105 protein-coding genes, 1 other RNA gene and 1 riboswitch (1 of these 107 only partly in view) are annotated in these 111,680 nt (G+C 36.9%); of the genes, 48 read left to right on the forward strand and 58 right to left on the reverse strand.

Features of this window, described 5'->3' with window-relative positions; genetic code table 11:
- From AC1Z3T_RS03785 to AC1Z3T_RS03800, 4 genes are all read right to left on the reverse strand, one after another.
- Window positions 1-578, reverse strand: partial view of a M66 family metalloprotease gene (locus AC1Z3T_RS03785; RefSeq protein WP_100885354.1) — the beginning only. The gene continues 2,461 nt to the left of window position 1, outside the view; only the first 578 of its 3,039 coding nucleotides appear in the window; its start codon is at window positions 576-578; the stop codon falls past the left edge of the window.
- Between the two features lie 306 nt (window positions 579-884).
- Entirely contained in the window at window positions 885-1,613 is a 729-nt protein-coding gene (locus AC1Z3T_RS03790) for a histidine phosphatase family protein (RefSeq protein ID WP_009587013.1), read from the reverse strand.
- 104 nt (window positions 1,614-1,717) lie between these two features.
- A complete protein-coding gene (locus tag AC1Z3T_RS03795) occupies window positions 1,718-2,569 on the reverse strand; it encodes a 3'(2'),5'-bisphosphate nucleotidase CysQ family protein (protein WP_009587018.1) in 852 nt (283 codons plus the stop codon).
- 507 nt (window positions 2,570-3,076) lie between these two features.
- On the reverse strand, window positions 3,077-3,331 hold the full coding sequence (locus tag AC1Z3T_RS03800; RefSeq protein WP_005031928.1) for a hypothetical protein: 255 nt from the start codon (window positions 3,329-3,331) through the stop codon (window positions 3,077-3,079).
- A gap of 809 nt (window positions 3,332-4,140) precedes the next feature.
- Between AC1Z3T_RS03800 and AC1Z3T_RS03805 the strand changes: the two genes are divergently transcribed.
- From AC1Z3T_RS03805 to AC1Z3T_RS03830, 6 genes are all read left to right on the forward strand, one after another.
- Window positions 4,141-4,836 carry an HAD-IA family hydrolase gene (locus tag AC1Z3T_RS03805; protein WP_005031930.1) on the forward strand — a complete coding sequence of 232 codons (696 nt, stop codon included), beginning with the start codon at window positions 4,141-4,143 and terminating at the stop codon, window positions 4,834-4,836.
- Entirely contained in the window at window positions 4,820-5,260 is a 441-nt protein-coding gene (locus tag AC1Z3T_RS03810; RefSeq protein ID WP_004830486.1) for an RNA-binding S4 domain-containing protein, read from the forward strand. The genes AC1Z3T_RS03805 and AC1Z3T_RS03810 overlap by 17 nt, the downstream gene beginning before the upstream one ends.
- Window positions 5,261-5,419: 159 nt before the next feature.
- Complete coding sequence (recA, locus tag AC1Z3T_RS03815; protein WP_004830485.1) at window positions 5,420-6,463, forward strand: recombinase RecA; 1,044 nt, start codon at window positions 5,420-5,422, stop codon at window positions 6,461-6,463.
- A gap of 147 nt (window positions 6,464-6,610) precedes the next feature.
- Window positions 6,611-7,459, forward strand: coding sequence for an SDR family NAD(P)-dependent oxidoreductase (locus AC1Z3T_RS03820; RefSeq protein WP_100885355.1), 849 nt, complete (start codon window positions 6,611-6,613; stop codon window positions 7,457-7,459).
- A 1-nt stretch (window position 7,460) separates the two neighbouring features.
- Window positions 7,461-8,891 carry a class I adenylate-forming enzyme family protein gene (locus AC1Z3T_RS03825; protein WP_100885356.1) on the forward strand — a complete coding sequence of 477 codons (1,431 nt, stop codon included), beginning with the start codon at window positions 7,461-7,463 and terminating at the stop codon, window positions 8,889-8,891.
- A gap of 128 nt (window positions 8,892-9,019) precedes the next feature.
- Window positions 9,020-9,634, forward strand: a complete 615-nt coding sequence (locus AC1Z3T_RS03830; protein ID WP_004830482.1) for a regulatory protein RecX — start codon at window positions 9,020-9,022, stop codon at window positions 9,632-9,634.
- A gap of 102 nt (window positions 9,635-9,736) precedes the next feature.
- On the opposite strand, the gene ffs is transcribed toward AC1Z3T_RS03830, so the two are convergent.
- Both ffs and AC1Z3T_RS03840 read right to left on the reverse strand, forming a co-directional pair.
- Window positions 9,737-9,833, reverse strand: an RNA gene (gene ffs, locus AC1Z3T_RS03835) — signal recognition particle sRNA small type.
- A 253-nt stretch (window positions 9,834-10,086) separates the two neighbouring features.
- A complete protein-coding gene (locus AC1Z3T_RS03840; protein ID WP_419319509.1) occupies window positions 10,087-11,199 on the reverse strand; it encodes an OmpW/AlkL family protein in 1,113 nt (370 codons plus the stop codon).
- Window positions 11,200-12,603: 1,404 nt separating this feature from the next.
- On the opposite strand from AC1Z3T_RS03840, the gene AC1Z3T_RS03845 reads away from it, so the two are divergent.
- A complete protein-coding gene (locus tag AC1Z3T_RS03845) occupies window positions 12,604-13,476 on the forward strand; it encodes a YbgF trimerization domain-containing protein (protein ID WP_026040395.1) in 873 nt (290 codons plus the stop codon).
- A gap of 79 nt (window positions 13,477-13,555) precedes the next feature.
- On the opposite strand, the gene lpxA is transcribed toward AC1Z3T_RS03845, so the two are convergent.
- From lpxA to rimO, 12 genes are all read right to left on the reverse strand, one after another.
- Window positions 13,556-14,344 (reverse strand): acyl-ACP--UDP-N-acetylglucosamine O-acyltransferase, encoded by a 789-nt coding sequence (lpxA, locus tag AC1Z3T_RS03850; RefSeq protein ID WP_004830478.1) that lies wholly within the window; start codon window positions 14,342-14,344, stop codon window positions 13,556-13,558.
- Window positions 14,341-14,826 carry a 3-hydroxyacyl-ACP dehydratase FabZ gene (gene fabZ / locus AC1Z3T_RS03855; RefSeq protein ID WP_004719745.1) on the reverse strand — a complete coding sequence of 162 codons (486 nt, stop codon included), beginning with the start codon at window positions 14,824-14,826 and terminating at the stop codon, window positions 14,341-14,343. The genes lpxA and fabZ overlap by 4 nt, the downstream gene beginning before the upstream one ends.
- 2 nt (window positions 14,827-14,828) lie before the next feature.
- The gene (lpxD, locus tag AC1Z3T_RS03860; RefSeq protein WP_100885358.1) at window positions 14,829-15,899 is read right to left on the reverse strand and encodes a UDP-3-O-(3-hydroxymyristoyl)glucosamine N-acyltransferase; all 1,071 of its coding nucleotides are present in this window, start codon (window positions 15,897-15,899) and stop codon (window positions 14,829-14,831) included.
- A 3-nt stretch (window positions 15,900-15,902) separates the two neighbouring features.
- Window positions 15,903-16,388: an OmpH/Skp family outer membrane protein gene (locus tag AC1Z3T_RS03865; RefSeq protein ID WP_042085500.1), complete on the reverse strand. Its 486-nt coding sequence runs from the start codon at window positions 16,386-16,388 to the stop codon at window positions 15,903-15,905.
- 42 nt (window positions 16,389-16,430) lie between these two features.
- Window positions 16,431-18,959, reverse strand: coding sequence for an outer membrane protein assembly factor BamA (gene bamA, locus AC1Z3T_RS03870; protein ID WP_483396467.1), 2,529 nt, complete (start codon window positions 18,957-18,959; stop codon window positions 16,431-16,433).
- A gap of 36 nt (window positions 18,960-18,995) precedes the next feature.
- On the reverse strand, window positions 18,996-20,351 hold the full coding sequence (gene rseP / locus AC1Z3T_RS03875) for an RIP metalloprotease RseP (protein WP_262539985.1): 1,356 nt from the start codon (window positions 20,349-20,351) through the stop codon (window positions 18,996-18,998).
- A 2-nt stretch (window positions 20,352-20,353) separates the two neighbouring features.
- Complete coding sequence (gene ispC / locus AC1Z3T_RS03880) at window positions 20,354-21,550, reverse strand: 1-deoxy-D-xylulose-5-phosphate reductoisomerase (protein WP_009586993.1); 1,197 nt, start codon at window positions 21,548-21,550, stop codon at window positions 20,354-20,356.
- Window positions 21,551-22,375 (reverse strand): phosphatidate cytidylyltransferase, encoded by an 825-nt coding sequence (locus AC1Z3T_RS03885; protein WP_042085510.1) that lies wholly within the window; start codon window positions 22,373-22,375, stop codon window positions 21,551-21,553.
- Window positions 22,376-22,377: 2 nt separating this feature from the next.
- Window positions 22,378-23,127, reverse strand: coding sequence for a polyprenyl diphosphate synthase (gene uppS, locus AC1Z3T_RS03890; protein ID WP_004830470.1), 750 nt, complete (start codon window positions 23,125-23,127; stop codon window positions 22,378-22,380).
- An 8-nt stretch (window positions 23,128-23,135) separates the two neighbouring features.
- Complete coding sequence (gene frr / locus AC1Z3T_RS03895) at window positions 23,136-23,690, reverse strand: ribosome recycling factor (protein ID WP_004830469.1); 555 nt, start codon at window positions 23,688-23,690, stop codon at window positions 23,136-23,138.
- Between the two features lie 73 nt (window positions 23,691-23,763).
- The gene (pyrH, locus tag AC1Z3T_RS03900; RefSeq protein WP_004830468.1) at window positions 23,764-24,492 is read right to left on the reverse strand and encodes a UMP kinase; all 729 of its coding nucleotides are present in this window, start codon (window positions 24,490-24,492) and stop codon (window positions 23,764-23,766) included.
- Window positions 24,493-24,557: 65 nt separating this feature from the next.
- Complete coding sequence (gene rimO / locus AC1Z3T_RS03905; RefSeq protein WP_005031951.1) at window positions 24,558-25,901, reverse strand: 30S ribosomal protein S12 methylthiotransferase RimO; 1,344 nt, start codon at window positions 25,899-25,901, stop codon at window positions 24,558-24,560.
- 363 nt (window positions 25,902-26,264) lie between these two features.
- Here rimO and glnL point away from each other — a divergent pair, with 363 nt between their 5' ends.
- The 3 genes from glnL to AC1Z3T_RS03920 all read left to right on the forward strand — a co-directional run bounded on the left by glnL (window position 26,265) and on the right by AC1Z3T_RS03920 (window position 29,689).
- Window positions 26,265-27,371, forward strand: a complete 1,107-nt coding sequence (gene glnL / locus AC1Z3T_RS03910; protein WP_004830465.1) for a nitrogen regulation protein NR(II) — start codon at window positions 26,265-26,267, stop codon at window positions 27,369-27,371.
- Window positions 27,361-28,845, forward strand: coding sequence for a nitrogen regulation protein NR(I) (gene glnG, locus AC1Z3T_RS03915; protein WP_004830464.1), 1,485 nt, complete (start codon window positions 27,361-27,363; stop codon window positions 28,843-28,845). The genes glnL and glnG overlap by 11 nt, the downstream gene beginning before the upstream one ends.
- A 118-nt stretch (window positions 28,846-28,963) precedes the next feature.
- Window positions 28,964-29,689 carry a hypothetical protein gene (locus AC1Z3T_RS03920; protein WP_151781475.1) on the forward strand — a complete coding sequence of 242 codons (726 nt, stop codon included), beginning with the start codon at window positions 28,964-28,966 and terminating at the stop codon, window positions 29,687-29,689.
- Window positions 29,690-29,742: 53 nt separating this feature from the next.
- Here AC1Z3T_RS03920 and AC1Z3T_RS03925 read toward each other — a convergent pair whose 3' ends face one another.
- Window positions 29,743-30,342: a YidB family protein gene (locus AC1Z3T_RS03925; RefSeq protein ID WP_199959699.1), complete on the reverse strand. Its 600-nt coding sequence runs from the start codon at window positions 30,340-30,342 to the stop codon at window positions 29,743-29,745.
- A 125-nt stretch (window positions 30,343-30,467) separates the two neighbouring features.
- Window positions 30,468-30,938: a DUF6231 family protein gene (locus AC1Z3T_RS03930; RefSeq protein WP_004830460.1), complete on the reverse strand. Its 471-nt coding sequence runs from the start codon at window positions 30,936-30,938 to the stop codon at window positions 30,468-30,470.
- 32 nt (window positions 30,939-30,970) lie between these two features.
- Between AC1Z3T_RS03930 and AC1Z3T_RS03935 the strand changes: the two genes are divergently transcribed.
- Window positions 30,971-31,843, forward strand: coding sequence for a DUF2797 domain-containing protein (locus AC1Z3T_RS03935; protein ID WP_005031961.1), 873 nt, complete (start codon window positions 30,971-30,973; stop codon window positions 31,841-31,843).
- Window positions 31,844-32,042: 199 nt separating this feature from the next.
- On the opposite strand, the gene lpxB is transcribed toward AC1Z3T_RS03935, so the two are convergent.
- Window positions 32,043-33,218 carry a lipid-A-disaccharide synthase gene (lpxB, locus tag AC1Z3T_RS03940; RefSeq protein ID WP_100885362.1) on the reverse strand — a complete coding sequence of 392 codons (1,176 nt, stop codon included), beginning with the start codon at window positions 33,216-33,218 and terminating at the stop codon, window positions 32,043-32,045.
- A gap of 249 nt (window positions 33,219-33,467) precedes the next feature.
- Between lpxB and AC1Z3T_RS03945 the strand changes: the two genes are divergently transcribed.
- The 6 genes from AC1Z3T_RS03945 (at window position 33,468) to AC1Z3T_RS03970 (ending at window position 41,415) form a co-directional block, all read left to right on the forward strand.
- Window positions 33,468-35,627, forward strand: coding sequence for a TonB-dependent siderophore receptor (locus AC1Z3T_RS03945; protein ID WP_100885363.1), 2,160 nt, complete (start codon window positions 33,468-33,470; stop codon window positions 35,625-35,627).
- 60 nt (window positions 35,628-35,687) lie between these two features.
- Entirely contained in the window at window positions 35,688-35,966 is a 279-nt protein-coding gene (locus AC1Z3T_RS03950; protein WP_004830455.1) for a hypothetical protein, read from the forward strand.
- 3 nt (window positions 35,967-35,969) lie between these two features.
- A complete protein-coding gene (locus AC1Z3T_RS03955; RefSeq protein ID WP_100885364.1) occupies window positions 35,970-37,532 on the forward strand; it encodes a PepSY-associated TM helix domain-containing protein in 1,563 nt (520 codons plus the stop codon).
- Window positions 37,529-37,816: a hypothetical protein gene (locus tag AC1Z3T_RS03960; protein WP_100885365.1), complete on the forward strand. Its 288-nt coding sequence runs from the start codon at window positions 37,529-37,531 to the stop codon at window positions 37,814-37,816. Before AC1Z3T_RS03955 ends, AC1Z3T_RS03960 begins: the two co-directional genes overlap by 4 nt.
- Window positions 37,817-38,113: 297 nt before the next feature.
- Window positions 38,114-39,256, forward strand: a complete 1,143-nt coding sequence (locus AC1Z3T_RS03965) for an alpha-hydroxy acid oxidase (RefSeq protein ID WP_100885366.1) — start codon at window positions 38,114-38,116, stop codon at window positions 39,254-39,256.
- Window positions 39,257-39,540: 284 nt separating this feature from the next.
- Window positions 39,541-41,415: an ABC transporter ATP-binding protein gene (locus AC1Z3T_RS03970; protein ID WP_167387391.1), complete on the forward strand. Its 1,875-nt coding sequence runs from the start codon at window positions 39,541-39,543 to the stop codon at window positions 41,413-41,415.
- 100 nt (window positions 41,416-41,515) lie between these two features.
- Here the strand turns inward: AC1Z3T_RS03970 and AC1Z3T_RS03975 are convergent, their stop codons facing one another.
- The 5 genes from AC1Z3T_RS03975 to AC1Z3T_RS03995 form a co-directional block, all read right to left on the reverse strand.
- A complete protein-coding gene (locus AC1Z3T_RS03975; protein ID WP_046760800.1) occupies window positions 41,516-41,998 on the reverse strand; it encodes a MarR family winged helix-turn-helix transcriptional regulator in 483 nt (160 codons plus the stop codon).
- A gap of 197 nt (window positions 41,999-42,195) precedes the next feature.
- A complete protein-coding gene (locus tag AC1Z3T_RS03980) occupies window positions 42,196-43,344 on the reverse strand; it encodes a phospholipase A (RefSeq protein WP_004830448.1) in 1,149 nt (382 codons plus the stop codon).
- A gap of 340 nt (window positions 43,345-43,684) precedes the next feature.
- Entirely contained in the window at window positions 43,685-46,624 is a 2,940-nt protein-coding gene (locus tag AC1Z3T_RS03985; protein ID WP_100885368.1) for an insulinase family protein, read from the reverse strand.
- A gap of 237 nt (window positions 46,625-46,861) precedes the next feature.
- A complete protein-coding gene (locus AC1Z3T_RS03990; protein ID WP_418134796.1) occupies window positions 46,862-47,623 on the reverse strand; it encodes a COG4705 family protein in 762 nt (253 codons plus the stop codon).
- Window positions 47,624-48,253: 630 nt separating this feature from the next.
- The gene (locus AC1Z3T_RS03995; RefSeq protein ID WP_100885370.1) at window positions 48,254-48,721 is read right to left on the reverse strand and encodes a GNAT family N-acetyltransferase; all 468 of its coding nucleotides are present in this window, start codon (window positions 48,719-48,721) and stop codon (window positions 48,254-48,256) included.
- Window positions 48,722-48,981: 260 nt separating this feature from the next.
- On the opposite strand from AC1Z3T_RS03995, the gene AC1Z3T_RS04000 reads away from it, so the two are divergent.
- Genes AC1Z3T_RS04000 through AC1Z3T_RS04010 form a run of 3 tightly spaced genes read left to right on the forward strand, consistent with a single transcriptional unit; the run spans window position 48,982 to window position 50,946 of the window.
- Window positions 48,982-49,986, forward strand: coding sequence for an adenosine kinase (locus AC1Z3T_RS04000; RefSeq protein ID WP_004830444.1), 1,005 nt, complete (start codon window positions 48,982-48,984; stop codon window positions 49,984-49,986).
- Window positions 49,987-50,004: 18 nt separating this feature from the next.
- Entirely contained in the window at window positions 50,005-50,313 is a 309-nt protein-coding gene (locus AC1Z3T_RS04005) for a Rieske (2Fe-2S) protein (RefSeq protein WP_100886298.1), read from the forward strand.
- Window positions 50,314-50,331: 18 nt separating this feature from the next.
- The gene (locus tag AC1Z3T_RS04010; RefSeq protein ID WP_004830441.1) at window positions 50,332-50,946 is read left to right on the forward strand and encodes an OB-fold-containig protein; all 615 of its coding nucleotides are present in this window, start codon (window positions 50,332-50,334) and stop codon (window positions 50,944-50,946) included.
- Window positions 50,947-51,015: 69 nt separating this feature from the next.
- Here the strand turns inward: AC1Z3T_RS04010 and AC1Z3T_RS04015 are convergent, their stop codons facing one another.
- Window positions 51,016-51,612, reverse strand: coding sequence for an NAD(P)H-dependent oxidoreductase (locus AC1Z3T_RS04015; RefSeq protein ID WP_100885371.1), 597 nt, complete (start codon window positions 51,610-51,612; stop codon window positions 51,016-51,018).
- A gap of 536 nt (window positions 51,613-52,148) precedes the next feature.
- Here AC1Z3T_RS04015 and cydP point away from each other — a divergent pair.
- From cydP to AC1Z3T_RS04040, 5 genes are read left to right on the forward strand one after another with little or no spacing between them, the layout of a single operon-like run.
- Window positions 52,149-52,340 carry a cytochrome oxidase putative small subunit CydP gene (cydP, locus tag AC1Z3T_RS04020; protein WP_004830439.1) on the forward strand — a complete coding sequence of 64 codons (192 nt, stop codon included), beginning with the start codon at window positions 52,149-52,151 and terminating at the stop codon, window positions 52,338-52,340.
- Window positions 52,340-53,926 carry a cytochrome ubiquinol oxidase subunit I gene (locus AC1Z3T_RS04025; protein WP_004830438.1) on the forward strand — a complete coding sequence of 529 codons (1,587 nt, stop codon included), beginning with the start codon at window positions 52,340-52,342 and terminating at the stop codon, window positions 53,924-53,926. The genes cydP and AC1Z3T_RS04025 overlap by 1 nt, the downstream gene beginning before the upstream one ends.
- Window positions 53,923-55,068: a cytochrome d ubiquinol oxidase subunit II gene (cydB, locus tag AC1Z3T_RS04030; RefSeq protein ID WP_004830436.1), complete on the forward strand. Its 1,146-nt coding sequence runs from the start codon at window positions 53,923-53,925 to the stop codon at window positions 55,066-55,068. Before AC1Z3T_RS04025 ends, cydB begins: the two co-directional genes overlap by 4 nt.
- Before the next feature lie 29 nt (window positions 55,069-55,097).
- The gene (gene cydX / locus AC1Z3T_RS04035) at window positions 55,098-55,199 is read left to right on the forward strand and encodes a cytochrome bd-I oxidase subunit CydX (protein ID WP_002120988.1); all 102 of its coding nucleotides are present in this window, start codon (window positions 55,098-55,100) and stop codon (window positions 55,197-55,199) included.
- 3 nt (window positions 55,200-55,202) lie between these two features.
- Entirely contained in the window at window positions 55,203-55,499 is a 297-nt protein-coding gene (locus tag AC1Z3T_RS04040; protein ID WP_004830434.1) for a cyd operon YbgE family protein, read from the forward strand.
- 54 nt (window positions 55,500-55,553) lie between these two features.
- On the opposite strand, the gene AC1Z3T_RS04045 is transcribed toward AC1Z3T_RS04040, so the two are convergent.
- Both AC1Z3T_RS04045 and AC1Z3T_RS04050 read right to left on the reverse strand, forming a co-directional pair.
- On the reverse strand, window positions 55,554-56,099 hold the full coding sequence (locus AC1Z3T_RS04045) for a GNAT family N-acetyltransferase (protein ID WP_100885372.1): 546 nt from the start codon (window positions 56,097-56,099) through the stop codon (window positions 55,554-55,556).
- A gap of 250 nt (window positions 56,100-56,349) precedes the next feature.
- Window positions 56,350-57,012, reverse strand: a complete 663-nt coding sequence (locus AC1Z3T_RS04050) for a YccT family protein (RefSeq protein WP_100885373.1) — start codon at window positions 57,010-57,012, stop codon at window positions 56,350-56,352.
- A gap of 594 nt (window positions 57,013-57,606) precedes the next feature.
- On the opposite strand from AC1Z3T_RS04050, the gene AC1Z3T_RS04055 reads away from it, so the two are divergent.
- Both AC1Z3T_RS04055 and AC1Z3T_RS04060 read left to right on the forward strand, forming a co-directional pair.
- Complete coding sequence (locus AC1Z3T_RS04055; RefSeq protein ID WP_100885374.1) at window positions 57,607-58,800, forward strand: hypothetical protein; 1,194 nt, start codon at window positions 57,607-57,609, stop codon at window positions 58,798-58,800.
- Window positions 58,801-58,924: 124 nt separating this feature from the next.
- Window positions 58,925-59,188, forward strand: a complete 264-nt coding sequence (locus AC1Z3T_RS04060; RefSeq protein WP_004830430.1) for a hypothetical protein — start codon at window positions 58,925-58,927, stop codon at window positions 59,186-59,188.
- A gap of 112 nt (window positions 59,189-59,300) precedes the next feature.
- Here AC1Z3T_RS04060 and AC1Z3T_RS04065 read toward each other — a convergent pair whose 3' ends face one another.
- Complete coding sequence (locus AC1Z3T_RS04065; protein WP_228153592.1) at window positions 59,301-59,630, reverse strand: DUF6678 family protein; 330 nt, start codon at window positions 59,628-59,630, stop codon at window positions 59,301-59,303.
- A gap of 102 nt (window positions 59,631-59,732) precedes the next feature.
- Here AC1Z3T_RS04065 and AC1Z3T_RS04070 point away from each other — a divergent pair, with 102 nt between their 5' ends.
- The 3 genes from AC1Z3T_RS04070 (at window position 59,733) to AC1Z3T_RS04080 (ending at window position 62,089) form a co-directional block, all read left to right on the forward strand.
- The gene (locus AC1Z3T_RS04070) at window positions 59,733-60,887 is read left to right on the forward strand and encodes a hypothetical protein (RefSeq protein WP_100885375.1); all 1,155 of its coding nucleotides are present in this window, start codon (window positions 59,733-59,735) and stop codon (window positions 60,885-60,887) included.
- Between the two features lie 9 nt (window positions 60,888-60,896).
- Window positions 60,897-61,763 carry a hydroxyethylthiazole kinase gene (gene thiM / locus AC1Z3T_RS04075; protein ID WP_009584791.1) on the forward strand — a complete coding sequence of 289 codons (867 nt, stop codon included), beginning with the start codon at window positions 60,897-60,899 and terminating at the stop codon, window positions 61,761-61,763.
- Between the two features lie 164 nt (window positions 61,764-61,927).
- The gene (locus tag AC1Z3T_RS04080; RefSeq protein ID WP_157811011.1) at window positions 61,928-62,089 is read left to right on the forward strand and encodes a DUF4240 domain-containing protein; all 162 of its coding nucleotides are present in this window, start codon (window positions 61,928-61,930) and stop codon (window positions 62,087-62,089) included.
- 61 nt (window positions 62,090-62,150) lie between these two features.
- Here AC1Z3T_RS04080 and AC1Z3T_RS04085 read toward each other — a convergent pair whose 3' ends face one another.
- The 6 genes from AC1Z3T_RS04085 to aceI all read right to left on the reverse strand — a co-directional run bounded on the left by AC1Z3T_RS04085 (window position 62,151) and on the right by aceI (window position 70,161).
- Window positions 62,151-62,519, reverse strand: a complete 369-nt coding sequence (locus AC1Z3T_RS04085; protein ID WP_005032003.1) for a 5-carboxymethyl-2-hydroxymuconate Delta-isomerase — start codon at window positions 62,517-62,519, stop codon at window positions 62,151-62,153.
- A gap of 307 nt (window positions 62,520-62,826) precedes the next feature.
- Window positions 62,827-64,440 carry a phosphoethanolamine transferase gene (locus AC1Z3T_RS04090; RefSeq protein WP_100885376.1) on the reverse strand — a complete coding sequence of 538 codons (1,614 nt, stop codon included), beginning with the start codon at window positions 64,438-64,440 and terminating at the stop codon, window positions 62,827-62,829.
- A gap of 14 nt (window positions 64,441-64,454) precedes the next feature.
- Entirely contained in the window at window positions 64,455-65,036 is a 582-nt protein-coding gene (locus tag AC1Z3T_RS04095; protein WP_167387392.1) for a TMEM165/GDT1 family protein, read from the reverse strand.
- 71 nt (window positions 65,037-65,107) lie between these two features.
- Window positions 65,108-65,253, reverse strand: a riboswitch (yybP-ykoY riboswitch).
- 344 nt (window positions 65,254-65,597) lie between these two features.
- Complete coding sequence (locus AC1Z3T_RS04100) at window positions 65,598-67,313, reverse strand: AAA family ATPase (RefSeq protein ID WP_004830420.1); 1,716 nt, start codon at window positions 67,311-67,313, stop codon at window positions 65,598-65,600.
- 111 nt (window positions 67,314-67,424) lie between these two features.
- Window positions 67,425-69,494, reverse strand: coding sequence for a hypothetical protein (locus tag AC1Z3T_RS04105; RefSeq protein ID WP_100885377.1), 2,070 nt, complete (start codon window positions 69,492-69,494; stop codon window positions 67,425-67,427).
- 241 nt (window positions 69,495-69,735) lie between these two features.
- Window positions 69,736-70,161 carry a chlorhexidine efflux PACE transporter AceI gene (aceI, locus tag AC1Z3T_RS04110; RefSeq protein WP_004830418.1) on the reverse strand — a complete coding sequence of 142 codons (426 nt, stop codon included), beginning with the start codon at window positions 70,159-70,161 and terminating at the stop codon, window positions 69,736-69,738.
- A 156-nt stretch (window positions 70,162-70,317) separates the two neighbouring features.
- On the opposite strand from aceI, the gene aceR reads away from it, so the two are divergent.
- The 4 genes from aceR (at window position 70,318) to AC1Z3T_RS04130 (ending at window position 74,569) form a co-directional block, all read left to right on the forward strand.
- Window positions 70,318-71,208 carry an HTH-type transcriptional regulator AceR gene (gene aceR, locus AC1Z3T_RS04115; protein ID WP_004830417.1) on the forward strand — a complete coding sequence of 297 codons (891 nt, stop codon included), beginning with the start codon at window positions 70,318-70,320 and terminating at the stop codon, window positions 71,206-71,208.
- A gap of 88 nt (window positions 71,209-71,296) precedes the next feature.
- A complete protein-coding gene (gene tal / locus AC1Z3T_RS04120; protein WP_262541178.1) occupies window positions 71,297-72,280 on the forward strand; it encodes a transaldolase in 984 nt (327 codons plus the stop codon).
- Window positions 72,281-72,395: 115 nt separating this feature from the next.
- The gene (leuE, locus tag AC1Z3T_RS04125) at window positions 72,396-73,049 is read left to right on the forward strand and encodes a leucine efflux protein LeuE (RefSeq protein ID WP_262541177.1); all 654 of its coding nucleotides are present in this window, start codon (window positions 72,396-72,398) and stop codon (window positions 73,047-73,049) included.
- A gap of 347 nt (window positions 73,050-73,396) precedes the next feature.
- The gene (locus AC1Z3T_RS04130; protein ID WP_009584789.1) at window positions 73,397-74,569 is read left to right on the forward strand and encodes a benzoate/H(+) symporter BenE family transporter; all 1,173 of its coding nucleotides are present in this window, start codon (window positions 73,397-73,399) and stop codon (window positions 74,567-74,569) included.
- A 624-nt stretch (window positions 74,570-75,193) separates the two neighbouring features.
- On the opposite strand, the gene map is transcribed toward AC1Z3T_RS04130, so the two are convergent.
- The gene (map, locus tag AC1Z3T_RS04135) at window positions 75,194-75,988 is read right to left on the reverse strand and encodes a type I methionyl aminopeptidase (protein WP_151713106.1); all 795 of its coding nucleotides are present in this window, start codon (window positions 75,986-75,988) and stop codon (window positions 75,194-75,196) included.
- A gap of 337 nt (window positions 75,989-76,325) precedes the next feature.
- Between map and brnQ the strand changes: the two genes are divergently transcribed.
- Window positions 76,326-77,618: a branched-chain amino acid transport system II carrier protein gene (gene brnQ / locus AC1Z3T_RS04140; RefSeq protein WP_151825134.1), complete on the forward strand. Its 1,293-nt coding sequence runs from the start codon at window positions 76,326-76,328 to the stop codon at window positions 77,616-77,618.
- A 634-nt stretch (window positions 77,619-78,252) separates the two neighbouring features.
- Window positions 78,253-78,489: a hypothetical protein gene (locus AC1Z3T_RS04145; protein WP_004830410.1), complete on the forward strand. Its 237-nt coding sequence runs from the start codon at window positions 78,253-78,255 to the stop codon at window positions 78,487-78,489.
- 41 nt (window positions 78,490-78,530) lie between these two features.
- Here AC1Z3T_RS04145 and AC1Z3T_RS04150 read toward each other — a convergent pair whose 3' ends face one another.
- The gene (locus tag AC1Z3T_RS04150; RefSeq protein ID WP_005032019.1) at window positions 78,531-78,989 is read right to left on the reverse strand and encodes a hypothetical protein; all 459 of its coding nucleotides are present in this window, start codon (window positions 78,987-78,989) and stop codon (window positions 78,531-78,533) included.
- Window positions 78,990-79,110: 121 nt separating this feature from the next.
- Between AC1Z3T_RS04150 and AC1Z3T_RS04155 the strand changes: the two genes are divergently transcribed.
- On the forward strand, window positions 79,111-79,977 hold the full coding sequence (locus tag AC1Z3T_RS04155; RefSeq protein ID WP_009584766.1) for an alpha/beta hydrolase family protein: 867 nt from the start codon (window positions 79,111-79,113) through the stop codon (window positions 79,975-79,977).
- A 121-nt stretch (window positions 79,978-80,098) separates the two neighbouring features.
- On the opposite strand, the gene AC1Z3T_RS04160 is transcribed toward AC1Z3T_RS04155, so the two are convergent.
- The gene (locus tag AC1Z3T_RS04160) at window positions 80,099-81,637 is read right to left on the reverse strand and encodes a TerC family protein (protein ID WP_288381052.1); all 1,539 of its coding nucleotides are present in this window, start codon (window positions 81,635-81,637) and stop codon (window positions 80,099-80,101) included.
- Window positions 81,638-82,588: 951 nt separating this feature from the next.
- Between AC1Z3T_RS04160 and AC1Z3T_RS04165 the strand changes: the two genes are divergently transcribed.
- The gene (locus AC1Z3T_RS04165; protein WP_004830405.1) at window positions 82,589-83,053 is read left to right on the forward strand and encodes a MarR family winged helix-turn-helix transcriptional regulator; all 465 of its coding nucleotides are present in this window, start codon (window positions 82,589-82,591) and stop codon (window positions 83,051-83,053) included.
- Window positions 83,054-83,062: 9 nt separating this feature from the next.
- Here AC1Z3T_RS04165 and AC1Z3T_RS04170 read toward each other — a convergent pair whose 3' ends face one another.
- The 5 genes from AC1Z3T_RS04170 to ftsY all read right to left on the reverse strand — a co-directional run bounded on the left by AC1Z3T_RS04170 (window position 83,063) and on the right by ftsY (window position 89,503).
- Window positions 83,063-83,728, reverse strand: coding sequence for an SOS response-associated peptidase (locus AC1Z3T_RS04170; RefSeq protein WP_419319489.1), 666 nt, complete (start codon window positions 83,726-83,728; stop codon window positions 83,063-83,065).
- 106 nt (window positions 83,729-83,834) lie between these two features.
- Entirely contained in the window at window positions 83,835-84,455 is a 621-nt protein-coding gene (locus AC1Z3T_RS04175; protein ID WP_004830403.1) for a 2OG-Fe(II) oxygenase, read from the reverse strand.
- Window positions 84,456-84,633: 178 nt separating this feature from the next.
- Complete coding sequence (locus tag AC1Z3T_RS04180; protein WP_288381047.1) at window positions 84,634-86,796, reverse strand: malate synthase G; 2,163 nt, start codon at window positions 86,794-86,796, stop codon at window positions 84,634-84,636.
- A gap of 590 nt (window positions 86,797-87,386) precedes the next feature.
- The gene (locus tag AC1Z3T_RS04185) at window positions 87,387-87,980 is read right to left on the reverse strand and encodes a nitroreductase family protein (RefSeq protein WP_004830401.1); all 594 of its coding nucleotides are present in this window, start codon (window positions 87,978-87,980) and stop codon (window positions 87,387-87,389) included.
- Window positions 87,981-88,393: 413 nt separating this feature from the next.
- Window positions 88,394-89,503, reverse strand: coding sequence for a signal recognition particle-docking protein FtsY (gene ftsY, locus AC1Z3T_RS04190; RefSeq protein WP_151962122.1), 1,110 nt, complete (start codon window positions 89,501-89,503; stop codon window positions 88,394-88,396).
- A 210-nt stretch (window positions 89,504-89,713) separates the two neighbouring features.
- On the opposite strand from ftsY, the gene AC1Z3T_RS04195 reads away from it, so the two are divergent.
- Together AC1Z3T_RS04195 and AC1Z3T_RS04200 are read left to right on the forward strand one after the other, a co-directional pair.
- Complete coding sequence (locus AC1Z3T_RS04195; RefSeq protein ID WP_151779770.1) at window positions 89,714-91,075, forward strand: M16 family metallopeptidase; 1,362 nt, start codon at window positions 89,714-89,716, stop codon at window positions 91,073-91,075.
- 13 nt (window positions 91,076-91,088) lie between these two features.
- Window positions 91,089-92,699: a M16 family metallopeptidase gene (locus tag AC1Z3T_RS04200; RefSeq protein ID WP_483396468.1), complete on the forward strand. Its 1,611-nt coding sequence runs from the start codon at window positions 91,089-91,091 to the stop codon at window positions 92,697-92,699.
- A gap of 10 nt (window positions 92,700-92,709) precedes the next feature.
- Here AC1Z3T_RS04200 and AC1Z3T_RS04205 read toward each other — a convergent pair whose 3' ends face one another.
- Both AC1Z3T_RS04205 and AC1Z3T_RS04210 read right to left on the reverse strand, forming a co-directional pair.
- On the reverse strand, window positions 92,710-93,036 hold the full coding sequence (locus tag AC1Z3T_RS04205; RefSeq protein WP_005032035.1) for a hypothetical protein: 327 nt from the start codon (window positions 93,034-93,036) through the stop codon (window positions 92,710-92,712).
- A 260-nt stretch (window positions 93,037-93,296) separates the two neighbouring features.
- The gene (locus tag AC1Z3T_RS04210; protein ID WP_004830396.1) at window positions 93,297-93,656 is read right to left on the reverse strand and encodes a hypothetical protein; all 360 of its coding nucleotides are present in this window, start codon (window positions 93,654-93,656) and stop codon (window positions 93,297-93,299) included.
- Between the two features lie 223 nt (window positions 93,657-93,879).
- Here AC1Z3T_RS04210 and AC1Z3T_RS04215 point away from each other — a divergent pair, with 223 nt between their 5' ends.
- The 3 genes from AC1Z3T_RS04215 to AC1Z3T_RS04225 all read left to right on the forward strand — a co-directional run bounded on the left by AC1Z3T_RS04215 (window position 93,880) and on the right by AC1Z3T_RS04225 (window position 95,248).
- Entirely contained in the window at window positions 93,880-94,113 is a 234-nt protein-coding gene (locus tag AC1Z3T_RS04215) for a hypothetical protein (protein WP_004719607.1), read from the forward strand.
- A gap of 178 nt (window positions 94,114-94,291) precedes the next feature.
- Window positions 94,292-94,669, forward strand: a complete 378-nt coding sequence (locus tag AC1Z3T_RS04220; protein ID WP_004830394.1) for a DUF2750 domain-containing protein — start codon at window positions 94,292-94,294, stop codon at window positions 94,667-94,669.
- Between the two features lie 147 nt (window positions 94,670-94,816).
- Window positions 94,817-95,248: a CBS domain-containing protein gene (locus AC1Z3T_RS04225; RefSeq protein ID WP_004830393.1), complete on the forward strand. Its 432-nt coding sequence runs from the start codon at window positions 94,817-94,819 to the stop codon at window positions 95,246-95,248.
- Between the two features lie 80 nt (window positions 95,249-95,328).
- Here AC1Z3T_RS04225 and AC1Z3T_RS04230 read toward each other — a convergent pair whose 3' ends face one another.
- The 10 genes from AC1Z3T_RS04230 to AC1Z3T_RS04275 all read right to left on the reverse strand — a co-directional run bounded on the left by AC1Z3T_RS04230 (window position 95,329) and on the right by AC1Z3T_RS04275 (window position 105,309).
- The gene (locus tag AC1Z3T_RS04230; protein ID WP_483396469.1) at window positions 95,329-96,762 is read right to left on the reverse strand and encodes a molybdopterin-binding domain-containing protein; all 1,434 of its coding nucleotides are present in this window, start codon (window positions 96,760-96,762) and stop codon (window positions 95,329-95,331) included.
- Window positions 96,763-96,974: 212 nt separating this feature from the next.
- Window positions 96,975-98,183 (reverse strand): tryptophan synthase subunit beta, encoded by a 1,209-nt coding sequence (gene trpB, locus AC1Z3T_RS04235; protein ID WP_042085606.1) that lies wholly within the window; start codon window positions 98,181-98,183, stop codon window positions 96,975-96,977.
- Between the two features lie 403 nt (window positions 98,184-98,586).
- A complete protein-coding gene (locus AC1Z3T_RS04240; protein WP_004830390.1) occupies window positions 98,587-99,774 on the reverse strand; it encodes a vWA domain-containing protein in 1,188 nt (395 codons plus the stop codon).
- A 15-nt stretch (window positions 99,775-99,789) separates the two neighbouring features.
- Window positions 99,790-100,641, reverse strand: coding sequence for an AAA family ATPase (locus tag AC1Z3T_RS04245; RefSeq protein ID WP_005032047.1), 852 nt, complete (start codon window positions 100,639-100,641; stop codon window positions 99,790-99,792).
- A 20-nt stretch (window positions 100,642-100,661) separates the two neighbouring features.
- A complete protein-coding gene (locus AC1Z3T_RS04250) occupies window positions 100,662-101,102 on the reverse strand; it encodes a hypothetical protein (RefSeq protein ID WP_042066816.1) in 441 nt (146 codons plus the stop codon).
- Complete coding sequence (locus AC1Z3T_RS04255) at window positions 101,068-101,373, reverse strand: YcgL domain-containing protein (RefSeq protein WP_004830387.1); 306 nt, start codon at window positions 101,371-101,373, stop codon at window positions 101,068-101,070. The genes AC1Z3T_RS04250 and AC1Z3T_RS04255 overlap by 35 nt, the downstream gene beginning before the upstream one ends.
- Window positions 101,374-101,577: 204 nt before the next feature.
- On the reverse strand, window positions 101,578-102,720 hold the full coding sequence (locus AC1Z3T_RS04260) for a ribonuclease D (protein WP_335990027.1): 1,143 nt from the start codon (window positions 102,718-102,720) through the stop codon (window positions 101,578-101,580).
- 353 nt (window positions 102,721-103,073) lie between these two features.
- The gene (recR, locus tag AC1Z3T_RS04265; RefSeq protein ID WP_004830384.1) at window positions 103,074-103,670 is read right to left on the reverse strand and encodes a recombination mediator RecR; all 597 of its coding nucleotides are present in this window, start codon (window positions 103,668-103,670) and stop codon (window positions 103,074-103,076) included.
- 10 nt (window positions 103,671-103,680) lie between these two features.
- Window positions 103,681-104,010 (reverse strand): YbaB/EbfC family nucleoid-associated protein, encoded by a 330-nt coding sequence (locus AC1Z3T_RS04270; protein WP_004830383.1) that lies wholly within the window; start codon window positions 104,008-104,010, stop codon window positions 103,681-103,683.
- A gap of 111 nt (window positions 104,011-104,121) precedes the next feature.
- Entirely contained in the window at window positions 104,122-105,309 is a 1,188-nt protein-coding gene (locus tag AC1Z3T_RS04275) for an O-succinylhomoserine sulfhydrylase (RefSeq protein ID WP_483396470.1), read from the reverse strand.
- A gap of 141 nt (window positions 105,310-105,450) precedes the next feature.
- Here AC1Z3T_RS04275 and AC1Z3T_RS04280 point away from each other — a divergent pair, with 141 nt between their 5' ends.
- The 5 genes from AC1Z3T_RS04280 (at window position 105,451) to AC1Z3T_RS04300 (ending at window position 109,543) form a co-directional block, all read left to right on the forward strand.
- Window positions 105,451-106,542: an alpha/beta fold hydrolase gene (locus tag AC1Z3T_RS04280; RefSeq protein ID WP_004830381.1), complete on the forward strand. Its 1,092-nt coding sequence runs from the start codon at window positions 105,451-105,453 to the stop codon at window positions 106,540-106,542.
- Between the two features lie 9 nt (window positions 106,543-106,551).
- Complete coding sequence (locus AC1Z3T_RS04285; RefSeq protein ID WP_483396471.1) at window positions 106,552-107,424, forward strand: NAD(P)-dependent oxidoreductase; 873 nt, start codon at window positions 106,552-106,554, stop codon at window positions 107,422-107,424.
- A gap of 81 nt (window positions 107,425-107,505) precedes the next feature.
- The gene (locus AC1Z3T_RS04290; RefSeq protein WP_004830378.1) at window positions 107,506-107,772 is read left to right on the forward strand and encodes a YARHG domain-containing protein; all 267 of its coding nucleotides are present in this window, start codon (window positions 107,506-107,508) and stop codon (window positions 107,770-107,772) included.
- A 28-nt stretch (window positions 107,773-107,800) separates the two neighbouring features.
- Complete coding sequence (locus tag AC1Z3T_RS04295; protein ID WP_004830377.1) at window positions 107,801-108,217, forward strand: HIT family protein; 417 nt, start codon at window positions 107,801-107,803, stop codon at window positions 108,215-108,217.
- 219 nt (window positions 108,218-108,436) lie between these two features.
- Complete coding sequence (locus tag AC1Z3T_RS04300) at window positions 108,437-109,543, forward strand: porin (RefSeq protein WP_419319470.1); 1,107 nt, start codon at window positions 108,437-108,439, stop codon at window positions 109,541-109,543.
- A gap of 65 nt (window positions 109,544-109,608) precedes the next feature.
- On the opposite strand, the gene AC1Z3T_RS04305 is transcribed toward AC1Z3T_RS04300, so the two are convergent.
- A complete protein-coding gene (locus AC1Z3T_RS04305) occupies window positions 109,609-110,799 on the reverse strand; it encodes a hypothetical protein (protein ID WP_419319468.1) in 1,191 nt (396 codons plus the stop codon).
- 167 nt (window positions 110,800-110,966) lie between these two features.
- The gene (locus AC1Z3T_RS04310) at window positions 110,967-111,470 is read right to left on the reverse strand and encodes a DUF2004 domain-containing protein (RefSeq protein ID WP_419319466.1); all 504 of its coding nucleotides are present in this window, start codon (window positions 111,468-111,470) and stop codon (window positions 110,967-110,969) included.
- Window positions 111,471-111,680: the final 210 nt, after the last annotated feature.

The following is a 111,680-nucleotide window of genomic DNA, read 5'->3' on the forward strand; positions in this document are numbered from 1 at the left end:
GTTAAATCATTACGCAGTAATCGATTTTCGCCTTGTCCATTAAAATCATAGAATCCCAATATCTTATTCGAGATTTTATTTTTAACAGGTTCAGGATATTTGTCGACAGTAGGTGGTGTAGTACCCGTATTGCCCTCAGAGCCATTGTTTGAACCGCCCGAACCATTCTCAGGTGGTGTTCCTGTAGAACCATTGTTGGAGCCACCCGAACCATTCTCTGGTGGTGTTTCTGTAGATCCATTGTTAGAGCCATCCGAACCACTATTTGGTGGAGTTTCTGTAGATCCATTATTCGAACCGCCCGAACCATTCTCTGGAGGTGTTTCTATAGATCCATTGTTGGAGCCATCTGAACCACTATTTGGTGGAGTTTCTGTAGAGCCATTATTTGAACCGCCCGAACCATTATCTGGTATTTCTGGTGTACCATCTCCAGGCAGTTCATTTGTACCATCTCCTGGATTTTGTGGCAGATTTGATGGCTGATCATTTACAGAATGGCTTTCCCCTCCACCCCCACATGCAATCAACATTGCTGAAAGCGTACAAATTGTTAAATATTTAAACCTTAAGTGCATCACAGATCTTCCCCAATATTTATAACGACTTATCTCTATCCATGTTTTTTGAGACAAAATTGAAATATTATTTAATTTCAATAACTTAAATATAACACACCAATTTAAATTTCATCATTTTTTTATCATTAACCGACGAAAAACCTATCACAACAGCAAAATACGATTGTGTTTGCCATCTAGAGTAGTGATTAATCTGAATAGAATACGATTAAGTTTATAATTTTAGTCATCATTATATTGGCTTTACTACAAGCTTGATCAACGATCAAGTAAGGCAATAATAATCAACCATTTTTTATCATATTATTGTTGAAAGTCACGTATCAACAATTCGCCACGCTCGCCGCGCCAAATCCATTTTAAATGGCTATCTACAAAGCGCTCTCCCTCAAACCAAACAAACAATCCTTCCATCATTTCAGGCCAATCACTTTGATCAATTTGAGTACGTTTCGAAATCACAGCAATAATTGCAGCAAGAATCGTATCATGGCTTACAGCTAAACTAATACCATTGCTTACTGTTGGATGTGTTTCATAAATCAATTCAAGCACATCAACTACCCCACGAATTGGATGCTTCATTCCGGGCAAGGCATTATTCACAAAGCTATTGATAAAACCGAGCGCACCCTGCTTGCGAAAGTATGGCGCAGCTTGCTTAATATCCAGCACGAAACTTCCAGGCTCAACCAATAAGCCTTTTTCGACAATTTCAATATGATGGGTATTGGGTTGGGGGGAGACACCATCTGCCCCTTGAATCATCAAAGCAGCAGTATCTACACAACGTTGAATTGGACTAGAAATACAATGCTGAATGACACGATCGGTATGATCTATTAAATATGAACCCCAAGCATGTGCTAAGTCACGCCCCTGAGTTGTTAGTTGTAAATCATAGCCAGCCAATCCCTGTCCATTCACAACTTCACGAATTGAATGACGCGTAAATAAAGTCACAGGGGTCTGCGCATCTGGCAATAAATCTATTGCTTTCAGCATGCTTTTCGGCAATAAATCTAACGCCATATCAACTCAAAACTCTTTTTATACAGCTTTACTATAACATAAGTCACAAAGTGTTAAATCATCTGTAAAATAGATATCTATATTATCTAAAAAGCTAAATTATATTAAAAGCTAACATTACCAAGTGCATCCAAGGCAATTTGTTTGGTTTCCTCATTCCGAAATGCAATAAAACCTTCATTCAATACAGTATTTCGTTGATTATAAGTAAAGGGTACTGCCGCTAAGCTGACCAATCCACCACCTATACTTTCGAGCAAACCTTGCCCTGCACTCGTATCCCACTCGGAGGTTGGGTGGAAGCGTGGATAAATATCAATTTCACCTTCCAGCATCATACAAAATTTATAGGCGCTGCCCGCCTCTCGTTTAATGACAGGTGACTCTTGTTCGATATAATCAATATATTGCTGATATTTGGGATTCTTACTGCTGTGGCTTAAACCAATTTGGATTGCATCTTCTTCAACTTCTTTAAACTTGCAATAGCGTTCCCATGTTCCCTGAGTAAATGAATACTTATATGGAAGTTCTGTTAAATAACCCAAATACATAACTTGTTCAGTTGGTACAGCAATAATAGAGAATATGGTTTGATGATTATGAATCAGGCTTAAATTGATGGTGAATTCATCACGTTCATGAATAAATTCTTTGGTTCCATCTAAAGGGTCTAGCATCCAACACACCGCCCAAGCATGACGTTCTGAATAATCACTTTCTTCAGACAACACAGGAATTTCGGGCGTAACTTGTGCCAATTGTTCAATTAAATAAGCATTAACTTTTAAATCAGCTTGGGTTACTGGAGACTGATCATCCTTTTGATCAATATTAAATGCTCGCCCAGCACAATAGTTTTGGTATTCCTCAAGTAAAATTTGACTTGCTTTGGCCAAAACAGGAACCAATTTTGAAATTTGGTCATCTTGTGGTGCTTGAGTAGTGATAAACATTGATCTGACCTGTAGGATGTCTGATTTTTGTGCTTAAGCCTATCATTTTTTTATGTTGAGTGCATGAAAACAATAGCTTTTAAACAATTAATTGTACTTTAAAGAGATGATATGCTTTTGAATATCATCATAGACTTTTACGTATTTATTCAATTGACTAGACTAAGCTGTCTCTAAAAACTTGAAAAATTATATTCTTACCAAACCAATGATCTTTCAAAATAGATTGATAAAAACACAATAAGCTTCTTTCATAAGTCGTTTTTAATACCATAAATCAACATTAAAGCCCCTGCACCTTAACCTTCTCCCGAAGGGAGAAGGTACTTTCAATCCCCCATATGATTCGGACCACATGATCATTTTTTTGACTCATAAAATCGATCTAATATATTGTTTTATATTTAATTTAACAGAGGAAAACCGTTCTTAATTATATTTGAATTCACCAGCCATAAGTGACTATATAATACTTCATTCATGAAAGAAAGGTCCTTGAGCGCCTCATTACTCATCCCCAATTAATTCTATTTCAGCCTTAATGAAGTATTCACGCAAATAATCATTCATCATAGTAGAAGCTTCAGATTCGCTCAATTCATCTACGATCCAAAAAATGTATACATTTTTTTTGATGTGAATTATTTTTCTATTATATTTTACTATTCTCTGTAATTTATTATCTTTAACTTTAAAAGATTTATCATGGGAATCTCCCAATAACTTGCATCCATTCCACGGTCCACCAATACAGATGTTCATTTTAATCCATTTTAGCTAAAAATTTGTCTAAATTAAAAATGGTCTACATAACAAAATAACATGTACCATCACACAAAAAACTCCAGTAAAGGAGATAGAAAACACATTAGCAGTCTCTAAGAAGGATTTTCTATTCAAAATACTTTTATCACATTGGCAGAATATGACTATTTCAATTTTTTTCTTTTAAATCAATATTTAACATTAGTTTATCTAAATAAACTATTTAACTGATATTTTAATTTCAAAGACAAAAATACCCAGTGATGAAGCAAGTTAGTATATGAAATTTAAAAATTGTGTGGATTGACCCTAAACAATAGAGTGGACAGTCGATCAATGTTCATTTTTTAACACATTTCTGTGTTTACATTGAAATTCAAGTCTTAATCGAAGCTTATGTCCAAATATCTAAACCTTAGACTTCTCCACTAAAAAGACAGCAATATTGAAAGGCTATTTTCTCTTTGACGACATATACACAGACACCAATAAGCGATCACGAACAATGATGATTTCAAATCTATCTCTATCATCTCTATCTCTGTTTTTCCATTGTTAGATTTTAACCAACGTTTAGTGAATCCCATGATTTAAGAATTCAAATCTCTTATACTTGGTTGTCATGAGATTTGTTTTTAAATATATGTACACATATGTACATAATTTTTCTTCAAACATACATAACTTTATACGGCTTTAAAAATTTTTAAATCTCTTTAATCCTGAATTATAGAGTTAAAAAATTTAGTATTTTTACATATTATGATGAGCTTTGATGTACTTTAAAAATCTTAGGAGTTTCTTGAATGCAAAAACCGATCATCTTTTTTGACATGGACGGTACGCTCCTCGATTTGGCTTTTGACGATCTCATCTGGAACACCAAACTCCCTGAGCGTCACGCACAAACACATCAATGTAGTTTAGAGCAGAGCCAAAACACCCTGAATACATTTTATCAGCAACATAATCACACACTGTGTTGGTATTCTTCAAAATACTGGTCGGAAAAAGTGGGCGTAGATGTTTTAAAATTACAATATGAATATAAAGACAAAATTGCAACTCGACCAGGTTGCTTTGAACTACTGAAACAATTAAAAGCACAAGGTTATCGTTGCTGGCTACTTACCAATGCAGATTGCGCAGGATTGCAGCTTAAACTTGAAAATATCGACCTAAGCCCTTATTTTGAAGTGATGATCAGTAGTGAAGAAATTGGATATTCCAAAGAGTTTGTCGAATTCTGGGAAATTCTTCAGCAGAAATATCCTTTTGATCCTCAAAATGCTTGTTTGGTTGACGATACTACTCCTGTACTCAAAGGTGCTGAGAAATTTGGTATACAACATTTGATTACGATTACTCAACCATCAAGTGGTCGTGCAGCACGTCATGTCCTTGAGTTGGAATACCCTGCAATTCATCATTTAACTGAGCTTTTACCATTACTCACCAAGTTAAACTTAGAAAATAAGGATGTCGATGTCAAAACAGCCTGAGAAACAACAACTTGAAACAATGCGTGTAGACAAGTGGCTTTGGGCTGCACGTTTCTTTAAAACACGCTCGATTGCCAAAGATGCAATTGAAGGCGGCAAAGTTCATCACAATAATGAGCGTGTCAAAGTTTCTAAAGAAATTCGTGTGGGCATGGAATTAACCATACAGCAAGGATTTGATCGAAAAACAGTGGTGATCAAAGCATTGTCTGCAATTCGTGGCGGTGCGCCTATTGCACAACAACTATATGAAGAAACAGAAGTCAGTGTGGCACGTAGAGAGTTGATTTCAACCCAAAGAAAATTGCATAATCTAGCGCGACCTGATCATCGACCGAGTAAAAAAGATCGACGACAAATAAGCAAATTTAAGCAAGAAAATGATCAGCAATTTGACCAATCTTGGTCCTATGATGATGACTGAATTCGTTTAAGTTAAGTACGACAAAATATGTCGTACTACTGTTTTTAAAGATAGAACCATTTTTAATTTTCTGTCACTATTACTCCTGTGGACGAAAGATCAAATTTAATGACATCCACTTAAGATATTAGTGATATTACATCGTTTGAGGTTTACGAGATGGATGATAACAAAAGCAAGGCACTGAACGCGGCACTTAGCCAAATTGAAAAACAATTTGGTAAAAATACAGTCATGCGTTTAGGGGATAATACTGTACAAGCTGTTGAAGCTGTTTCTACTGGCTCTTTAACACTTGATATTGCACTAGGAATCGGGGGCTTACCAAAAGGACGTATTGTTGAAATTTATGGTCCTGAATCTTCTGGTAAAACCACAATGACTTTACAGGCAATCGCACAATGCCAAAAAGCGGGTGGAACTTGTGCCTTTATTGATGCCGAACACGCTTTAGATCCACAATATGCCCGTAAACTTGGGGTTGATATTGACAATCTTTTAGTTTCACAGCCAGATAATGGTGAACAGGCACTTGAAATTGCCGATATGCTTGTTCGCTCAGGTGCGATTGATCTGATCGTTGTCGACTCTGTAGCTGCATTGACTCCTAAAGCTGAAATTGAAGGCGAAATGGGTGACTCTCACATGGGCTTACAAGCACGTTTGATGAGCCAAGCATTGCGTAAAATCACTGGTAATGCAAAGCGTTCAAACTGTATGGTAATTTTCATTAACCAAATCCGTATGAAAATTGGTGTTATGTTTGGTAGCCCTGAGACCACAACTGGTGGTAATGCATTGAAGTTCTATGCTTCAGTACGTTTAGATATTCGTCGCATTGGTCAAGTCAAAGAAGGCGATGAGATCGTTGGTTCTGAAACCAAAGTGAAAGTTGTTAAAAATAAAATGGCTCCTCCTTTCCGTGAAGCGATTTTCCAAATCATGTATGGTAAAGGTGTTAATCACTTGGGTGAGTTGGTTGATCTTGCAGTTGCTCAAGAACTGGTTCAAAAAGCAGGTGCATGGTATTCCTACCAAGGCGATAAAATCGGTCAAGGTAAAAACAATGTCATTCGCCATTTAGAAGAAAATCCTCAACTGGCGCAAGATCTTGATCGTATGATTCGTGAAAAGCTCTTAACTACAGCAAATGCTGCACCTGTTGAAGAAAAAGAAGAAGAACCTGACTTTTTAGATGTTTAATCTGATCTATCATTTCTTTATTTTTCCTAAGCGCCTTTCGAGGCGCTTTTTTATACAAATTATTGAATTGAAATTGATTGTGATTTCTAATAAATTTCAGTTATAACTGATTTAAAATGATATTCAACATCAAATACATTTATTCTTATGCAGACAAATATTACAAGATTGGCTGAGTTTTTATTTTTTCAAGGTCCAAGAATTACTCAAGCAAAAATAGATCAACATTTTAAAAATAAGACGATTCTGATTACAGGTGCCAGTTTTGGAATTGGTGAAGCATGTGCGAAACGTTTAGCACATACTGAATGTACCCTGATTTTAGTTGCGCGAAGTACTGATAAACTTTTACAGCTAAAAAATGAATTAGAACGTGGTCACTGCCATGTTGAAATGGTCCGTGCAGATTTATATGAACTGGAAGCAGCTGAAAATATATTTCAAAGTCTGCAAGAGAAAAATTTACACGTTGATATTCTGATTCATAATGCAGGTAAATCCATTCAACGTTCGATCTGGGAGAGTTTAGATCGACCTCAAGATATTGATCGCTGTATTGCAATTAATTACATCAACCCTGCTCAACTCACTCGTTTATTATTGCCAGACTTAAAACTGAAATGTGGGCAAATTTTGGTTGTTTCTACCATTAATGCCAAACTATTCGCTCCCCCACTTTGGTCAAGTTATCAAGCATCTAAAGTTGCTATGCAACAATGGATCCTTGCCATCCAACCCGAACTTGCTATTCAGCAAATTGATACTAGTATCATTTATTTACCATTGGTACGCACACGTATGATTTTGCCAACCAAACACTATGATCACATGCCTGCAATGCAGGCACAAAGTGCAGCAAATGCAATTTTAGATAGCCTGATCGGACATAAACGGCAATGGCAGCCATGGTGGTTAATTTGGGCACAAGTTACATCAAGTCTATTCTCAAGACCAATTTATTATTTTTATCGCTTTATTCTTGGACGGAAAAAGTAAAATGTCATGGCGATTCGTAATCAAATGGTGTCTTAGTCTGTTATTCAGTGTTATGAAACATGGTGTGCATCTATACAGTATTTTAGATGCGCAAACCCGAATCAATAAAAATAAAACGGCATTGATTATCGATGGTGTAGAGGTGAGTTTTCAGGATTTAAAACATCGTACTGATCAACTTATTTGTGAATGGATAAAACCAGAATATCAAAGTCAATTTCCAAATCAACTTGCACTCATGCTTGAACAAGATTTAGATAGCCTGGCTGCTTTATTTGCTTTAAGTCGTTTAGGCAAGGATATTGTGATCATTAACCCCAATTTAATCGAACATAAACTTCAAACGCTGCTAGATCACAAAAATTTTTATTTGATTGGGCATTTAGCGCGATTAAAAAAAATTAAAGTTCAGCATTATTCAGATATTCCACCACAACACGACTCACAACATTTTCATATCAAACGCTATTTTTTTAACAAAATTAGTGTCTGTTCCTCAGGGTCTACGGGTATTCCTAAAGTAGCAACACGACATTCAAATCCACTGCAATGCCTGCCTTTACTAGATCTCATGCTTAGACAATTAAAGTTCTTTAAAATTAAACGGATTTTTGTCATGACACCGATCTGCCATGCTGCTGGCTTAACTGCAAGTTTAATGGCTTTAAGCTTTCATAAGACCGTCATCTTGCAAAATCGCTTTGATGTACAAAGTGCCTGTTTATGGATTAAACACTACCAAATTGATTGTCTAAACTTAGTACCCACAATCTTACATAGACTGATTAAGTCTCGCTCAATGCTCAGCTCGGTCCAGCATATCATTACAGGAAGTTCGCCTTTAAGTGCTCATTTGGTTCATCAAGTTCAACAACACTACCCTTACATTCAATTATTCAATCTATATGGAAGTTCAGAAACTGGGATTAATATGATCGCAACCCCTAAGGATTTAAAAACACATCCGGACAGTATTGGTAGAGCTATTCAAGGTGTAGAGTTTAAAATTACTGATCTATCAGGAGAAATTCTCGAACAGGGTCAAATTGGTACTTTATGGAGTAAGTGTGCGTGGTCAATTACCCCTAATCAATGGATTGAATGTGGTGATTTAGCTGTCCGAGATTCGCAAGGATATTATTATTTAAAAGGTCGACGTGATGATATGTTAATCTGTGGGGGGATCAATATTTATCCAATTGACTTAGAAAATATTTTATACCAACACTCTCTCATAGAATATGCTCAAGCATATGCGGTAGATGATGTAGATCTAGGACAATGTTTAGCAGTTAAAATCATCCTTAAACAATATTTAGATCTCAATCAATTACAAGATTGGATCAGTCAAAAGGCACCACGATATTTACGTCCAAAATCGATTTTTATCATCGATCAGATTGAATCAGACAGTATTGGTAAGCCTATTTAGTAAATTGAATAATATGCCTGACATGACAGTTCACCTATTCATCTATCTGTACAGCTTATGCGCTGTTAAAACCCCAAATAGGCGCTACACTATGACAAATACCAACGAAAGTTATTGTTATTAAAGATATGAGCCAAGCTAAATTTCCTAAGATGCTAGACTATGAAAAACTAAAGCAGCAGTTTGGCGAGGATGAAACTGCACCTCTTCCTCCAACTAGCACAATAAGCAATGAGGTAAATAATGAGCATGCCTTTATCGCTGATCAAGATTGCACACCAGCACCACAGGGCTTAACGGGAACACGTTTACGATCATATGCTTTTGCAGTCTTAACCCGTAAAGAATATTCCAAAGCAGATCTTATTGAAAAACTGATGACTTTGGCACAAAGCCGTGAAGAAGTTTTAACATTAGTGGATGAATTATCTGAAAATAACTATCAAAGCGATCAACGTGTCGCTGAAATGACGGTTCGTAGCCAAGTTCGCAAAGGCAAAGGACCTAATCGAATCAAGTTGGCCTTGCGTGCTAAACATCTCGATAAAAGCTTAGTACAAGAAGATATTGCTGAAATTGATTGGTATGAACAAGCTTATCAACTCAAAGTCAAAAAATATGGTTTTGAGGTAAGCAAAGACCCTAAAATCAAAGCTAAACAAATTCGTTTCTTACAATATCGTGGCTTTGAAATGGACGCGATTATGAAAGCGATTTCTAGAAAAGAAAATGAGGATGGATAATAAATATCTAAAATGAGTTAAAGATAAAGTACGTAGCGATTGTGTAATAGAAGAAAAAATTATATTTTGGATAATTATTAGATTTAGAAAATCTGGTGGCAACCCTACTAGCAAAATTTCGGCACATCATAGTTCTGATACCGTTGCTACCTTCCGGTCCTGGCGGGGTTTTCAGAGTACAATTGCGAAACCACCAGCAGGGCTACCATTGCAAGAACAGAGTATAGAGATTTTTTATTTTCTTGCAAGCCAAACATTGTGATTTTCTCAAGTTATTCATTCGTTTGCTTATTTCATCATCAATGTGGTTATCTTTTGCAAAAAAGCCATAAAAAAAAGCCATAAAAAAAAGTTGAGTGGATTAGACTCGGGCTTTATGGCTTGAGGGGGAAACTTAATCATCATTAAAACGTGTTATGGCTTACTCATATTTAAGGATTCACCTGCTCTCTTTAAAAACGATATCCAATGCCTAAATAGCTCATCAATGGATCAATCTGAATTTTAGTTTTGGCATAAATCAATTGTTTTCCAGTATTGTCATTTAAAACTGAAATGGTGGCTGTATTGTCAAGTTTTGCATATGATACAGATGCCGTGGCAAACCAATTCTGTTTAAAGTCATAAGTAAACCCTGCAGAAAAGATCGGAGCAAAAGCATCGTTTGCATCTGCTTTAACTCGCATTTTTCCTGTTGAAGCTTTACCATCCAAAGCAGCACCTGCCTTATGATCATCAATATTTTGAATCATATGCCCCGCTGCAATTAAATCATTTTTAACGCCAGCATTGACTTTAATCTCATTGAAATAAGCATACATAAAGCCAAAACCTAGAAATGGTCTTAATTTATTAATACCAGGTCGCCCAAAATAATATTGTGCTTGTAATGCTGGTGTCCAAGCTCGTGCTGAGGCGGCATAGTTATATTGATCTAAATTTGTAATTAACAAATTATTTTTTAAGTATAAATTTCCGGAATCCCCGCCGAATGGCTGTGAGGTCGCTGAAAATGGTGCATATATCTGCCCTTTTCCTTTTAAATCTACAGTAGGTGGAATACCGCCCATCAGCTGAATCGAAACATGTTCATTGATGTTATAATTAAACATTAGCCCAGCCGTATTGACGTTTTTAACTTCCAATCCTGCATTTGCCGTCCATGCACTTAAGCCATTAATTTCAGCGATACCTGTAGCATATTCAAGCGCAGCTTCAGGATTCTCCGCATTTGGGACCAGCTCCAAAAGATTATCAAGCACATATTTCCCTGTCGTAGGGTCTTGCATATTGACCAAACTAATCAGTTGCGGGTCCATTTGATTGATTCGAGCTTGATCTAAATTTTTAGCAACAGCAGCCCCTGAAATCATCCCTACTTTAGACATTGTTTTTTCAGCAACAGAAGTATTAATCCTGAAAGGTTGAGCATCTCCTGTTGACCGCACATTCAGCCAACCCGCTGAAATGGAAAATCTTTTAAAATCTTGAGCATATACCATATGACTAGCAAATAAGTATGATACGCCAAGTACAATGTTTACATACAATAGCTGATTTTTCATACACTCATCCTTAAATATAAATTTATTTTTACTAAATAATTCACATTAAGAATGTATACAAAAAAACAATTTTGACATTTAAATTCAGACGAAGTGAAAATGATTAATTATAAAAATCTATATATCATTATTATAAAAATTCAAAAATATAATTTAAAATGATTCAAAAATAAAATCATAAATTTATTGAAAATTAAAAACACTTCAATAATTTATCGTTTTTAAAAATATAATCAAAGCATCAACTTCATCAAATATAAAAAAAGTTCACAGTCCCAATATAATACACAAAATAATCATACACTCTCAAACAAAAATGTATTTCGTTTTGTACATAATGATTAAATTTGTGATCTAGACATAAATAAAACTTAAAAAATAATATTAATATTAAAAATTTAATATCAAATATGGAGTAACACACATAAAAATCAAGCTAGCATATTTATATAATGAAAATTTCATAGAATAGCTCACCCTCTTTTCACTTTTTCTCAAAGTTTGACCGATCTCGAAGCTTCCCTATTATCAAAGATAAGAAAGAATACTCAATATGATTAACCAATCATCATTTTTAACAAATATAGTCAAACCGCCTATTTACATACAAGTGATTCATCTTCAATCAACTTTATGCTTTTTATATGAATTTTTAAAAGTTTTGCTTAAACAATTTTTGATTTACTGATTGTTTTGCTATCGCGAAGCGACATGGATGGTCGCCATGTTGAGTGGGGATATATGAGCAAAAAAAAAGCACTAGTTTGTTTCCAGCGCAAGAGTGAAACACCATCTACACAAAACAATTTAAACTTTAAATGTAAAACGTGGCATTGCAAGCTTTATATCAGTAAACAATATATTTATCGCATTGATTTTATTGATCTAGAAATTATATTTACTGTATGAGTTTTTCAACAGATTGACTATAAAATGATAAATAATACCTACTCGCACTTGTTCTATTAAATTTAAACATTCGTCAATGCCTAACAAAACTGTGACATCGATCCAGAAACCCATACTGGTTTTGATATAATCGAGAATTCAGACATTTTGATGAGACTTAATTAACAAACTTTACCTTTTAAAATTAAATTGCTTTATCCATAACAAAGATTCAGCGCAACCATGATAAATAAAATGTACTCAATAAATAACAATGGCTTGATTGCAACCACAGTCATTAGACAAATTGCTGTAACACATTCGTCATCTCAAAAGCTTAATTCCCCATTGATCAACGGATTTATTACAAAAAGCCTTCACATTCCACTAGAATTATCTGAACATTGTAAAAGCACCTTGCAATTCCGCTTCTAGCCGTTTTTAATGATCACATTTACTGGTTTTCAAGCAACTTTATTCCTTATTTGGGAAGATTTTGACTTTAATGGATTTTCAATTATGCTAAAAAAGCATGCTCTCTTTTCGATTGCCTTACTCAGTTCAGCATCTTTATATGCGATTCCAATTGAGTCTCGTGGATTAAGCAACGCGTCCTCAGGAAATGATATAGCGAATTCCCCTGCTCCAATTACTGGAAATATGAATTGGGATCTTATTCAAAAGAATCAGCAACTCGAAAATCAGATTCGTGAATTACGTGGCAAAATTGAAGAACAAGATCACGCTATTGATCAGCTCAATAAAGAACTAAGCAATCGCTATACCGACCTCGATCAACGTCTTGAGTTATTGAACCAAAAGTTAGAGCCAGACAATAATTCTCAAGAACAACAAACACCTGCTGAAAATGCACCGACGACAAATCCTACTGTCGAAAATCCAGAACAGACCACACAGACAGCAGCACCGAATCAAACAGCCACACAACAGCAACCTGCAACACAAACAGCTCAAACCTCAGCAACACCTACAAACAGTAACAATACCAGTGATCCTATTGCGCTTGAAAAAGCCGCCTATACTGTTGCTTTAGATGCTTATAAGAAAGGTGGTGCAAAACAAGCCATTGCGCCAATGCAAAATTTTATTAAAAATTATCCAAACAGTATTTATACAGGAAATGCTTATTTTTGGTTGGCTGAGTTTCAATTGGCAATTGATCCACCGAACTACAATGAAGCTAAAAAGAATTACGAGATCGTCGCTGCTAAATTCCCTAACTCGTCAAAAGCACCACGTGCTTTATACCAACTTTATAGTATTGCAAAAGATGTCAATAAAAATACGCAAACAGCAAATGTCTATAAAAGTAAATTGTTAAGCACCTACCCTAAGTCTGAAGAAGCAGGTTATTTCAAAAAGGGCTAAAAACAAAGTCATTGTGTTAGTTATAAAAAATGCCTCATCGTGAGGCATTTTTTATATTCAGCTTTTTATCATGAAATGATTAACGCACAATACCACGTTTAGATTCTAATACAGAATCTATCAGCAATTGCGCTTCCTCAACTTCAGGAAGAATCTCTTGGCGAATGCGTTCAATTGCCTGTTCAGTCGTTAAATTTTCTTTATAGATCAATTTAAAAGACTCTCTTAAGCCTTGAATCACGTTCTTAGACCAGCCTTTACGACGCATTCCTTCAACATTCATACCATATGCATGTGCAGGATTACCAGAAACCATCACATAAGCTGGTACATCTTTTAGGATGAGTGATGCTCCGCCAATCATACTGTAAGAATCAATCTTACAGAACTGATGGATACCCGAGTTTCCACCAACGATAACAAAGTCACCAATATGAACATGACCAGCAATACCAACATTATTTGCAAAAATATTGTTATTTCCAATCTGGCAATCGTGTGCAATATGCGTATTGACCATCAGTAAGTTATTGCTACCCACTTTGGTTAATCCATGATCTTGTACAGTTCCACGATGTAGACTGCAATGTTCACGAATCTTATTGTTGTCACCGATTTCCAACCAAGTTTCTTCACCTTGATATTTTAAATCCTGACAAACTTCACCGACACTCGCAAACTGAAAAATTTCGTTGTTTTTTCCAATTCGGGTAAACCCACCAATCACAACATGTGAATGGAGTTTGGTACCAGCACCAATGGTCACTTGAGGTCCAATAATACAATAGGGACCAATTTGAACATCAGGTGCTATCACTGCAGAAGCGTCAATAATAGCGGTTGGGTGTATTAAATCGTTACTGCTCATGCCTGCTCTAATTTCTGATGAGAAATGATAATTTCAGCTGTCGCTGCTACCACGCCGTCAACACTGGCAGTACATAAATACTTGTAAATGCCACGTTTTTGCATGAGTAATTCAGATTTTAGCACGAGTTGGTCACCTGGTACGACTTGTTTTTTAAATCGTATTTTTTCAGCGCCAGCGAATAAGAACAACGAACCAGGTCGAGGTTTTTCATTATTCATGATAAAACCAAGCACACCCGAAACCTGTGCCATCGCCTCAACGATCAAAACACCCGGCATAATTGGATAGCCAGGGAAATGACCTTGCATAAATTCTTCATTAATTGAAACGTTTTTGTATCCTACAATCCCATTCTCTGTAACTTCAGTTACACGATCTACAAGCAAGAACGGATAACGGTGAGGAAGATACTCACGAATCGTTTGGGTTTGCATTGGTAATTCAGGAACCGTAAAAGGTAGAGATTTAGACTCAGTCATAATTATTTACGCGACTTTAAAGTTGATTCAATGGACTCGATTTGAGCCTGCATATGATCTATTTGTTTCACCAATTTGGTCAATGGCACATCTGCTAATTGTCTTAAGCGAACAACTGTTCTTTTCCAATGATTTGTTTCAAATTGTCCAGTTCCTGAAGAATAAGAACCTGCTTCAGAAATACTTTTTGTGACTATTGACATTCCAGTAATCGTCACATTATCGGCAATTTTTATGTGACCAACCACCCCAACAGCACCAGCAAAGATACAGTTTTTGCCAATAATTGTGCTGCCGGCTATACCACACTTCGCAGCGATAGCCGTATTCTCACCAATCTGAACGTTATGCGCGATTTGCACAAGATTATCAATAATCACACCATCATGGATAATCGTATCATCCAAGGCACCACGATCCACGCTACAGTTTGAACCGATCCGCACATCATTTCCAATACGGACAGAACCCAACTGCGCGATACGATTCCATTTTCCTTGATAAGGTGCAAATCCGAAACCTTCGCCACCAATCACCGTATTGGCATGAATTCGGACACGGTCTGCAATCTTAGTCTGACCAGTCAGTGTGACTTGAGAATCAATAAAGCAGTCTTTACCAATCTCAACACCATCATCTATTCGAGTATTAGATTGAACAATCGTATTGGAACCGATGACACAATCTTCACCGATTACCACATAATGCCCAATATAAGCATCATCAGCAATAATCGCAGATGGAGAGATCTGAGCTGTACTTTCAATGCCACGTTTCATCACTTTAATTTCAAATTGATGCGTAAGCATTGCAAAAGCAAGATATGGATTTGCAACCACAATGAAATTCTGATGATTAGAAAGTTGCTCTTTTAACGCAGCTGTCACAATTAAAGCACCAGCTTTAGAATTCTGTGCTTCAGCTAAATATTTATCGCCATTGACGAAAGCAATATGATGAGATTGAGCCTGTTCTAAACTCGCAAGTCCACTGAGTAGCAACTTTGGTTGACCAATTAGCTCACCCTGAACAAGTTGAGCTAATTCATCGAGATGAAATTGATTTGATCGCATTGATTATTTAATTGCATTAACCTTTTGGATCATTTTAGCAGTTAAATCATTCTTTGCGTCATACGCAAGTGCTGAATTTTTATTCAAAATAAAGTCTAAACCTGCTTCTTGGCGCAATTGTTCAGCAGCTTGCTTTACGCGCGTTTCAAAAGTCGCATTGGTATTTTGAATTGTGCTCTGAACTTTTGCCTGAACACCTTGCTGAATCGTTTGGAATTCATTTACTTTAGCTTGGTATTGCGCATTGATTTGCTGAACATTTGCACCTTGAGCTTGAGCTTTTTGCTTCAACGCTTCAATATCTTTAGTGATTTGTTCTAATTTAGTGGTTTGCGGTTTAACAGATTGCTCTAAACTTGCATTTTGCTGTTTTAAGAACGTACTACTCTCTACAACTTTTTCCAAGTCAACCACACCAAAGCCCGCTGCTTGAACCAGTCCAGCAAACCCTAAGCCTAAGCCCATCACCATCATTTTCATTGTTTTCATATGTGTTCCTTATCGTCTTTAAATATTAAAGAAAGATCGTACTTAGAAAGTACGACCAATCTCAAATTGGATATTTTTAGTTTGATCGCCTGGTTTATCGTTCAATGGGTAGGCATAACTCAATGAAAGTGGTCCAATCATGGTGATCCATGTAAAGCCTACGCCAGCACTATAACGCATGTTACTTAAATCAAAGTCATAGTTGTCTTTACAATATTGTTTTGCAGAGATCGGATCTTTTGAGCCATTTAAATACAAGTCACCCGTTGCTGTACTACAGTTGGTATCAAATACTTGTGCACCTTCTACAAAAACCACTGGACGAATCTGGCGTGCCCAGTCTCCTTTGAATGGTACAGGTAACGCCAACTCAGTACCGAACTGCACTAAAGCATTACCACCGACTTCTTCCGGATCATAATCTTTGGTTTTTCTTTCGTTATACGTCACACCTGGGTAAGTAGGTCCCAAAGTACTGTTGTCATAACCACGTACCGAGCCAAAACCACCCGCATAGAAGTTTTTATAGAATGGTAAATCATTACCATAACCCAACTTACCATAACCACGTAAAACAAAATCTCGTCCTAATGGGAAATATGCCTGAGTATCATAAGTGATCTTTTGATACTCAACATCACTGCCAGGTAATGCTATTTCAGCATTTACACGATGTGCCATACCACTGGTTGGGAAAATCGGGCGGTTTAAGGTGTTGTATGACCAACCTAAATTTAAGTTATAAGTTAAAAACTTACCTTCAAATTCAGATTCAAAAGTTGTTAAGTCTTTTACATTATTATTCGAATCTACACATGAAAGATCATCAGGTTTTGCAGGATCCAATGCTTTCCAGTCACCATCACAATATGTACTCGTACCAATTGTTTTTCCACCATTCGCCTTTAAATAATCACGCACATAGGTCGAAACATAAGCACCAGTCGTCACCTTGGTTTGATCAATATTTAAACCCGCACTGATGTTTTGATTTTCATCAATTGGATAACCAAAGGTAAGTCCACCACCAATACTGTCAGTCACATAGTTGTTGACGTTATAATTATTATTCAACTTGGTTTTACGGTAGTACATGTTATAGCCACGGCTTACCCCATCAATGGTAAAGTATGGATCTGTAACACTTAGATTATAATAATCTTGAGTTTCTGAACGAGATAAATCAATTGCAACACGATTACCCGTACCCATAAAGTTGGTTTGGCTTAATCCTGCTTGGAATGTGATACCACCGTTTTGAGAATAACCCACAGCCAATGTACTGGTCCCTGAATGTTGCTCTTCAACATCAATATTCAAGTCCATTTGATCTGGTGTATTCGGTACACGCACAGGTTTAATATCAACTTTACTAAAGAAACCTGTACGCTCTAAACGCACCTTAGACAAGTCAATTTTTTCATTACTTGCTAAAGCACCTTCCATTTGACGCATTTCACGACGTAACACTTCATCAGCAGTTTTGGTATTCCCTGTAAAATTGATGCGTCGAACTGTGACTTGTTGACCTGGATTAATATAGTAGTTTAAATCCACCACATGGGTTTCATTATTGATTTCAGGGACAACGTTCACTTCCGCGTAGTAATAACCCGCATTACCATATTTACGAAGTAAAAGTTGTTTCACCGCATTCACTTTTTCTTGTGAATAGGTTGTGCCATCTTTATAAATTTGCAATGCTTTGAGTTCATCAGGTTTATATAACGCATCACCCAAGAATTTAGACTCACCAAATTTAAATTGCTCACCCTCATTGACCGAAACTTCAATAAAGATATGTTTTTTGTCTTCGCTCAAATTGAGGTTTGAACTGTTAATATCGAAGTTGATATAACCTCTATTCAAATACAATGCACGTAGCGACTCTAAACTCGCAGACATCTTTTCACGAGCATAGCGGTCATTACGAGAAATCACAGAAAGCCAACCACTTTCTTTTACAGCAAATGCTTGCTTGATATCATCATCACTAACGACAGTATTACCAATAATATTGATATCAAAAACTTTAGCAGCTTTTCCTTCATTAAAATTGATATTCAGTTCAACACGGTTGTTTGGACGTGCAACTTGTTCAACTTTAATGTCAGCATCATAACGACCTTGCTGAGCATATTGCTGCTCTAATTCAGTTTCCAAAGTTTGTAATGCTGATTTTTTCAACACTTCACCTTCAGCCAGCCCCATTTTCTTTAAGCCGTCTGTTAAAGCTTCTTTAGGTATGAGTTTGTTGCCTTTAAAGTTAATCTTTGAAATAACAGGACGTTCAACAACTTTGAAAACCAATACATTATCTTGATTTGAAGCTTGAATATCATCAAAAAGATTTGATGCATACAAAGCACGAATAGACTCTGCGATAACTGGATCACTAACACGGTCACCACTATTTATTGGTAAAAGTGCAAGAACATTTTGTTGCGTTAAACGAACCAATCCATCTACACGAATATCACGTGCAATGAACTCATCTGCCGCGTGTACTTGCTGTACAGCTGCCATTGCACTAACGAGTGCCAATGGCATAAATAAATGTGAGTGCTGCATGCCTATTATTTTCCAGTAAGTTAATCCAGTATCGCGTTATAAACGCATAAAATCATTAAATATTGCAAGAAGCATCATGCTACCGAGCAGTACCATACCAATTTTTAGCCCAACCAATTGTATTTGTTCAGAAACAGGCTTACCACGAATTGCTTCAATAATGTAGTAAACCAAATGTCCGCCATCCAACATTGGAATAGGTAATAAATTTAAAATCCCCAAACTTACACTCATCAAAGCCATAAAGGAAATAAAGGTTTGCCACCCCATTTCAGCACTTTGACCAGCGACTTTAGCAATGGTAATTGGACCAGATAAATTATCTAATCCAATTAAGCCACGTACCATTTTGACCATAGAATTCAAAATCATTGCTGAAAGTTGCCCTGTTTTTTCAACAGCAACAACAAATGCTTCAGCAGGATTGTATTGAATGGTTTGCTTATATTCAGCAGGAATAGACAATTTATCGGTCTGTGCTTGCACACCCAACATACCTGTCACATTCCCCATGTTGTCACGTTTACCTTGAGGCATCACTTGTAAATGTACAATTTGCCCTTGACGTAACACATCCACATTGAGTAACTTTTCAGGTGATTTTTGTACCACATCTACCACATCAAACCAATCTTTCATTTTCACCTGATTGATCGAAATGATTTGATCACCCTCTTTCATCCCTTGACGAATTGCAGCACCGTCTGCACTTAACTTATAGACAGTGGCAGGAATATGCGGTCGATAAGGAGTAAAGCCAAGCACATCAAATGGTGACTGACTTTGATCTTTTAAGAAATCTTTAATGGGTAAAGCAAAACTTTGCGCTTGCCCGTTACGCTCCACTTGTACATCAATATGACCCGTTTCGCCAACACGATCAACAATTGCGTAATTCAACTTTTCCCAGGTACTTGCTTGTGTACCATCAATCGCAACAATTTTATCACCCACTTGCATCTGAGCAGTCGCTGCAGGCGTATTCGGTAAAACAGCACCGACACGTGTATTCAGTTGTTCCTGTGCTGGTAAAAATAAAATCCAAAATAATAAAATTGCAAAAATCAGGTTAATAAATGGTCCTGCTGCAACAATGGCGATGCGCTTCCACGGAGATTGACGATTAAATGCAAAAGGCAGATCTTCTGCACTCACATTGCCCTCACGCTCATCCAGCATTTTGACATAACCACCGAGCGGCAAAGCTGACAGTTGATATTGAATACCTGATTTTTTAGAGGTCCATTTTAATAAAGTTGGACCAAATCCAATTGAATAAACAAGGACTTTTACACCAAGCTTTCGTGCTACCCAATAATGTCCAAATTCATGGATTGCAATCAATGGACCCAATAGCAATATCGCAGCGACAATGATAAATAGTACACTCATGATCAGCGTCCCAATTGTATAATGCGTTGTGAAGCAACTTGGCGGGCAAGTTGATCTGTCTGCAAAATCGTTTCAATCGAATCTGCTGAACCATTTTGAACGTGATTTAAAGTATGTTCAACCACTTGTGAAATTTCCAAGAAAGCAATCTTTTCCTGTAAAAAAGCTGCAACAGCGATTTCATTGGCTGCATTCAGAATTGATGGTGAGAGTCCTCCAGACTGCATGGCTTGACGAGCCAACTTAAGTGCTGGAAAACGAACAATATCTGGTGCTTGAAAATCGAGTTGCGAATGGATGAATAGATCTAAAGGTGGGACATGTGTTTCAATCCGCTCAGGCCATGCTAGTGCATGTGCAATCGGGGTACACATATCTGGATTACCCATTTGAGCCAAAGTCGAACCATCCACATACTGAACCATTGAATGAATGATACTTTGTGGATGAACAACAACTGTAACAAATTGTTCTTTAATTGAAAATAAATGACACGCTTCGATTAATTCCAAGCCTTTATTCATCAATGTTGCAGAATCAACAGAGATTTTTTGCCCCATTGACCAATTTGGGTGCTTACAAGCTTGTGCTGGTGTTACGGTTTGGAGTTGTTCAAGCGTATGATTCAAAAAAGGACCGCCTGAAGCGGTCAATAAGATTTGCTTTACCCCTAACAACGGTTCGCCTTGACGCTCAATCTGCAAATAATTTTGTGGAAGGCACTGAAAGATCGCATTATGCTCAGAATCTACAGGCAACAATAAAGCACCATGTTCTTGAGCTGCTTGCAACATCAGATCCCCCGACATCACCAAGGCCTCTTTATTTGCAAGCAATACACGCTTACCTGCTTTTACTGCAGCTAATGTTGGGAGCAATCCTGCAGCCCCAACGATTGCAGCCATCACCACATCCACATCAGGATGTTGAGAAACTTCAATCAAACCTGCTTCATCACTCAAGATTTCAATATCTGTAATCTTGTATGTATTTAAGCGTTGTTTTAATTCATCAACTTTACTGAAAGGTACAACCACATACTTCGGTCGATACTGTTTGCATATTTCACTCAGTTCTTCTATTCGACTATATCCAGTCACAGCAAAAACCGAATACTGATCTGGATGCTGTTCTAAAATTTTTAAAGTACTGCGCCCAATAGAACCTGTAACACCTAATATACAAACAGATTGTGACATCTATAAATCTACACCAATAAGTTTTAAAACATACATTCCTGCTGCAAAAATAGGAGCTGCAGCAAGCAATGAATCAATACGGTCAAGTACCCCACCATGCCCTGGAAGGATACGACCTGAATCTTTAATTCCAGCACGACGTTTAATCATAGATTCAAACAAATCGCCTAACACTGAACTAAATACCGTCACAATGGACAGAACAAGGAAAAGAATATGTTGTGAAAGCGTTAAATGTAGGTAAATCGATTGAACAATGACAATAACGATAGCAACTGTGACAATCCCGCCAATTAAACCTTCAATAGATTTATTTGGACTCACATCTGGTGCCAATTTACGTTTACCAAATTTACGTCCAACGAAATATGCACCACTGTCCGCACCCCAAACCAGTAAAAACAGGTACATCAGCCACCACGGTGAACTCTTCCACACTTCAAAAATAGCAGTAACAGCAGCACTGATCAGCACCAATCCAACGATATTTAAAGTAACATTGTACCAACCATCATATTCAGGATAATTTTTAACCCAATACAGGCTACACAACCAAGTGAGGATAGATGCACTCCAAAGGATAAGTGCCAAATCATTAAAATATAATGCTAAACCAGAAAAGATAGCGGTGAGTAAACCAAATCCAGCAGCTTTTAACTTGTTTACAGAGTCAGATTCATGTGGCATGAGTTTAAACCACTCATAACCTGCCGCCCCAGCTGCGATAATCATTAACACTAACATCGGATATTGTGATTTTGTTGCAAACATGCAACTCAGCACGACTGCAACCAATACCAATGCGGTTATAATCCGCTCTAACATTATCAGTTCTCTATATGTTCTTGTTGAATTTGTTCAGATGTTTTTCCGAAACGTCTTTCTCGCCCTGAAAAAATATTAAACGCATGATCCAACTCTTGTACCGTAAACTCAGGCCACAAAGTCTGAGTGAAATACAACTCAGCATACGCAGCTTGCCACAATAAAAAGTTAGATAAGCGGTAATCACCGCCAGTACGAATCAACAAATCTACAGGTGGCAAATCGCCCAAACTTATTTGTTGTGCAAATAATTCAGTATTGATTTGATTCACATCAATTTTTCGATCTTTGACTTGTTGCGCAAGCTTACGTGCAGTATCTGTAATATCCCACATACCACCATAACTCACAGCAATTGTTAAAGTCATGTTACTGAACTTAGCAGTCCTTTGTTCAGCATGCAACATTAATTCACGTAGCTCTGGAGAAAGCCGACTACGATCACCAATAAATCTCAACGCGATTTCGAATTTTTCCATACGGGGAATTTGCTCATGAATTGTTTCTTCCAACAATTTCATTAACAAATCAACCTCATACTGTGGTCTATTCCAATTTTCACTTGAAAACGCAAATACAGTCAGGGCTTGAACACCCACTTTACGGCAATGCTCTACAATTGGGTCAAGGACATTTTTACCTTCACGGTGCCCATCACCTTTTTGTAGTTGTTTCTTTTTAGCAAAACGATTGTTGCCATCCATAATGATGGCAACATGTTTTGGAAGATGATTGTCTTCAGATGCGGTCATTATAAATCTTAGACCTTCATCAATTCAGCTTCTTTTGCAGCAAGACGTTTATCTACTTCAGCAACAAACTTGTCTGTAATTTTTTGGATATCATCACCTGCACGGCGCTCATCATCTTCAGAAATTTCTTTATCTTTCAATAATGCCTTAATATCACCCAAAACATCACGACGAATGTTACGAATCGCAACTTTGGCATTTTCAGCTTCATTACGTGCAACTTTTTGCATGTCTTTACGTGTTTCTTCAGTCAATGCAGCCATCGGTACACGAATTGCATCAGCAGTTACTGGGTTTAAACCCAAGTCTGATTCACGAATCGCTTTATCAATTGCAGATACCATTGAACGCTCAAATGGCTGTACCAATAAAGTACGTGAATCTTCAACACCAACGTTTGCAACTTGGTTTAATGGCACATCAGAACCATAGTAAGGAACCATAACACCATTGAGGATTGATGGATGCGCACGACCTGTACGAACCTTTGCAAAACCATGTTCCAAAGACTCCAATGATTTATTCATACGGTCTTCAGCGTCTTTTTTAAGATCGTTAATCATATGATCTTCCTTACTTATAAATGTGTATAACGTAAAATTGCAGTAGTATAAAGAGCTTTATCCCACACGTACATTAGTTTGTAACGTGTGTCCCTTCTTTTTCACCCATTACTACAGAAAGTAATGCACCTGATTTGTTCATATCAAACACTTGAAGTGGTACATTATGGTCACGACACAAACAAATTGCCGTTAAATCCATCACACCAAGTTTCTCATCCAATACTTGGTCAAAGCTTAAATGATCATATTTAATTGCATCGTCATATTTACTTGGGTCTTTGTTATAGACACCATCTACTTTTGTTGCTTTTAAAATAAGATCAGCTTCAATCTCAATACCACGTAAGCACGCTGCTGTATCAGTAGTAAAGAATGGGTTACCCGTACCTGCAACAAATACACAAACTTCACCTTGAGTAAGATGACGAATTGCATCACGGCTTGAATAAGACTCTACTACTGCACCAATTGGAAGCGCAGACATTAAACGTGTTTTAATGTTACGGCGTACCAAAGCATCACGTAATGCCAGACCATTCATGACAGTCGCAAGCATACCCATTTGATCGCCTGTTACTCGACCAACAAGCCCATCTTTTTGCAGTTGACTGCCACGATATAAATTACCACCACCAACAACAATACCGACTTGCACACCTAAACCGACCAAGTGTGCAATAGATAAAGACATTTGATCCAACACAGGGGCATCAATCCCCATGTCTTTATTACCTGCAAGCGCCTCACCCGAAAGTTTGAGCAAAATTCGCTCATAGCGCGGCTTTTTAGAATCTAACATCACAAAACTCCAATACTTATATCTACAATTTTATTCGTATTCAATCAATTTGAAATCAATTACTTTTATGCCGATTTAATTTTAATCAACTTTGCAAATAAATCGTATTCATCTGCATCTGTGATTTCGACTTCAAGTAAGTCACCTGCTTTAATCAATGATTTATCAATATCTTCAACAAATACGTTACCATCAATTTCAGGTGCATCCGCATAAGAACGTGCAACAGCCACAGGGAATTCTTCTTCAAGATCATCCACTAAAACTGTCATGGTTTGACCAATACGTTTTTGTAATTTGGCAGCAGAAATCGCTTGCTGAACTTCCATAAAGCGTTCATAGCGCTCTTGCTTAATTTCTTCTGGAACGTGATCTGGCAAATCATTGGCAGTCGCACCCTCTACAGGCGAGTAAGTAAAGCAACCGACACGATCAAGCTGAGCTTCTTGCAACCAATCCAGTAAAATTTGGAAATCTTCTTCAGTTTCACCTGGGAAACCAACTACAAATGTAGAGCGAATCACCAGTTCAGGACATTTTTCACGCCATAATTTTAGACGCTCTAATGTATTTTCACTATGGGCTGGTCGCTTCATCAATTTTAAGATGCGCGGACTGGCATGTTGAAAAGGAATATCTAGATATGGCAGGATTTTGCCTTGCGCCATCAAGTCAATCACCGCATCAACATGCGGATATGGATAGACATAATGTAAACGCACCCAAATTCCTAACTGACCTAATGCTTCGCACATGTCATAGAACTTGGTTTTAACAGGCTGACCATTCCAAAAATCAAGCTTATATTTAGTATCAACACCATAAGCAGAAGTATCCTGTGAAATCACCAAGACTTCTTTTACCCCTGCTTTTTTCAATGCTTGTGCTTCACTCAACACTGAGCCCACAGGACGTGATACAAGGTCACCACGCATACTTGGAATAATACAGAACGTGCAACGATGGTTACATCCTTCTGATATTTTTAAGTAGGCATAATGTTTTGGGGTCAAACGAATTCCTTGCTCTGGGACAAGGTCAATAAAAGGATTGTGCTTAGGTGGCTCTGGAACATACTGATGTACAGCTTCCATCACTTCCTGATATGCAGCAGCACCTGTAACTTTGAGTACATTAGGGTGCATTTGGCGAATCTTGTCTTCGTCTTTACCTAAACAGCCAGTAACAATTACACGACCATTTGCGCTCATGGCTTCGCCAATAGCGTCTAAAGACTCTTGTACTGCAGATTCAATAAAACCACAGGTATTCACAACAACTAAATCAGCACCATCATAATCTGATGCAACATCATAACCTTCAGTTTTCAACTGAGTTAAAATTCGTTCAGAATCTACCAATGCCTTAGGACAACCTAAAGATACAAAACCGACTTTGGGGGACTTCATGAATCTGCGCTCCACTATAATCCGCGTATTGTATGACTTTTCCAGAGATAAAAACAGGTGGAAACACGACTCTTTGTATAATGCACCAAAATACATCCAATCAAATAATAAAATTCCAACATTGCACCATTTTGGAACACCATCATGATAGCTTAATATCATGATGGCTGATGTACAGGGAATAAAGGTCGTTAAATGCGCAATTTTTATTATTCATGTAAGAAAACTGCGCAATAAATAAAAGTTGGCGCGCATCTTGCTTTATATGAGCACGATTTATATCAATTCAATACCCTTGATTGGGATAAATAGAATAGAGGTGCAGATGCCATTGCGCTATTTTAAGACAGGAAAGCTCTGCTAATGGATCAATACCCAACCATTGACTATCGACTGCTTGTGGATAATTTAACCACAGCAATCCTTTTGGTCGATTGTAATCTAAATATTTTTTATCTCAATTCATCTTGCGAAGCCCTGTTTGATATTAGTTTGTTTCGCGCTGCTGGTCAGCCTGTAATCAATATCTTGCATGCACCAAACGATAGCTTTAATACTTTGGATGCACTCAACAACACCATTAAAACAGGTCAAGCCTATACACGCCGTGAAGCGATTATCAATGTCAATTTTAAAGACATGCATGTTGATTACTCGGTATCTCAACTAAATACTGGCAAACCCTATCACCCATTATTGTTAATAGAATTGAATCCAATTGATCGGATGTTGAAAATTTCAAAAGAAGAGAATCTTATTCAACAACATCAAGTCGCACGACAACTCATACGTGGCGTTGCACATGAGATTAAAAATCCATTGGGCGGTATTCGGGGTGCAACTCAGCTTTTAGCACGAAGTTTAAACGATCCTCAATATGCAGAATTCACAGATATTATTATCAGTGAAGTTGACCGCTTAAGAAACTTAGCAGACACCATGCTCGGCTCACGCCAACTTCCAAGTTATGAAGCGGTCAATGTTCACGAACCATTGGAACGCGTTCGTTCACTGATCGTGAATCAAACCAAGAAAAAAATTAAAATTACGCGTGACTACGATCTTTCTTTACCTGATGTAAAAGCAGATCGAGATCAATTGATTCAAGTCATGTTGAATATTAGTGTCAATGCAGTTCAAGCGATGACAGAAAATCGAGAATTCTTCATTGATCATCAACCCGAATTAATATTGCGTACACGCATCCAACGCCTTGTCACCATTAATGGCGTATTAAATAAATCAGCTATTCGTATTGATATCGAAGATAACGGTCCTGGTGTACCTGAGGAAATTTTAGAATCCGTCTTTTATCCACTTGTGACCGGTCGAGCCAAAGGGACTGGACTCGGTTTAAGCATTGCACAAAACATCATGCATCAACATAACGGAATGATTGAATGCCAATCTGTTCCGGGAAAAACAGTATTTAGCCTATATTTACCTTGGGAGTCTAACCATGTCGCATAATAAAATTTGGGTGATCGATGACGACCGAGCTATGCGTTGGGTCTTGGAAAAAACATTCAAAGAAGAAGGTTTTGATGTGACCAGTTTTGAAGAAGCACAATCTGCTTTAGATCAACTGCCAACCGATGCGCCAGATGTCATTCTGACAGATATTCGAATGCCAGGTATTGATGGTCTCACCTTCTTAGGCAAAGTCAAAGGAAGTTATCCAGATCTTCCTGTGATTATCATGACAGCCCACTCAGACTTAGAATCTGCAGTATCGAGCTATCAAACAGGTGCTTTTGAGTATTTACCAAAACCTTTTGATATTGATGAAGCGCTTGCACTGGTCAATCGTGCCATTCTACATATCAATAAATTACAACAACAAGAATCAGCAAAAGCAACCCCGATTCAGTCTACTGAAATCATTGGTGAGTCTCCTGCCATGCAAGAGGTTTTCCGTGCAATTGGACGACTCTCTCAATCTCATATCACCGTATTAATCAATGGTGAGTCTGGAACAGGGAAAGAATTAGTTGCTCATGCTTTACATCGCCATTCACCAAGAAGCAGCAAACCTTTTATTGCTTTAAACATGGCTGCCATTCCAAAAGATTTGATTGAAACTGAATTATTTGGACATGAGAAAGGTGCATTTACAGGTGCCAACACACAGCGTCAAGGACGCTTCGAGCAAGCCAATGGCGGTACGCTCTTTTTAGATGAAATTGGCGATATGCCTTTTGAAACACAAACCCGTTTGCTACGTGTTTTAGCTGATGGTGAATTCTATCGTGTTGGAGGACATATTCCTGTACGTGTAGATGTACGTATTGTTGCTGCCACACACCAAGACTTAGAAAAACTTGTACACGATGGTCGTTTCCGCGAAGACTTATACCATCGTTTAAATGTGATTCGCATTCATATTCCTAAACTGGCACATCGTTCTGAAGATATTCCAATGTTGGCACAACACTTCTTGGCACGTGCTGGTAAAGAACTTGGCGTAAGTCCTAAAATTTTACGCCCAGAAACACAAGAATACATCCAGAAACTTCCTTGGCCAGGTAACGTGCGCCAATTGGAAAACACCTGCCGATGGTTAACTGTAATGATCACGGGTCGTGAAGTTTACCCAGAAGATTTACCTTCTGAGCTAAAACAGATTCCGATCAGCAAAACCGACGATCAAGGACAAATTCAAGCAGGCGTTGATCGTATTGCACTACACCATTGGGATGAACTTTTAGGTCAATGGGCGATTCAAAAACTCAAAAATGGCGAGATGAAAATCTTAGACATTGCCACGCCAATGTTCGAACGGACCTTGATTAATGCAGCACTACAACAAACACGTGGACGCAAACGCCATGCTGCTGAGTTATTGGGTTGGGGACGTAATACTTTAACCCGCAAACTCAAAGAATTAGGCATGGACTCCACTGAAGATGATGAAGAGGAAGATAAAACTGTATTAGCTGAATAATAAACCACTCATAAATATAAAGTTTACTCCAACCATATTTGCTAAGAATATGGTTGTTTTTTATGTGCCTATCGTTAAGAATAGCCACGTGAAATTAAACTTTATCGCTAGGATAAAAATGAACAAAACTGTTATTGTTATCGGCTTACTTTCAATCTTGACTGTTGCGTGCTCTAAAAACAAACCGCATGATAATGTAGAGCATCAGGCAGAAAAAGTAGCAGAAGAAAAACCGCTGAAAGCTGCCAATTCAGATGATTGTTTTAAGCTAGAAGCCAATAAACAGTTCACTTTAAACAACAGTGATGAAACTGAGATTCAAATTATTCCAACAATGTTTAACGATCAGAATGCAATTGCAATTGTGAGACAAGGTGCTGGTGTTCGTACAGATTATATCTACGATCTCACGGGTCGTACCATGTTGGCGAATTTAGATTATGGTATTGCCGCACTGGGTTCAAATCCCAATGACGTATTGGTCAAAACCACCTATCAACCTCCTCTTCCAACCTTTCCATCTAACCTTAAGCCTCATCAAAAATTTCAGATGACTTATAATGCTGTTATTGAATCTCAACTAGACAATACAGACAAGTCTGAAAATAATAAAACTGTTGATATTGAATTTGTTGGTTTTGAAAATCTCAGCTTAATTGACAATAACAACAATACTTTAAAATTCAACAATGCATGTCATTTTGTCTCGCAAATTGGCGATAGCACGCTAGATGAATGGTATGCTGAAGGTTATGGGCAAATTAAATATATTAAAAGAAAAGCCAATGGTGAAGTGAAAAGCAGTGAAGCTATTGGTGACGATCCAGAACCTGAATCCAAATAAACAAAAAGCCAGTTAAAAATGCTTTAACTGGCTTTTTTTGGTAAAAATACAGCTTATTTGATAAAACCTGAGACTAGGTTCAATACATTCTGAATATCGCCATTGGCTTCATTATGATCCGTAGCATCACCTTGTGGTGTAAGTGAATCAATGATTTGCGGTAGCACTGTTGAAATTGCACCATACACTTCATTGGTCGGAACATTAGCCTGTTGAGCAACTTGTTCAACTTGTTGACCACCAAACAAACTTTGAATTTGATCTACATTTATTCCACTATTGCCTTGTGATGGATCAACCCAACTTTGAACTTGTCCGCCCAAACCTGCACCTTGCAGTTTAGCCAAAGCCCCTTGCAACCCACCATTTTGCTGAATCCACCCTAAAATTAGCGGAACCACTGCAATCAATAAAGAAGAAGCATTAAAACCACTTGCCTGAGGTGCTTGTTGTTGACCACCTGTTAAGCCTCCGAGGACTGAACCCAATACCCCACCCAGTCCACTGCCTTGTGATTGTTGTTGACCACCTAAACCACCAAGCACTGAACCCAATACACCGCCTAATCCGCCACCAAGCCCGCCTTGTGATTGTTGTTGTCCGCCAAGTGCTTGTTTTGCTAAAATTTCAACAATATTTGTTAAATCTGTCATGAAGTTTTCCTTTTTTAAGTTTTATGACACGACTACAGCATACTTGGCTTTAATATATTCACCAAAATTGGAATTGTTAATTTTTGCAATGTCTTAATGTAATTTTTACCCCACACACACAGACATTACCAACGAAACTTATTCCAGTTTTCAGGGTTTGCCCAAAACTTAGAATTAAACCAGTCTGGTACATGTTTGTAGGTTAAAATATTAAATTGCCATAGTGCAAAATCATTTTCATGTGAGGTCTTGTCAATCAATTGAGTAAAGCCCAGTGATCTAAGCAAATGCTCATCATTGAGCCTGCAAGCCACCACGATTCGTCTTGCCAAAAGATCACGCAACTTCACCAACAGTTGCGATTTATGCAAATCTGAAACACCTAGCATATCTTCTGTATCTAAAACAACAAATCCTAAATCATATCGCTGGGTAAAAGGCAGATTTAAAAACTCAGATACGTTAAAATAGGACCACTGAATTGAATAATTTGTAGAGTATTGCGCCAAATTTTGCCCAATACACAATGCAGTTTGAATTGGCTGTTCTTGCGATAAATCGTCTAGCATTGAAGTGATGACATTTTGCTCAGCCATAACTGCACCTTTTTTGAAGCGAGTAATTAAACATGGAACTACAAGGCATTTGTCATAAAATGCATGCAGGTCTTAAAGACCTTAGTTTAACTGATCAGCAAACACATAAGGCAAATGTTGAATATAAATTTATATTAGATCGCTCAGAAATCGAGCTTCCATTTAGTTTGGGACAAGAAATTGAGATTGAAGCAACTGGAAATATATACTGTGTTTCTTGTGGTGCGAAAACGCCTAAGTCTTATTCACAAGGTCACTGCTTTAAATGTATGAAAACCAAAGCATCTTGCGATATGTGCATTATGAAGCCTGAAACTTGCCACTATCATTTAGGCACCTGTCGAGAAGATGATTTTGCGCATGAAGTGTGCTTCCAACCGCATATTGTATATCTAGCGAATTCAAGTGCATTAAAAGTAGGAATTACCCGCTTAGGTCAAATGCCTACACGTTGGTTAGATCAAGGCGCAACTCAAGCTTTACCAATTATGAAAGTGGGTTCACGCCGTTTATCTGGACAACTTGAAGTGATGTTTGGTTCACAGGTTGCTGATAAAACAGATTGGCGCAAGTTGTTAAAAGGCGAAGCTGAACCGATTAATCTGATTGAAATACGTAATGAGTTGGTACAAGAATTTGCACCTAAAATTCAAACCATTCGAGATGAATTTGCACAACACCTTGAGTTTAACGAGACAGTTGAATTGCTTGAAGAAGAATTACCGCGTGAATTTGTCTACCCTGTTGATATTTATCCTGAAAAGATTAAATCTCACAATCTAGATAAAACACCAATTATTCGTGGCAAATTACAAGGGATTAAAGGTCAATATTTAATTATGGATACGGGTGTGATTAATATCCGTAAATATACAGGTTATGAACTTAAAGTTCGGGCAGAGTAATCATCCGTTTTGCGTCGAATTTAATATTTATAAAACTCCTCTCTGATTTAAATCTAGGAGGAGTTTTTTATTAAATTTCTTGCCAAACCAGTAGGCTTCCTGAAAACTTGCAAACAACCAATATAAAAAGTCTACGACTCAATATTACTAGAATTAAATAAATTAATTCAATCATTTAATCAAACGATTAACTTTGTAGTCATGATTTTAACAGTGCTAAAATTGCTTGTACTGGATCTTCACTATTTCCTGCCAAAAGCTGCTTATGCATTGTAATCAACTGCATCACCTGAATTTGAGCAGTTTCAATATCCATCAACTTTTCTATCTCATGTGCTAATTTTTCAGGCGTAGCATCTTTTTGAATCAACTCTTGAATTGCTTTCTTTCCTGCAATGATATTCGGTAAAGAATAATAAGGAATTTTGACCAGTAACTTGGCAATCACATAAGTCAGCCAATTGAGTTTATAAAAAGTGACCATTGGTCGATGCAACAATAAAGCTTCCAAAGTTGCTGTACCTGAAGCCAAGGCGACAATATTTGCAGCATTCATAACCTGACGACCAATTTTTGACTCTTTATCGGTATTTTCCAACAAGTGAATTTTTGCGATCAAATCACTTGGATAATGCTTTAATAATGCTTCAATTTGTTGTTTGCGCTGATCATTAATTGCAGGGATAACAAACTGATACTCAGGATATTTATGATGAATAATATTTGCAACATCTAAAACCAAAGGTCCAAGTCGTTCAATTTCACCACGGCGACTTCCAGGCAATAACGCAATGTGCTTTTGACTGAGATCTAAACCCAGCTCTTGTTTGGCATCCAAGATTGGATTTTGTAAAGGCAGCTGACTGGCAAGCGGATGTCCCACAAATGCTGCAGGTACAGCATAGCGTTGATAAAAGCTTTTTTCAAAAGGAAATAAACAAAGCACGAGATCGATGCAGGCTTTAATCCCATGCACACGCCCTTGTCGCCACGCCCAAACGGATGGGCTGACATATTGAACCGTTTTAATTGGCAGATTTTTTTGTTTTAAACTCTTCGACAAACGTAGATTAAAATCTGGAGCATCAATACCAATAAAAATATCGACTGGATTGACAGACCATTTTTCAACCAAACCATCACGTACCGCAAACAGCTTTTTTAAATCTTTAAGGACTTCCACAATCCCCATTACAGATAAAATATCCATTGGATAAAAACTGTTGAATCCTTCCGCGATCATTTGAGGTCCACCAATCCCCTCAAACTCAGCATCTATACCCTGTTCACGAAAACTACGAATAAGTTTAGCCCCTAAAGTATCTCCTGACACTTCACCGACAACAATTCCAATTTTAAGCTTCCGATTTTGCAAGATATTCTTCCCATTTTGCAGTATACATGCATCATAGCATAGTCAAATTAGTTTCACCGCAATGCCTTTATACAATCAGGATAAAGCTTGATACGGATTGGAACGGCTTATAACAATAATGTTGGATGACAATTCACTCAGTTTTCTATCATTAATCTATTTTCTATTTATATTTTCAATTAGCCGACTATTGTCTCACAGATAGACAAACAATAAACTAAGCGATAATTATTATCATTTAAGACCGCAATGATCAATTCTCTCCCTAGCAGCTTTAAACTCTCGATCATGAGTTTAACCATCTTCACTGTACAACAAAGTTTTGCCGAAGATTTACAAAACTTACCTACGATTTCCGTTCAAGCGACAGCTGAACAAACGGAATTAAGCTCCGAGCAAAGCAAATCGTATATCGTTAAAAAATCAACCAGCGCCGCTAAACTGAACATCCCAGTTAAAGAAACTCCGCAAACAGTTAACGTCGTTACACGTCAGCAAATGAATGATTTTGCAATGAATAGTACCAGAGATGCCTTGAGTAATACGCCTGGAATCACTGTCAGCAATCAAGAAACTGAGCGCTCAACCTATACTGCTCGTGGTTTTGAAATCTCAAATCTATTAACGGATGGGGTTGGATTCCCTTCAAGTAGTTATAATTATAACAACACCAATCCAGACACTTATTTTTATGATCGAATCGATGTGATTAAAGGTGCAGATGCACTGACCAATGCTTTCGGCGATCCAAGTGCAACTATTGATTATATTCGTAAACGACCAACGCAAGAGTTTCAAGCCAATGCGGGTATTAGTTATGGTTCTTGGAATACTCAACGTTATGAGGCAGATGTTTCTGGTGCGTTGAATAAAGATGGTAGCATTCGTGGTCGCTTGATGGGCTACGAGCAAACTGGGGATTCTTATCTCGATCGTTATTCATCAGAGAAGAATGGCTTTTCAGGCATCATTGGTGCAGACCTGACAGATTCCACCCTACTTACCGTAGGTTATAGTCAACAACAAAATAAACCAAATGCAAATAACTGGGGTGCTTTGCCACTTCTAGGTGCAGATGGAAAGCAACTTTCTTATAACCGTGATTATAACCCCAATCCAGATTGGGCATATTGGGACAACAAAACACAAAATGCTTTTGCAGAGTTAAAGCAAAAGATTAATGAAAAATGGACAGCCAAGCTTAGCTATAATTATACCCAAACCGATCATAACAGTAACTTACTCTATTATTATGGTTATCCTGATCAAAATGGTGGAGATGTCGCTCTTACTGCTTGGGGTGGCAAAGAAAGTCTAAAAAGTCATTTTGCTGATTTGAATGTACAAGGATCATATTCACTATTTGGTCGTGAGCATGAAGCAACTCTAGGTTATAGTTATCTGCAAAGTAAACAGCATGACCAAGAATCTAATGGTTTTATCAACGATAGTAATATTAAAAATGACGATTCTCTTGGGTATGCACGTCAACTAACTACCAATTGGGCAAGTTGGACACCTCAATCAATCACTTGGTCAGCTTTTAGTGATGCCTCAAATTATACGCAAAAGCTCAATTCAGTATATGCAGCGACACGCCTGCACTTAAATGATGATTTAAAACTATTACTTGGTTTAAATTATGTTCAAGCGAAAAGTGAGGGTTATAATTACAACAAGCCAGCCACTTATGATGAAAACAAAGTATCACCCTATGCTGGAATTACCTATAACTTCACTCCAGAATATACTGGTTATTTAAGCTATACCTCTATTTTCCGTCCACAATCTGGATTAGGAACGGATAATAAAGCACTCAAGCCTGTTGAGGGTGAAAGTTATGAGGCGGGTATTAAGAGTTCATGGCTAGATGACAAACTTACTGGAACCTTGGCTGTGTTCCGTACAGAACAAACGAATTATCCTCTACGCAATTCTGATGGAAACCCACTCAATCGTAAGGTGGAAACCAGCGACTTACGCTCTCAAGGTGTTGAAGTTGGTTTGGCTGGGCAACTAACTGATCACTTAAATATCGCATTTGGTTATAGCCAATTTAGCTTAAAAGATTTAAAAAATGGTGGCGATGCACGGACCTATAATCCGAATCAAACCATTAATCTTTTGACCACCTATACTGTACCTGCGTTACCAAAACTTAAAGTGGGTGCATCATTGCAATGGCAAGAAGCCACCAAGCTGTATGATTCCTCAATCAATAGTACAATTACCCAAGATGCATATGCATTAGTGAATCTGATGACCAGTTATGATTTAAACAATCATATATCGCTGCAGGCTAATGCAAACAATGTAACAGACAAAAAATATTTATATAGTTTTCCAGATGGTCAGGCATTTTATGGTGCACCAGCCAACTATAGTGTTGCTGTAAAATTTAAATATTAATCGGAACTCGCCTTAGTCCTAAGTGATTAAGGCGTTTTTAATTGTAAAAAAGTGCCCTTTATGCAAACTGTTCTTTACCCCTTATCAGTGTTATACCGCTTTATACTGGCATTCGGTATTGGCTATGCAGGTAGCTATTTATTATCAGTCGCATTGATTGATGTATTTTATCCTTACTTGGCAAAAGCCGAGTCTATTTATTTGGCCGCATTTATCGCACTGTTTTTTTACATTGTTTTTGTGATTATCAGTTTTTGTGTACATTCTTTAAAAAAGCTATCGATAATCAGCCTCATACTCATGATTGCCCTCTTTCTCTTTTCAAAATTCATAGGTTAGCTCATGCATAAATCTGTTCGTCAATCTATGGCATGGTTACACTCTTGGATTGGTCTGAGTTTTGGTTGGTTATTGTTTGCAATTTTTTTAACCGGTACTGTGACTTACTATCGGCATGAAGTGAATATGTGGATGCAACCACAATTTGCCAGTATGCAAGTCAATCAACAAACGGCTGTGCAATCTGCTTATGATTATCTACAGAAAAATGCACCCAATGCTAAAAGTTGGTATATCGGTATCGCCAATCCGAATAGCCCAGTCAATAAGATTTATTGGCAAAAAGCAGATGGTGGATACGAAAGTAAAACTTTAGATGCCAATACTGGTCAAGAACTCAGTCTTTCTGCAACACAAGGCGGCGATTTTTTTTATAGTTTCCATTATCAGCTATATGGCATTCCCTATGCAATTGGGCGTTTAATTGTTACCTTTGCTGCACTGATTATGTTTATTACCTTAATTTCGGGCATCATTACGCATAAAAAAATATTCACTGAATTCTTTACTTTAAGAGCCTTTAAAGGTCAACGCTCGTATTTGGATTTCCACAATATGAGCTCTGTCATTGCATTGCCTTTTTTCTTAACCATTACCTTTACAGGGCTAGCTATCTTTTTCTACTTACTCTTTCCTGCGGGTATGAAAAAATCTTATCCAGACAATCCATTTCAATATTTCGATGAGATTCGCAATATTTCAACAACAGCGAAAGACCAAACTGTAATACCTGAAAAGATGAAACCAATTCAGTACTTTCTCCAACAAGCGCAACAACAATGGGGAAAAACCAGTTTTGATCATATCGCTGTGGACCAACCGAACACACAATTAGCCAAAGTAACAGTCACAGCTTTGGAAGACCATTCCATCACTCGAAATCAAGCACAAATGAGTTTTAATGGCGCTACAGGCACAATCTTAGGCAACACGCGTAATAACAGTGCCATCGCAACATTAAATGCGAGCATGTATGGTTTACATATGGCAAATTTTGCTCAACCACTTTTGCGATTAGCTTTGTTCTTTTCTGGCTTGCTGGGCTGTGCAATGATTGCCTCTGGTTTATTATTATGGAGCCTAAAACGCCAACTTCAAAAGAAAAATGACCAATTTCACTTTGGACACTACTTGGTCAATCGATTAAACACAGCACTAATTCTTGGCTTACCGATTGCCATGTTAGGTTACTTATATGCCAACCGAATTGTCAGTATAAAAGCAGATGGTCCTAATTATGAAATCTATACTTTTTTCTATTTATGGCTATTCAGCTTGATTATTGCTCTAGTTTCTAAACAGCAATATTTGTGGAAAACACAGCTTAAACTAATTATTGTAATGACATTAGCATTGCCAATTTTCAATCTCTATTATCTTATTTCAAACCATTATATTCATTCAATCCATGATTATTGGTTATTCCTACGTGTAGATATCATGATTTGGATGATTGCGTTCTTAGGTATATTTTTACATCAAAAAATTACACCAATTCAAAATAAAGCTGTAGCAAAAATTCAGAAAAAATTAGCCCACAAACAAATTCAGGAAATAAGCTCATGATATTTGCTCTTGCATCATTGTTGATTTTAATAGCAAGTTATGGACTTTACCTTGTCAGTTCTAAACAGATTAATAAAACAAAGAAGAGTCGATTTTCTGTGCTTAGCAAACATGTTAAATCTGTAAAACTCACTGCATTCATTTGCATTGTCATTGCCTTGTTGCTCTATAACCTAGAGTATGGTGATAGCATTTCATTTGTTGCTTTATGTGTGCTCAGCACACCACTACTGTTTGGATTAATTCTGTCGATAAATGATTTAAAACCTAAAACCAAAAAATAGCAGTACCCTTTCCTCCAAGAAGCCCTTGAGTCTTTATCTTTAAAAATATATGACAAGATAGACAAAAAAACTGAACTACATTTTTACTTTAACAAATAAAACACTGTATGAATAAGCAACAATACAGTGTTTAGAGGAAACATGACTGAGTCAAAACCAGTGAATAAAATTCAACCATTTAGTTTACTTTTCATCTATTTTTTACTTATTGTTAAAATAATCGTCTTAGAATAATCCTTATCATTCTTCCCCAATAACAATTTGAATTGCAATTGCACAATTCAACAAGGAATCATCATGACCACATTACAAAAAATCACCTGCGTTGCAGATATGCGTGAAATTTATCATCGACGTGTTCCTAAAATGTTTGTTGATTATTGTGATTCAGGTTCATGGACAGAACAGACATGGCAGCAAAATAGTGAGGATTTTAAAAAATACCTGTTTCGACAAAAGGTTTTGGTGGACATGGACAATCGTTCCGTGAAAACCGAAATGTTAGGACAATCTGTTTCCATGCCGGTGGCATTGGCGCCTACTGGTTTAATTGGTATGCAACATGCCGATGGCGAAATTCTTGCAGCCAAAGCTGCTGAAAAATTTGGTGTTCCTTATATTATGTCAACCATGAGTATTTGTTCGATTGAAGATGTCGCTGCTGCAACCACACAACCTTTTTGGTTTCAGCTGTACATGATGAAAGATCGACATTTTATGCAACAGCTTATTCAACGTGCAAAAAATGCTAAATGTTCTGCATTGGTGTTAACGGCTGATTTACAAATCATGGGACAACGTCATAAAGACATTAAAAATGGTTTATCAGCACCTCCAAAATTAACCTTGGGCAATCTTATCAATATGTGTACCAAACCCGTTTGGTGCTTAGCTATGCTTAAGACTCCAAGAAGAAGCTTTGGTAACATCGTCGGACATGTCGATGGGATTAGTAATACGGGTTCTCTTGCTGCATGGACAACTGAGCAATTTGACATGAAGTTAAGCTGGAAAGATGTCGAATGGGTCAAACAACAATGGGGCGGTAAACTGATTATCAAAGGCATTATGGAAGTGGACGATGCAATCGCTGCTGTAAATGCTGGAGCAGATGCAATTGTTGTTTCCAATCATGGTGGTCGACAACTGGATAGTGCTCCATCAAGCATTTCAGTTCTTGAGGAAATTGTACTCGCTGTCGAAGACAAAACAGAAGTCTATATTGATAGTGGAATCCGTAGTGGACAAGATGTTTTAAAAGCCATCGCTTTAGGTGCTAAAGGCTGTTTAATTGGTCGAGCATTTATTTATGGTTTAGGTGCTTATGGAGAACAAGGTGTATATCGCGTCTTGGAAATCATTCAAAAAGAACTGGATTTAAGTATGGCATTCTGTGGGAAAGTGAATATTCAGGACATTGATAAAAGCATTTTAAGATAAGCCTCGCCGACTCACGTCAAATTGGATATTCAACGATTGAATATCCATTCCAGTGATTCAAACAGATCCATCAAAGATATAATTGACATGATCAATAAATTAAATCGCTTTTTTTCGATATAAAAAACTGGTGTAATCCCCACTAAAACGATACAATCAATTTCAATTTTTTACTCTCCCAATATTACTGAATTTTGCTTAAACTGATTCCAGCATTTCAGTCAATGACATCACTTCACCGCTATAATTTAATCAATCTATAAAATTTCCATGAGGATTTTATGTTGCTGCAATGGTTTGAAAAGTTAGTAGATCCATATCCATCGAAAGGTTTAAACGAACCATTACCTACGACATTCTTTGCTTTTGTTTGGCAGGCTGCCACTGGTGTTAAACGCTATTTATTAATCTTAATACTGTTCACTGCTGCAACAGCCAGCTTTGAAGCACTATTTTTTTCACAAATTGGTCATCTCGTTGATTGGTTGACACAATCTAAACCAGAAGACTTTTTGTCCAATCACCGTGATAATTTGATTGTGCTTTCCATGATCTTGTTGGCAAATATCTTCTTTGCCAACATGCAATCTATTGTTAGACACCAAATCTTATACAGTAGTTTCCCAATGCGTTTGCGTTGGAGATTTCACAACTTACTGTTACGTCAAGGCTTAGATTTCTTTCATAATGATTTTGCAGGACGTTTGTCAGCCAAAGTCATGCAAACTGCGCTTGCTGTGCGTGAGTTCTGGGTAATCTTGGGTGATATGGTCACTTATGTCGTGATTTACTTTATTACCATCAGTATTGTATTAGGCTCAATTTCTCCAATTTTACTGATTCCACTTCTGGTTTGGTTAGCACTATTTATCAGTGCAGCAAAATATTTTATTCCAAGATTAGGACGTATTTCCAAAGAACAAGCAGATGCTCGCGCAGTGATGACAGGTCGAGTGACCGATGCCTATACCAACATCCAAACTGTAAAATTATTTGCACATGCAGGGCGTGAAAGCCAATATGCAAAAGAATCAATGAAAGAATTTATGCGCACTGTCTTTAAACAAATGCGTTTAGGTACTTCATATGAAATTTGCATTAATTTACTGACTGCGGTTTTATTTTTTGGGGTTTTGGGGACCGCGGTTTGGTTATGGCTACAGGGTCAAGCTGCCATCGGTGTGATTGCCGCAACCACTGCTATGATTCTTAAATTAAACAGCATGGCTGAGTTTATGATGTGGCAAACTTCTGCCCTGTTCGAAAATGTAGGGACAATTCAAGATGGTATGCAAACGCTTGGTCGCCCAATTAACATTCAAGATAAAGAGGATGCAAAACCGCTTGTGGTAAGCCAAGGCAATATCCGATTTGATGATGTCACTTTTGCCTACAACAGTAAAAATGTGATTGATCATTTTAATTTGAATATTCAACCAGGTGAAAAGATTGGTATTGTGGGTCGCTCTGGAGCAGGTAAATCAACACTAATTCAGTTATTGCTACATTTCTACACCATCAATAATGGCAAAATCAGCATTGATGGTCAAAATATTGAAGATGTTACTCAAGACAGCTTGAGAAAAAATATCGCACTTGTGACACAAGACACTTCATTATTACATCGTACAGTTGCCGAAAATATTAAATATGGTCGCCCAGATGCGACTGATGAAGAAATGTATGAAGCAGTACGTAAAGCAAAAGCTGATGAGTTTATTCCTCAACTTTCCGATTTAAGAGGACGTACAGGTTACGATGCCTATGTTGGTGAGCGTGGTGTAAAGCTTTCTGGTGGTCAGCGTCAACGTATTGCAATTGCACGTGTATTTTTAAAAGATGCACCGATTTTAATTTTAGATGAAGCTACCAGCGCCTTGGACTCTGAGGTGGAAGCTGCGATTCAATCCAGCCTTGATGAGTTGATGGAAAATAAAACAGTCATTGCAATTGCTCATCGCCTTTCAACTATTGCACAAATGGATCGCTTAATTGTCTTAGATCAAGGCCATATTGCAGAACAAGGCACACATGAAGAGTTGATTGCTCAAAATGGGATTTATGCTCACTTGTGGCAAAGACAGACTGGTGGCTTTTTAGTTGAACCTGAGCAAAAAATCAAACTAGAAGATGAAGAGAAACAAGCAAGCCTGAGCTAATACAATCAATGAAATGCTAATAAAAAGAAAAGCCACGTCATCTTGTAGACGTGGCTTTTCTTTTGAAGAAAGCGTTTAAACTCTTTTAAACTTCACAGCTTTATTCTTGATCTTTAAGCTCTACACTCTGCATCCCTTTATTTAATTTATTCAAGAAATGCACAAAAGTGACTTTATCATCAAATAAAAAACCATCCATCGCTTGACGATAAAATTCATATACTTTCAGTTGCAACTGATTCCAAAATATGTGCCCCTGTTCTGTTAACATCACTTTCTTAGCACGGCGATCAATTTGATCCGCAAAACGAATGACATGTTGGTCACGCTCTAAACGCTTAAGAACACCATCTAAATTTTGTCGGCTTACTCCAAGATATTCTGTCAAATCAGAAAAAGACATTCCTTCTCTTACCTGCTCTCTTGACAATGCCCCAAGTACAGCCCAATGCACTGGAGAAACACCAAGTTCTTTACTACTCATCCGATCAAGCGTATTGCCGAGTTGAAAGAGTCTAAAGGTTAAACGGTTATTGATGGCATATAAATTAGCATCATGTGCGCTAATCTGTTCATTTGACATTAGACTTGATCCAAACTTGCTTTATCATTTTTAGTCATTAGAGATAGATATCCATATAAATTACCTCTCTAATACAGCTAAGTAAGTTTTCATTTCTATCATATTTGTACGATGAAAAATACCGCTCAAATGACTTAAATATTAAAATCTAGCGCCGTTTCTTTCACACAAAGAGATAATTTAAACATCAATCATCACTAGTACCAATTCATCAAAGAAACACCTAAGCCGACATAAGTTGCACGATGATTATAATCAATCAAACTCTCACCATAACCATCAAACAATTGAAAATGCCCACGAAGTTTACCTTTGATTGGAAACGCCCAATCAAATTGCATCGCACCATGCGAATCATCACCACCTTTTAAAGAGTGACGCAGCATCAGTGAAAAGTCATTATCATTCCAACGGTAGAATGCAGTTAAATCGCCACGCCCGATATAGTTCTTAATATCTGGATTATTATCGTCTTTGAAATCTTCCTCGATGCGATACCATGGACGAACCATTAAGGCAAAATTATCTTTTTCAAAACCAAGATTTAAAATCACACGGTTCCAACTACGTGAAAGCGGATCAGAACGACCATTGGATTGGTGATTTAAGGTTAATCCAAGCAAACGACCATTTAAACCCAATAAATTATAATTGGTTCTAAACATCAAGCTTGCTTCAGGCTCATAGTTTGTTTCACGAAATGGACGAGACTCTTCACTGTTATAAACCTGCCAACGCGAAGATTGTGTATAGCCCAGCCAAAGATCTCCATTATTTCCAAACAGATTTTCCACCGCCTTAGTTTTTAAGGAAATTTGGAATTTAGCTTCCATTGATTTTAAATTTTGATCTTCATCTACAGTATTCTGTGGATTTGGACTATGTGGGAATTCATTTTTCTTGCTGGTCCAGAAAGCAGGAAGCAAATAAACAGGTTGATGTGCACGAATATTCCATGTGCCCAACTTACTGTCTTGAGACAACTCCCAACGGCGATCCAATAACGATGTGTTTGGGTCAATCTTATCACCATGAATGGCAAATAAATTTTCAGCAGTTTGCCCAATTTTTTCTTTAAGCGTTACTGGCTCTGGCTTTGCTTTCTCGATGTCCATCGCTGCCCGTTGTTCTGAAACCAGTACTTGCGCAGGAACTGCAGGCGTTTTAAATATCTTATCGTAACAGGCTAAACGATCAGCATTTGATTCTAGTGCCACACAAGCTTGAGTGCTTGCAGGATTCACTTGAGCCGCATCGTCTGCATAAACAGTGGTCACCAAACCAAAACTGAGCATCATTAAGATGCTCAGATTCACTGGTGTACGTTCAAAACTTTTGAACGACATAGATTTCTCCAGAAAGAATTTAGGGGCTGTGGACATTTCATAAATGGCTTGCGTTGTAGGTTAAAATTGAGCAGGTAAGGCATGAAATGAAGAGAATAGCGAGACTATTTTTAAGTTTCATAACGTAGCCTGAGATAATTTTAACCACAACCCTGAGCAAAAACAAAGCACTGCTTTGTTTGCAGCGCAAGGCGCAGCGGGGACTAGCGTGTTTTTTGTCGCTTCTTCGTTCCGAACTACTCATTTAGAATGACTAAATTTCGTATTTCGCGCCTAGAATCGCCTAAAAAACACACCTAGTCGCAAACATAGACGAATTGTCCACAGACCCTTTTTTGAGTTAATTTACTTTTTTAATTTCAAAACCTAATTGTTCTAACAACTCTTTTTTGGCAACTGGTGCTACGACTGCTTTTACAGGCTTTTGCTCAACCAAATAAGTTTGTGTTACACGCTTAAGATCGTCAATAGTAACGTTTAATAATCGCTCACGTAATTGCTTTCTAAACGCAGGAGTGCGTCCATGAAGCAAGGCATAACATGCCGTGATTGCTTCACCTGCTGGAGAACCAGGTTTATCCATACTTGAAACCAACCCCAGAATTGCTTCTTCAAGTTGATAAGCATGCTGCTCCTTGTTCAACAACCAATCCAAACTTGCTTCAAAGTCTTGGAACGTTTCTGCAAGACGAGGGTCGCGATAACTATAAAAGCGGAAAGAACATGCATTGCCATCATAACTCGCTCCACCCCCATATGCACCGCCTTTTTCACGGATTGCACTGTGTAAGAAGCCATTACGTAAATAACCAGCCAGAACCATCAAAGGTGCAGCATCTGGATGTGAAACTTCCACCGCTTGATAGGCAGAGGCACAGAACTGGACATTGGCTTGAATCAACCAAGCTTGATCAGCATGACTGTCATCTTGCTCAACCTTAGACAAATATACTGGTGCTTGATCTACACTCAATTTATCCCAAACGATTTGGACTTCTTCAACCAGACGTTCTGAATGATGTTCTTCACACACCAATAAGAACTGTTTTGGTGCAAGCATTAAACCACGATGAATTGATTTTAATTCTTCAATGAATTCATCATAAGCCACTTCATCATTTTCAATTTTAGCAACCAGATCACCCAACCAATTTAAAGCACCCAAGCCTGTATTATCATAATCACGTTTTGCCAGAGCACTCATCTGACGCGATGCAATTTGCATTGCATAACTATGACCAGAGCCAGACAAACGTGAAGCCCAACGTGTCTTACGTTGTTGTAACAGTTCGATAATGCGATCTTTCTCATCAAAACGTAATTGCTCAAAAGCAAGCTTGAGTAAACCAATCGCATCAAATCTATCTGTCAATGATTTAGTGGTCAGGGTTAACCAAGCACTAATTTGACCTTTATCATCGGTTTTAGAACGCAATGATGCGCCCATGCCTAAACCACCACTCACCGCAGTTTGAAGTTGTTGAAGTTGCAAATAATCATATTCACCAGCACCAACTTCCCCCATTAAAACGGATAATAAGTTGAAATAAGGTGATTTTACAATTTGATCAGGAATTTGAATCAGCACTTGTTGGTAGTAAATACCATTAGTCCCTGCATGATACAAATTCAATGGCGTATCAATACCATTACAGATAATCTCACGCAATTGACCTTGTACAATTGGCAACTCAGCTGGAATATCTTCCAAACCCACTTTAGGCAATAGATCTAAATTATCGGGAGTCTCTTGACGAACTTTTAAAGCTTCTGTTTGTGCAATAATTTCAGCTTTATCAGCATCTGTTAAAGCAGCACCAATTTTTGCCAAACGTGCTTTCTCTTCTTGTGCTTCCAGTGCAGATTTATTTGCATCTGGTACAAGGGTCATTTGTACACGATGTGGATTATCCAATAAATGAACTTGAATTAAGTTCGATAACCACATTGGATCTTTGAGCTCTTCTTTGACTTCAGCAATAACGGTATCTACGTCCCATGCATGAATTGGATCATTGTGATGAATTGCACTACCTAGACCATTCAAAATCAGTGTTAAACCATATGGAGTACCATCACCACTGATTTCACGTTGATGCAATTCAATTTGATGTAAAATCGCATCAACCATATCTTTGTCAATTGGTTTTGAAGCAACGTCTTGTAAAATGTTCAACACACCTTGTCTAAATGCTTCGGCATGTTCAGGATTGGAGCCTTGTACACCACAATAAAAAGTCATCTCATAGTTTGAATCATCTACACCCATGATTGGACCGGTAGACTGCGCATAACCACAAGTCTCAAGATAATGACGTAGTGGTGAAGCAGAGTTTTCTAATAAAATCCCTTCAACCAAACGCATACCTAAACGTAATTTAACATCACTGGTTTTTGGCAATAACCACGACAAAATATGGTATGTCTTATCTTTTAAATCTTCTGCATCAACCGCATACGTTTCTTGTACTTCAATTGGTGCCGTTAAACGTTGCTCTTCTTTTGAATAGATCGTTTCGCCTTTTGTAAACTTAGAAAGTGCTAACTTTTCAAACTGCTCTTGTAAATGATAGGCAGATTGATCACCAAAAGTCATGAAGATTGCATTGCTTGGGTGATAATGTGATTTATAGAAAGTCACCAACTCATCATAACTCAAGTCTGGAATATCCTTAGGATCACCACCAGAATTATAATGGTAAGTGGTTTTCGGGAATAAATGATGTGCCAACTGGTGATAAAGTTGATCAGAAGGTGAACTCATTGCACCTTTCATCTCATTAAATACCACACCCTTATAAACTGGCTGACCATCTTCCAGCTCAATACGAATGCCTTCTTGTGCAAAATCCAAAGGATTTAAATTAGCAGCAAAAGCAGCATCCATATAAACTTCCAACAGGTTTTGGAAGTCTTTTTTGTTTTGTGTCGCAAATGGATACGCTGTCCAATCCGCCGCAGTAAATGCATTCATAAATGTATTTAAAGAACGTCGAATCATCAGAAAAAATGGATCACGTACAGGGAATTTCTCTGAACCACATAACGCAGTATGCTCTAGGATATGTGCCTCACCCTTTGAATCCATCGGTTGAGTACGGAAAGCAACCAGAAACACATTTTCATCGTGATCGGTTGCCAAATGGTAGTGCATTGCACCAGTCACTTTATGTTTATATTCAGACACTAAAATGTCTAAAGCTTCTACATGGTGTTGACGTACCAGCTGAAACGCAGGATGAACAGTTTGAGATAAGGTTTCAGTGACATCTACAGTCATGCGATCTCCAATATTAAATGTTTATCTATGCGTTTAAGTATAACTGAAACTTAAATAAATGCGATTCATTCCTAACACTAATTCTTAGTAAATCAATCAGGATTTATCAGGACTCGTCGTTGAAATATTAAGAATGAGCAATGCGTTAAATAAAAAAAGTGATGATCAAAAAATTCAATCATCACTGTAAAACTTAAATTTTTTAACTCAATATTCTAATTAGAATTGCTTTAAAGCTTATTTTTTTGCTATATCCCAACGCTGCGCAATAAAAATACAGATGAAAATTGCAATCAATAATACAGCCGATGCTGTGAAACGGCTTAGGGCTAATCCACCATGATCAATTGGTTTATCCAGAAAATCACCCACCACAGCGCCTAATGGACGGCTAAGCACAAATGTTATCCAGAATAAAATAACGCTGGATGTTTTTGTAAATAGATACAATATGAAGATGATGAATATCAATATCACATATAGTACAATCCCCCCCGTATAACCCAAACCTGCCGTATCAGATGACCAGTCACCCAAAGCAGTTCCTAAAGTTTGTGAAAAAGTTATAGTCAACCAATAGAACAGTTCTGCTCGGGGTCGGTTGATGTGTGGTGAAATTGTTCCTTCTACCTTGTACCAAACATATAAGGTCAATACGACCAAACTTACTAATAAAGTGCTTCCCCATAAATAACCGATCCCCAGTGAACGATCGACAAAATCTGCCAATGTTGTTCCTACAGTTGTGCTTGCAATAATCGTAAACCAATACAAATAAGGATGATAAGTCTTAGTCCGAATTTGAAAATAGAGAAAAGCAATAAAAATAAAAGCAAAGATAAAAGTACTGAGCAAATAGCCCAAATTAAGCGACATTGAAACAGCATCTCCTGCTGTTTCACCAAATGTAGTCGCCAAAATTTTGGTGATCCAAAACAGTAGTGTAACTTGTGGAACTTTAGAGATCAGTTCATTTAGATCTTTGTCTGTCATTCTCATTATTCTGAAATAGATTAAATGCGATATTCAACAGTCAGTCTTAAAACAAAATTAAAATGATTTTTTAGAGCTTAATCTGAAATCAACAATGGTGAGAAAAAGTATTAACTGATGTTACGCAGTAACTCTAAAATTAAATTTTGGAGCTAAAAGAATGTGGATACTCGGAAACGTCATCTGCAATTGCTTGAGGCAGGACTCCTTCTAATAAGTAAAGTTTCTGCGAAACTTTGAATATTGTGACGATAGTGAACGAGTTCTGCTAATGACAATTGTTTTGGGTACTTTTGACAAAACAAAAGTACATCGAGCCGAAGGCTATTCCATAAATTTAAACTTTGGATCTAAGACTCCGTCGTGTAAATTTAGCTTTTTCTTTTTCACCTACTTAATTTAAATCAAGTGCGTAACATCAGGTATTCATTTATTTAATGCTGTTTGGATAAAACCATAATTTAGTTTATTAAAAAATAAAATCATAAAAATCAATATTTAAGTTTTGGAGATTAATTTAGATCAATCCCCAAAAGCATAAAGCCCCTACATGAGTTCAGATGATGCGCATGTCTGCTTATTGATTCTTCTAATCTTTAATCAAAGGCTCATTATTGGGCAAAAATTTTCAATTCACTAAATCAAGTATTTGAAATAGTTATAATTGGGATGATTTTCAACAAATACATAATTTTGCTTTTGATAAAATGGAGCTGCATCTTTTTCGCTATTTAAGCACAGTGCAGAAAAATGAGATTTTGCTTTTTTTTCGAGGTCTTGTAATAAACGCTTACCTATACCGCTTTTACGATATTCCGGTAACACATAGAAACGTCGTACACGGCCGATTTTATGCTGTGTTTCAGGTTTTTGATTGGTCTCACTATCTTCGCTCATTTGAATATTGAGACCGCCACAAGCAATCAGTTTATCGCCATCAAATGCAACCAGTAAAAATTCACCTTGACGATTAAATTTATTTTTTCCTTGTTGATACTCATCAATCAACCGTTGAATAAATTGAAAACCTTCTTTTTCAGCAACCGCGGCTAAATCTTGAATTTGTGCAGGCAATTGATCAACCTGTTGAATTAAAATATTCACTCAATCTCCAATGTGTTTTAAAACGATAGACCATTGACTCAACTTGTATCTATTCTCGATATATAACCTGATGATATAGCGAACTCAAGATAGAGCTTGTGTTTGAATCTTAGGAACTATTCAACTACTGTGCAATAGCAGAACTTATAAAAATTCATGAATGTACTACTCGAGTCATAAATGAATTTTTTTCAACAATCTACTGTAAAGTTGAGCATTGGTGTAAACTTTAGTTTTTTAACATTGATGTGATGAAGAACATGGCAACAGTTGATCTTTTTGCAATTGGTAATGCATTAATTGACCAAGAATTTAGAGTTTCAGATCACTTTTTGACTGAACAAAATTTGCAAAAAGGTACCATGCAATTGGCTGATGGTGACACTCAAGCCCAACTCTACAACAATTTAAATGCCAGCCAAGTTTATAAAGGACAAGCTTCAGGCGGTTCTGCTGCCAATACCACAGTTGCATTTAGTGCGCTGGGTTCTTCTGCATTTTATGCTTGCCGTGTAGGCAATGATGAATTAGGTCGCATTTATCTTGACGGCTTGAATGATGCTGGAATCATAACTTCACAAAAATCGATCAGCGAAGGTGTGACGGGAACATGTATGGTACTTGTCAGTGATGATTCAGAACGCACCATGCAGACCTATTTAGGCATCACTGCAGAACTTTCAGCACAACAAATGGATTTTGAACCTTTAAAAACAGCACAATGGCTCTATATTGAAGGTTATTTGTCCACCAGTGATACTGCTCGCTTAGCGGTCAAACAAGCACGTCAAATTGCACGCGAACACAATGTTAAAATCGCCCTTACCCTTTCCGACCCAGCAATGGTGCAATATGCTCGTCAAGGTTTAAACGAATTACTCGACGATGGCGTAGATCTGATTTTCTGTAATGAACAAGAAGCGATGCTGTATACAGAAACGGATACTGTCGAAGCTGCTTTGGCAAAGTTAAAAACCTTGAGCCGAGACGTCGTGATTACGTTAAGTGCAAAAGGCGCTTTAGTCTCCAATCAAGATCAACATTTTTATGTCCCTGGTCGTAAAGTCAATGCTGTTGATGCGAATGGTGCTGGCGATGCCTTTTCAGGCGCATTCCTATATGCGTTAAATTGTGGTGAAAATTTACAAACAGCAGCGCAACTTGCTATTCTTGTTTCTAGTGAGGTAGTGGCTAAATTTGGACCTCGTTTAGAAATTGCAGAATATGCGACTCTGCTCGAAACATTCAAAAAGGAATGTGCATAAATGGCTGAAAAAATTGCAATGACCGATGAAATTGAAGAGCGCAAAGCACGTGCCTTCGACACAATGACAGGTGATACAATTTTTATCACTCAACGGGATGGGGCTTTTTATGCCTATCAAAATGTGTGTCCACATCTTCAAACTGAGCTTGAGTTTCTTGAAAATCAATTTTTAGATCAAGATGGCGAATATATCCAGTGTTCAACACATGGCGCTTTGTTTGAAGTCGAAACAGGTGAATGTATTTTTGGACCATGCCTTGGTGATAAATTGGAAAAAGTGAATATTTCAGTTCATTCAGATGGTGGAATCTACATTGTAGATTAATAACCAAGGACAACTGCCATGCTGGAATTCTTATTTGAACATGAATTAATGCCCTTTCATTTGAGTGTTTTGGCGTTAATTTTACTTAGCATGGCAGAAACTTTTGGATATTATCTTGGTATCCGACCTAGTACGTTTCTTAAAAAAGTGTCTCCTGATTGGTTGATTGAATCCCCTCTTTTACAAGTAAAATTTTCAAAAGTTCTTATCTTCGTTTTTTTATTGCTTAACTTTAGTTTTGCAGGCTATTTTTTACAATTATCAATATTTGCCAGCAAACAAGAATTTGCTGCTTGGTATTATGTAATTTTACCTGCTTTGGTCATCGCAATTTTTTTTACTGTATTTATGATCCACTGTCTTGATCAAGTGATTAAACCCAAAATCACCACGAATCAAGTCGACTTACTCGGACGCCTTGCAACAGTATCAAGTGGCAATGCACGACCTGGATTTTCCGCACAAGCGCGTGTCCGTGATGAAAATGGTCAACTCCACTATGTCCAAGTCGAACCTGAGTTTGGGGAATTAGAGTTTCAATCACAAATCATCTTAATACGTTTCAGAAAATCACATTATATAGCCAAAAAAATTTCAACATCGAATCAGCTATTTAGTTCAGATCAATATTAGTTCAGCATCTATTTTTGTGATTAGGGTCTGTTGATTGATCATTCGCACCTTGTATGCGTAAAAAGCCTATCATTTTGCCCATTTTGAAATTTTGCTTTGAATACGCTTAAGATATGAATCGACTTGAGCTTGGCTTAACTTTTCAGCTTTGTAGATAGATAACATGTACAACTGTGAGTTTGGTGCACAGGTACCCAATAATGCAATTTTCAATATCCGTTTTAGTGGCTGCCACATAATCAGACGGTCAACCCACCATGGAGACCCCAGTGAAGTTATCGCCAGTGTATATCTTAAATGATTCAATTTAGGCTGAATCGCACCCAAATCAGATGAATGATTATAAGCAATACCTGGTGCCCAAACTCGATCAAACCAACCTTTAAGTATTGCAGGAAAACCAAACCACCATGTTGGAAAGACCAGAATTAAAGCTTCTACAGAAAGTAAATCATCTATCTTCTCTTTAACAGCTGTTTGATCAAATGCAGGACCGTAATAACTCAAACGTTCTTCATAGGTCAATGCAGGAGCAAAATCTACTGCATATAGATCTTCAACCACTACTTCATGACCATTGGCAATTAAACTAGCAATTGCTGTCTTTGCCATGCGATGGCATAAACTATCATTGATTGGATGCGCAATGACAACTAAGCATTTCATAAAATCCCCTCTTTTATCCCATAAATAATGATTAATTAGTTAGAATGAACAAAATTTAACCAACTTAGCATACATCAAAAACAAAAAGCAGAGCTTATATTTCATAATCAAATAAATGCGACCTCACATTTAAATCATCAGTTTTAAATTTTTTAATCAGGGCTAATAAAGCCTTATAACAATCAACAATTATTTTTTCTGATTCTCTAAACTCTGTTTCAATAAAAATAAAACATCGGAATTAAACCAACCATTTCGATCAGAATTATTTTTAATCAAGAATAATTCAAACCATTTTGGTTGGTTTAATAAAATCTAAACAATACCATTTTGGTTGGTTTTATTTTTATTAATTCTAAGTATTTTGATCAACTTTAAAATCATTATTTCTTAGTATATTTTTTAACACATTAAAATATTAAGTATTTGTTTTAATTAATTTTAATAATATATTTTTATTTTAAGTGTTTTATCTATTTATTTCTTGTTGCGTTTTGTTTAATAATATAAGCATATTTAAATAATAGGCTTAACGCATGAGCTTAAAACCTAATGATTTAAACCGTCGGCTAGTCAGAGAAATTGCAATCATATTAATAATTAAGATTGCACTTTTAATGACGATCAAACATATCTGGTTTGATGCACCGACTATTCCTAAAGATTTTGATAACCAAGTTGCTGAGCGTATTGCTGGCAGTCCTTCCCAAATCAAGGAGACACGTTGATGATTTCTGAAAGCGTGGTCGATCTTTCGCGGTTCCAATTTGCAATGACCGCGATGTATCACTTTATATTTGTACCTCTTACTCTCGGTCTGGCTTTTATTCTTGCCATTATGGAAACCACTTATGTGATTTCTGGTAAAGAAATTTACAAAGACATGACCAAATTCTGGGGCAAACTTTTCGGTATTAACTTTGCTCTAGGTGTAACCACTGGTCTGACTATGGAATTCCAGTTCGGTACAAACTGGGCGTACTACTCTCACTATGTTGGTGATATTTTTGGTGCGCCACTTGCCATTGAAGGATTGATGGCGTTCTTTTTAGAATCAACTTTCATTGGTTTATTCTTCTTTGGCTGGGATCGCCTTTCAAAAGTTCAACATTTAAGTGTGACATGGCTAGTTGCACTCGGTTCGAATTTATCTGCACTGTGGATTTTAGTTGCCAATGGTTGGATGCAAAATCCTGTCGGTTCAGAATTTAATTTTGAAACCATGCGTATGGAACTTGTAGATTTTGGCGCTTTGATTTTTAACCCTGTTGCTCAAGTAAAATTTGTTCATACTGTTTCAGCAGGTTATGTCACTGGGGCAATCTTTGTTTTAGCCATTTCGAGCTATTACTTATTGAAAAAACGTGATTTACCTTTTGCGCGTCGCTCTTTCGCCATCGCTGCAATTTTTGGTTTAGCATCAACACTTTCTGTAATTTTACTGGGTGACGAATCAGGTTATGAACTGGGTGATGTTCAAAAAACTAAACTGGCGGCAATTGAGTCTGAATGGGAAACTCACCCAGCTCCTGCACCGTTTACTTTGTTTGGTATTCCAAACCAAGAAGAGCAACGCACTGACTATGCGATAAAAATTCCATACGCAATGGGTATTATCGCAACACGCTCATTGGATAAAGAAGTAACGGGTCTTAAAGACTTGATGGTTCAACATGAAGCACGTATCCGTAACGGTATGGTGGCTTATAGTGAACTTGAAAAACTTCGTGCTGGTGACCGTTCGCCAGAACTTATGGCTTCTTTCAAAGAAAATCAAAAAGATTTAGGTTATGGCTTACTTCTTAAAAAATACACTGAAAATGTAACTGATGCATCTGAAGCACATATTCAGGCAGCAACGAAAGATACGATTCCTAACGTAACAGCATTGTTCTTTTCTTTCCGTGCAATGGTTGCTTCAGGTTTCTTAATGCTACTTCTATTTATCCTTGCAACTTTTGCAGTAGCAAAACGCAATGCTGAAAATAAACCATGGTTACTTAAATTTGCACTGTTTGCTTTACCGCTTCCTTGGATTGCAGCACAAACTGGCTGGTATGTCGCTGAAGGTGGTCGTCAACCTTGGACCATTGGTGAAGTACTACCTACACACCTATCTGCATCAAGTTTAAGCACTGGTGATGTATGGGGTTCAATCATTGCATTAGCTGCGTTCTATACTGTGCTGTTGATTATTGAAATGTATCTAATGATCAAGTTCTCACGTTTAGGACCAAGTTCTTTACATACAGGTAAATATCACTTTGAAAAACTTGAAGCTCAACAAGCTCAAGCTGGGGAGGCTCAATCATGATCGAATATGAACTTCTCAAAATTATCTGGTGGGTTTTGGTTGGTGTCTTACTGATCGGCTTTGCCCTCACTGATGGTTTCGATATGGGCTCAATGGCATTGATGCCATTTGTAGGTAAAACAGATGACGAGCGTCGTGCAGCAATTAACACGATTGCTCCACACTGGGAAGGCAACCAAGTTTGGTTTGTCACTGCCGGTGGTGCTCTCTTTGCAGCTTGGCCAATGGTTTATGCTACAGCATTTTCTGGTATGTATTGGGCACTGTTACTGGTCTTATTTGCATTATTCCTCAGACCCGTCGGTTTCGACTACCGTTCTAAACTTGAAAATACCAAATGGCGTAATTCATGGGATTGGGGTTTATGCATAGGGGGTGCTGTACCTGCACTGGTGTTCGGTGTTGCCTTTGGTAATATGTTCTTGGGTGTACCATTTACCTTAGATGAAACTGTACGATCAACCTATACAGGTAGTTTCTTTGCGCTACTCAATCCATTTGCTTTAGTTTGCGGTATTGTCAGTTTATCGATGCTTTGTGCACATGGTGGCGCTTGGTTAATGCTTCGTACAGATGGCGTATTACGTCAACGCTCTGCAAAAGCAACTCAACTCATGGGTACAATCTTTTTGGTCTGTTTCTTAGCTGTTGGTGCTTGGCTCTACTTTGGTGGAATCGAGGGTTATACCTTAGTCAAACCATTTGATACCAATGCTGTTGCAAACCCATTGGCAAAAGAAGTTTTGACTACAGGCAACCATGGTTGGATGAATAACTATTCAACTTACCCGATCACAATACTTGCCCCAGTTTCAGCAATCTTGGGAGGCATCCTGATCATCTTCGGTGCAGGAAAAAATAAAGCAGGTATGAGCTTTACTGGTTCGACTCTGGCTGTCACAGGTTCAATTTTAACTGCTGGTTTTGCACTGTTCCCCTTCTTAATGCCATCCAGTATCAATCCTACTGTAAGCTTGACCATGTGGGATGCTGTATCCAGTAAAAATACCCTAACAGTAATGACCGTTGTAGCTTCAATTTTTGTTCCAGTGATTTTAGCCTATACCACATGGTGCTATTACAAAATGTGGGGCGTCATTACCAACAAACATGTTCAAGAGAACTCACACAGCCTGTACTAAGGCTGTGTCTAAGCAAATAGGAGAATATTATGTGGTATTTCGCTTGGATTTTAGGGATCTTGATGGCATGCTTTGCAGGTGTCTTGAGTGCCCTTTATATCGAACATCATCAAGATTTGGATGAGGAATAAACCATGGCAGAGATCGCAATGACAACAAAAGAAAGGAAGCCGAACAAGTTTGCAATGGCCATTTCGTTTTTGATGGCATTGCCACTTGCAGCAGTATTACTCATCCACCCTGGTGCAATGCTTGATGCCAATGGACACTACAACCATAGTGCCCTAATGATGGTCATGATTGGCATTTCAGGTGGGTTTATACATGGTGTAGGATTTCTGCCACAGTTTTGGTTATGGAAATGGTTGTTTAGCCCTTATGTGGCATGGCCACTTATGTTGTGGGGCTATTACACTTGGTTCTTAACCTAATCTAAAAAACAATAAAACCCTGATTTATTCAGGGTTTTATTGTTTCATATCAACTCAAATCCTATCAGCTATGCTCTTTTTCATTTCAACTAAATGTAAACCCACAATGGGGATACCTACATTTGCACTTAAAGGATAATCATCAATGTGCCCTGTTGATTGATAACCACGCCGCTCATAATATGCAATCAGCTCATGACGAACACTGAGCACCCACATTACAAAATGCGTTAAATCAGGATGAATAGACAGCATCTGATCACGCACATAATGTTCTGCAAAATCAAGTGCCTTCTTACCAACCCCATGATTTTGCATTTTCGGTGCTATACAAAATGTGCCAATTTCGACTTGGATTGGATTAAATGTTAAACCTATACAGCCCACGATCTCTTCAGCGTGCTCAACAACAAATAATTTGAAATGATCATCTGCCAACATTTGTGCCAATTGTTCAGCATTGATTCGAGTGCCAGTGACCATTTCTACTTCACTGGTCCAACTATTTTCCTGTTGTTGCCGATAGGCTGAATTGATCAAATTAATCAATTTCTGAATATCTAAAATTTGTGCAGTTCTAAATTTAAGTGAGTGTTTCATTGAATTTTAGGTCTATCATTTTATTGTGAGCAAATGACTTTATAAAACCTAATGGCTATTTTGAAAAGCGGTTTTGAAGAGTAATCTTCAATCGTAGATTTGAATAGAAATATTAAGATCGGATATCTTCTTTAAACAAGAAAATAATTCCTTTAATCAATCAACTCTTAAAAAAAGACCATCGAGATGGTCTTTGATATTATCTAAAAAATTTCTACTGTCACAAGCGTCTGCGAAGTGTCAATTGACGCTATTGATCAGCCAACCAAGTCATAAACTTTTGACGTTCTGCTTTGCTTGCTTTTTGCCAAATTTGAATCAATTGTTGATCAGCAGCATTGCTATTGGTTACAGCTGGTACACTTTTTGGCGAAGCATTTGAAACAACTGCGTGAGATGGCGCGGTATATACTGGCGCAGGTTGATTCACAGGCGCTTTATTACTTGTGGTTAAATCAATCACACGCCCAAATACGCCAGAACCAAACCAAGGTTTTGCTTCAGTATTGGCACCTGTTTGTTGAACCACGAGTCGATTATGATTGTCTAAAATTGCAATCGTTGGCTGTTCTGCATATTTTTTTGCATCATCAAAGTTATTTGGAGCACCCACCAGAGCCAACTTATAATTTTGTCCATCTTTTAAATCAGCTGCTGTAATCGTAACCACACCTGATTTTAAAATATCGTGTTCACCATTTAAATGCTCAAAATATTGCTGATAACGTACACTCACAGCAGTCTGACCGGGATCAACTTGATACTCGTTCTTTTTACGAATCAAACCTGAATTGACTTCTTGATCATTCACAGCCAATACAACAATTTCTTCTGGCGCAGATAGCGTAACTGCTGCAAAAACTGACCCACTCAACATTAAACCCAATGCAGCAATTCCGTATTTAAATGCCATGTTGCTCTACTCTTATGTCAAAAATATGTAAAATTTATTGCACTATGCAATGTGGTGATGACAGTTTTATGACAACAACTGGCGTTTTATCATGAAGCTTAAATCATTGGTTTTTTATTTTTATTTATAGGATTCATTTTTTAGTCACCATATTGATCAAAAGCATCTGATTTGACAGAGATTTACCCGAAGTCTATGTCAACATAAAATCGATTTTTTCTTAAAATATTGAATCTTTATTTGACTTGTAAAATGGTAATTTTATCCTTGTGCAATTTATCACAACACTTTAAATGATCATACCGACCATATTTTTTAAAAGTGACAGTTTTCATTACAGTGATTTAAAAATCAGAACAATTTATCGTAAAAATACAATAGCACTATGGTGTATGTGAAATAACAATTGATTTTTGGCATCTACAGCATATGTCTGATCTTGTATTCATCTGAAATAATACCACTCATCTCTTTGTCTTAAAAAACCATGTCAAAGCTATATTGACTCTACTATAAGTAAACAGGAGCTTCGTGTACAAATATTCGAACAAAGAAGTTCATCATTCTAACAAAAACAACAGGGATATATTCACTATGGAACAGAAACCTACTCCTCGATATAAAGCGATATTAACGGCTTGTATCATCGGCATAGCTTCAATTTCAGCAACATCAATCACAACTCAAGTGGTGGCAGCAAACAGTAATGTAACTTCGATTACACCAGCCCAGCTTTCAAGTGTTGCCTATAGCATGAATGCCAATATGGCACAGCGTAATTTGACAACATCTGAAAGAACTCTGTATCAGCAATTGTATAATATCGCCAATAGCCAAAATTCATTATACAACCCATCTATTTTTTCAATCGTTCAGCAGTACGAAAATGTTCGCAGCAAAATCCGTCAACAATTTGCAGTCGTACAACAGTTGGCTGAGAATACCTACGGCACCCGTGCCCAACAGAAAGTTTTACTGGCAACCAATGCATTTATCTTGATGTATTACGATGCACTCAGTCGGAACAATCCCAAATTTTATTGGCCAAATCTAGGAGTCTTCGTCGCTAATGATGTACGTTCTACATATGCATTGAGCTATTCTTTATCCAATGCCTTAGATCCTTTGAATGTCAAAAACGGACAAAATATTGTCATTGCTGGAATGCCGATCCCAACATTGCAATCAACCATCGCTAAAGCCAATAATGAGTTAATTCAAGGACAAGCCAATGTGATGGCAGATATCGGTGGGCTAAGTGTCATGCATCAGCACTATGATTCAACAATTTTGGCACAACAGCTCAGTGGCTATGGTGTAAACCTGTCTCAAGCATTTAAATTACAGAAACTTGCAGATGAGGAAGCATTGCGATCTGGAATTTACTCATCACAGTTTAAAAAGCTCGCAACCAATGCTGCTATCAGTTTTGGTATACATGAACAGGAAAAAATTTTACAACCGATGTGGGACAAGCCTTTGATGCGAGACTTTGCCAACATCAACAATTTTATGCTGTCATTAAGCCTAGAGAATTTGGGCTTAAGGGGGGATATTTTTGTTGGGGTAAATAAATTTAAACTGATTTTTACACCTTATCTCATTATTCGTGCACCTTTTACAGCCACAAATCTCGCCAATTTACAGCATCGAATCGCTATTGCTCGTAATGGTTTCAACGTCTTAAACGAATGGAAACAAAATATCTTTTTTGCGCCGTGGATTCCGATTTATCAAGCACAAATTGGTCGAGGAGAAGGTTTGTACCAGCCAATAGGCGCGAGATAACAATTTATTCATTGTGCATAACATTACAATTTTTTCAAAGCGACTACATTTTGAGCACAATTCTTGCTTGTTTAAATGGGTGTATATCGCACAATAAAAATACTCAACAGAAAAGAGGTGCAACATGATTTTTAAAGACCATATTGTCCGTGTTGAAAATATCAAGACGATGCAAATGCTGAATAATGCAAAAATAGATCATCAAGTGATTGCATTGTTTATGACCTGTGAAGGTATTCCTTTATCCACAGAAGACGTCAGCTGTATTTTAAGACAGTATGATTGCCTAGGACAGCACAAAGTTTCAGCCCAAAAGGCGAAAGCTTTGTTGCAGGCTAAAATGGAGCATTTTGAGGACTCAAAATTACCTTGCCCTGCTGCTTATTAGTTTATATCAGTATGAACGTCGCACTTTAACCCAACTTTTAGTGGCAAATAGAATTCAGCTTGTATTTGCCACTTTCATTAAAAACCGTTTAATACTGACAACCTCAATACTGTTATTTTTGCAAAGTGATGGTGAATATTTGGTTTTCAATATGATAATGTAAGCCTGATTGCTGCATTTTTTCCTCTAATAATTCAGAATGGTCAATACATTTCAAAGCGACTCGTTGACCAATATAACGATTTTCGATTGAATTAATTTGAATCTGTCGAACTGCCCTCAGTGGAAAAATACCATAACGACATTCAATGTAATTTGGTGTTGGGAAAATTAAAAAATGATCCCATACTGATACTTCTAATGTATCAATCAGTTGAATGCGATAATTAAGATTTAATCTTTCAATCTCATTGAAAAGCAATACGATTGCATCAATCATCATCAGATATGAATATTTTATAAAACATTCATTTTAAGCAATCAGCTTTCCTCAATATAGATGTGTATAATGAAAAATCCTCAATAATTTTGTATTTAGCCCTATATGCTTCAAATTCTACAGAAACAGCTTGATGAAAGTACATTTTGCCCACTGTGTCAGGCAAGTATGTATTATGTCGAGGCTGAGGAGTTTGAAAAAGACGTTCACTTCCATCAGTGCAGTCATTGTCATCATCAAGTGTTCCTCAATAATCAAGGCAACTGTCATTGCGAAACGTGTCAAAATAAACGACGTAAATTGATTAAAGAAACGCGCCTGCAAGAAACAAGAAAACTCAAAAGAAAAGATGATTTTGAATTGGGCTTAGATCAACTCAGCTTTTTACATAAGTTATTTTTATTGAGTATTTTAGACAATCAAGTACATGAAAATAGCCAACATCAAGAGTTTATTGATTGGGAAATCATTAAATATCATTCAATTACACCCAACTATTATTTTCAAAGTCAACTTCTCAATCAGTTGATTAAAGAAAACGTTCTTGTGCCAAAAGATTTTAGTGATGATGCACATCAATACTATATCAATGTCCGTTTAGATGGTTATTCCGAACCCAGCCTCTTTAGCATTACCACACAACTTCGCCATTGGTTTTATGAAAATTTAAGCCAAGGAATACCATTCAGACATTCAGAAGAAGTCAAAAATACACTCTACGTGTTGTTATATCAAGAAATCGTACAATTTACTCAACATTATTGTCGTACTTGGGGAATTCAAATTTCGGGCAATAAGAACTTCCAAACATTTTGTTATCGACTACTTGATGTTTTGGCTGTAGGGCAAATTTTCTATTTGATTCAGACCGCTTTGGAATATTTATATCAGAAAAAAGCCTTGCAAGTCCGAAATGAAAATTTTATTAACACCAATATTCTAAAAAAAACCGTTCAGCAATATCGTGAACGTGCTGTCGCAGAAAAATGGGAAACATCGACGCTACCTCGCCCACCCAACATCCCTTTAAGTCGCATGAGTGAAATTCTGTTTTACCATTTTTTAGGCTACGATGAAGGAATTTTCTTCCAACCAGTGTGGAAGTCTTGGAAAAAGATTGAACCGCGCTTAAACTTTTATTCACAAAAACGCTGTATGTACTGTGGTTCAAATGAACTCACTGTTGAATATGATGCACAAAATTACGTGACATTGCTCTGTCGAAACTGCAAGCATCAAGATCACTACTTTACTCAGTAAGGACTTTATATGAATCATCCTGAAAATATTACCCATTCTCAAACGGATCAACTTCATATCCAGACTGATGTTATCTTACAGAAAGTTGTGGATGCTTGGACAGAATTACAAACCCAACAACCGTTGGTACACTGCATTACCAACAGCGTTGCAGCCAATTACGCAGCCAATATTTTATTGGCGGCTGGTGCATCACCGGCGATGATTGATAATCCCTTTGAAGCAGAAAGTTTTGCCTCTATTGCAGCGGCATTGAGTATTAATCTTGGAACACCAACATCTGAACAAATGCAAGCCATGCAAATTTCAGCACAGACTGTTGCAAATAAAAATACACCTTGGGTACTTGATCCTGTGGGTTATGGTCCATTTCTAAAATGGCGTAGTGAAATGGTCGATCAATTGGTTTTACTTCATCCGACTATTATTCGTGGCAATGCATCTGAGATCAGTGCGCTCGCAGGCAACCAAGTTGAATCCAAGGGTGTTGATAGTGCAGTGTCAAGTAATGAGGTTTATTTACAAGCTCAAGCGCTGTTAAATCATTGTGAATGTGTCGCAATTTCTGGTGAATCTGATTTCGTCCTTTCAAAAGAACTTCATCATGTGATTCAAATTAATGGGGGAAGTTTTTTACAGCCTAAAGTTACGGCGACAGGTTGTGCTTTAGGTGCTTTAATTGCGGCATATAGTGCTGTGACCACTCCAGCAATTGCCACTATTTCTGCACATATTCACTTTGCCATTGCTGGAAAATTGGCTTTTGAAAAAGCCTCGGCTGTGGGGAGTTTTAATGTGGCGTTCCTCGATGAAATTTACCAAATGAGTGCCAATAAAATTTGGGAATACAGTGATATTCAAGTATTAGGTCTCTAAATTAATCTGAAATTGATTAAAGGATAATACTGAACAGCATTTAGAAGATTAAATTGCATATTAGTCTAGGTTTGATCAGCAACCATTTATTTTGTTTGGGAAAAAACTGCAACTTAAAACTTTCATGACTTTGTCGTGCTTAAATTGCAGAACTTGCCACAATTTTGCAATCAAACTTTACCAAAGAGCATGGACTATATCATTTCAATGGCTATTTATCAGATGATCGTTTTCTTTATTTTAGGTGCTGGTTAATTCTTACAGGAAAGGAATTTTTTGAGGGCACATTGCATGAGATTGAAAACTTCGTCAGTTGTACTGTTTGAATAAATTGCTCAATTAAAGCGTGAATAAAAAATGGGGCTTATCGTTAAGCCCCATGATTGATCATTTTTTTACAAATACTTTCTTATAAATTTCTCTCGGCATTTCAGCAAATTCCACACAGAGCTGAATTTCCAGACCTTGAGCTGAATAGTCTTGAAACGACTGTAAAAATTGTGACAGATTTTCCGTCATTAAATTTTTTTGTTCTTCACTGCGTCCGCTTAAACCTTGTAAACGAACAAAGATGAATGCTTGTTGATTGTCTCCAAAACCGATCAGATAATCTGAAACTGATTGAATACGCGACTTAATATCATGTGCATCGCTGACTAAGCCCGTATCAAACAAAGCATGATTTAAACCCAACATCAATTTCTTTTGATCTAAATTCTGAATATTGTCTGAATAATCAATAAACATTTGTGGCATCGTGTTAACCATATGAAAATATTATAGATTAGTATTGAGTATAACATCCCTACTCTAGAAACTGTAAAATTAACGCAAATTTATAACTTTAGTTGTATATACTTCATTAAAAAATAAGCAAAAATTTAGATATAGTACTATTATCAAAGCATTGGTTATCAAATTTTTGCTTAGAATTCTCCACTCCCAAAATCTTGTTGAATGTAACTTTCTGATCGTTGCATCATATCCATTAATTTTTATATCACTACCACGACGTATACACGACCTCATAACCAAGGCAGGTATACTGAACGAAAAAATAAATTTAGCGCCATAATAACTTCGGAATAAAATGACATTTCTCATCTAACCAACATAATTTTTCTTGAGTTTCCAATCGATCATGAAGTCCCATTAAATGTAAAACATAACGGTCTAAATCACTGGCATCGATAGGTCTTTGGCTACTTATTCCCTTTTTCGGCATTTGATCATACCAAATCAGGATTGGTACACGATAACCTGCTTCTGTATCCGAACTATGACCTGCATAATTGAGTTTATGACCCACTTGATTTCCATGATCAGACAAAAAAGTAAAAGATCTAAAATCAGCCCTTTTGGACAAAAGCAAATCAAACAGTTTAGAAACAATCCAATCTTGATAAAGGATACTATTATCGTATTCATTACGTTTTAACTGAATAAAATGATTGATTTTATTTTGCTCTAGCGTCCTTTCAACCTCATCATTTGTCGCATCATTAAATTTAGAAAACTGTTCAGGATAACGTAACTTATAATTTGGGTGTGAACCAATCAGATGTAGAATAATGAGCTTACGAGGCGTTGGATCATCTAACGCAGCTTTATAAGCTGGAAGAATATTTTCATCCAATGAACGACTGCTCCGACCGGACTGTTTATTGATAAAAACCACTGCGTCGGCATAGTTTGCAAATAATGATGAGATATAAACATCATCTTGATTACTGATCCAATACACCTTGAATCCTGCAGCTTTTGCATAGCCCATAATATTTTCTGGTGCTTGGTCATCCATCGCATTGCGTGTGCCATCATTAAATAAATAACGTAGCGATTGAATGGTAGAAGATGCAGGCGAATAACCTCGACAAAATACTTTGAACTGCCCACTACGTTTGCTTAACTCAGGTGTTGTATTTCGAGGATAACCACATAAGCCAAAATTAAAACTGGTAATACTGTCTGTTAAAACCACTGTATGGGTTTGCTGTTCAGCAAACGGTTTACGTCTATCCAATCTTTTTTTTGCATTGAACGTCCAAGTTTGATGTATATGATGGTGTTGTGAAACACGTGACTGAAAATCTTTAATTTTGCCATAATATCCAAACCAATAAGCAAGTGGATGCAAAGCAAAAGAAGGTTTTAGCACATAACTGACCACACACAGTAATATCAAAAACCCGAGGATTGAGCGCCCGACGACACGCATTGGATAAATATGAAGATGTGGCTGATCAAAATATTTAAATAAGACTAAAAAATATAATCCCAATGTGGTTAAAAAACACAACAGCAAAAGCCCAAACAATCCTGCATGTTGTTGCATGAACTCTAAACTTTCATTGAATGTGGTATTTGCAATCGACTCAACAATTAAATAGCCTTCTGCATCACTGTTAAATAACCACCAGCTCAGTGAAAGTAAGGTAGTATGCAAGAAAAAAATAAACCACCAAAGTATCGCGGATATTTTCCAAACCAGTTTTGACTTGCTACTCGCTTGGAAGCATAACCAAACACCTGGCATTGCTAAAAATGCCAAACGTAAACTATCTGCCCAGCTTCCAGCAAAGCCCAATGTGAAAAAGACAATCAAGACAGGCAAAAGCAAATAAAATGCAAAAAACCATCGTTGTATATCTATCGGCAGTTGATTAAATCGGCGCATAGCACTTAAACGCTTTAAACTTTGAAAAAGTAATGTTGAACGAGAGCAGCAACACCAATCGTTAAGAATACCAGTGCACCAATTTTATGAATCAATGAAATTGGAAGTTTTTCTGCAAGTTTGTTGCCGATAAATACTGCTGGTGCATTCACCAACATGATTCCCAAAGTGGTTCCAACTGTCACCCAGCCGATACTGTCAAAACGAGCAGCTAAAGCAACTGTTGCAATTTGGGTTTTATCCCCAATTTCTGCCAAAAAGAACAGCACAAATGTTGCACCAAATACACCATATTTTTGCCATTTATTGATACTTTCGGATTCATCCCCTAATTCATCAGGAATAAGCATCCATATCGCCATCCCAATAAATCCTAATGAAACAATCCATAACAGTACAGTTGGACTCAATACCGTGGTGATCCACTGACCCAATATGGCTGAAACACCATGATTGACAAGTGTGGCTAAAAAAATCGCCAATAGAATGGGAATGGGTTTTCGAAATCGTGCAGACAGAAGCAGAGCTAAAAGTTGAGTTTTGTCACCGATTTCAGATAAGGCAACAACAGCAAGAGAGATAAGGAAAGCAGACATCATAATACTTTTCTCTGGCTAGCAATAATTACCAATGATTTATAACTCTAGCTAGCCAAAGCAGAGTAACAAATCAAAGGTCTTGCCAACAAAAAGAAATTATGATCAAAAAGATCTTTTGGTTCTTTGCTATGATGACCATGCCCATTTGAGCAATTATGTTGACCATCACCTTTTTACCCGAGGTAAAAAGCGGCTACTCCCCAATGAAGTTGAGTTATCATAAAGAATACTTGAGCAATTTTCAAACATAATTTTGCGATATCAAAATTTCACATTTGATCTAGCATTGCGAGCCTGCAATAGTACGTTTTTACTCGATCTGTACAACTTATAGCATCTGAGATGCAACGCTAGAGTGATGATCAATTCTAAATTTTCATAATCATCAAATTGTTCAAAAGAAACACTTCAATCTATTGATGTTCGTGCATGATAAAATCATCACAACTGAAAGCTGAAATTATAGTTCTTCATATGCTTATATTCTGGGAATATTGCAATATACCAATAGAGTAATTTTTCTCAACCTTATTCATACTTCCACCATTAGAAGGATTTTTATTCGACAAACAGTAGGGCTAAACGCACTTGGTCATATCCCATTTTAGGGCTGGTCAACTCTACGATTGGGCGTAATTTTATCGCACCATCATCATTAAAATGACTTGGATCTTGCCGTTTCATTAATTTTTTATAAATTGTCCGTATTTTCTCGACCACCTCTTCACCCGGATTAGCAACAGAAATATCAAGCCCTTGTTCCTTATGCAGTCTCGCCAAATGATTGATGATTGTTGCTGGGGTTAAACCTCGCTCAATGGCAATATCTTGAATTTCGTAGCCACTTTCAAACAACTCACGCGTTTCGTCCAATGTGGCTGAAGCATAGTTGGCTTTACCGTTATTACGCGCCAATTTTTTTTCATTGCGTTCTATTTCAGTGGCGTTCAATGTCCCACCACAATGGCGAATAAAAGCATTATGTTGGGGTGTTAAGTCAACCTCCGCATAGTGCTGTTCAGCTTCACTGGAAAGCTCTTGAAAACGACGATCTGCTTTGATTGCCAAACTATCAAGTTCTAATGCTTGATCGTTGAAGCCAAGCAATCTAAGCCCCTCAATTGATTTTAACCGTGACAAAGCAACATAACCTTGCCCTTTTTCAAAAGTATGACTCAAATTAATTTCAGCAGCTTCTAAGGTCATGCCTTGTGATTTATGAATAGTAATTGCCCACGCCAAACGCAATGGAACTTGTTGTAAACTGGCAATCGTTTTACCGCCTTCATTGTCCACTGACCAAGTTTCAGGAGCGACCAATAAAGTTGTTCCATCGGTCATTTTCACCTTGGGCAACATCCCCATTTCATCATCTTCTTCAAAACCAATCACTTCACCTAAACTGCCGTTGATATATCCCATGTCAAAATTATTTTTAACAAACATCACTTTGGCATGTTTTTTTAATGTCAGTTCTTCAGGCGCACGAACTGAGGATTTTAATGTTTCTATCAGCTTTTCGTTCCCATCTGTCACTGCAACAAATTGATGATCATCACCCTCAATTGCATTTAAATGCTGAAAATTGATGCTATCCACATCCATGTTGTGCGTATATAAACGGGTGAACGTTTCACCTATATCTTGATGACGCGTATTTTGTAAGGCTTGAATATGTTGTGGCTGAATATTCTGTGCACGAATTGCATTGAGAATATCATTGAGTGCAGAATCATCTTGACGATGCTGTTCAGTCAAATAACAAACCCGAAATTTTGCCTCAACCCATGCATTAGACATAAAACAAAATTTATCACGATTCAGCTCATTATTTTTTCCTACAGGCGGAAGCTGAAAGAAGTCGCCGGCAGCAATCACTTGAATTCCACCAAAAGCATCATCAGATTCTTTAAAATATTTCAAAACTTGATTGACCAAATTTAACTGTTTGGCATGTAACATTGAAATTTCATCAATAATCAATACTTGAGCATTTTCCAGATGCTCTTTGAGATATTTACGCTCTTTCATCCGCTTCAAATCATCGTCTGAAAGCGTATCTTTAATGCCGATACCAGCCCATGTATGAATGGTCATTCCATTCATATGCGTCGCCGCAATTCCTGTAGAGGCTGTAATTGCGACAGGTACTTTACGGACTTTTAAATAATTGATGTATTGATTCAACGTATAGGTTTTTCCTGCACCAGCAGAGCCAGTCAAAAAGACATTTTCACCCGCTTTCATGAGTTTGAGTGCAGTTTCTTGTTTCATAACAGCCTTGAATTACCTTAACAGGATGGGACGGCTATAGCCTAACGATTTTTAATTAAAAAGTTAAGCCAAAAATAGCTTAGAAAAAAGAATAGACCCTGTTGACGATGTTTATAAGTTACCGAGTTCTTCATTCGGTTGAATACTACTTTTCCATTTTAAATGTTGATTCACATTTTCGATAAATGCCAGTGCCTTGCTTATATAAGATTGATCTGGAATATGATTATTAGGCAAGCGAAGTTGATCAAAGCTCAACTGCCCTAATTTATAGTAACAACCTAAAGTCATGACTTGATTGGGTTCAGCTATATTTGACATATGGAATGCTGCATATTCACGCTCCACTATTCTTGTGCTGTAGGAGACAGCTAAACAATGTTTGAAAACGACTGACTCTTGAGTAATTCGTTGTAGACTGTTGAGTTCCTCATAACACCAATCTTCAAAATAAATCTTTTGCATCGGCGCAATGCGATCCCACGAATCCACAGTAATTTTTTCTTTGAGTTTCGACATTGTCGTAACAAGATCATTGTGCAAATGCCATCGCTTCGCTTGTTGATAAAGACCAGACCAAGTCACATTACGTTCGATTTCATGATGTGTATTAAATAAATGCATCACATAGTCCAGAACAAAGCTGTCATAAATACTATAATGCGGCATTCGATCGGAATTGATATGTTTAAACTTCTTACGAAAATCATCTACCTGAATATTATGTTCGCGCATTTGAATAAAAAAATCAGGATGTTGCTGCAACTGAGGATCGATGAATCTGATTAATGGCGCAGGTAATTGATTGGCAATATGCTGAACAAACAACATAAATGCCTGAACAACACGACTGATTTTGACAAATATTTTCCTATAGGATTGGGCTTGATCACCAAGGATCAATGTAGCGAAATCCAACCATTCTTCGATATATAAATAAGAATTTGAAATCAACTTTTGCTGTGATTTATGTTCACTGACCGATTCTATAAAACGGTAGCGGCTATTTTTGGGATGATTTTGCCATTCATTTGTAATGGCAAATGAATGACATTCTATTAAGAATAACCGTGCAGCACTATTTTTAAAATATTTTAATACAGCCAATATTACTTCAGGAGAGATTTTTGAAGTATCAATGAGACTTAATACCGTGATTGTCACTCTAACGTTTACATCTGTAATATGCCGACTAATCCAATCATTAACCTGTTCATTTTGTTTATACAGCCAATTCACAGTACGTTTTAAAGCAAATATCGGCAATTTTACAAGTTGATCCAACTCCCAATATTCATCCTCTGCCTGCAAAAAATGTTGTTTACTCAATAAGTCCTGATACTGCCAAAAACCACGTTTCATATGCTTGGCATATGCCAACATTTGTGGAAACTCTTGTGCATGTTTCGACAATAATTGATAACTTGTAAAATATTGCTCAATCTCGCACAAACGTAATGACTCGGGGTGAAAGACTTTAAAAATCCGAAAAAAATGTTTGGGTAGGAACTGGTCTAATGCAAAAATAGCCTGATGGAATTTTGGAATAAATTGCTGGATAGATAAGAACGTTTGCCCCAAGACAGAATTAATCAGCAATAAATGCTTAATATTAATTTCCACACTTAACGGAATAGCTTTACCATATTGAGCAAAATCAGAAATATAAGCATGATCAAAATAGTTATAATGGATTAAAATTCGATCAATCTGCTCAGCATCTGCTTGATTGATATTATACAAATACTGCTCTACTCTGTTTTCACCATCAATCCAATCAAAGATCTGCTCAATCAATGTTTGACGAAGAATTTGTGCTTTGGTTTTTAAATCAGTGGGATGAATTTCATCATAAGATTTGGTATAAAAAAATACCTCTTGCGACACATATTGAATCAGTCGCTTAGGATAATGCGGTGACTCAGATAAATGTGCCAGCTTATCCTGATCAAACTCAAAAGACAGCCCTGCTGTCTCATCAAATTTAATCTGCAATAATTGGTTGGCTATACCGAGTTTGTGCTGTGCATGATCAAATTGGAAAAAGTTATCTGCATTCACCGCTTTTAAATAGTGAAGCTGATCAAGATAAATACGCTCTAAGCTTGCTGAAACTTGAATTAATTCTTGTGCAGCAAGTTGGTGTCTGTTTGGCAGCTGATCTTGAACTGTCTGCACCATAATCTGCTTAATCCATCTCTTTAAAATTCTATCGAGTTGAATATTCTATGCGAACCATTTAACAAAACAAATCGTATTAGATTATCTTTTGCAAAAGTTTGTTAAGTCTCTGTGGAGAATTTCACAAACGATTTACATTGTGGGTTTAAACGAAATTGGCTCTGCTATTTTGAACAGCAGAACCCTTTCAAGCAACAGTGGCAATTCTGACAGAATATCAAATTACATGTTTACAGTTTCATTAAGAATGTACTGGTTTGATTCCCATACGATCCTCAATCAAATCGTAACACCATTGGAAAATAAAGGTATAGATTAAAATACATGTAGTCATGCCTAAGTCCAATAGGACCGCCTGCCACAATGTCATATCCATTGCATAAGCAACCATTGGAATAGTCGCCAACATCAAGCCACCTTCGAAACCAATGGCATGTAGGATACGCACGCCAATAGTACGTTTAAGCTTTCTTTTATGCTCAAATTTCTCGAAGAAATGGTTAAAAATCATATTCCAAACTACAGATGTCACAGCCATAGCCACACCCAATACACCTGTAACTTCCATTGGAACTTCAAAAATAAAACTCAATGCAATCGCTATGATCACCAATAGGATGATTTCATAGCTCAATGCATGAATGATCCTTCTTTTGGAAATCATCATTTAAAACTACTCTTTTTGTTTCGACTGTTGCATTATATTTTTATAATATTGATCAATCGAGTCAGATTCTTTCAATTTTATTGAAAGATTAACTTTATTCTCTTTGCGATATTTCTTTCATTTTCACATGATCTCATTTACTAATGGCGGTCCAATATGAATATCAATCAAGAACAGTTGATGATTTTTAAAACAGTCATGGAAACGGGTTCTTTTTCTGCTGCCTCAAGACAGCTTGGAAAAGTTCCATCTGCGGTCAGCATGTCGATCGCCAACTTAGAAATTGATTTAAATCTTAAACTTTTTAAACGGGTCGGACGCGAACCTATACCAACATCACAGGCACAGCTTCTATATGAAAAAACCGAACAACTTCTAATTGAAATGAATCAATGGAAACAACAAGCAATTGCCCTCAGCGAAGGTTTGGAATCCTCACTGAATATTGTGGTGGTTTCAGAGTTGGTACATACCGATTGGACCGAATATATTGCATTGCTTGCCCAACAGTTTCCAAGTTTACAAATCAACATTTTTTCTGCACCACAAGAAGATGCACTTAAAATGCTTATGAATCAGACAGCGCAATTGGCGTTGATGTTTGAACGTGAAATGTTAGAAAGCCGCGAACAATTTGTTGAGTTAAAAAAAGAAGCTTTAGTGCCTGTATCTGCAATCAATCACCCTCTATCTGCCCACTCAAAAGTAAGTTTTGAACAAATATTGCAATCCAGACAAATTGTTGTCGCCAGCCGAGATCGCACGATTAAACCCGAGTTACTCTATTCTAAAAATTACTGGCGTACTGACAATCATCACTCAGCTTGTTCGCTGATCTTAAAAGAATTAGGTTGGGGAGTACTTCCCTTAGAAATGTTTAATGAAAACCCAGAGCTCAAACATAAGTTAAAAATACTTGATTTGCTCGATTTCACACCAAAATTTGAATATTTTGTTGATTTGGTTTGGAGTCGTGAGAGTAATTTAGGTTCAGCTGCTCGTTTTTTGATTAATCACATTCGAAATCAAAGAATTCATACAAAATAATATGTCTTTCAGTACATTTTCCTATTTTGCTGAAATGGCATTGTGTTATAACTAAATCACAAATATTTTAACTAAGAAATAACCGGTAATGACTCAATCTGCATTAGACCAATTAAAACGCTTAACCACTATTGTTGCTGATACAGGTGATTTAAACGCTATTCAACAATTTCGCCCGCTAGATGCAACGACTAACCCTTCACTGATTACAGCTGCCGCTCAACAGCCTGAAAGTCGCACCTTGATTGAAGATGCTTATGCACAAGCTAAACAAGAAGGCTATGCACTTGATGAACTAGTCGAACGCACCATTGATATTCTGACAGTAAAACTCGGTGTAGAAATTTTAAATCTTGTTGAAGGACGAGTTTCTACGGAAGTTGATGCGGCACTTTCTTACAATACCGAAGAAACAATTGCGAAAGCCAAAGAACTATTGGCGCTGTATCAAAGCTACGGAATCAATCAAGATCGAATTTTGATTAAAATTGCATCTACTTGGGAAGGTATTCAGGCGGCTAAAGCACTTGAAGCAGAAGGCATTCATTGTAACCTGACTTTATTATTTGGTTTACATCAAGCCAAAGCATGTGCTGACGCTAAAGTCACGCTGATCTCTCCATTTGTTGGGCGTATTTTAGATTGGTATAAAAAAGCTGAAAATGTTGACAGCTACCCGATTGATAAAGATCCGGGTGTACGCTCTGTCAAACAGATTTATCACTACTACAAACAGAACCAAATTAAAACAGAAGTTATGGGCGCAAGCTTCCGTAGCGTAGACCAAGTTCTAGGACTTGCTGGTTGTGATTTACTGACTGTTGCTCCCGCACTGCTTGAAAAACTGGAAAATGATCAACGTACAGTAAGCGCTCAGTTGAACCATGAACAATCACATCAAGATCAACCGCATCAAGAAATTTCTAAAGCTGAATTTAAACAGCAACTTGAAACAGATTTGATGGCATTCCAATTATTACAAAGTGGAATTGATGGCTTTATTAAAGCCCGTGAACAATTGGCTTTATTATTACGCCAATCCTTTGGGCTTGAAACTGATTTTATTGATTGATTTTCAATCATTCACTATGTTTAAAATGCACTAAAATTGCTCACATTCTAAAGCCGAGTTTGTTATCATAAGCACTCGGCTTTTTTATTCGCTTTTCTTAAACTGTGAGAATATTGTGTTTGGTATTACGGATGTCGTGACATACATATTAGGGACAATTTTTATCGTCATTCTCCCGGGTCCAAACTCGCTCTATGTGATGTCCATTGCGTCGAGATTTGGGATTAAAATAGGCTATATCGGCGCGTTTGGTGTTTTTACTGGTGATTTAATCCTGATCCTTTGTACCGTATTGGGTGCTGCATCCTTATTACATGCCTTTCCTTGGCTATTTGTAATTCTTAAAGTGGTCGGCGCAACTTATTTGTCTTATCTAGGAATTCGCTTATTAATCGCCAGTGTTAAAACTTGGCGTAGCACACCACAAACGATTCAATCAGATGCTCTCTCATCAACCACGACTGAACAATTTCATCCTTTTCGTACAGCATTGACAATCAGCTTGTTAAATCCGAAAGCGATTTTATTTTATTTGTCTTTTTTTGTGCAATTTGTTGACCCAGATTATCCTTACCCAGCACTAAGTTTTGCTGCTCTTTCTGTGATTCTACAAATCATTAGCATGAGTTATTTAACCATTTTAATTTTTTCTGGGGTTAAACTCGCAACCTTCTTTAACACCCGCTATAAAGTTGCGGCAGGATGTGTTGCAGCGGTTGGTATATTGTTTTGCGCCTTCGGTATAAAGCTCGCAGTTTCAACCATGTAAAAGCATATAATGTGTTGGGTACGCTTAAATTTAAAGCGTCTTCCACATTTGGGGGTATACAGCTTCGAAGGTTAAAATTGAGCATTACTTTGTTTATAATGCAATAATGGGGTTAAACAAAAAAAAGTAGTTAAGCAAAGTGAAGCATCACCTAAGTCAGGATCAAGTAATGTTAATGTGTAGAATTGCTTGATCATAAAAAACTTGAATTATCCAGCAATGATAATAAATTCAATTTTTCTATTTGCTTTTGATATTAAATTCTAATTAACGCTGTCAGCTTTAAAATGATCCATGTATGATGGATGCATTTTCAACCATTCAATCAAATTTAAAAGCAAGGGATCATGCAAAAGCTTCTCCAAGACTTCTCAGTACCTGCCGTATTTGCAGGCTTTATTACTTTCCTTATCGGTATCAGTGTTTCAGCTGTTTTAGTGATCCAAGCTGCACAATTACTTGGCGCGAATCCAGAACAAATTACCTCTTGGTTTTGGGCATTAGGTCTAGGTATTGGTCTCTCAGGTTTAATTCTGTCTTGGAAATTTAAATATCCTGTTGCAACCTCATGGTCTACTGCTGCACTTGCATTAATCATAGCAACAGCAAGTGGTTATTCACTTTATGAAGCAATTGGCGCTTTTTTAGTATCAGGTTTGCTTACAGCTGTGCTTGGATTTTCAGGTATTTTTGAAAAAATCATCAATTATATTCCACAAAGTCTGACCAGTGCGATGTTGGCTGGAGTATTGCTAAAATTTGGAATTGCCTTATTTGCCAGCATGCAAAATGACTGGGCTTTTATCCTCAGTTTATTGGCTGTGTATGTGATTACAAAACGTTTATGGGCACGTTATTGCATTGTCATCACAGTGATTGCAGGGATTATCATCTGCCCATTCTTTATGGAGTTTCATGTTCCAACCTTACATTGGGGATTAGCAAAACCTGTATGGATGATGCCTGAATTCACATGGTCAGCAATTTTAGGGCTAGCGCTACCACTATTTGTGATCAATATGGCATCTCAATACTTACCTGGGATAGCGATGATTAAAAGTTATGGCTATCAACCGCATGTCAATCAGTTAATAGGTTGGACTGGAACCGCTCAAACATTACTTTCACCTTTTGGCTGCTATACCGTGAATATTGCTGCAATCAGTGCCGCAGTAAGCCTAGATGATCAAGTACATCCCGATCCATCTAAACGTTATATTGCTGGTATGAGTTGTGGATTTTTCTATATTTTAATGGGCTTGTTTGCTGCTACCTTAACCAGCTTATTGATGTCTTTCCCGCACTTATTTATCGTTGCTTTAGCAGGTATTGCTCTATTTGGTACGATCAGCCACAACATTGCGATTGCATTCCATGAAGTTAAAGACCGAGAAGCTGCATTACTGACCTTTCTCTTTAGTGCCTCAGGAATACAATTTTTCGGTATAGGTTCTGCTTTTTGGGGACTTTTATTTGGTTTTGCCGTTTCGTTTATCTTAAATTTTAGAATCAGAAAATAATCAAACCCGATAAGGTGAGTTGCTTGACTTACCTTATCTAAAATTTAACTGAATAAATATATTCACACCTCTACTGTTGAAAACAATAACTAATCATATTGAGCAGGGGTATATGAGTAAAAACAAAACACTGCTTTGTTTACAGCGCAAGAATAATGTTCAACAAAAAAAAATGGGTGATGTAATGTGAAGCACCGCATACGCAAATCGATTTAAACTTTAGATGTAATGCGTCGCATTGCAAGTTTTATATCATCAAAAAATAGACTCATCACATTAATTTATTGATCTAAAAATTATATTTATGTATGTTTTTTTAGCATATTGACTGTAAAAACACCAATACAAAGAAAGGGAATTTTAGCTAAAAAAAAAAGCTTACCCTAGGATGGATAAGCTCGAAACTTGAAACAACAATAGAAACTTCAAAAAAGAATCTGGTGCAGATTATAGTGATGAATAATTACTCAAACCAATATTTAAAAAAACTTAGTGAATAGTTTTTCTTACAAAATAAAAATTAAACTGTTCACAATTGTAAAAAATTAACACTAAACACATCACGCTTTTTAAGCATAAAAATATATAACAATCATCAAACTTTCCAAACTTAAGACTAAAGTATTAGATTTCTGGATAGTTACCTGTACCCTCAGGCCAAGGTGTTAACAGTTCAAACCCTGTTTCTGTCACAGCAACCATATGTTCCCACTGTGCAGATAAAGATTTATCTGCTGTCACAACAGTCCAACCATCTTTTAATTCTTTGACACTGGCTTTACCCGCATTAATCATAGGTTCAATGGTAAATACCATGCCTTGTTTAAGCACTAGCCCCTGTCCTGGTTTTCCATAATGCAATACATTGGGCTGTTCATGATAAATTTTACCAATGCCGTGACCACAATATTCACGAACAATACTATAGCCTTCACGTTGACCTACACTTTGGATGGCATGCCCAATGTCTCCAAGTGTTGCACCGGGTTTTACAGCATGAATACCTGCAACCATTGCCTCATATGTAGTTTCTACTAATTTTTTAGATTCAGGCTTTACAGTACCCACATAATACATACGACTGGTATCACCAAAATAACCATCTTTAATGATTGCTACATCAATATTAATAATATCGCCATCATTCAAAACAGTATTTTTAGATGGAATACCATGACATACCACTTCATTCGGAGAGATACAGGTGGTTTTTGTATAACCATAATAACCCACATTGGCTGGAATAACTTTGAGTGTATTCACAATATAATCATTACAGATGTCATCCAAATATTCAGTCGTTACCCCTGGCTTAACATATGCACCAATCATTGCTAAAACTTGGGCAGCTAAACGCCCTGACACTCTGAGTTTTTCAAGGTCTTGTTCAGTTTTGATGGTGACTGTTGAAGCTTTCATTGGATCTGTCCGCAAAAGTGAACCGATATTATATGCTTTTTCGATTGCTTTAGGGCTTTTTCTTGTTGATGATGAGAGTTAAAAATGTCGATTGGTACGCATAATTATAAAAATAAGCTTTAAACTACAAATTTGCGTTTTTTAATCCTATAAAATTTTCTTTAAAATTAGCTTGTACAAATTTAACCAAATTAAGCGCTGAATCATCCACATAAATATAACTCATATGGTTAATTGGTTAAAATTTATAAAAAACAGGAATATTACCCATAAAATAAAATACAAAAAATCTCGCATTTCCACTAAAATCGCTGTTTTGCGTTTTTAACCACACTTTATGACTAATCTCCGTACCAAGGATATTATTGCTCTAGGGTTCATGACTTTTGCCTTATTTATTGGGGCAGGCAATATTATCTTTCCACCCATTGTCGCTCAACAAGCGGGTGAACATGTATGGCTAGCAGCATTGGGTTTTCTAATCACCGCTGTAGGCTTACCTGTCATCACCATTATGGCGCTTTCAAAAACTGAAGGTTCGATTGCAATTTTAAGTTCTCCTTTAGGCAAAGTTGCAAGTTTAATCTTGACTGTAGTGTGTTACTTATCAGTCGGTCCACTTTTTGCTACACCACGTACCGCTACAGTTTCGTATGAAATCGGTTTTTCATCTTACTTTGGTACAGGTGGTACTCCGCTATTTATTTATAGTGTGATCTACTTTGCCTTTGTTACTTTAGTATCTCTTTACCCAAACAAACTGTTGGATACCGTAGGTCATATTCTTGCACCTCTTAAAATTATTGCACTTGCCATTCTTGGTATTGCAGCCTTTATCATCCCGACTGGTTCAATCTCTCCTGCCATCAATAATTATGCAACTAGCCCTGTTTCTGAAGGCTTTGTAAATGGTTATTTAACCATGGACACTTTAGGTGCATTGGTGTTTGGTATCGTGATTATCCATGCCATACATTCTCGTGGTGTCACCGACAAAAAACTGGTAACCAAATATGCAATCATTGCAAGTTTAATTTCTGGCGTAGGTTTAACACTGGTTTATATCAGCTTATTTAAGCTCGGTTTAGGTAGCCATGATGCAGCACCAAATGCAGCAAATGGCGCCGTGATTTTGCATGCTTATGTTCAGCACGCTTTTGGTGATCTTGGCTCATTATTTCTTACTGCTTTGATTTTTATCGCATGTATGGTCACCGCGATCGGTCTAACATGTGCATGTGCTGAATATTTCTCTGAGTTGACTAAGATTCCTTACAAAGTTTTAGTGATCATTCTGGTTTTATTCTCTTTGGTCATTTCAAATTTAGGTTTGACTAAATTGATTGCATTTTCTGTACCGGTTCTCAGTGCGATTTACCCGCCCGCTATTGTCGTTATTCTATTGAGCTTCTTTTGGAGCAAATTTAATAATCCAGCAGCAGTGGTTGCACCAGTAACTGGCGTTGCATTCTTATTTGGAATTATTGAAGGTATTAAAGTTACGGAATTTAAAGATAGTTTACCGCTATTGATCCAAAACTTACCGTTAAATGAACAAAACCTTGCTTGGCTTATTCCATCATTGATTGTTTTAATTATTTGTGTCGTTATCGATAAAGTTAAGAAATAAAGCGTCTTAGCCATCGTCCTTAAAATTTGATTTTACCCAAATCTAATTTTAACTGTGATCAATAATTGTCATGTTTACCCAACAGACTGTTATTGTTTGCGACACAATTTAAAATCATTCAATGTATTGCATGTGATTAATCACACACTGCTAAAAATTACTTTTGCATTCTCAGTTTTGTCGATCATTTTTATTCTTTAGATGACAAGAACATTCCTTGAATATACACAGCAATCAACTGATTAAAGTTTAACCATAAAAACATATCAACTTACAATTTGCTGCAATCAAATATAAATTTTCATCATTGATCATAATTTATTATAAAATTTGCATAAATATTGCATAACTTTCATCGACTTTAGTCAAAATTCTCTTGCACTTGTTATAAGTTGCTGTATTTTAATTTGATAACCACTTCACACTTCTTCAACAAAAAATACACTATTTAAGAAAAAAATCACTCATATTTTCATTTTTTATAAAATAAGTCATGTTTGTAATAAATATGTCATAATTATTTTGAATAATAGAGGTATTTGCTCTTGAAATAATAATTAAATGTGGTACAACTAAATAAACCAATCCAGACTAAAACAATTTGGTTTTTGTCGAGCAGACAGGAGGTATGGAGATGTTATCATTACATTTCAACAAGCAAGTCTTCATTAATTCTTTGAAGGCAAACACAAAATTAGTCACATATTTGAGTACAACAATTGCCCTTTTGGCTACTCTGCTCATTCACGGACTTATTCAAGGCAATTTAAAACCTGAATATTTTGCTTATGCATTAGCGGTATCTGCGGCTTTCTATATTTGGGACGTTGTAGATCATAAATCGCGAAAACTCGCAAAAATCACTGAATAAAAGATGGATGCCAAGCATCCATCTTTATCGATAATAAAAAATTATAATAATCCTTTAATCATCCCTAAAAGCAAGATTCCTGTCGCAAAAATCTCTCCAATCACCAATAAAATCATCGCTAAACGAAGTAAAATTTTCGGTAAATGTACAGCACCTAATTGATGAGGTTGCTTAAATTGGTTGGTCGTATCTTTGAGCCAACCATGTAAAACATAACTTGCAATAGAAAAACTAAAAAAAACTAAATTTACGATCACACAGAGTAAATTAATTATTTCCTGGAAACTCGAACAATACGCCATCACAGCTAAAATCAAGCTAGCAGGCGCGTAAAGCAAGCTACTTCGATGTGCTATATCGACATAGTAGTGTGCTCTGGCAAGTTCTGAACGACTGATCTGGACGTACTTCCAGACACCTGTGAGCATCCCTACCCACAAATAAACCCCACTAAAAATAAGTGCCAGTTTTACCGATAAGTTTAAAGTGATTAAATCCATTTGATAAAGTTCCTATTTTTCCTTATCACATTCAGATCTGACTTAAGAGTCATCTTTCAAACAAGTTTCTTTTTAGAACTTGTGTAAAGTAGTTTTAAATTGAACAGCTTTGGATTGTACTATGACAATATATGAAAATTTAACCATAAGCTGCGCAGATAGCTATAGCTTAAGTGCACGTTTTTATCCGGCAAAACAATCAACTCAGCACTTACCTGTACTGGTTTGCCCTGCTACAGGAATTACACAGGGCTTTTATCATCATTTTATCGAATGGCTTACTCAACAAGGTCTAGATGTGATGGTCTTTGATTTCCGTGGTATTGGAGACTCATTACATGGACCATTATCTCAATCCAAAGCAAGTATTCAAGATTGGGGACAGCTCGACATTCCGGCTGCCATTGAGTCACTTTTAAACAAGACAGGAAAGAATCAACTGACTCTCATTGGTCATAGTGCAGGAGGTCAGTTACTCGGTATTGTTCCAAATTATAAGAAAGTCGCACAAGTTATTTCGATATCTGGCTCTACTGGTCACGTCAAAGGACTTAAAGGTCGCACTAAACGCTTAGCACCTGTCATGTTTAATTTAGTTTTCCCAATTTCCAATCGCATCAAAGGCTATGGTGCAACTAAAATGCTCGGTATGGGAGAGAATCTACCGCAAAAAGTAGCACAGCAATGGGCTGAATTCTGTAGCCAACCAGGTTATGTAATAAATGCTGTAGGTAAAACCGTATTTGAAGATTATCATCATGAGATCGAGTGCCCTATCACCTCTTATTGGTCTTCTGATGATGAGATTGCAACTTCCGCTAATGTAAAAGACCTGCTTCGTCTTTACCCTAGAGCCACAACTGATATGATCGAGCTGAGCCCACAACAACATGGTCATAAAGTGATTGGGCATATGTTAATGTTTAAGAAAAGCCATCAAAATCTCTGGCCAATCATGACCCAAAAAATATTTAATCCAAAACTTTAGTTTTCAGCACTTAAATACGTAATCCTGTTTAAGTGCTCTTTTTATTCAAAAAAAAATGCCTCAGGACTGAGGCATTTTTATCAAGGATGAATGATTTAAATCACTTTACAAACAATGATTATTAAAACTGCTCTGGACGAGTAATTTTTACTGTTTTGATTCGATTCTCATCCATTTCAATCACTTCAAACCAAATCCCTTCATGCTCTATTTGTGTACCCAAATGCACATCGCCTTGCGTTTTATCGAGAATTAATCCAGCGACGCTAAAGTAGCCAGAATCCTCTTGAACAAGGTCAAGCATTCCCAACTCCAATTCAAGTTGATACAAATCAAGCATACCTGATGCCTTCCAAGTACTTTCATCCACTTTAATCAGCTCCAACTGTTCATCTGCATCTGGAAACTCACCTGCAATGGCTTCAAACACATCAAGCGGAGAAATCAAACCTTGAATATTTCCAAACTCATTACTCACCAAAACCAATGAACCTTTGGAAGTTCTTAGTGTATGAATTGCATCAATGACCTTCATTTTCTCAAAAATAAAGATGGGACGATTACGTTTCAATAAAGCTTGAAGCTGTTCTGGCTCGTCCAATACATCAATTAACTCTTTAGCACGAACAACCGTAACCACTTTGTCTAATTGCCCACGACAGACAGGGAATAAACTATGCGGTACAGCTAAAATTTGTTGACGTATGCTCTCTGCATCATCTTCTAGGTTAATCCATGAGATCTGAGTTCTTGGTGTCATAATCGATGCTACAGAACGTTCCGCAAGGGTAAGTACGCCACCGACCATATAACGTTCTTCATCACCAAACGCTTTTTGTGCTGCTAAAGCTTCAGGGCTTTGCAATAAATCAGCATCTAACTTACTGCCCATCAATTTTAGAATTGAATCCGCAGTACGATGACGCAATGGCGTTTTAGCTTGATGTTTTTCAGCATTACGGCTTGAGAATTGATTAAATGCTTCAATTAAGATTGCGACACCAATACCTGAGTAGATATAGCCTTTCGGAATATGGAAACCAAAACCTTCCGCAATCAAGCTAACCCCAATCAACAATAAGAAGCTTAGACATAGAATCACCACTGTAGGGTGCTTATTTACGAATGTGGTCAATGGCTTAGATGCAATTAACATTACAATTACAGCAATCGTAACTGCCGCCATCATCACATAAATATTATCCACCATACCAATCGCAGTAATCACCGAGTCTAGTGAAAATACGGCATCTAAAACAATGATTTGGGCAACAACAGCCCAGAAGCTGGCATATACAGCTGCTCCTGAACTTTTGACTTCAGGCTTCCCTTCCATTTTTTCGTGTAATTCAGTGACAGCTTTATAAACGAGGAACAATCCTCCAAATAATAAAATTAAGTCTCGTCCTGAAAAGGATAGTCCCCCAAATGCAATTAAAGGTTTAGTTAAAGTGACTAACCAAGAAATAATCGTCAATAAACCTAAACGCATGATCAAGGCCAAAGAAAGACCGATGACTCGTGCTTTATCTCGTTGTTCTGGAGGAAGTTTATCTGCAAGAATGGCAATGAATACCAGGTTATCGATACCCAGTACGATTTCTAAAACGATAAGGGTTAAAAGTCCAACCCAAATTCCAGGGTCTAATAAAAATTCCATTATTAGATCTCCCGATTATTCTTATAAGTATATAAATTGGAGAAAAATAGGCTTAACCTACACGGCGACGGATCCATGAATGATACCTTTTCAACTAAATTACTTTAATTATGCACAATATCGACGACTTGTAATTATATTTCATGAAATTTTTACATTTATTTAATCTTTAAGTATTATCGATTTTTTCAAAGCTACATCTGATTATCAAGCTTTCGCGCTGTTGCCAATAAGAGATTCAATAACTTTAGAAAATAGTCAAAGATTTCGATAAATTTTAATTATTTTTCACCTGTTGATTTTATTGATTTTTTTAAATTGAAAATTGATAAATTATGCATTTATAAAAAAAATTGTGAAATTCATTGGCTACAATCGACAATATTTTTCATAAAGCCAACTTGGTTTTTTTTATTTTTCAGATATAATAACAATTGATGTTAATTTGTTTAACAAATAAACCTATTTTGTTGCAAAACATTGTTGAAATTTATGGCTTGAATCATGGAAATACAACGTTGAACAAAGTTCTTCATGATTGTTTTTTAAACAACTGCTAAACCATCTTTCATTTTGATTAGCAATAATCAAAGGGGTTCACTGTCGATTATAGTATGATTTTTTTAAGAGTAACTAATCAATTCAGTTTTTTTAAAAAAATTTTAATGCAATATAAAGACTGTAAAACATGAAACTGGTAATCCAGCAATTGCATGAAGAAGCAACTATTTTCCGCTATATGAAGTTGTCACCTATTCATATAAAAACTGCATTTTAATGTATTTTTGGAATAGTTTAACTTAAGTTAATTTTCTAGATGGATCTATTTTTCGTCGATTTTTCTAGTTTTTTGGCATTAAGTGTGACGCACATATTGATTCAGATATTCGAAATAAAATATTATTAGTGCTTAACATATGGCAATAATTACAAAAAAACAGGGACATTCAGATGACTAAGAAATATTCAAAATTTCTGCCTTCTGCGGAAAATTTTAATATTGAAAATTTTCCTTATTATTGGGTTACACAAGTCCATGCTCAGTACGTCTTAAACTTAGATCAAGTGCTCAAAAAGTATGGGGTTGATAATTCACGGCGTCGTTTATTGGTTTCCTTAGAAGCCAAACCTGATGCCAGTGTATCTGAGCTTTCCGAAATGATTGTCTCTAAAATGTCGACAACCACAAAAATTGTCTACCGTTTAAAAGAAGAAGGGTTGGTAGACACGTATTCTTGTAAAAAAGATAAACGGATTACACGCGTCTGTTTAACTGAAGAAGGGAAACAAATAACCCAAAAAATCAATGATTTAATGGGTGTAATTTTAGAGCAATCCTTTGAAGGACTTACCCCGCTTCAAATTGAAAAAACCATAGAGAATTTAAAAATTATTTTTAAAAATCTTGCACATTGATGTTGAAAATTATTCATCAAATATACTTAACTGTGGAGAGTTGATGTCATTACGTTGTTTAGGACAATAAAAGCATTCAAACTCCTCCACAGGAAATCCCTCTATAAAACTCGAAATATCAGGCTGTTTCAAGTTCAGCCACGCATCCAAGCGATGATGTGGAATCACGACAACAGAACGCTTATCTGTTCTTGGCTCATGAAACTCTCTCATCATGGGATGAAAATGAGCATCCATGCTAATCATAGTTGCTGACCGAATTACTTCACCATTTTTTAACCGTGCAATTTCGTATAATGCTGCAATATAAAATGCCTGACCATCCTTCCGTCTAACACCCCATCGCTGTGGCTTTCCATTGACATATTTAGACTCGTAAAACTCAGTAACGGGAATAACCCCGAATTGGCATTTACTTAATGCTTCTGTAAAACTACGTTTTTCCATCAATGTTTCATTACGCGCATTATAAGTATGCTTCCCCGCCTCTTTATCTTCAGCCCATTTTGGAATTAAACCAAAATTGACCAAACGCCACTCAAGACTTTTTTGAGCGTTAAAAAGTAATGGCATTTCTAAACTAGGAAATACTTCTGGTTGATATGTAAAAGGAATAGCAGGTAAGCCAAGTTGTTTTACTTGTGTGGCTGTGATCGGTTTAAAATTAGCGCACATAAAAATGATAATGGGTTGATCACATTCATTCTCTTGATTCTATGAATGTGATCTAACTCAATACTCCTGATATATTCAGAATTAACCAAAGTCCGTCTAAAATAGCCTATCCAAAGATTTTTTTAACTTTCGCACTTAAACCATGGAAAAACTTATGTTTAGCATTGGCTTTTTCACTGGTCAAAAAGTTAATTTGAATCGATTGGCGTTGCCCTTCATAAGGAATATAGCCATGCCAACCATTATCAGTAACTTTAAATGCAACCAAAGAGCCAGGACCAGCACCAATCTCAGCGACATAGTTATTGATATCTTTGTCGTCATTTAGAATACGTAAACGACCATTCGGTGCATCCCATGATTCATTTAGATAAATCAGAATAGTCAATAGTTTACTTTTAGAATCACTGTGAATACGACCATCTTTTTGTCGAGAGTAACCACGCAAAGTGATCATCATCGGATGTTCCATCACATTAACATCAAATTTATCTGTCAGAATTTGGCGAAACTCTGGTGTATCTAAAGATTTTAAAAAACGATCAAAATTAGGTTTAATTTCCACATCTTCAATATTAAAACTTCCACCCTGTTCAATTTTTGGGAAGTCTTTGATCACTGCTTGAACTTCACTGTCTGCCAACGCATTTTCAACCACAAAAAACGGATAAGGTGTCGTGACGACTTCAGCATTTTTCAGCGCATCTAATTTCAGAATTGATGTCATTTATAATTCAACATAATAATTAACTCCTTTAAATTGTAGCAGAGTTTTCATGTTGTTGGCTTAAACCAGAATCAGCGAAAACAAATTTTCTGGCCTTAAAACTGTCTTTTTGCCACTTTAGAAAGCCATAAAGCCTCCGAAGAGGCTTTATGTTTGATTTAAAATCTACAGTGTAAAATTAATCACCTGTATAACCTTTTAATTTTAAACGGTATGCATGCAATAATGGTTCAGTATAGCCTGATGGTTGCTCACCGCCCTTAAAGACTAGATCATAAGCAGCTTTGTAAGCATAACCATCGAAGCTTGGTGCCATGTTGGTATATTCTGGATCATTGGCATTTTGCTCATCCACAATTTTTGCCATACGTTGCATAACTTCTTCAACTTGTTGCTGAGTTACAATGCCGTGACGTAACCAGTTCGCAACATGTTGAGATGAAATACGCAATGTTGCACGATCTTCCATTAAACCAACATTATTGATGTCTGGCACTTTAGAACAGCCTACGCCCAAGTCAACCCAACGTACAACATAACCCAAGATCCCTTGAAGATTGTTTTCAAGCTCTTTGATTTTCTCTTCTTCAGTCCAGTTTGTATCAGTCGCCAAAGGTGGAGTAAGTAAATCATCTAAAGGTAAAGCTTCAGTTTTCAACAATTCTTGCTGACGAGCTGAAACATTGCACTGATGATAATGAATCGCATGAATCACCGCACCTGATGGAGATGGAACCCAAGCACAGCTTGCACCAGCTTCAGGATGCTCGATCTTGGTTTTGTACATGTCTAAAAGCATATCTGGTTTTGGCCACATGCCTTTACCAATTTGTGCTTTGCCACGTAATCCAGCTTGAAGACCTACCATCACGTTACGGTTTTCATATGCTGGGAACCAAATTTGCGCTTTTACTTCACCTTTACGAACAAATGGTCCTGCTTCCATGAATGTATGGATTTCATCACCAGTACGATCCATAAAGCCAGTATTGATGAAAATCGTACGATCTTTTGCTTGAGCAATACAGTTTTTCAAGTTTACAGAAGTACGGCGTTCTTCATCCATAATCCCGATTTTCAAAGTTTTCGCTGGTAGACCCAATGCTTGTTCAGCACGTTCAAATAATTCAACAGCAAAAGCAACTTCTTCTGGACCATGCATTTTTGGTTTAACGATATACATAGAACCTTTACGAGAGTTCTTGTTTTCGTTTTGACCTTTGATGTCCGCAAAAGAAAGCAATGGCGTGATTAAAGCATCCATAATGCCTTCGTAAATTTCAACACCATCTACAAGGATCGCAGGGTTTGTCATTAAATGACCCACATTACGAAGCAACATCAAAGAACGACCATGAAGTGTCGTTTCACCACCAATGAGGTTCTTGTGACTACGATCTTTGTTTAATTTACGGGTAACGGTTTTACCATTTTTCTCGATAGATTCTTCAAGAGTACCCTTCATCAAGCCTAACCAGTTACGGTAGCCTTCAACTTTTTCTTCTGCATCTACAGCTGCAATCGAATCTTCCAAATCTTGAATCGTCGTTACTGCTGCTTCTAACACAAGATCTTTAACGCCAGCCGCATCTGTTTTACCGATTGGACTATTTGCGTCAATTTCAATAATTACGTGCAAGCCATTATTGAGCAGTACGATTTCAACGGGTGCAGATTCTTCACCATTGAAACCCACAAATTGAGCTTCTTTTGCTAAAGTGGTTGTTGAACCATCTTTTAGCGTGACCACTAATTTTTTATCTTCAACTGCATAGCGAGTTGCATCTGCATGAGAGCCATTTGCAAGCGGGAATGTTTCATTTAAGAAGTTCTTTGCAAATGCAATAACTTTGTCGCCACGAACAGGGTTATAGCCTTTACCCTTTTCTGCGCCACCCTCTTCAGAGATCACGTCAAAGCCGTAAAGTGCATCGTATAAAGAACCCCAACGGGCATTTGCTGCATTTAGGCAGTAACGTGCATTACGCACAGGTACAACCAACTGCGCACCAGCCAATAATGCGATTTCTTCATCTACATTTTCTGTGCTGATTTGGAAATCTTCTACTTCTGGTAATAAGTAGCCAATTTCTTTTAGGAAAGCTTTATAAGCTTCAAGTTCAAATTTATTGTTGCGGTGCCATTCATCAATTTTAGCCTGAATCTCGTCACGCTTTGCTAAAAGCGCCTTATTCTTTGGGCTAAGATCGACAACAACTTGCTCAAAGTTTTTCCAGTATGTTTCACTGTCTAAACCAGAACCTGGTAGTGCTTCATTTTCGATGAAATCGTAAAGTTCTTTAGCAATCGCTAACTTGCCTTTTTGAATACGTGCAGTCATTGTCTTTCCTGATATTGCTACTTTTTATAACAAGAGTTTCTAGTATACCGATTTAAACCATGCTGAATAGTATTATCACATTCCTAAATAGTGATCATTTTAATTAAAATAAATACATACATTAACTTAAAAAATAACGATCAGAAATCCGACAATATCATCAACTTGAATGGCTATTTACAGTGTATAAATTTTTTAAAATGTCTAAATTAGACCAAAGTGCTGAATCTACGCTAATTTACTCATTTTTTAATACACTTTTTTTCCTTGAGCAAAGATTAAGCCACGAATAAAGCTAAATGTCGATAAAGTAAAGTGATATTTCTATGTAAAGAATTGTTCGATCCTTTATGGCTTGAATTTTTAGCTCATTGATTATCAGAAAAGTATGATCAACTCCTTTTAAAGGGGTCACTAAAGTGAACGAAGACACTTTATTGTCGCTTGTTTTATTTTAAGATTTGATAAAATCAACGCAAATAAAAACCTGCTTAAAATGGGCATCTTAAGCAGGTTAAATGTGATCAAACAAAGATCAGACATCAATCAAACATAGATTTGAGATTTGATTTCTTCGATCTGATAGAAATTTAGTTAAATGTTTTGAAACGTGCAGCATCATCAATAAATGCTTTTTCACCAGCAGGTGCTTCAATTGAACCAAATACCAATTGCGCACGAAGTTTCCAATCCGCAGGGATTTCAAAAGTTTCTGCAACTTCATCATCCACGATCGGGTTATAATGCTGTAATGAAGCACCAATACCTGCTTCAGATAAAGCTGTCCAAGCTGCAAATTGCGCAATTGCAGTCGAGTGTTCAGCCCAAACTGGGAAATTATCTGCATAAAGTGGGAACTGCTCTTGCAAGCCTTTCACTACGCTTAAATCTTCGTAAAACAACACCGAACCTGCGCCAGCAATAAAGCTGTTAATTTTACCAGCAGTTCCTTCAAATGCTTCAGCAGGAACAATTTTACGTAAAGTTTCTAAAACAATTGTCCAGAATTTTACGTGTGAATCACCAAATAAAATTACTGCGCGAGAAGATTGTGAGTTAAATGCAGATGGACTATGTTTTACTGCATCTTTGATGATTTCTTCAACTTTTGCTTGGTCTAAGCTGATATCTTTACCCAATGCATAAATTGTACGACGTTGTTTGATTTGATTTAAAAATGACATAATGATAATCCTTCTTTGGCGCGATACGCCGTTTTCTTTAACATAGACAAAGTTTATTGCATGATTTTGACTGTTTCCATGCATAAATACATAACAATGTGTTCTATATTTAGAACAATATTAGAAATAGAAAGACTTTTAAACAAAAAAAGCTTTATCAAAAATCACATTAATATTTTGATTTTTATAAAAATTAAATCCATGCAGTTAATTTTAAAAAATAGTGTTGCCATTTTCTTCAGATTGTTATCGCGTAGACCACAAAAGAAATTAAGGTAAAAATCATCTTTAATTCAACACGGATCAATCCATTCTCAGCATCTGTCACGCTAAATACTTTAAAGCAAAAATTTAAACAGAAAATAAAAACTCCGCATCAAGCGGAGTTTCCAAATCAGCGAATCAGACTACAATCATTTATCTGTTTCAAATAAAGCAGCTACAAATGATTTAGCAGAGAATGGACGTAAGTCATCTATTTTTTCACCAACACCAATAAAACGGATTGGTACATGTGTACGACTGGCAATATTAAATAGCACTCCACCTTTTGCAGTACCATCCAATTTAGTAATCGTTAGACCTGTAAGACCTACAGCTTCATCAAACATTTCTACTTGATTAATCGCGTTCTGCCCTGTACCCGCATCCACAACCAACATCACTTCGTGCGGCGCTGTTGCATCAATTTTCTGCATGACACGTTTTACTTTGGTCAGTTCAGACATTAAATTGCTTTTATTGTGTAGACGTCCAGCGGTATCTGCGATAAGAACGTCAATTCCCTTAGCACGAGCACTTTCAAAAGCATCAAAAATTACAGACGCACTATCAGCACCATGACCTTGAGCAACAACAGCAATATTATTACGCTCCCCCCAGATTTGAAGCTGTTCAGTTGCTGCTGCACGGAATGTATCACCTGCGGCAAGCATGACTTTTTTGCCTTCACCCTGTAAACGTTTTGCCAGCTTACCAATTGTAGTTGTTTTACCCACACCGTTTACCCCAACCACTAAAATCACAAATGGATTTTTATTTGGGTCGATATGCAATGGTTTTACACGTGGTGCAAGTAATGTCACCAACTCTTCTTGCAAAGCTTTATACAATGAATGTGAATAGATCAAATCTCCACGTTCAGTACGCTCAGTTAAATTCGCAATAATGGTTTTTGTCGCTTCGACACCAATATCAGCAACTAAAAGCTGTTCTTCAACTTCTTCTAGCAATTCATCGTCAATCTCTTTCCCGCCGATCAATATGTTGACCATACCATCTGCGAAGCTTTTGCGTGATTTAGACAAACCTTCTTTCATACGACTGAAAAAACCACCTTTGGCTTTTTCTTCAGTCGCTTCAATCTGTTGTTCTTGACTATCAGCTTGAGTAGATTCCATTTTCGGTATTTCTACTTTATTATTTTCAATAATAGGCACATTGACGGCTGGTAAACTAGGTAATGTGACATCGTCATCCCCGATATCCGCATCAATCAAGAATTTATTTTGCTGTTCTTGCATGCCGATTCCTTGAAAAGCATAGCGTTAAAAAAGAATGAGTTTAGCATAGATTGAAACATTTTTAGCGTTAAAGCAGTGATAAAACAAGCAAACCAAAATGCAACACGATCGCCTTGCTTTAACTGATTCATTTTTTAAGAATAGTTATAAATTTAGAATAATTTTTTTAGGTCATCTGTGTATATTTTGAAATCTAAATTCTTACAACTTATGCAACACTCCAAAGTTATTATTGCGCCTTTATTATTCTTATGCACTTATACTTTCAATACTCAGCTTCATTCAGCCCCAGAAAGTCAACTTGCACGTACAACTTTTGAAACCACGCTAAAGAATGGTCTAAAAGTCATTATCCGCGAAGATCACCGCTCCCCTATTGTCATGACTCAAATTTGGTATGGTGTCGGCAGTAGTGATGAATCTGGGAATGTGCTCGGTATTTCTCATGTACTTGAGCATATGATGTTTAAGGGAACCAAGAAAGTTCCAGATGATGAGTTTGCTCGGTTAAGCCGAATTTATGGTGGACGTACTAATGCAGCAACCTATACCAATTACACCAATTATTATCAGCTTTATCCTAAAAAATATTTTCCCTTGGCTTTAGAACTTGAAGCAGATCGAATGACCAATTTGGTGTTGAGACAGCAGGACTTTGACCCAGAAATCAAAGTCGTTATGGAGGAAAGACGGCAAAGAACAGATGATAATCCACGTAATCTTGCTTTTGAACGTTTTAAATGGATTGCCTATCCAACCAGCCATCATCGACAACCCGTGATTGGATTTATGAAAAATCTACAAAATATTCGTTTAGATGATCTCAAACATTGGTATCAAACTTGGTATACACCCAATAATGCAACGCTCGTTATTGTAGGAGATGTCAACTCAGAACAAGCATTAAAACAAGTCGAAAAATATTTTGCAGCAATCCCGAAAAAAGAACTTCCTGATCGCAATGATGTGCTGGAATTTGATCGAATGGGTTATCGACATATGGAAGTTCACCTTCCAGTACAAGTTCCAAACTTGTTTATGGCATGGAATGTTAAATCTATCGCTACAGCAAAAAACCCACAGGATGCTTATGCATTGACCATCATTCAATCCTTACTCGATGGCGGAATTTCAGCACGTTTGCAAGATCGCCTCATTCGCGATAAAAAAGTGCTTACTGCCATTAGTGTCAGTTATGATCCGTATAATCGAGGTGACAGCTTATTTATGATTTCGGCAATACCGAGCGATGGTGTATCCCTGCCAGATGCGCAGAAAGCAATAGAAAAAGAAATGAACTTATTTAAAACAGAATTGGTCAATCAAGCCGAACTAGATCGCGTAAAAAATAACTTCGTTTCCAATTTAATCTACAGCCAAGATGATATTGGCGGTCAGGCCAACATGATTGGCAACTTAGAAGTGAATGGTTTAAGTTTTCGTTTGATGGATGAATTGCCAAAGCATTATGACAAAGTAACATCACAGGATTTAAAACGGATTGCCAATATTTATTTTGTTAAAGACAATCTCAGTAGTTTGTATTTATTACCCGAAGATTCAAAAGAATAAATAAGGAAGCATTATGAATTTCAAACTATTCTCTATTTATTCATTTAAAACACCATTACTCGTATTGATCACCTTGCTCTACTCAAGTGTCAACTATGCTGAAGTCGAAATCGATAATCATGATGAAAGTGAAAACGTGATGGATGATTCCACATTAAAGGCAAATTCAACCTTACAAAGCTTAAAAAATTTAGATAAACAGCAGCAATATCAAACACCTTTTGTTCAAGACTTGGAAAATAACCAAAAAGTCAGAACTTTATTCGTTTCGACCACGGACCTCCCGATCGTCGATATTCAACTGACATTCAATGCAGGTTCTTCTCAAGATCAAGCATTGGGACAGGGCTTATTTGGTATGTCGAATATGGCTGCCAAACTGATTACAGAAGGTACAGATCAATATTCTGCAAAAGAAATCGCCTCAACCTTTGAAGGCTTAGGTGCACAATTCAATGTAACCGCATATCGAGATATGTTTGTCGTAAGATTACGCGTATTGTCAGATCCGGAAAAATTAAATCCAGCTGTCAATATGATGTTACATGTACTCAATCATGCCCAGTTTAATCCATCTGGTTTAAATCTTATCCTCAACAATACCAAAGTTGGGCAAAAACAAATTCAAGAAAATCCAAGCAGAATGATGAACATCCGTTTTTATCGCGCACTCTATGGACAACATCCTTATGCTGAACCCACTGTTGGCACCAACGGCAGTTTAAAAAAAATTACGCCAGAGCTACTACGTTCATTTAGACAAAAATTACTTGTCGCTCAAAATATGAATATTGCCATTACAGGGAATCTAACTGCTGCTGATGCGACTCAACTTGCCAATACCATTAGCCAAAATATGACGCAAGGTGAAGCAGCTGAAGTATTACCAGAACCGCAAGAACAACATGATTTTAATATTCATTACATTCCATTTAATTCTACACAAGCCAATGTCATGATGGGGCATCTAGGTGTAAAACGAAGTGATCCTGATCGAATAGCTTTAGAAGTGGCTAACCAAATGTTTGGCGGTAGTGGTTTTAATTCAGTACTTATGAAAGAACTTCGCGTCAAACGTGGCTATACCTACGGCGCATATAGCACCTTAGCGACCACTTTAGCACAAGGCTTTTTTAGCTTGAACTATGCAACTGAACAAAATCAATTGATGGACAGTATTCAAGTTGCACATCAAGCATTGCGTGATTTTGTCAAAAAACCTGTACAAAAGAAGCAACTTGAGGAAACCAAAGAAGGGATGCTACGTTCCTTTCCAATGACCTTTAGTTCAAATGCTAATATTAATGCACAGATTGCATCAATTGGATTTTATCAACTGCCTGCCGATTATTTAGCCCAATATCAGAAACAATTGAGTCAAATTACCGTCAAGCAGGTTCAAACAGCAATCCAAAAGCATCTCCGCGCGGATCGTCTCACTTTGGTTGTTGTTGCACCTACACTGGATCAACAAGCACTTAAACAAATGCTGAAAGATGATATAGGTGCCAATCCTCAAATCCAATCAGGTCAAACTCACGAAATAGAGAAAAATCCAATGCCAGATATCCCAGCATTGATCATCAAAAAAACCATTCGCCCTCAAGAGGAGTCTTTAAAATAGCTTTTGAAGATTATTCAGGATCAGTGATATCCACAGCAGGATATTCCCTAACACGCTGATGTTCAAAATGATAAGCTCGCAACAAACGTAGATAATCAGCAACACTGATTTGATCCTGATGTTGTAATTGTTTAGCTATATTTTGGGTTTGAGGATAAGCGGCTTGTTGGGAATATTGAATCACATATTGATATTGTTCTGGGCTTATTGGACGCAATAAGGCTAATGTTGCAAGAACAATCATCAGTGCGATGATCACAACAACAAAAGAATTCAAGATTTTTTCCACAGGAAATGAACAGCATAATTTTTGAAAATAATCTTTGATTTTTTGCATGAACTACCTCTAATTACAGATAGTTTATCATTCTGAATATAAAAATATAGCGCTTTCTGGACGACATCTGAACAACACTGCAAAGATCGATGTTTAGTCTTTGCTCTATGACAAGATGAGTTGACTCCCAGAACATGCAATATGACCTTTTACCCTCTCAACTGCTCCATGACTAATATACATTTAAAGCCCTCTTCTATTTTAGAAAAGGGCATGAGATCAATTTAGATAAAGCTGTTAATAAGCTCAAGACCCAAAGATCAAAGAATGGTTGCGCGTAAGAATGCAAAATATAGAATGATTGCAATAATTGCTAAAGCTATACATACAGCAAAAATACTTACACCGCCTTCAGCATGTGCAGGATGTAGATCATCATCATCAGCGAGACGCCTTAATTCCCCATCATAAACATGGTAAAAGTTCTTTTTTTGCACTGGGTCTAAATTTCTGGTATAATCGTAAACACGTTTTCGTTGGGCTAAACAATAATCACCAAGATGAATTTCTTGATGATAAATTGCTTCATCCAACTGCCGACGATGATACTGAGCTAATTCAACAATCTGAGACTCAGCAGCGGGTACATCAAAAGTAAAGCCATCTATCGTGTTTGTCATTTTTGCTCTCCCTTTGTCTTAATTCTCATATTGATTTTAATAAATATTATTTCTGTTTAATGTTTAATCATGTAATCTTATTTTCGTCAAGTGTAGATTTCAAAATACTTGACAAGTAACGCAAACTGTAATATTAGTTTAATAAAGTTAAGTTAGATTAGTTAAGTATAAGCTCCGATGGGGAGCTATGTTAAAAGATCATAATTACAATAAGGAGTTACCTATGATTCACCAAATCTCTCATCAAGACTTAGAACATGTATATGCGGATGCTGTAAACACAATCCAATGTGAAATGAACTTTGTAGAAGCAGTAAAAGCATTAGAAGATGCAGCAAAAGCTGGACATGGTAAAGCAGCAATGTTTCTTGCAGAACTTTACTACCAAGGTTTCCGCGTAGAACGTGATTCTTTAAAAGCGCAGTACTGGCAAAAGATGGCCACGATGCAAGCATAAGCAAACGTCACCTAGGTGGCGTTTTTTAATGCCTAAAGATTTTTTGATTAATAAATACTTACGCATTTGATACAATCTTTATTGTTTTAATAAATGCTTACGATTCACTATAAAGTACTCACAGTTCTTAAATGTATTTCTATTACAATAACACTGGTACATAAACAGACTATCGACTATGAAGAAGTATATCCACCTCCAACCAATATCGAACGAATTGTTTATTAAAATTTCTATTCTAAAATCACTGATGTATTGTGGTGTACTTTGGGGGCTTTATCATGAAGGATGGGCAATGAAATCAGCCTCAGAAGAAGTCTACTTCCCATTTTGGCTCAATGCGGTTCAAGCACATCAGTATGCCAAGATTCATTGGCCTCACTATACACCACGCAAAATAACACCAAAAGACTTTAGAGAATCCTTATTGCCGACGCTTACCCGCTTGAACATCATGCCTGCATTATTTAATTCTTCATCTCGGAAATTCAAACTATCAACCACTCAAATGGATCATTTCTTTTTTCACAATACCGCTCAATTTCAAACGGCGTAAAGAACAAGCAGTATATTTTGATGTTTTCAAAATGTTGTAAAAAATAAACTTTATATTTTGTGACTGTAGAGTATTTGCAAAGTTAGAAAATACAGTTAATTTAAAGAGGTGCAGATTGATCAGCACCAAAGAAAAGGAAGAATAATTATGACGACAGTAGCACAAGTCATCCAAGATAAAATTGGTCACGAAATTTACACGATTTCCCCCTCTGCCACTGTATTAGAAGCCATTACACTTATGGCAAACAAAGGTATTGGTGCTGTCGTAGTCACAGAAGACACCAAAGTTGTCGGCATTCTTTCTGAGCGTGACTATACGCGTAAAATTGCCCTTATGCAGCGTACTTCAGATCATACAACTGTTGCTGAGATTATGACCTCCAAAGTTATATCTGTAACACGCAGCCATACTGTCGAGCAGTGTTTAGGTCTAATGACCGATGGTCATTTACGTCACTTACCGGTAATTGAAGCAGAAAAATTAGTTGGTTTTGTATCTATTGGTGATCTTGTTAAAGCCACAATGGAAGATCAAAGAAAATTAATTGAACAATTACAACAATATATTTCAGGTTAAGAAAAAGATAGATATAGCCCTTCAAATGAAGGGCTATACGATCAATAACTATAAATCATAATGAATATTTCAATCATTTTTCAAATTTCTAGATAATAAAAATAATCACCTGCTTTTAACTGATGATCTTCATTTAATACTGGAATAAAACAATTACATTCTTTAAAGAAATTCAGCATATCAGGACGTTCATTTTCTACATTGATTATTTTAATTTCTGGAATCTCTTTGGTCACAATTCTATACCTTTCATCATAAGCCGTACGTGATACATAAGCCCATAAAATTTTGTATTTATACTCTCGGTCAATATCAAAACTATAATCATGGGATAATACTCCTACTTTCCATTCAGGTAAAAATGGTTTTAGGTACATCCGTTGCAATATTGTTGGCTTTACCAATAAATGCATATTTACAATGATGTCAAGAATATAACCTGAGATATAGCCCATCAACGCTTTATCTTCATACTTCATCGTCCTTTGGACAATTAAACGTCCTTGTTCATTGTAGAATTTTACCTCTTCTCGGCATACTGGGTTTCTTAAATCACCTGAAAATAATCTGAAATGATTGCCAGACGATTGAATTTTTTGATTATATTCACCTTGAGAATATAGTCTTCTTAACTCATTCAGAGATCTAAACAAACCCAATTGATTGAAAAAACGATGATCTGCTAAACCGCACGCAACAATATAATCATAGTTTTGGGTCACCTGCTGAATATTGTTTAAATAAGTTTCAAAACTAGTCGCAATGCTGTCATCCGTAGTTTTTTTATCTAGCGGGACATTCTTGAATGGTTTTATTTTAATTACTTCAAAATCAAAACCCCAACTTTGCATGCAATCTTGAATATATTCCATTTCAAAATTTTTATTCAAATTTTCGAGGTCATAATCTACACATAGCACAGCAAATCTTAATTTTTTATAAACCTTTATTTCACTTATGCCAGCCTGTCTTAATAAGGCTTTTTTGGAATTTGTAATAATATCATCTTTTTTTAAAACTAAATCTTTCTCTTGGTAGTCAGCCCCAATATTGACAATGCCCGTTCCTTTTTTTATATCAGCCAACACATCTCCTTTTTCAGGACTAAGATAAGCTGCTCTAAACCAAGGTAAATGTTGTTCTAAGGGTATCACCGTATTTGCTATATCTCCTATTTTCATATATGGAGCTATATCAGATAGGAATGTGTTTGTCTGTTTAATTGCAAATGGATTTTCCCCATTCATTAAATTTCGAAAGAAATGTATCGTTTCGATTTCTTTATACTGTTCTACAGTAGTAATATCATCTTGAATATTCAAAAACTTCCCATAAATTGCTGATAATCCTACAGTCGGATGTGCTGAATTAGCATAAATATCTTCTGCAAGCTTTCTACCTAAACAATTTTTTAAGGAAATTTTTTCTGTTAAATTTGAAATAGGCATGACTTGAGCAATATGCTCTTGCTGCCATAAATTATAATTTATATATTTACGGTTTCTGATTTCCAATGTAATAACTCAACAATGTTATAAAATTAAGCGATGATGCTTCAATGATTTTTATTAAAAATATGCTATTTGATATAATTTACATATCAAATAAATTATGCTAATGGCGTCGTTTAAACTCTTTTTCTCCAATAAAGTTCAATAATTTCATTATGATAACAGATAAATAAAAAACCCAGCCGAAGCCAGGTTTTAGATTGTTGAATTTTAAATCAGTTGAGATTTAACCGGCCAGCAACATAGTCTGCATCTTTATCACCACGCCCAGAAAGATTGACCACAATTTTGATTTCTTTCGGTAATTTCGGTGCTTCACGAATTGCCCAAGCCACAGCATGTGAACTTTCCAATGCCGGTACAATACCTTCTACACGGGACAGCATCATAAATGCATCTAAACATTCTTGGTCAGTCGCAGTTGAATATTCCACACGTCCCAAATCTTTCAAAAAGCTATGTTGTGGTCCAACACCAGGGTAATCCAAACCTGACGCAATCGAATGCACAGGCAACGGCTCACCCTGCTCATTTTCAAGTACATAGCAAGCCATACCATGAATTTGACTTGGCTTTCCTAAAGTCAATGTTGCTGAATGCTGTTGAGTATCCAAACCATGACCAGCAGGTTCCACACCAACCAGTTTAACCTCTGCATCATTTAAAAATGCCGTAAATGCGCCAATTGCATTTGAACCGCCACCTACACAGGCAACCACATAATCGGGTTGAGCACCAAAACGATCTTGTGCTTGAACTTTAATTTCATTGCCAATAATAGATTGGAAATCACGTACCATTTTTGGAAATGGGTGTGGACCAACCACAGAACCGATCGCATAAATAAAGTTTTGTGGATCTTTTAAATATTCATCAAATGCGCTATCTACCGCATCTTTCAATGTTGCCGTACCTTGCGTAACTGAAACCAATTTAGCGCCTAAAATTTTCATTTTGACAACATTTGGGTGCTCTTTTTCAATATCGACTTGTCCCATATGAATTTCACATGGAATCCCTACAAGTGCACAAGCAGTCGCCAAGGCTACACCATGCTGACCCGCACCCGTTTCTGCAATCACTTTGGTTTTACCCATATACTTGGCAAGTAAAGCCTCACCTAAGCAATGGTTAATTTTATGTGCGCCAGTGTGATTTAAATCTTCACGCTTTAAATAAATTTGTGCACCGCCCAATTGCTCAGAAAGGCGTTTGGCATAAAATAAAGGGCTTGGGCGACCAACATAATTGGCAAATAAATCCGCTAACTCATTCTGAAATTCAGCAGTTTGACGAATTTCTTCATAAGCAATGTTGATTTCGTCCATTGCCGCTTTTAAATGTGGTGGAATAAATTGACCACCATATTCACCAAAAAATCCTTGTTCATTTGGCAGTGCAATACCATTAATTTGATGATCCATATCTATCCCTCATTAAAATATAAGCCGTTGAATGAGTGGGTCTATTGACAGTTCTGCAATATTTTCGACTCAATGTTTTAACTCATACACGGCACAACTTACGAAATTGAATTATTCTAAATGATAAAAATATTATTTCACAAGGCAACAAGCCCATCGTAGAACCATTTTAGTCTTCACGACACCTGATGCTACAAGCTCGACCTTGCGTTATTCTTGCTCTGCCTATGGCTAAAATTATCTTAGACGATCATAGGCATCGACATGAAATTTAAAAATAGCTTCACTATTGTTGTATTTCATGTCTCACGCCATATACATCTCATGCGCAATTTTAGCCTACTTCAGATGCTATTTTTTTACCAACCCAAAAAACAAGCTAGCCTTTGATACGATCCCAAATTTATCGTGACAAATACTTGGTCATATCCTCGATGCCTTTAAGGGTCATTGGAAACATATGGTCCTCAAATATCTGCTTAATCAAGGCAATGGTTTGCGTGTAGTGCCAGTAATTCTGTTCTTCTGGATTCAGCCACGCTGTTTTTTCAAAATGTTGACGTAAACGACGTAACCAGACATCACCAGCTTCATCATTCATATATTCAACGGAACCGCCCACCGATTTTAATTCATAGGGTGCCATACTGGCATCACCAACAACAATTACACGATAGTCTTTACCATAAGTATTAAACAAATCCCATGTGTTCATTCGTGTAGAAGAACGGCGATGATTATCTTTCCAAACGTAATCATATAAACAATTATGAAAATAAAAATATTCTAAAGTTTTAAATTCTGTTTTTGCTGCACTGAATAATTTTTCACATTGTGCAATATGAGCGTCCATCGAGCCACCCACATCAAATAGCATCAAAACTTTAATACGATTACGCCGTTCGGGGACCATTTGTACATCTAAAATGCCCTGCTTAGCAGTTTCATAAATAGTACTATTGATATCTAACTCTTCAGCAGCACCCTGACGAGCAAACTTACGCAACCGACGTAAAGCCATTTGCATTTGCCGTGTACCTAAAATTTGCTCATCATCCAAATTTTGGTATTTACGCTGCTCCCATACTTTGACTGCTGAGTTTTTGCGGCTTGGTCCACCAATTCGAACACCTTCTGGGTGATCACCATAAGCACCAAACGGAGAAGTACCTCCAGTACCCACCATTCGATTACCACCTTGATGCTTTTTATGTTGTTCACGTAAACGTTCTTCCAACATTTTCATCAATTCTTCAAGCGAACCTGCTTTCATTAATTCAGCACGTTGCTCAGGTGTCAGATGCTTTTCAAGTAGCTCTAAATCAAACCAATCCTTTGGCAGTTTTTGAACTTTGCTGAGCAAATCATCAATATCAAAGGTGTGAATTCCTTCAAAATAATCTTTCATGGCACGATCATATTTATCAAAGAAGCGCTCATCTTTGACCATGACCGTTTTCACCAATTGATAGAAATCATCTTGATCAGCAAACACCAAGCCCTCACTCACCGCTTGGTTGAGATCAATCAATTCACGGGTAGATACAGGTACACCATATTTTCTGAGGGTATAAAATAATCGCACAAACATATGGCGATCTCCTCATTAACGACGTGACATAAAGGCTAAACGTTCAAGCAATTGAACATCCTGCTCATTCTTAATCAATGCGCCGTATAAGGGTGGAATTGCTTTCGCTTTATCATGATTACGCAAAATATCTTCTGGCATATCATCTGCCATGAGTAAACTCAACCAATCAATCAATTCAGACGTTGAGGGTGGTTTTTTTAAGCCTGGAACTTGGCGCAATTTAAAGAAGACTTGCAAAGCTTCAGAAACCAGAGTTCCAGAAATATTGGGAAAATGTACTGCAATAATTTCACGCATGGTCGCTTCATCAGGGAATTCAATATAATGGAAGAAACAACGACGTAAAAAGGCATCAGGAAGTTCTTTTTCATTATTTGAAGTGATGATCACGATAGGACGCTGAGTAGCAGTGATCGTTTCACCTGTTTCATAAACAAAAAAAGACATCTTGTCTAATTCATGCAACAAGTCATTCGGAAATTCGATGTCTGCTTTATCAATTTCATCAATTAATAATACACAACGTGATTCACTAGTAAACGCTTCCCACAACTTTCCAGGCTTAATATAGTTTTTGATGTCATAGACACGGTCATCACCCAACTGACTGTCACGTAACCGTGACACAGCGTCGTACTCATATAAGCCTTGCTGTGCTTTTGTTGTCGATTTAATGTGCCATGTAATCAGTTTAAGTCCTAAGCTTTCAGCAACCTGTTCTGCCAGTAAAGTTTTACCTGTCCCAGGTTCACCTTTAACCAGTAGTGGTTTTTGAAGTGCGCGAGCAGCCTTTACGGCTAATTTTAAACTATCAGTTGCGATATACTGTTCAGTACCAGTGAATTGTTGAGCATCAACAGACATAGATTACCTTTATTTTTTATTTAAAGTGGTGAAATATTTTTAGCGACAGCGTTGGCTTGCGTATTTTTATTGGTTTTGTATTTAGACCAAAAAAATCCGATGATTAATCCCAGCCCCATCACAAATGCAATCAAGGCAATGTTTGACCAAATCAATGCAGAATCTTTGGTTAAAATACCAAATAACAAGCCAAATATTGCAGGTGCAATTGCTGAGTTCGGTCCTTCAGAAATGGTGGGTGTTGCAAGAACTGCAAATACAATAATCCATGTGATCCCACCAAGTGGTGATGGCAATCGTTTTGAAATCGAATACCAACACCATAAAATTAAGAGCGTCCCAAGAATATAGACAGAAATTGCAATATTATCTTCTGGGATCGAATCCAATAGATCTAAAAAACTTGTCCATATTCCTGATAACTGATCAAGCACCGCGTAATCCCTCTGGTTCTGCCGCATTAGGATTAATTAAACCTTCTGGCGGCATTTGAATAAAGAAGCCTTTCGTCGTCAGTGAATCAATCACATGTAAAACATTTACTCGTGCTAATTTTCTTGATTCATTAAGTTCAAGGTGCATGACATGCGTTGCACGACCAAAAGCAATACGTACAGGTTCAGATAGTACATCTAAAGGATCTGCACTTTCGTCATGGTCTGGATGATTAGGACGAGCCACATAAAGATACATTTCATCTTTCTTGCTCGATTTATAAATATCACAATGCATTTTAAACAACAGCTTCTATAAAACTTATGTGACAGCATACATGAAAAAAACGACAGATACATTATCGAAATTTAACGTATCAGTCGTTATTTATGATCATTTGTGAAATCTTTGAGTAAAAATAAAGCATCACATATCATGACACAGCATTCACAGATCTTGTTGAAAAGCTAAGCAAACAGACCATCAAAACATGACATCAAGTTATTCATTCACTTTCATTTGCATACTTAAATAGTGAACATCGGCATGTAATAACTGAATCAGTGGTTGCGTCAATTGTTCATAACGCCAACCCAGTAGATAGCGTGGTAAATCTTGTTCTTTGCCTTGAAACACCACATGATGATACAAAGCATTCAACCACTTTTTACGCATGAGTACTTCTTTAGGGACTTGCATATCCGATGAAATTTGTGAAATTAACTCATCAACTTCAACTGTGATACCTTGCGAGGAGTGTTTAATTGGTCGTGCGATTCGTAATGGCCACTCATCCATCTCTGGTAAAAATTTTAATAAGTCTAAAATGGTTTTACCGTGCTCACGAACAATATTAGGTCGAATGCCCTTTACATTAGACAATTGAAAGTTATTCTTCGGATTAACTTCAACTAAATCAATCATCGTGGCATTTTTAAGAATAAAACTGCGGGGTTGATTCAGTGCCTTGACCATTTCTTCGCGCCACACACACAATTGTTGTAATTGCATCAATTGTTTGCGCGAATGACGATAGTTACCAATATCACTATATAACTTTTCTTTTGGTGTTTCTGAAGCAATTTCAAAGGTTAGATTTTGACAATCTTCCAATACTTGTTGATATAAGTTCTTCTGTTCCAACTGAGCTTTAACTTTTTCAGCCAATCTCATAATGTATAAAACATCATTTGCAGCATAATTCATCTGCTCGGTGGTCAAAGGACGAGCTAACCAATCTGAACGGGTCTGATCTTTATCAATCTCAATGTCTAATATCAGTTTTAAGGCATTTTGATAACTGACCTGTAAGCCGTGCCCTAGGAAAGATAACGCCACTTGCGTATCAAACACATTCTCAAGATTCTTTTTATCGGCATAATGGTAGATTAAATCAATATCCTCACCACAAGCATGAAAAATATTTTGCTGCGCTTGAAAAAGTCGATGCCAGAACTGATCTAAATTGAGCGTGGTACCATCGAGTAAAAACACTTGACCATTGACATTGATTTGAAATACACCGAGTTTAGGCCAAAATGTATCAACCTTGATAAATTCAGTGTCTAGACCGTATGTTGATGTGTGTTGCATTAAATTCAACACAGATTCAAGTTCAGTCTGTTGATTAATAAATTGGAACATGTCAGTTTAAGTCAAAATGTTACATTCAAATGAAATATGATTTTACCTTAATATATAAAATTTAAATATAATATTTTTGAACTAATTTGAGATAAATGTCTTATTTTTCAATAAAATTATTTTTAAAATATCCATTTTATATATAGGTTTTGGAACTTAATGAATTGATCCTTTAGAAAAAATAACGAATCATAGACGGACCGTTCTATCTAAGGGATTTTACCTAATTTTTCTCAAAGTTATGTAAATAATTTTAAATAAAATCGAGTTTGTTTATCTTTTAAACACCTTTGAATTCAAAATAAAGTGAATGAAAATAAACAAACCCAACATCTGATGAAGACAAAAAAGTATTATTTCATCCGCATACGATTGTGTACTGCTTGACTCAATGTATGGCTATCCACATATTCCAGCTCACCGCCTTGTGGAACACCTTGAGCAATTCTTGTCATCTGTAGTGAAAGATGTTTGGTTGCTTCAACAAGATAATGTGCTGTCGCTTGCCCTTCTACAGTTGCATTGGTTGCTAAAATCACTTCAGTAATATTGCCATCACTCAAACGCTGTACCAAGTAAGGTATACCAATTTCTTCTGGACCTATTCCATCTAAAGGCGATAAATGACCACCCAATACATGATATTTTCCACGAAAACTTCCGCTTTGTTCAATTGCCATAACATCAGCTGGAGATTCGACTACACAAAGCAGTTGATCATCACGATCATTCGAACAACAAATATCACAAACTTCATTTTCTGTCAGAGAGTGGCAAATACTACATTCATGAATAAAAGAAGTCGCTTCATTTAACGCATGCGCCAAACCAATCGCGCCTTCTTTGTTTTTCATAATCAGATGTAATGCCATGCGTTGAGCCGACTTTGGTCCAACACTTGGTAAGATCCGTAACGCTTGTACAAGCTGATCAAAACGGTCGCTAAACACCTAAGATTCCTTAGAACAAACCTGAAAGACCAGGTGGTAGACCCATTCCTGAATTGGCTTCTTTCATGGTTGCTTCTGAAATAGCCTCTGCTTGACGTGCAGCATCATTCATTGCAGCTGCAATCAAATCCTCGATCATTTCTGGATCATCTTGTAATAAATCTGGGCTGATCTCGATACGCTTAACAACATTACGGCAAGTCATCGTCACTTTGACTAAACCACCACCCGCTTCTGCTTGAACTTCAGTTTGAGCAAGTTTTTCTTTTGCTTTCTTAACATTACTTTCCATGTCTTTTTGCATGCGCTGTGCTTGTTGCATCAACATATTAATGTTCATAAGGTACTCCGAACAAAAAGTCTTTAAATAAATTTTTGTCTTGCACACATTGGCTTTTTTTTCAAAAATCACAAATGGGTGCAAGACTGTATTTGAGCAATGACGCCTATCTTAAATTAAATCTAATCCATGAGAAAGGTCGCGAATAATATCATTGACGTCTTCCAAACCAACAGACAGACGAATTAAACCTTCACGAATGCCCGCTGCAGCTTTTGCTTCAGGCGAAAGCTTACCATGTGTTGTTGTTGCAGGATGAGTAATGGTCGATTTGGCATCGCCCAAGTTGCCAGTAATTGAAATAAATTGTGTGTGATCAATGACTTTCCAAGCCCCTTCTCGCTCACCTTTCACCTCAAATGAAACAATCCCACCAAAGCCTGTTTGCTGTTTTGCCGCCAATTCATGACCAACATGCCCGGGCAATCCAGCAAAGTAAACTTTTTCCACTTTCGGGTGTTTAACCAACCATTCAGCAATGATCTGTGCACTTTCAGAGTGCGCCTTCATACGCAGTCTTAGCGTCTCTAAACCTTTTAAAAACACCCAAGCATTGAAAGGACTCATCGACGGTCCTGTCGTTCTTACATAACCAAATACTTCTTCTAGAAGTTTGTGACTACCAACAACAGCACCACCTAATGCGCGACCTTGACCATCTAAATATTTAGTTGCTGAATAAATCACTAAGTCCGCACCAAATTGTAGAGGACGTTGCAAGATTGGCGTACAGAAACTGTTGTCAATCGCCAACAAAGCATCATTTGCATGTGCCAAATCAGATAAGGCTTGAATATCAGCTACTTCTGCCAATGGATTGGATGGAGATTCAACAAAAAGTAATTTTGTTTCAGGGCAAACAGCTGCTTGCCATGCGCTTAGATCAGTCAAATCAACAAAAGTCACGGCAACATTAAATTTAGCAACATACTTTTCAAACAACGCGACTGTTGAACCAAAAACAGCACGTGAACAGATCACGTGATCGCCAGCTTTCAAGAAAGACATCGCTACAGCCATAATCGCTGCCATACCTGAACTTGTTGCCACAGCACGTTCACCACCTTCAAGAGCAGCTAAACGCTTTTCAAACATCGTAACCGTCGGATTGGTAAAACGTGAATAAATATTGCCTGGCTCTGCACCTGAGAATTTTGCTGCTGCTTCAGCTGCATTTTCATAAACGAATGATGAAGTCAGAAAAATCGGTTCTCCATGTTCCCCTTCAAAACTGCGAGTATGTCCTGTACGAATCGCTAAGGTGTCAAGTTGGTATTCAATGTCGTCGTGCTGGCTCATTTCAACTGCTCAGTCCTAAAACTGCCTTTGTAAAATATTGCCAACATTTTGAGCGTCCTATGTATTTAAGGTCAAGGTAAAATCGCAAATTATCACATACACTTCGCATAAATCTGTATAAAAATGAGACAAACATCGCTTATGACCCAAGTATCAGCCAAGTTCCAAGCAAGGAAAGCTAAGTTAAAAAATTTGACGACACGGATTTTCAATGGCAAGTCACTGGTTTTATCTCAAAGTACACCTTATGAAGTCATTGCAGAGCATCATCAAACCAAAGTACGTTACTATGCTGCGCCAGAAAAAAAGTTTAAAGAACCTTTGGTTTTTACCGCACCGTTGTCGATTAATATGGCGATCTATGATCTATACCCGTATCGCTCATTAATCAAACATTTTACAGAACAAGGCTTTGATGTTTATTTATTGGATTGGGGAAAATTAAGCTATCAAGATCGTGACTTAAACTTCCTTTACTTTATCGACGAATCGATGCCTTTATGTATCGACAAGATCCGAGAGCATTCACAAAGTGATCAAATTTCACTGCATGGGTGGAGTATGGCCGGAATTTTTGTATTACTATACAGTGCTTTACGTCAGCCCAATCATGTAAAAAATCTCATTGTACTCGCCAGTCCTATCGACAGTTATGCTTCTGGTGGAATTGGAAAACTGTATCAAAGAATCAATAGTCTGATTATCAAAAACCAAAAACTTAAAGATACACTTTATAAAGGAGGCTTACCGAGAAAACTGATCCATACTCCTGGTTTACTAAATGCGATTGGATTTAAAATTCTTGATCCCAAAGGCTGGTATGAAGGTCACAAACAATTATTACTCAATTTAGATGATCGAGCACTTTTACATGAGCATGCTACACTTGGAAATTTTCTCAATCATATGGTGGATTATCCTGGGGGTGTCAATCAAGATATGTTGTTTAATGTATGGCTTCAAAATCCACTAAAAAATGGTGTTATACAACTTAGCCGACATAAAATAGAACTTAAAAACATCAATTGTTCTTTGTTGGTGGGTGCTGGAAAAAGTGATCAAATGGTCACCGCCGATGCAGTTAAGCCTTTAATCGAATTGACAAATAGTAGCGATGTCACGTTTACTCTAATCCCTGGAGGACATTTAGGACTGATGTCTAGCCAAAAAAGTGCAGAAGAATTTTGGCCGACATTATCCAAATGGTTAGAACAACGATCGACTAAAAGTTAAGAGACAGTTATGAATACTACAGTTGCATTTATCGGTTTAGGTGCTATGGGCTATCGTATGGCAGCACATTTGCCTCAACATTTTGATACTGTATATGTATGGAATCGAAATTTTGAAAAAGCCAAACAACATGCAACTGCGTTCGGCACTCAGGAGGTAGCTTTAGAACAGGCTGTTCAGGCTGATATAATTTTTTCATGCTTACCCACCAGTCAAGATGTTGATGATTTAATTCAGGGACTAAAAATTAAATCAGGTGCGATCTGGGTAGATTGCACCAGCGGTGTGCCTGATGCCGCACGTCAACAAGCATTACAGCTTAAACAACTTGGTATTGAATTCTTGGATGCACCTGTAAGCGGACAAACCATTGGTGCTGAAAATGCCACACTCACCTTCATGGTGGGGGGATCGAATGATGCATTCCAACGCGCTTTGCCTGCAATGCAAGCAATGGGAAAACTAATCAAACATGTTGGCGATTCCGGTGCTGGATTTGCGGTTAAAGCTGTTAATAATATGATGATGGCAGTTCATTTATGTGCCGCCGCAGAAGGTTTCACCACACTCAAAGCGCATGGCGTAAATTTACATGAGGCATTAGATTGTATTAATGCTTCAAGCGGAAAAAGTGGTGTTACTGAATCAATCCTTCCCCAGCGTATTCTCAATAGAAGTTTTCCACTGACTTTTGGGCTACCTTTATTGGCAAAAGATACAGGAATTGCCATTGATTTAGTTCGCGAGGCGAAACTCTCCACACCAATTCTTGGCTTAACACAAAACCTAATCCAAGCAGCAAACAGCTTGGCAACACCAGACAGTGACTTTTCAACTGCGGTAAAAATGTATGAATCATGGAGCAAAATTACACTAGATTAATTTTTCGTCATTGAATAATCACAACCAGCCCCTATAATCTAATCAAGTGACACACGATTATGTCAATTTTGAGGCAAACTCATGAACAAATATTTTATTGCTACACTGTCTGCTTTATCCATTTTTGTGGGCACACAAGCTTTCGCAGATAATGCACAAGAATGCAAAAAATTGCAGGATGATTACAATGTGATTTATGCATCAAAAGGTTTCTGTTTCAAAGATCCTGAGGCAAAGGCAAAATATAATAATGACAATTGTTATACAAGTAAGCCTAAATTTACTGAAAAAGAGCAACAAAAACTTGACTCTATCAAGGAACGTCAGAAAGAATTGAATTGTAAATAATTACATTCATACATTTAAGGAAGTAAATATGGCTTATGATGATCAGAATATTTTTGCTCGAATTTTACGTGGCGAACTTCCAGCATTAAAAGTTTATGAAGATGATCATGTACTTGCATTTATGGACATCATGCCACAGGCAGATGGTCACACTTTAGTTATTCCAAAAACTAAAGCCATTACATTATTGGACTTAGAACCAGAAGCTGCTGCCTATACCATTAAAATTGTACAAAAAGTTGCTCAGGCAATTGAAAAAGCTTTAGATGCAAAAGGGATTGTTTTAATGCAACTCTCTGGCGCATCAGCTGGACAAACTGTGCCGCACGTACACTTTCATCTTATTCCAAGCTCTGTACACGAATTAGGTCGTCATGCTGTACAAATGGGCGATCAAGAAAAAATTAAAGTGTTGGCTGAAAAAATTAAGTCCGCACTGATATAAAATTTTTCTTTGTAAATGAGGCATTTATTGCCTCTTTTTTTTTATCAAAATTACATCAATATAAAGTTTACGTCATCAAATTGTCATTTATTCTTCACTTATATGTAACAAAGTTTACAGATACTGCATGCAAGTTAGTAAGTCATGTTCAAAACAAGACTTACTGAGTAAAAAAAAGTAACAGCAAACTCGCATTGAACATGTTTTGGAGAAATCTCAATGAATAAAGTGCTACTCGCTGCAGCAATCGCCACCCTTAGCATAAGCGCAGCTCAAGCAGCGCCAACATTGTATGGTAAGTTCAACGTAACTTTAGATCAAATCGATAATAATGGCTTTAAAGACGAAAGCGTAACCAAAGTAAACTCGAATGCTTCTCGTATTGGTGTAAAAGGTGAAGAAAAATTAACTGATAAATTATCTGCTGTATATTTAGCAGAATGGCAAATCAGTGCTGATGGTGACGGTGATGCATTCAGTAACCGTAACCGCTTTGTGGGGATTAAATCAGACGGCATTGCAACATTGAAAGTGGGTCAGTTTGATTCATACTTTAAAAATGCTGCAGGAAACAACCAAGATATTTTTAACGATCACAATGAACTTGATATGACTGCAATTTTGGTCGGTGAAGATCGTTTAAAGAATGTGATTGGTTTTGAAACTGATAAAAAATTATTGGCTGGTTTAGCTTTTAATATCATGTTCCAACAAGGTGAAGAATCTTCTGCATTAAACAACTCAGCAAAAGGTCAAAAAGGCAGCCGCGATGGCTTTGGTGATGGTATTTCAACATCACTTACTTATGACAACAAAGATTACGGTTTAGCAGCAGCAGTTGCAGGTAACTTCGGTGTAGCATCTAAATACAATGCTTACAACTCAGAATTAGGTAGCAACACAATTTATTCTGATGCGATTCGTGTTACAGGTTCTATCGACTTGAAACCAGCAGGTATCGATGGTTTAGTACTTGGTGCTTTATGGCAAACTGCTAAACCAACAGATGACACAGTTTCAACAACATCTGGTACAACAGTTACATCTTTTAAAGGCTTAAAAGAAAATGCATATGGCATCACTGCTGCTTATGTAATTCCATCTACGCCAATTAAATTGAAAGCTGAATATATTTCTGCAACAACTGAATTAGATGGTCGTGATGACCGTAAACAAGACTTATATGGTATTGGTGCAGACTACAACATCAACAAACAAGCTCGTTTCTACGGTGTAGTAGGTCAACAAAAGCGTGATTGGACTGCAACTTCAACACCAGAGAAGAAAAAAACAGTTATTGGTCTAGGTATGGAATACAACTTCTAATATCGAATCGAAGGTTTACATAAAAACGGCAAGTTTACTTGCCGTTTTTTTTACTAACACATTTTCTAAAAATCTCGAACCTTATCGAACCATACATTTACTATTTCTTGGTCTATATCAAATTTTGAGGCTTCAACAAGTTGCTGTACAGCAACTCCTGTATCTTCCCTTTCAACAGTTTCAATATTGGGTAATGTATTAATCATCTCTATAAGTTCAATAATTGATTCTTTCACATCTTGCTCATTCTGTGCTTTGGAGATTTTTTTTAAAGCAGATTTATATGCTTTGATCACAATTTTTGCATTTTTGTTTTCCCAGTTTTCAAATGGAATTCCATATTCAGTGCTAAACCATATTGGACTTCTCAGTTTAGACACCGAAGAATAATCCAATTGTTTTTCTTTAGCTAAATGCTTTAATTGGGTATTTAATGTTTTCCCAGTTTTTTCATCAATATTCCATGCAATGAAAGAGCTTAAGTTTTCCCAAGTATTTAAAGCAGGAAAGCCTTCCAAATTTACTGCATAGCGTATTCCAATACGTTCAAGTTGGTGAAGTTGTTTTAAACATGCTGTATTGGTTATATTCCCGGTTAAGTTCAAATTTTTCAAATTAGGAAACTGTAATAAGCTTTCACAATCAAAAGCCTGACCAATTGGTTTAACAATTACATCGAGTGAACTAATTTTTGCCAAGTCAGGAATAATTGGAAGATGGTACGCGAATACAGATTGATCTTTCTCAGTATTTGGTTCTATTCGAATATGATGAATTTCTTGCTTGGCCTTAATTTCAAAAAGCTCAATTTTTCCAGAGAGATGAAGTGAATATAAACTAATATTATTGCTCTGATCCAAAGTCAATTTGATCAGATCATCATTACTTTTTATTGCAAGATTACGAATTTGGGCATCACTCAAATCAAGACACAACGAGCGAGAGGGTTGCCAAAAGAAATTTTCAATTACTCTCTTCTTCGACCACTCCACAAAACTAGTATCATTTCCCCAATAGTAAAAAAATCTTGGCCAATCTCCATAAGGATGCAAATGCGCATTTTGTTGACCATGTGGTGTATAAAAGGTATTAAAGACATCCCAATCGATTACAGCATTTTCACCGACAAGAACATCAAACTTTTTCTTGTCCATGCCTATTCGCCCAATCGAGAAACTCCCTTGACCAGCAGGAATTTTGATTTGATGGCTATCCGTACCTGTTAAAGAAATATAAATGGGAGTATCTCTATCCATGTTCATCCATTATTTTTAAACTGCACTATTCATTTTTCAGCTAAAACTTGAGTACTGATGATTGTGCAAATAAGTATATAAACTCAATACTAAATATATCAAGCTTAAAGCTTTAGCTTTGTTTCATATTAGCAAAGTTATGAACATGTTAGGTTTAACTCTGTATTTCAGCTCTCCCAACTCAAATGATCTAAATGACCTTGATGATCTGTTTTAACCACCATCAGTTGATCAGATAATTCACGATTAACTGTGTAATCAAACACTGCAAAATACGATGTGTCATATTTCCCATCTGGATAAAGCCCTATCCTTGTTAAATATAACTTGTTTAAAAACTGTTGTGTCTTGTCTATTGAGTTGGAAATCCCGATGTGTGCTAAGAAATCATCACCCAATTCATCAAGATGAAAATCCACATATTCTTTGACAGTACCGTCATGCTCACCTTCAAAATTTTGTTGAATATAAGCGTGGTTGTTTTGGTCAAATTTTTCTATATTTTCTATAAATGATTTAACTCGTTCAAAATTTTCTAAACTCAAAGTATTCGCTTCAAAATTCAAATCGATTTGAACCACTTTTCCATTCATCTCAGCATCGACTTCATAATATTCTTCTAAGTTTTCTGAGTTTATAGTTCCAAAATACGGCAAATTATATGCTGGCATTTTTATAGTCCTCATGCTTTTGTGTTTAAACGATGTATTCGGCTTAACCAGATTAAATTATTTTAGACACTATTTACTATTGGTTAAAATATATGAATGGTATATTTTTGCTATTCTATTTCATATTTTCCTATATTTGTTCTTTATGGGACTTTTTCACTTTTCTATTTTTCACTTTTCTTTACGCATAAAAAAAAACACCCTCAACAG

This window comes from Acinetobacter sp. B-6 (assembly GCF_056930735.1).

Bases quoted from the DNA above. Each gene is read 5' to 3' on its own strand.
- AC1Z3T_RS03790 (WP_009587013.1), bottom strand. From the start codon at position 1,613: ATGGCGTTAGATTTATTGCCGAAAAGCATGCTGAAAGCAATAGATTTA.
- AC1Z3T_RS03795 (WP_009587018.1), bottom strand. From the start codon at position 2,569: ATGTTTATCACTACTCAAGCACCACAAGATGACCAAATTTCAAAATTG.
- AC1Z3T_RS03800 (WP_005031928.1), bottom strand. From the start codon at position 3,331: ATGAACATCTGTATTGGTGGACCGTGGAATGGATGCAAGTTATTGGGA.
- AC1Z3T_RS03805 (WP_005031930.1), top strand. From the start codon at position 4,141: ATGCAAAAACCGATCATCTTTTTTGACATGGACGGTACGCTCCTCGAT.
- AC1Z3T_RS03810 (WP_004830486.1), top strand. From the start codon at position 4,820: ATGTCAAAACAGCCTGAGAAACAACAACTTGAAACAATGCGTGTAGAC.
- recA (WP_004830485.1), top strand. From the start codon at position 5,420: ATGGATGATAACAAAAGCAAGGCACTGAACGCGGCACTTAGCCAAATT.
- AC1Z3T_RS03820 (WP_100885355.1), top strand. From the start codon at position 6,611: ATGCAGACAAATATTACAAGATTGGCTGAGTTTTTATTTTTTCAAGGT.
- AC1Z3T_RS03825 (WP_100885356.1), top strand. From the start codon at position 7,461: ATGTCATGGCGATTCGTAATCAAATGGTGTCTTAGTCTGTTATTCAGT.
- AC1Z3T_RS03830 (WP_004830482.1), top strand. From the start codon at position 9,020: ATGAGCCAAGCTAAATTTCCTAAGATGCTAGACTATGAAAAACTAAAG.
- AC1Z3T_RS03840 (WP_419319509.1), bottom strand. From the start codon at position 11,199: ATGAAAAATCAGCTATTGTATGTAAACATTGTACTTGGCGTATCATAC.
- lpxA (WP_004830478.1), bottom strand. From the start codon at position 14,344: ATGAGCAGTAACGATTTAATACACCCAACCGCTATTATTGACGCTTCT.
- fabZ (WP_004719745.1), bottom strand. From the start codon at position 14,826: ATGACTGAGTCTAAATCTCTACCTTTTACGGTTCCTGAATTACCAATG.
- lpxD (WP_100885358.1), bottom strand. From the start codon at position 15,899: ATGCGATCAAATCAATTTCATCTCGATGAATTAGCTCAACTTGTTCAG.
- AC1Z3T_RS03865 (WP_042085500.1), bottom strand. From the start codon at position 16,388: ATGAAAACAATGAAAATGATGGTGATGGGCTTAGGCTTAGGGTTTGCT.
- bamA (WP_483396467.1), bottom strand. From the start codon at position 18,959: ATGCAGCACTCACATTTATTTATGCCATTGGCACTCGTTAGTGCAATG.
- rseP (WP_262539985.1), bottom strand. From the start codon at position 20,351: ATGAGTGTACTATTTATCATTGTCGCTGCGATATTGCTATTGGGTCCA.
- ispC (WP_009586993.1), bottom strand. From the start codon at position 21,550: ATGTCACAATCTGTTTGTATATTAGGTGTTACAGGTTCTATTGGGCGC.
- AC1Z3T_RS03885 (WP_042085510.1), bottom strand. From the start codon at position 22,375: ATGTTAGAGCGGATTATAACCGCATTGGTATTGGTTGCAGTCGTGCTG.
- uppS (WP_004830470.1), bottom strand. From the start codon at position 23,127: ATGACCGCATCTGAAGACAATCATCTTCCAAAACATGTTGCCATCATT.
- frr (WP_004830469.1), bottom strand. From the start codon at position 23,690: ATGATTAACGATCTTAAAAAAGACGCTGAAGACCGTATGAATAAATCA.
- pyrH (WP_004830468.1), bottom strand. From the start codon at position 24,492: ATGTTAGATTCTAAAAAGCCGCGCTATGAGCGAATTTTGCTCAAACTT.
- rimO (WP_005031951.1), bottom strand. From the start codon at position 25,901: ATGAAGTCCCCCAAAGTCGGTTTTGTATCTTTAGGTTGTCCTAAGGCA.
- glnL (WP_004830465.1), top strand. From the start codon at position 26,265: ATGGATCAATACCCAACCATTGACTATCGACTGCTTGTGGATAATTTA.
- glnG (WP_004830464.1), top strand. From the start codon at position 27,361: ATGTCGCATAATAAAATTTGGGTGATCGATGACGACCGAGCTATGCGT.
- AC1Z3T_RS03920 (WP_151781475.1), top strand. From the start codon at position 28,964: ATGAACAAAACTGTTATTGTTATCGGCTTACTTTCAATCTTGACTGTT.
- AC1Z3T_RS03925 (WP_199959699.1), bottom strand. From the start codon at position 30,342: ATGACAGATTTAACAAATATTGTTGAAATTTTAGCAAAACAAGCACTT.
- AC1Z3T_RS03930 (WP_004830460.1), bottom strand. From the start codon at position 30,938: ATGGCTGAGCAAAATGTCATCACTTCAATGCTAGACGATTTATCGCAA.
- AC1Z3T_RS03935 (WP_005031961.1), top strand. From the start codon at position 30,971: ATGGAACTACAAGGCATTTGTCATAAAATGCATGCAGGTCTTAAAGAC.
- AC1Z3T_RS03945 (WP_100885363.1), top strand. From the start codon at position 33,468: ATGATCAATTCTCTCCCTAGCAGCTTTAAACTCTCGATCATGAGTTTA.
- AC1Z3T_RS03950 (WP_004830455.1), top strand. From the start codon at position 35,688: ATGCAAACTGTTCTTTACCCCTTATCAGTGTTATACCGCTTTATACTG.
- AC1Z3T_RS03955 (WP_100885364.1), top strand. From the start codon at position 35,970: ATGCATAAATCTGTTCGTCAATCTATGGCATGGTTACACTCTTGGATT.
- AC1Z3T_RS03960 (WP_100885365.1), top strand. From the start codon at position 37,529: ATGATATTTGCTCTTGCATCATTGTTGATTTTAATAGCAAGTTATGGA.
- AC1Z3T_RS03965 (WP_100885366.1), top strand. From the start codon at position 38,114: ATGACCACATTACAAAAAATCACCTGCGTTGCAGATATGCGTGAAATT.
- AC1Z3T_RS03975 (WP_046760800.1), bottom strand. From the start codon at position 41,998: ATGTCAAATGAACAGATTAGCGCACATGATGCTAATTTATATGCCATC.
- AC1Z3T_RS03980 (WP_004830448.1), bottom strand. From the start codon at position 43,344: ATGTCGTTCAAAAGTTTTGAACGTACACCAGTGAATCTGAGCATCTTA.
- AC1Z3T_RS03985 (WP_100885368.1), bottom strand. From the start codon at position 46,624: ATGACTGTAGATGTCACTGAAACCTTATCTCAAACTGTTCATCCTGCG.
- AC1Z3T_RS03990 (WP_418134796.1), bottom strand. From the start codon at position 47,623: ATGAGAATGACAGACAAAGATCTAAATGAACTGATCTCTAAAGTTCCA.
- AC1Z3T_RS04000 (WP_004830444.1), top strand. From the start codon at position 48,982: ATGGCAACAGTTGATCTTTTTGCAATTGGTAATGCATTAATTGACCAA.
- AC1Z3T_RS04005 (WP_100886298.1), top strand. From the start codon at position 50,005: ATGACCGATGAAATTGAAGAGCGCAAAGCACGTGCCTTCGACACAATG.
- AC1Z3T_RS04010 (WP_004830441.1), top strand. From the start codon at position 50,332: ATGCTGGAATTCTTATTTGAACATGAATTAATGCCCTTTCATTTGAGT.
- AC1Z3T_RS04015 (WP_100885371.1), bottom strand. From the start codon at position 51,612: ATGAAATGCTTAGTTGTCATTGCGCATCCAATCAATGATAGTTTATGC.
- cydP (WP_004830439.1), top strand. From the start codon at position 52,149: ATGAGCTTAAAACCTAATGATTTAAACCGTCGGCTAGTCAGAGAAATT.
- AC1Z3T_RS04025 (WP_004830438.1), top strand. From the start codon at position 52,340: ATGATTTCTGAAAGCGTGGTCGATCTTTCGCGGTTCCAATTTGCAATG.
- cydB (WP_004830436.1), top strand. From the start codon at position 53,923: ATGATCGAATATGAACTTCTCAAAATTATCTGGTGGGTTTTGGTTGGT.
- cydX (WP_002120988.1), top strand. From the start codon at position 55,098: ATGTGGTATTTCGCTTGGATTTTAGGGATCTTGATGGCATGCTTTGCA.
- AC1Z3T_RS04040 (WP_004830434.1), top strand. From the start codon at position 55,203: ATGGCAGAGATCGCAATGACAACAAAAGAAAGGAAGCCGAACAAGTTT.
- AC1Z3T_RS04045 (WP_100885372.1), bottom strand. From the start codon at position 56,099: ATGAAACACTCACTTAAATTTAGAACTGCACAAATTTTAGATATTCAG.
- AC1Z3T_RS04050 (WP_100885373.1), bottom strand. From the start codon at position 57,012: ATGGCATTTAAATACGGAATTGCTGCATTGGGTTTAATGTTGAGTGGG.
- AC1Z3T_RS04055 (WP_100885374.1), top strand. From the start codon at position 57,607: ATGGAACAGAAACCTACTCCTCGATATAAAGCGATATTAACGGCTTGT.
- AC1Z3T_RS04060 (WP_004830430.1), top strand. From the start codon at position 58,925: ATGATTTTTAAAGACCATATTGTCCGTGTTGAAAATATCAAGACGATG.
- AC1Z3T_RS04065 (WP_228153592.1), bottom strand. From the start codon at position 59,630: ATGATGATTGATGCAATCGTATTGCTTTTCAATGAGATTGAAAGATTA.
- AC1Z3T_RS04070 (WP_100885375.1), top strand. From the start codon at position 59,733: ATGCTTCAAATTCTACAGAAACAGCTTGATGAAAGTACATTTTGCCCA.
- thiM (WP_009584791.1), top strand. From the start codon at position 60,897: ATGAATCATCCTGAAAATATTACCCATTCTCAAACGGATCAACTTCAT.
- AC1Z3T_RS04085 (WP_005032003.1), bottom strand. From the start codon at position 62,519: ATGCCACAAATGTTTATTGATTATTCAGACAATATTCAGAATTTAGAT.
- AC1Z3T_RS04090 (WP_100885376.1), bottom strand. From the start codon at position 64,440: ATGCGCCGATTTAATCAACTGCCGATAGATATACAACGATGGTTTTTT.
- AC1Z3T_RS04095 (WP_167387392.1), bottom strand. From the start codon at position 65,036: ATGTCTGCTTTCCTTATCTCTCTTGCTGTTGTTGCCTTATCTGAAATC.
- AC1Z3T_RS04100 (WP_004830420.1), bottom strand. From the start codon at position 67,313: ATGAAACAAGAAACTGCACTCAAACTCATGAAAGCGGGTGAAAATGTC.
- AC1Z3T_RS04105 (WP_100885377.1), bottom strand. From the start codon at position 69,494: ATGGTGCAGACAGTTCAAGATCAGCTGCCAAACAGACACCAACTTGCT.
- aceI (WP_004830418.1), bottom strand. From the start codon at position 70,161: ATGATGATTTCCAAAAGAAGGATCATTCATGCATTGAGCTATGAAATC.
- aceR (WP_004830417.1), top strand. From the start codon at position 70,318: ATGAATATCAATCAAGAACAGTTGATGATTTTTAAAACAGTCATGGAA.
- tal (WP_262541178.1), top strand. From the start codon at position 71,297: ATGACTCAATCTGCATTAGACCAATTAAAACGCTTAACCACTATTGTT.
- AC1Z3T_RS04130 (WP_009584789.1), top strand. From the start codon at position 73,397: ATGCAAAAGCTTCTCCAAGACTTCTCAGTACCTGCCGTATTTGCAGGC.
- map (WP_151713106.1), bottom strand. From the start codon at position 75,988: ATGAAAGCTTCAACAGTCACCATCAAAACTGAACAAGACCTTGAAAAA.
- brnQ (WP_151825134.1), top strand. From the start codon at position 76,326: ATGACTAATCTCCGTACCAAGGATATTATTGCTCTAGGGTTCATGACT.
- AC1Z3T_RS04145 (WP_004830410.1), top strand. From the start codon at position 78,253: ATGTTATCATTACATTTCAACAAGCAAGTCTTCATTAATTCTTTGAAG.
- AC1Z3T_RS04150 (WP_005032019.1), bottom strand. From the start codon at position 78,989: ATGGATTTAATCACTTTAAACTTATCGGTAAAACTGGCACTTATTTTT.
- AC1Z3T_RS04155 (WP_009584766.1), top strand. From the start codon at position 79,111: ATGACAATATATGAAAATTTAACCATAAGCTGCGCAGATAGCTATAGC.
- AC1Z3T_RS04160 (WP_288381052.1), bottom strand. From the start codon at position 81,637: ATGGAATTTTTATTAGACCCTGGAATTTGGGTTGGACTTTTAACCCTT.
- AC1Z3T_RS04165 (WP_004830405.1), top strand. From the start codon at position 82,589: ATGACTAAGAAATATTCAAAATTTCTGCCTTCTGCGGAAAATTTTAAT.
- AC1Z3T_RS04170 (WP_419319489.1), bottom strand. From the start codon at position 83,728: ATGTGCGCTAATTTTAAACCGATCACAGCCACACAAGTAAAACAACTT.
- AC1Z3T_RS04175 (WP_004830403.1), bottom strand. From the start codon at position 84,455: ATGACATCAATTCTGAAATTAGATGCGCTGAAAAATGCTGAAGTCGTC.
- AC1Z3T_RS04180 (WP_288381047.1), bottom strand. From the start codon at position 86,796: ATGACTGCACGTATTCAAAAAGGCAAGTTAGCGATTGCTAAAGAACTT.
- AC1Z3T_RS04185 (WP_004830401.1), bottom strand. From the start codon at position 87,980: ATGTCATTTTTAAATCAAATCAAACAACGTCGTACAATTTATGCATTG.
- ftsY (WP_151962122.1), bottom strand. From the start codon at position 89,503: ATGCAAGAACAGCAAAATAAATTCTTGATTGATGCGGATATCGGGGAT.
- AC1Z3T_RS04195 (WP_151779770.1), top strand. From the start codon at position 89,714: ATGCAACACTCCAAAGTTATTATTGCGCCTTTATTATTCTTATGCACT.
- AC1Z3T_RS04200 (WP_483396468.1), top strand. From the start codon at position 91,089: ATGAATTTCAAACTATTCTCTATTTATTCATTTAAAACACCATTACTC.
- AC1Z3T_RS04205 (WP_005032035.1), bottom strand. From the start codon at position 93,036: ATGCAAAAAATCAAAGATTATTTTCAAAAATTATGCTGTTCATTTCCT.
- AC1Z3T_RS04210 (WP_004830396.1), bottom strand. From the start codon at position 93,656: ATGACAAACACGATAGATGGCTTTACTTTTGATGTACCCGCTGCTGAG.
- AC1Z3T_RS04215 (WP_004719607.1), top strand. From the start codon at position 93,880: ATGATTCACCAAATCTCTCATCAAGACTTAGAACATGTATATGCGGAT.
- AC1Z3T_RS04220 (WP_004830394.1), top strand. From the start codon at position 94,292: ATGAAGAAGTATATCCACCTCCAACCAATATCGAACGAATTGTTTATT.
- AC1Z3T_RS04225 (WP_004830393.1), top strand. From the start codon at position 94,817: ATGACGACAGTAGCACAAGTCATCCAAGATAAAATTGGTCACGAAATT.
- trpB (WP_042085606.1), bottom strand. From the start codon at position 98,183: ATGGATCATCAAATTAATGGTATTGCACTGCCAAATGAACAAGGATTT.
- AC1Z3T_RS04240 (WP_004830390.1), bottom strand. From the start codon at position 99,774: ATGTTTGTGCGATTATTTTATACCCTCAGAAAATATGGTGTACCTGTA.
- AC1Z3T_RS04245 (WP_005032047.1), bottom strand. From the start codon at position 100,641: ATGTCTGTTGATGCTCAACAATTCACTGGTACTGAACAGTATATCGCA.
- AC1Z3T_RS04250 (WP_042066816.1), bottom strand. From the start codon at position 101,102: ATGCGGCAGAACCAGAGGGATTACGCGGTGCTTGATCAGTTATCAGGA.
- AC1Z3T_RS04255 (WP_004830387.1), bottom strand. From the start codon at position 101,373: ATGCATTGTGATATTTATAAATCGAGCAAGAAAGATGAAATGTATCTT.
- AC1Z3T_RS04260 (WP_335990027.1), bottom strand. From the start codon at position 102,720: ATGTTCCAATTTATTAATCAACAGACTGAACTTGAATCTGTGTTGAAT.
- AC1Z3T_RS04270 (WP_004830383.1), bottom strand. From the start codon at position 104,010: ATGAACATTAATATGTTGATGCAACAAGCACAGCGCATGCAAAAAGAC.
- AC1Z3T_RS04275 (WP_483396470.1), bottom strand. From the start codon at position 105,309: ATGAGCCAGCACGACGACATTGAATACCAACTTGACACCTTAGCGATT.
- AC1Z3T_RS04280 (WP_004830381.1), top strand. From the start codon at position 105,451: ATGACCCAAGTATCAGCCAAGTTCCAAGCAAGGAAAGCTAAGTTAAAA.
- AC1Z3T_RS04285 (WP_483396471.1), top strand. From the start codon at position 106,552: ATGAATACTACAGTTGCATTTATCGGTTTAGGTGCTATGGGCTATCGT.
- AC1Z3T_RS04290 (WP_004830378.1), top strand. From the start codon at position 107,506: ATGAACAAATATTTTATTGCTACACTGTCTGCTTTATCCATTTTTGTG.
- AC1Z3T_RS04295 (WP_004830377.1), top strand. From the start codon at position 107,801: ATGGCTTATGATGATCAGAATATTTTTGCTCGAATTTTACGTGGCGAA.
- AC1Z3T_RS04300 (WP_419319470.1), top strand. From the start codon at position 108,437: ATGAATAAAGTGCTACTCGCTGCAGCAATCGCCACCCTTAGCATAAGC.
- AC1Z3T_RS04305 (WP_419319468.1), bottom strand. From the start codon at position 110,799: ATGGATAGAGATACTCCCATTTATATTTCTTTAACAGGTACGGATAGC.
- AC1Z3T_RS04310 (WP_419319466.1), bottom strand. From the start codon at position 111,470: ATGCCAGCATATAATTTGCCGTATTTTGGAACTATAAACTCAGAAAAC.